Genomic DNA, 115,343 nt, shown 5'->3' with positions numbered 1-115,343 from the left:
CCTTGTTCCTGATACAAGTGTGAGAGTCTTCTCCCATGAAAATATGAAAAGACTCAACAGGGAAATCGCCAAATTACAGCAATTATTCATAATTATTTTTATCCTGCTGGGATTTATTGTTGCTTTCCCTGCATCTTATGCGGCACTAAAAGTAAGCAGACGTTATGAAAAGAGAATTGAGGCAGAGCAAGAAAAATCGGAAAGACTTTTATTAAATATTTTACCAGGCAGTATTGCACAACGATTAAAATCGGAAGAGACCAATATTGCCAATCGTTATGACGATGTTTCGGTTTTGTTTATTGATATGGTCAATTTTACTTCGCTATCTGCAGCGATGAGCCCAGAAAAATTGGTTGAGGTGCTGAATTTTATCTTTTCCCGGTTTGATGAAATTTCACTAAAATATGGTTTGGAAAAAATAAAGACAATGGGGGACTCTTATATGGTTGCTGGTGGTATTCCCGAGTTTAAACCAGACCATTTAAAATGTTGTGTTGAGGCTGGTATGGAAATGATGGCCTTTATTAATAAGGAACATCTGGATGAAAGGAAGTTCACTATACGCGCAGGGTTACACGTCGGTCCTGTGGTTGCCGGTGTTATTGGGACCCATAAGTTTACCTATGATCTTTGGGGGGAAACGGTGAATATAGCCTCTCGCCTCGAGTCTACCTCAGTACCCGGGCATATCCAATGCTCGCATGCGGTGTATGAGCGAATAAAAAATGATTATAGACTTTTACCCAGAGGAGAGGTTTTATTGAAAGGGATGGGAACGATTCCCACTTATTTTCTCCTACCAGAAGACGAGTCAAATTAAAATGAATAGATTTGGTTTCTATAATAAAAGTAAGGATGGTGCGATTTAATGGGCGGCATAGACGTTCATTTTATTCGATAGTAAAACAGGAAGAATTATGACTTTAAAGATAACATTTCTTGGTTCTGGTTCAGCTTTCACCATGAGAGAGGATAATTATCAGTCCAATTTACTTTTACAAAAAGCGAATGATACCTTGCTGATTGATGCTGGAGGCGATCTTCGGTTTTCACTAAATGAGCAACATTTAACGTATGCCGATATCAAGAACGTCTATATTAGCCATTTGCATGCTGATCATATAGGTGGTTTAGAGTGGTTGGCACTTAACACTTTTTTTGATCCCGCCTATAAAATTAAGCCGACTCTTTACTGTTCGGAAAATATTATTAAGGATTTATGGGAACACTCACTATCGGGCGGATTGCGTACATTGCAAACTGAAAAGGCTACACTGGAAACTTTTTTTAATACTCACCCGATAAAAGAACAGTTTTGCTGGAATGATATTAATTTCCAACTGGTACGTGCAATTCATATTGTCAGTAATTATGAGTTAATGCCTTGTTATGGTTTATTGATGCATTACAAGGAAAACAAAATATATTTTACTGCTGATACGCAATATGCTCCCAAGCAGCTGTTGGATTATTATGAGGAAGCAACTATTATTTTTCATGATTGCGAAACAGCGGAAAAAAAATCAGGCGTTCACGCCCATTATTCCGAATTAGTTACTATCCCTGCCAGATTAAAGAAAAAAATATGGTTGTACCATCATAGTCCTGGAAAACTGCCTGATGCAAGGGCAGATGGGTTTCTAGGTTTTGTTAAAAAAGGGCAGTCATTTTTATTTCGTTGAGCATTCAATAACACAGTGATTATTTTTACTAAAAGAAAGTGTTTTAGCAACCACAACACATTCTTATCACCAGATTTTGTGGAATCATCCACGTGAGTATGTCTATTTCGTCGTTGCAAGCTTGGTAAAGCAATCCATAACGATACTGCCTGGAAGATTGGAACTGGATTTCTTCACTTTGTTTGCAACGATGACAGTTTTTTATCTGGTTTCAAAGAATAGTATGCACCGTTAATGCTTATGATTTTCGTGCTTTAAGGGCCGTTATTTCTTGGGAATCAAATAATCTTCAACAACGTCTCCATAAGGGAGCGTTAAATCAGTTATAAAATGAGAAACAGAAACGATTCTCTTAATATAAAAATTTGCAATAGGTGCCAGGGCGTGGGGATGAAGCTCCAGGCTACCTGGTCCAGTCCAGGCCCCTTTTATAGTGATGTCCTGTAGATAGGTCCTTGTTAACTGATTCACTTCAGGTTTGCCATCTACACCAGGAATATTTTTAAGCAAGAACACAGGTTTTTTCATGGCTTCCAGGACTTTTTCTTTATCTACTCGATGATGTTTATAACCCATTGTTGCTGTAGCAATTCTGATACTGCCGTAATTCAGAAAGCCAATTAGCGTGTCCTCTTCAACAACTAATTTGGGTTTAGCCAGTTTTTTCGGAAATCCCCATATTTCGCGGCCACCGGCAATGGGAGCATGACAGTCAAGAAACATGGAAATCGTAAATCCTCCCTCCTCCCCTTTGTATCTAACCGGTATAACCTGGCCTGATTCAGTGTAATCACCAAATCCAGTTGAATCAGGCATACGAATAAATTCAAATTTAATAACCGGCTCAATTAACTCTAAAGGTGGGGGCAAAACTGCTTGTAATAGCTCGGGATCTGTTTCGTAGGTGATAATAAAAAATTCGCGGTTTATAAATCGGTAAGGTCCTGCTGGGTAGGTATTTATCCACCGAGGAGCAGGCATATCAAATTCATTGTTAATAAACGATTTTCCTTTGCCTAAGTGCTTTTTATCCATTTTGTGACCCCACTCTCTGCGCTTCTATACTCTCTCAGTAGAACAATAAGCGACGGTTATGATTTCTTTTTAGCGACCAGTTTAAAATCGACTTTAACATCGTCTTTTATTTCATCAGTACTAGCCCAGTCACCTTGTCCAACACCAAATGTACTGCGTTTGAATGTAGTAGAGCCTTCGACAAGTGCCATCCCTGGTGAAGTTTCTACTGCAGTGAAGGTTAAAGTAACAGGAGCAGATTTATCACGGATAGTCAGTGTCCCTATTGCCTGATAAGTTTTATCTCCAGTCTTATTAAACTCAGTTGCCTTAAATTCTGCTTTGGGAAACATCTTTACATTAAAAAAATCAGGCGTAATCAAGGTATTTTTTACATCTGCGTAATCCGCAGAAACAGAATTCATATCGACTATAATATCTATCTTGCTGCTTTTATAATCATTAGGGTCAACAAAAATTTTACCTGTAAATTGTTTAAATTGGCCTTTAACAGGCGCATCATTTTGAATAGCAGTAAAGCTAAGACTGCTTTCACCCGGAATAATTTCCCATTCGGGAAGAGCTGCGTTTACAAAAACAGGTATGAAGGTCAGTATCATGAAAACTAACCATTTGGATAAGGAATTGATTAATCTCATGACAGCATTCTCCTTAGGATGTCATCTTTATCAATGAAATGGTGTTTTAAAGCCGCAGCAGTATGAAGCGCAATAAATGCAATTAAAGCATAACCTAGCCATTCATGAATCTCCTGGAATAAATGCCTTAATTCTTCATTGGGAGCTATCAGATTAGGTATCGTAAACAAACCAAAGAAAGAAACGGGTAGCCCCGCAGCAGAGGTTATTAACCAGCCGGTAATGGGCAAAGCAAACATAAATCCGTAAAAAGCCCAATGCACTGCCCGGGCAGCAAACTGTTCCCAGGCTGGAATAGATAACTCAGGGGTGATATTGATAAGGCGCCATATTATTCGAATCATGGCAAGCCCTAATACAAGAAATCCGTACTCTTTATGCCAGCCATACAACTTAAGTTTTTGCAGGCTGATTGGCAGCTCGACCATATAGATACCCAGGATAAGAAGCCCAACCATTAAAATCGCTAATAGCCAGTGTAAGGAAATGGTAACAATGCCGTATTTATGGGTAGTATTTTTTATTCTCATAATAGGCCTCATTGAGTGTCTTTATAAGCTTCGGCATTAATTTCTATCTTTACTTCATCGCCTAGATCCGGTAGGAGCGCCTTTATACCAAAATCAGAACGTTTAATCGTGGTCGTGGCAGTAAAACCTGCTGTCATTTTCTCGGTTATAGGATTTTTGCCGACTTTATTCAGGGTTACATTCAAAGTGACGGGTTGTGAAATGCCATGTAGATCCAGGGTGCCGTGAACTTTGGCTGTTGTTTGACTGAGGACTTCCACCTTGTTACTAACAAATGTTGCTGTGGGATACTTGGCAACATCAAAGAAAAGCTTGCCTTTTAGGTGTTTATCTAACTCGGGGATTCCGGTAACAATATCAGCCAGTTTGATCGTTGCATTAACTTTACTATTTTCTGGCTTATCTTTATCCAGGGTTACGGCGCCATTCACATACCATTTACCCGCTTGAGTTGAAAATCCCAAATGTTTAATTTGCCATAGAATATAGCTATGTTCAGGATCAAGCTTTAAAGTTTCTGCCGCAGCATGCAGTGTAGAAAAGGGTATTATCAGCAATCCAGCCAAAAAATAGCCCATTAATTTTTTTGTCATCATAAAACTCCCTTTCATTGAATCTCTACCTAAGTTGGCTCTACCCAGGATTTAATTAAGATTTTTTATCAGCAGTTAAACTTCCACCCACCAGTTTTTCGCATAATCCCTGAGGAACGAAAACAAAAGCATCAGGTTGTGCATCTTTAGTCGAAGATCCGGCACAGGAAGAGGTTGCTGTTGCGCAATCATTGAATCCCGCTCTAACAACACCATAACATTTTTCTGTGGCGGGAGCAGCAGATGGATCACTTGCATTTGAGTTCGTAGCACCAATAGAGGGTGTTGCTGCCAGCACTAAAAAAGCAGTCATTGCTGATTTAATTAATTTGTTTTTATCTACCATGGCAATCCCTTGTCGTGTATATAAGTTAATTTTATTCTAGATGGTAATTTAATTTATATCTAATTCATTTTTATTTTATCAGTGGCAAGAATTCCGAATGCATCAATAGTTTCGAAAGATTCTCTATACTCCGTATTCAATTCAGAATAACATCTTTAGTCATTGAGTGCTGATAGATCACAAAAGTGAAGGGACACTAAGATAAGGACGAATCATATGTTGTATCAGTTAAAAAAATTAGTATTTTTATTTGCATTATTTTTTTGGATCGCAGAGGTTTTCGCAGCCTTTAATTTTAATGGCTTGATTGGCGTGGATTATCAACCCAATCATTATGCAGGCAACGTCCCGTTAAATAATCACGATGTCTTTATCGTAGGTAATAATGGCCAGGGTACACCGATTACTAACGTTTACGCAGAGCTGGCGCAATTGAAAGAAGCGGGATTTAGTACAGTCCGTTCCTATCAGACGACCATTTATTCCTGGGTTGATATCATCAATCAAGCCCATGCTTTAGGAATGAAAGTCATTTATGAAGCGGTTATTCCCCAGCAACCTGCAGATTCACCCTACACTGGCGGTTCCTGTCCGGTTCCTCCTGCAAACCAAGACTATATTCCTTGCGCACAGGCCACTCTCAATGCAGTTATTAGCCAGGTCACCAAATCGATTTTTAATGATACGGTCATTCTCGTATTGGCTGGGCATGAAAATTATTGTGAGGCTGGCAATACGATTTCACCCTGTAACAATCCGGTCACCTCAAACATAGTTTATTTAACTTCAGCAGTTAATGCGCTGAAAAGTACATTGACTACTGCTGGTCTTGCGACACCAGTGAGCTCAGCGCTGGTTAGTGGCAATTTGGTGACACCCAGTGTTGCCATTTCCAATGACATGATCACCCTGGCTAACAGTTATTCTGCTGATGCGCCTTTGGCTTTTGACCCTTATCCTTTTCAGTGGGGGGTGCCAGCTAATCAGGCTGTATGGGTTCCACCATTAGCGACCACCGTTCAACCCAACAATTCATTAGCCTGGGATTATATTCATGTTGTAGGTTCAGCCAATCCACCTGCTTTACCTGCGGCTGCTCAGCAGCCATTTTATACACCCGGCCGTGTTCTTTTGGCGGCAGAAACAGGTTGGGCAACTGAGGGGACAACAACTGAATATGCCTGTAATTCACCGGGACCCTGTGTTCCCTCTGTTGCTAATGCGGCCACCTATTATACAGCGCTTTATCAAGCCAACACGTCTAATTTTGTTGCTAACTCAGGGTATTCAATTGGTGTTCTGGCATTTGAGGCTTATGATGAGCCAAACAAGGGGAGTAGCAGCGCAGAAGGGCACTATGGTCTTTTTGATTCCAATTGTAGTCAAAAGGCGGCAGGACTTGTTCCTGCGAACAAATTGGTTTCAGCTACGGGATGCCAGGGGTTTTCAAGAGGATCTTTGCTGACAATCGTAGGTTTTGCCCATCCCTATACGCTTGTTATTAAGCAAAAAAACCCGACTACCGGTAGCGAAGTTTCCACCACACTGACTAGTGATGGCAAACAAAGCAGTTTGCCAGGAGCACCCTGGCCGCAATATTTGGTATTCCCGGGGGCAACAATCACGATTAGAGGCAACCCCTCTTGCACTAGTACAGTGCAATCAATTGATAGTGCTGGACATATTACCTTTGCTGGAAAATGCAATTGTCCGAATGACAAGCTGAGTAACTGTTACTACTAAGTGTTTGAACTGCGCAACAGTGTGTTCTACTGTTGCTTGATTGAGTGAATTACAGGGAGGTTTGCTTTGAAATATACTGGATTGTGTATACCGGTCTTGAGTCTATCCATTTCAGCAACATTTGCTGCGACTATTAATTCCCCTGGACCAATTAATCAAACAGGTTTTTTCGCTGGCTTGGGTGGCAGCTATAATTTTTTCCGTATTAATTCCGAGATGTCTGGGAGCCTGAATGCGACCAGTGGTTTTGTGCCTATAGGCTTGTTTTCGGGGGCAACGGGTTCTTATTCGAAGACAAAAGAGGTGTTTGCTCCTGAAGGCCAGCTCGGTTATTTTCAACCTATTAGTGGCGGTCAATGGTTGTGGGGGATTGAATTTTTATACCAATATTCAAGAGCAAAAATAATCAGTTATAACCAGTTCCAGGAACCTGGGACTTCCATCAATTTTATAAACCCCTCTGTTAACGTTACCGATGAAATCAGTATGAGCTCTATCCAAACCAGAGTGAATGATAAACTCATGTTACCGCTATTTATTGGTCGTTCATTGACCAATAGTTTTATATACCTCGGAGCAGGTCCTGCTGTGTTCAGAACAAAACACACGGTGGATGTGAGCGCTGATACAGTTTCTGGGCTTTACGCTGGTAATCTTAATGGCTTTTCCAATACAAAATGGGTATGGGGCGGTGCAGTACAGGCCGGCATGGCGTTTTACTTAAATCCTACCTGGTTCCTGAAGTTCAATTATAGTTATGCGATCACGGACCATTATAAAGCAAATAATCTTCTATCTTTCTCTCCTGAGATTAACGGAGGTCTTAATGGGGGTACAGTCTCTTTTAGTACGTCGCAGCGTCTTATCGCACAGGAAGTGGCCGTTTCAATCAACAAAGTATTTTCATTATGAAATGTAACATGGTTTGAGTTCTTGTTTTCAGATTCAAAGATTGATTGGACTATGTTTTGAGCTAATTAGCTGATGGATTAAACGCTGTGGAGATGACGACAGGTTCGATTAAATCAAAAGACGTACTCATAACAGAAGAGTGGCTCCTATAAAATAGATTGACAGGCTAATAATATCTTGCAGAGCTGTCGCCAAAGTGCCTCTACCTAAAGCTGGATCTTTCAAAAAATTTTGAAGATGAATAGGGATTAAGCAGGTCCCACCCTCATTTGTTGTATTGCCTCTCTATGAACAGGAGCAACTCCTTTGGAGGGGAGAACTGCTTCTATCAATTTTTGTTTTAAGGCGACTGGCATTATTTTGTCTGGTAGTGCATTAATACCTAGAGTTAATTTGTTCACATGTCCTTTTAACAGGGGAAGGCTCGTTTCCTGACAAGCTTTCTGGATAAGTTCTAAAGTTTCTTTTAATTCCCTGGGTAAATGCAGTATTTTGTTATTACCGAGTGGTAACGAAATAGCATTAACATAATCACCAAAGAATCAATATTTTTGCTTTAGGTTCCAGTGCTTATGTTCTTTTAATTGTTCGAAGACGTCTAAAAATTGCTTTTGCGTTGCTTTAATACCTGCATCATAGGAATCAAACAGTTTTTTTAAGGGTTCACGTCGCTGCCCTTCTGCCATTAAAGTCACACTAAGTCTTTTTTTGTAAGGGTCTGCATTATGTTCGAGTAAAAATTGACAGCGCACGGCATCTTTTTTGTGGATTGCAACCCACAAAGGCAATTGAGGGGAGCCATTAATGTTATCGGTTTCAGTATTCACAAATTGAGGGAACTTCGTTAAGATGCCGGCGGCAATTTCATAGTTATTTTCATCCATGGATTTGATAAAGGTTTTTTTGCACCATTCCTCGTTAACGGCCTTAATGGCAAACAGCTCTTTAAATAGAACATGATTTTGTTTCTGATAACACCAATCTAAATCATCGGTACGAGTGACAAACCGCGGATCTTCTCGTAATTTTTTAATGCATTTACTGTAAATATCTTGGTTATTATGCAGTAATCCTAGTTTATATAGTTGATTTAAAGCCTCAGCTTTTAAACCCTCTACAGCGATAGGTTTTATGATTTGATTAAAAAGACTTTCATCTTTTTCAAAAAAATCGTAAGGATCTGTCCCACTCCGTGGACTTATGAGCAAAAGAGCACTTTTATCCACAATACGGTTACTGATTTCTTTGCAAAGGTCGATTTTTTTATGCTGTAAGGCGAGTAAATAATATTCAATTAAACTGTCTTGCGATAACTTGCTGATATCTATCTTTGAGGCAATCAGATCAAATAACTCAGGTTTCTGAGTGAGTTGAGGCCATGGGTGTAAAGCAACTACAGGGCCTTTTTTAAAGAGTGCATTCTGATCAAAGGTTGGAACTTGTAGTACCGAAGTAATCGTTTCTTTATGAGCATGTTTGAGGGCCAATAGATAAATATCATGCAAGGTATCTTGAGTCTGTTCTCTATAATTCATGCCAGCCAAGGCTTGAATAAAGGGTGCTGCCCGTCCATCCTCAAATTGGGTTCTTTCACATAGTTCAACAAAACGATTTATTCCTGCTCTTGAATCGCCTTCCCGCTTAAGCATTGTGGAAAAAGGAATATTCTCGCGGCATTGTTTGATGATGTTTTGGTTATTATGAATTAAAGCCAGTATATAGGATTCATACCACTCTCCTTTTTTTATGAGTAGTGTACAAATTTGTTCATATGACTCCCTGCCTTCTTTATATAATCGAAATAGGGGAGATTGACCCTTTTTATCTTTTGTAAGTAATAACTCAGGCTTGCGAGTCGCAATATCGACGAAAAGTTTTGTTTGCTGAGGAGAAAGATAATGTAGGCAATTTCTTCCTGATGCATCGGTTAATGATAAATCAACATTTGCTTTTAAGAGCATTCTCATTACTTCAACGCTCGTATGTTTCGCAGCGATATTTAATAAGGGCATGCGCTCTTTACCCGCTGTGACTAATTGAGCCGGATTGATTAAAGTTGGTTGCTCGGTATGGAATTTATGGTAATACTCCATCAGTAGAGCAAAGGTATAGCCCTGATCTTTTCGTGCGGATTCCGCAAGGGCATGCTCAAATGCGTTTTTCTCAAAACGATGGCCTTTTTCAAGAAGAAAATTAATTATCTGTGGATCGCCACTCGAGTATGCTTCGACCATAACATTTTGATCCACGTGTTCTTTTTTATAATAGCGTTTTACAAACTCAAACTGCCCGTAAGATACCGCCGTTTTCAATGCGTGTTTTATGCAAGTTTCCAGCTTCTCCTTAGCGAGAGATTGTTCAATATAAAGCACTAATTTTGAATCTCCATTTTGAATGGCAAAATCTAATGCATTATCCTTTGATTTCGCCCCTTGTTGCGCCAGTGAATCTTTCCTTTTTTCATACAAAGGGGTTAGTAATTCGGTAGCAGGTGGATAAATAGTAGGTAATACTGCTGGAGTTGGATTATGCAAGCGAGAATAGACATGCATACGAATACCGTGGTAAGTACCTTGAAACTCAGCTTCATCAAAGTGCAGCGCGCTACTAAGTACTTCTTCAACCATTTGATTTACTAGGACTTTAAGTGCTGCTGCATTCGCTTCGGCTGTTCCTTTTTGTGGTACTTCAATGGACCATACTGTCCCATAAGAAGGATCAACCACTTCAATCTGATGACCAACTCGTGTTATCGATAGGGCATGTTCATGACATCCCAGAGTAAAACCTACACCTTGTTGTAAATTTGGGTTGATGGTTAAATACGTGGATAATATGGCTTTCAATTCTTCTTCGCTGAGAACACCAGCTAATTGATGATGATAGGTTAAGGGAAAAGCCTCCCCTTTTCGTTTAAATAATGCTTCTAAAGCCCCTTGCATATGAGACTGGGTTGTACCCGCTTCAATGCCTAAGGTACGATGCAGCCAAATTGTGTTTTGAATAAAAGTCTCGAATGCTTGATGCACCTCAGGGCTGATATTGCCTGCAAGAGGGTCTGCTTCATAAATCAATTTTAATAGATTTTCATATTCCTTGTATTTTCCAGTTAACGTGCAATACAGACGCCAAACACTTAAACCTAAACAAACTCCTTTATTCGTTACTTCATCATTGAAATCGGCAGTGTTGCCGCGAAAACGGCTTTGCCATTGGCTTGCTTTTGCAATTAAGACTTCTTGAGGAAGTGAAGGCATAGGTACTTGACTCAATAACACCTTGTTTAAATTATAGTCTCATTTAAATGAGCAGGTGCTTACTGGGTTGTAGTGGGAGTAATCCCTTTTAGATCATTTTGGGGCAGGGAAATGTTTAACTCATTGAGTTATATGGTCGGAGTGACAGGAATTGAACCTGCGACCCCTGCCTCCCGAAGGCAGTGCTCTACCAGGCTGAGCTACACTCCGTTTAATGGTCACGTTTAATGGCGAATTGTGCAAGTTCAATCAGTGCTTCCTTATAAACACTATCGGGTAAAACCTGTAGTGCCGATAAAGCCCGATCGACCTCAAGTGCTGCATAATTCCGCGTATATTCAATAGCATCAGTTGCTTCAATAGCTTCCAGTATAGCAGTGAGGTTTCGCAAGCTGCCTTCCTGTAAACTTTCTTGAATCAGTTGTTGCTGTACAACTGTACCATGTTTTAAGGCATGGAGCAGGGGGAGGGTGGCTTTACCATCGGCTAAATCATCACCAATATTTTTGCCAATTGTTTTCGCGTCAGAGCAATAATCTAAAGCATCATCAATGAGTTGAAAGGCATTCCCTAAATGCAAGCCATAGGCATACAGGCTTTTTTCAATTTCTTCACCAGCATTAGATAACAAAGGACCAATTGCAGCAGAAGCAGCAAATAACAAGGCTGTTTTGTCTCGAATCACTGCAAAATAATCATCGACGGAAATCGAAAAATTATGGCGATTAGCTAATTGCCTTACTTCACCACAGCTGATTTGATGGGAAGTATCCGCTAATAGACGTTGAATTTTAGGATGGTTAACATTCACCATTAGCTGGACGGATTGGGTGAACAAGTAGTCTCCTACTAAAATACTGGCTTTGCTGCCCCATATTTCATTGGCCGTTTCACGCCCGCGGCGGAGAGTGGATTCATCAATAACATCGTCATGCAACAAGGTTGCCGTGTGAAAAAACTCAATCATCGCAGCGAGCGCGATATGATCTTGGCCTCGATAGGCACAGGCATGGCTTGCTAGCAATACTAATAAGGGTCGTAAACGTTTGCCGCCACTTTCAACAATGTGATGTGCCAACTCATCGATCAAACCGACTTGTGATTGAATTTTATCAATGATTAGAGCATTTACTGCATCAAAATCTTCACTAACCAGTGCTCTTAAACGGGCAACCGTCATTGTTTATCCTCTAACATAGAATGTATGCATGCTAAGGCTGGCTTGGTCTAATGTCAAGTTTACTTCCCTAACAAGAACAAGGGAAAACCATCTTATATCGGTTATAAGGACCTAATAGCCCTATGGATACTGTACTTTAGGCATGGCGGCTTAATGTGGGTAACAGACTTTGTTTGAATGCTCAGGAATAGATTCGTTTAACTCGTTTGGTAATGTGGTAAGTATTACCTCCTGTTTTTTTGGCGCTATACATGGCTTCATCGGCCTTGGCGAGCAATTCCTCGGCATTGAATGCATCGAAAGGATACACAGCCAGACCAATACTTATCTGACAAATAATGTCATGCGCCCCCAGGTTAAAAGGTTTATTAAATTGCTGCAAAATGCGCTTGGCAATGGTTTGAGGAATTTTATCCCCATGTTGATGCATGATAAGGGCGATAAATTCATCTCCCCCCAGTCTGGCGAGAAAGTCTTTTTCTCTGAAACAGCTTTGCAGGCGTTTGGCGGATTGTGACAGCAAGGAGTCACCGGCTTCATGCCCGTAAAGATCGTTGACATGTTTGAATTTATCTAAATCCATAAAAAAGAAAGTGATGCAATAGTTTTTATTGAGAGCTGCCTCAAGCATATTTTGAATATACATTTGAAAATAGGTGCGATTTGGCAAATTAGTGAGCGCATCGTAGCGAGCCAGGTAATGGAATTTTTCTTTATCGGTCTGTAATAGATAATTGTTTTCACTTAATAACCTTTCATATTGCTCATTTTCACGTAAAACACTATATAAGGTGGTAGCAATGACAAATAAAGAGAAAGAGATATTAATCAAATTCATGAGTAGTTCATTGGACGGTGCTAATTGGTAAATCGGCGTAAGCTCCTGCATTGAAAAAAAGACTACCATGGCTAGACACAGCGCGGCATAAATAACCAAGCCATACCAGCTTATCGTGACAGCGGCCAGGATTGGAATGACGTAATACCAGACAAAATAGGAGCTTGATAAACCGCCCATCCAGTAACTCCCTAAGGTAGTAATAATCAGTGCTAAAAAAGTGAGGAAATGTCCACAGAGGACTGTATTCTGGGTTTTTTTTAAGATGATCAAATTAAGTGCAGCAAATCCACAGGCAGCAATCACCAAATGCACCATCATCCACATATGCCAGGCAAAATTGATATAGAGTAAAAATAAACCGAGTATAATAAGTTCGATACTGATGTTATGGATTAACCTGTATTGGCGTCCCCGATCGCTATTGGAAGTTGATAGTTCTCTTGCAAACACTTTTAATTTATTGACCAGATACATCTTGGTTCCTCATGGCTAATTTATCTCTTTCAACAAAGGAAATGGGTTTCATTTCCAAGTAATAACTCCCTTTAGTTAAAAAAGATCACGCTAAACTGCCATAATTATCTATCAATCTATTGTGCCAACCTTCACTGGTTTGCGGCGTTTTAATTATTGGTCTTTGTCTCAGTAGTATAGGCTATTTTTGTTTTATTTTTGATCAATTAATAACTCTTTGTTAGTTTTTTAAGCGAGTTAATGGTCACAAGCAACGTGTCAGGAAGCGTTTGTCTAATTTGCTTGTCCAATAGACTGAGTTTGTATGCAAATGCTATTCATTTTTATGAGAAAACTTTTAATTTTATGCACAGGGAATAAAACTCGACTAAATTTAACGTAGTTGGTATGTTTCCAGGTTGAACCTATGGTGCGATTAAAGAATATTCCAAAAGTTGAAAACCCACGAGGAAGTTATGGCTTTTTTGCTGTAAGACACGCGCCGCAAAAAGAAGTATTTTATCCCAAGGAATTATCAATTACTCATGTTGCACAAGGAGTCCGTAGTGGTGATTGTGATTTCCTGTCAGTTATCAATGCGATTCTTGCTCTCCCTGATGGAGAGTCCTATATTCGAAACCTGCTTATTGAAAAAAATGGGATAGTTTATGTTCATTTTTTTAAAAATGATAAACCGCAGTGGATTGCTGTTGAAAAATCATTACCAACCTCCTGGGGCGTTCTAAGTTCTGGTGCTTTATGGGTTCGCTTTCTGGAAAAGGCTTTTGTTGCTTTTAAAGGCGGTGATTATAATGAAGTACTTAATCAGAGCGATAGTCGCACTGCTTTAAGGACTATGCTTGGTGGTTTTGAAACAAGCATAACCTTGCCTGTACAGGCGCGTACTCCTTTGTCTACCTTGTATCAAAAAACAACGCATGGTTGTTCAGGTAAAGATATTCATACCTTGATGTTATTGTTGCGGCCGCAGGACAAAATGGCCACTAAAGCCAATTTGGTCAAGCATGTATTTGCTGGTGATGAAGATTTTCTTCATATCTGGTGGGAAATGGTAACTCGAGAGCGCCCAAGTCTGGAAAAATTCCTGGCTTCAAAACCGGTGATTTTTGAGGAAGATATGATTGCTTTTATTGAGCAACGGCAGGAATTTTATAATAAACCAGCGACTGTCACTGCATCCAACGCTGTCATAGCCTGGATTAAGGAAAGCAAAATTTTACCTAGTGAAACCCATTATTCCCAAGATGAGTTGGCACTTTATGAGGAGTTAATCCAAGCTTACGATGAACAACGGCCTGTGGTTGCGGATGCGAAGCAAATGCCGCCCATCGGCATTACTGCCGAACACACCTATGCGATTATGGGGTTTCGCGAAAGTGAAATCAGTCATCGAAAATTTGTTATTTTACGCAATCCTCACCATGAAAATATGCCCTGGTTTTTGCGTTATTTTTTCTCCGGTGGAAGACAATCACATGAAATAAGCGATAAAGAGGGCAACGTGAAATTAATGATTAAATCAACAGGCAGTTCAACGTTTGAAATGGAGTTACACGATTTTGCACATGCCTTTGCCTATATTGACTGTGGGCGTTCACTTAAAGAGATCAAGCTGGATAGGTTGGAGGTGGATGAATTGCCGCCAGAAGAAGTATTATCCGAAGCGCTGTCGTCGGGAAGTGGTTTATAAACCAAATTTTTTAATCCCAGTGGCGTAGCTTGGAGGCAGCGCTGTGATTAAACCTACGATATTAATAATTATAGGAATTTTTAAATTCCCGGGTTCGCACCCGGGCTTGCAACTCACTGCAGAATAAAATAATATGGTTGGGCAATATCTATTTGCGTTAAAAAAGCGCTGATAGGAGGGACGGCCATCCCCCGCTACCAGCTGACCACAATCTATCCAGGAGATAAATTATGGCTGACGTCATGTTATTTCATTTGTATTCCTTTTTTCAACGTTTCCTTCGCAAGAAACGGCTTAAAATCCCCATTTTTTCTACGTGACCCTTAGGTTTTGTTAGCTATTTGCGCAAGTAAATCGCTAAACGAACACGAATGTTTCCAATACTCACTGCACGGGTAGGAACAGTCACGTCTCTTGCTCGTGTTCTTTTTAATGTAGGTCGGGTCTTGACCCGACGAGCTGTTGGGTAAGTTTCCCAACCTACGCTGGAGAACAACATGGACAGTAACAGAATGAATGAAAACGCGTTTATTCATTACCACACCGCGAAACAGAAACAGTTTTTTAAAGCCTTTGCGCGTGATTACTTAACCTATTTAGGTAATCCCAACCCTAGCAACAAGCAGCTTGCTGAAGTGCAAACCTTGTTATCACAGGCCTGGGTACAGCGGCCGCTTTGTATCGATGGGCGCTTAACCCCGCGTGAGCAACAGTGTTTGTATTTATCGTCTCTGGGGAAAAGTATTAAAGAGATTGCTAGCTTTTTTGCGGTGTCGGAACGGCAGGTTGTGTGGCTTCGTAATACTATTTTTCAGAAACTTAAGTGTAAAAACATTGCTGAGGCAATAGCGAAAGGTATACGTTACGGGGAAATCGGGCCACCAATGATGTAGGTCGGGCCCCCCCGGCTCGACAGGGTAATGAGCACGCTCGGTTGAGCAAAACGCCCAAACATTCGTTGAAGAAATACAAAGAATCAATGAGTTAGCTTTGCAAAGGCTTCAAATCGTGCAAAGGTGAGGCTGGTGTTTAACACGTCCTGGATAAGGCGAAATGCCTAATCCAGGACGTGTACCTTAGACATTAAAGCGAAAATGCATCACATCGCCGTCACAGACGATGTATTCTTTTCCTTCGAGACGTAATTTACCGGCTTCTTTCGCACCTTGCTCTCCGCGGTGAGCAATAAAGGCGTCATAGGCAATGACTTCAGCTCGAATGAAGCCTTTTTCAAAATCAGTGTGAATCACTGCGGCTGCCTGTGGTGCTGTAGCGCCTTTGCGTACTGTCCAGGCACGTACTTCTTTCACTCCCGCAGTAAAGTAAGTTTGTAAGCCTAGTAGCTCATAACCCGCACGAATCACACGATTTAACCCCGGTTCTTCAAGACCTAAATCGGTCATAAATTCTTTACGTTCAGCTTCATCCAGATCCATCAGTTCCGCCTCAGTAGCGGCACACAAAGCTACAACACTGGCATGCTCCTGCTCAGCGAGATTTTTTACTTTCTCAAGATGAGGGTTATTTTCATAACCATCATCGGCGACATTAGCGATATAAAGTACGGGTTTGGCGGTCAACAGGAATAGGCGACGGCTGGCTAATTCTTCTTCAGGAGTAAGCGTTAAAGTACGTACTGGGAAACCGGCATCCAAATGCGCTTTGATTTTTTCAAGCACTTGTTTTTCGAACAGAGCTTCTTTGTTACCGCTTTTACTGTTTTTACTTGCTTTATTCAGCGCTTTTTCAACAGTATCCATGTCGGCCAATGCTAATTCTGTATTAATCACCTCGATGTCGCTTAGGGGATCAACGCGTCCTTCAACATGAATCACATCTGAACTGTCAAAGCAACGCACAACGTGGGCAATAGCATCTGTTTCGCGGATATTAGCCAGGAATTGGTTACCAAGACCTTCTCCGCTCGCTGCCCCTCTAACCAGTCCGGCAATATCAACAAACTGCATGGTAGTGGGTACGGCTTGTTGGGGTTTAACAATTTCACTGAGTGCATCAAGGCGTGGATCGGGTACTGTAACGATTCCCACATTAGGCTCAATAGTACAAAAGGGATAGTTTGCCGCTTCAATACCTGCTTTGGTTAATGCATTGAACAAAGTTGATTTACCTACATTCGGCAACCCAACTATTCCACATTTGAATCCCATAATATACCCTCAAAAAATTCGTAAATAGTCTATCCACCATGCTTTATGCACAGTATCAACCGAGCGCTCAATCAGCGCACAAGCTGGATTCCGCACATAAAGCACAGAGCGTAGCAATATGTTCTATGCGTTTATGCTGTAGTATACCTTATTTGCTATTTATAAAGTTGAACCTTGATTAACCATTTAAGGTATTCATGGCTGCTGCCAGTTGGCCAGCCAATACGGCAGGCATAACCTCAAGGCCTTTTTCCAGGGCATCAACTATTAATTGCCTATCCTGTTGGGAAGGTTTTCCCAGTACATAATTTAAAACCATATCCTTATGTCCAGGATGACCAATTCCCACTCGTAAACGGTGGAACTCTGCGCTGCCCAGATGTGCAATCAGATCACGCAGGCCGTTGTGTCCTCCATGCCCACCGCCTGTTTTGAGTTTGATACGTCCCGCTGGGAGAGCCAAATCGTCATGAACTATCAGAATTTCATTGGGCTTAATGCGATAGAACTGTGATGTTTCTTTCGCTGCTAAACCACTATGATTCATAAAAGTTAAAGGCAATAAAGCCTTACAGGAAAGATGATCAATTTCCAGATTGGCAATGTCACCATGCAACTTTTTATCCGTTTTGAAAGATGCCTTGTAGCGCTCAGCCAGGGCTTCGACAAACCATGCACCAGCATTGTGCCGTGTTTGTTCATAGGCAGAACCAGGATTGCGTAAGCCAACAATTAATTTGATTGCCATAACGAAGGTCTAAAAAATAATTAGCATGTTGAACCAGGAGTACCGAAGTGCGCTAGTTCGCCTGTTGCCTCAGATGTTTTTTGAAACTCCTGGTCTCACTGTGTAGAGTTTCAAAAGGCATCTAAAAACAAGGCGGGAAAATCCCGCCTTTAAAAGTGGCTATCATCCCGAGTTGATTACTCGTTCTCTTCACCTTTTTCTTCTTCAGCTGGAGCAGCAGAAGAAGCAGGGGCAGCGGATACTTCCTCTTGCTCTTCCTCTTCAACAGCTGCAACTTTAGGTGCGTGAATACTAACAACCGGCAAGTTATGGCTGCCATCAGCGATATCGATTGTTAATTGAACGCCTTTAGGCAGTTTCAAGTCAGACAAGTGAATAACGTCATCCATCCCGACGTTTGCCATGTCAACTTCAATAAATTCAGGCAGATCTTTCACTTGGCATTTTACTTCAACGTGAACCATGGTATGGCTAATAATACCGCCAGCCTTGACGCCTTTCGATGTTTCTTCATTAGTAAAATGAATAGGAATCTGTTTAACCAGAACATCCTTGGGAGAAACGCGCTGTAGATCCATGTGCAAAATAACAGGTTTGTAAGGATGGCGTTGTAAGGCCTTGAGAATAACGTGTTCAACCTTGCCATCGACTTTTAAATCAAAAACACTGGAATAAATGCTTTCACTTTCCAATGCTTTTACCACTTTGTTATGCAGTAAATGAATAGACTGTGGTTTTTTATCGCCACCGTACAGAACGGCAGGGACTTTATTTTCAAGACGACGAAGGCGGCGGCTCGCACCTTTCCCTATGTCTTTTCTTGCTTCAGCTTCTAAAATGATTGTTGACATCAGTAGTCTCCATAATAATGAGTAAAACCCTTAATTTCGCCCGCGACCAGGACAAACACCCAAAATAAAATTGAGTTAAGGGTGGCGCAGTATACAATAATTTAAAATCAACTTGAAGTCGTCGCTGTAATTTCATAGAATATGCCACTTTGTTGAATTTGTGAGAGCCGTGCAGGCGCGTTGGAGAATAGCTATGTATGCTGTAATCAAGACAGGCGGTAAGCAATACCGCGTAAAAGAGGGCGATGTCATTAAATTGGAATTGCTACCCGAGGATGTTGGCAATGAAATCAGCTTCTCTGAAGTTTTAATGCTTGCAGATGGTGATAAATTCACCTGTGGCGCACCACTTGTTAAAAATGCGGTCGTTAAAGCTGAAGTTCTGGAGCACGCTCGCCATAAGAAAGTTAAAATTATCAAGTTTCGTCGTCGTAAGCACCACATGAAACAAATGGGTCATCGACAGTATTATACGCAGGTAAAAATTACTGCGATTAGCAAGTAAGAGGGGAAAGAAATGGCTCATAAGAAAGCAGGCGGTAGTACACGTAACGGCCGCGACTCGAATCCTAAGTACCTTGGTGTAAAGCGTTATGGCGGTCAAATCGTTAACGCTGGTGAAATCCTTGTGCGTCAGCGCGGTACCCGTTTCCACCCGGGTGAAGGCGTTGGTGTTGGTCGTGATCACACCTTGTATGCATTGGTTGCTGGTAAAGTTTGTTTTGTTGTCAAAGGCGCCAAAAATCGTAAATTCGTTACGATCGCTGCTGTTGAAAATTAATTTTCGTACTTTCCACATTCTGGGCCCCGGTATTCGGGGCTTTTTTTTAGCCTGTGAGTTGATGTAAATCATGAAATTCGTTGATGAAGCACTGATTAAAGTAGATGCCGGTAACGGTGGCCATGGTTGCTTAAGTTTTAGGCGCGAGAAATTTGTGCCTTTCGGGGGCCCAGATGGTGGAGATGGTGGAGATGGTGGAAGTGTCGTTCTTGAGGCGAATGCCAATTTAAATACGTTGGTGGATTTTCGTTACCAACGCCATTACAAAGCCGAAAATGGTCAACCGGGCATGGGAAGCAATTGCACTGGCAAGAAAGGTGATGATTGCGTTATTCAAGTTCCTGTAGGGACCATGGTTTTTGACGTCGATACCGGCGAACTTTTAGGCGATATTAAGCAAGCTGGTGAGCGCTTGCTTGTTGCGCAGGGTGGTTTTCACGGCTTAGGAAATACCCGTTACAAGAGTAGCGTTAATAGGGCACCACGACAAACCAGCCCTGGTACCCCAGGCGAATCCCGGCATCTGCGTTTAGAATTACGCGTATTGGCTGATGTAGGCTTACTGGGTTTACCTAATGCAGGGAAATCGACACTAATCCGCTCTGTTTCAAGTGCAAAGCCTAAAGTTGCTGATTATCCTTTTACGACTTTACATCCTGGATTGGGAGTAGTGAGAGTTTCTGCCCATAAAAGTTTTGTTATGGCTGATATTCCTGGTTTAATTGAAGGGGCAGCCAGTGGCGCAGGCCTGGGTCACCGCTTCCTAAAGCATTTATCCCGTACTTGTGTTTTATTGCACGTTGTTGACGTTGTTCCTTTAGATGAGAGCGACCCCGTGGAATCAGCAAAAGCAATCCTTAATGAATTGAATGAATATGATCCGGAGTTACTTGATAAACCACGATGGTTGGTGCTCAATAAAATTGATATGTTACCCGATGAGCAAATAAGGAATAAAACCGTGCAAGCCATTGTTGATGGCTTGCAGTGGCAAGGAAAAGTATTTGCTATATCAGCTATGACCGGTGAAGGAACACAGCAACTATGTTATTCATTGATGCAGTTGATCGATGAGATGAAAGAGGCGGAAGCTTAACCATTCAGCGGCAAAATGGACAACCAGATTACTGCGGTAAGGAATCGTATGCTCTTCTTTTGCTTGTTTATTGCCATGTTGATAACGAATTAATAGTTCAGTCTTAGCGTTTGCAGCGGGTTTTTGCTCCCAATATTCCTTAAGCCCTTGCAAATGAAAATGAACTTTGGCATCCGGGCTGTCATAAAATTTCAACCAGGGGTAACTGCCAGGTTGTTGCAGAAGTGTCTGTAAAATGCCTCCCGTTACTTCATCAATAATAGCAATAGGCATTTGCAATTGCTGAATTCGTTCAGAGAAGCACTCAGACGCTTTTTGGGTTGGTGTAGCGATAATATGGGGAGCAACAATAGGATCCATGATTTGTTTGACAGTGGCGGCCAGATGTTCTTTGCAGCGTACTTTACACTCCACATAAGGTGTTTCTAAGCGATAACCTGTCTGGCAATCTATGTTTGCCAGGGCGTCATCGATTTGTTGAGCAATTTGACTTTCAGCAACGCCAAACAAGCGCCACTTGAATATATGCTTATCACTATGTTGTGTCTTTTGTAATAAGGGAAGGATGTAATTGTTAAACATGGGCAGGCATTCGCGCGGAGGCCCAGGAAGAAGAATAAAGAGTTTGTTTTGCCAACTATAATAACAACCCATGGCTGTACCATTAGGATTGGCTAGAAGAGTTGCCTCGGCAGGAAAAAGAGCCTGCTGCCTATTCCCTGGGCTTAATTCAATATGTCCGCTTTTTAAGCGGGACCGGATATGTTCAATAGCGTCTGGAAATTCTATCAAGGGTGTTTGAAGAAAATGCCCAAGGGCAAAGCGTGTTCGGTCATCTGAGGTAGGGCCCAGGCCACCAGTAATAATGATAATGTCATGGTTTGTTGCTAAAAAACGGATGCAAGCCTGGATTTCTTCTTCCTTATCACTGCAGGCTAGCTGTAAGCCTAAGGAGAGTCCTTCAGAGCTTAAAGCATGGGCAATGTTGTAGCTATTGGTGTTTAGGGTATCACCATGAATAATTTCATCACCAGTGGCAAGTAGGGCTATGGTCATTGTTTAGTTTCCAGGTAAATATAGTTTAATGCGATTCTGAGGGGAATAAATAAGCCTATCAAGAGCGGCTACCATGTCTGCTAAAGCACCTGCTAGCCAGGCGCTAAGCTTCTCCCTTTTATGTTCGGCACAAGAGGCTCCCAGTGCGCCTTGCGTAATAGGCTCCATCTTATACGCGATGCACAGTCACTTGAGGTAGCGGCGTTTCTATCCCTTCACGATCAAATTGATGCTTTATCGTTTCCTGCAAGGTATTTCTGGTGGCGGACACATCCACAGTATTAACCCAAACCATGAATTTAAGCTCGACTGCAGCGTTAGCGAAATTATCAATGGTAACGTAAGGTGCGGGATCTTTTAAAACCAGGTCGCAGTGATCTGCAATAGTAAGTAGCATTGCTTTTACCTGAGTAATGTCGCAGTCGTAAGCAACACTGATAATTAAATCAATACGGCGTGTTGAGAAGTAACTTAAATTGGTAATTTCAGATTTGATCATGGCTTCATTGGGTATCCGTACCAATTTATTGTCTGGTGTTTTCAGCTTGGTGGATAACAAATCAATGGAGTCGACAATACCATTGATTCCTTTAACCTCAACGGTATCACCTACTTTAAAAGGACGTTCAAAAAGTAAAAAAATACCACTCACTAAGTTGGATGCAGCGGTCTGTGAGGCAAAACTAATTGCAACAGTAAAAACGCCGGCAGCCCCTAACAAGACACTTAAATGAAAACCAAGGTGCTGAAGGCTAGCGACGAAAAAAATAGTAAAAACCAAATAAAAGACCGAGCGATTAATGAGCATGGTATGGTGGCGGGAAAAGCGATTAGCAAGAGCGCGTTCGGCAATAATGCCCAGTCGCTTGGCGACTATATAGCCTACTAAAAACAAACTGATGGCATAACCAATATTTAGCAATTTTTCGGGGTCGAACAGGTTCATTTCTTTCTCCATCACTCGTAAGTAGCCATGATAAGCACTCGCAAAGGATAGAATACCATAACTCAGTCTTGGCAAGTAGATTGGTTAACAAAGCTGGAAAGGGTAGTGTCAGATTGCACGACTGAAATTGACTACAGGAGGCAGGTAAAACTGTGAGGCCGAGGCAAAATTTGATTTTAACGAAGAGAAGCGGCGTAGCTCCTGTATTATTGACTACGCAGATGGAGGGAATCTGTGAAGAGGAGTAAATCGTTTCCTAGTATGCCTATGGGAGTCAGCGCATCTTTTGCCAGTTTGAAATGATGGGCAATCAGATCAAAAAGTTCTGTTTGACTGTAAAGGCTGGTAAAAGTAAGTTTTTGGTTGGCGGCGTCTGAAGCCCGACCTTTACCAAGTAAATCGCCTTTAGCATAGTAATCAAGATAATCGTCTTGCATTTGAAAGACTAAACCCAGATGGGTTGCATAACTGCGTAAAGCATTTGCGGTGCTCGCAGAAGGGTCTGAGGCCGCCAATACCATATTGAAACAGGCTAGAATCAATTTTCCAGTTTTCAGCGAATGAATTTGCCGTAATTGTGATTCATTAACGGCAGGTTTGCATAATTCGGAGAGATCAAGGCTTTGGCCGCTTACCATGCCAGCTGGGCCGCTGGCATTTACCAATTCTCGCGTTATTTCAATTGATTGTGCGAGGGATAAATGTTTTGGCAAGTAAGTAAGAAGTATGTCAATGGCCAGCGCCTGCATGCCATCCCCAACTAAAATTGCTGTTGCTTCATCGAATGCTTTATGGCAGCTGGGTTTACCTCGTCTCATATCATCATCATCCATAGCAGGCAGATCATCATGGACCAGGGAATAACAATGAGTCAGTTCAACTGCTGCGGCAATAATGTCCAGAACGGCTGGTGCAATGGCCATTATTTCACCGCATAAATAGACCAAGGTCGGTCGTAAACGTTTACCGCCTGGAAAAAGGGCATAGAGCATAGCATTTTTGATTTGTTCAGCAGGAATTTCGGCTGACAAAACTAATTGGCGAAGAACCGATTCATGATTAGTTAAATAAGTGTTGATGTTTTTATTGGCCATCGAACTGTTCGCTATCTTTGATGTTAGACAGAGTGAGCGTCTCAATTTTTTGCTCAGCCTGGCTTAAAACGTCCTGGCATCGGCGTGCAAGTGTGATTCCTTTTTCGAATTGCTTTAGAGAATCTTCAAGTGATAATTCCCCTTTTTCTAATTGCATGACGATTTCTTCGAGTTCAATCATGGTTTTTTCAAAATGAATAGGTTTTGTCATCGCTGCCAGCCTGGTTTGGCAAATGATGGCAGTATACTGCCTGATCATGAAGTTTCAACAGCTTTTGTGTGAAAAAGGTCCGGGAGACGACAAAATCAATACCCAAAATAGAAGGCATGAATTGCTTAAGTAGGGTACTTGAACCAGGTTGATAGGACTTTATCCAAGTAAACCATGAATTTCCACAATCCTACTTGCGATTCGATACTACCATAAGGATCTGCTTTCATTTCCGGGTAGGCGATTCCCAAACCAAATAATCCTGGTCCTATGATTCCCACATGTGGATTATGATGAGTATCTTCATAATCACCAATGACAATATTTTTGCGTTTTTCAAACCCAACTGCGTAGATGACTTTGTCACACTCAGGGAGAAAACGTGCGATATTAGGGTCACTGGTGTTGTAACGCACAAGATTGGGAGGTAAAACGCCGTCTATATTTTGTCTGGCCCAAGTCGCGGTTTGCCCCTTGAGTCCGGTATTATCAAATAAGATCCAATCGCCCATATCAATTGCGTAACGACAAGGAGAGCGGTAAAAATTAATAATTTTTTTCACGCCCAACTCAACCAGATAGCGCACGATGATGATTGCTGAGTGGGAAGAACCAAAGACGGCATAAGTTTCGTTAGTGTCGACCGTCGCAGCCAATCTGTCTTTATCAATGGCTATATCGAAAGGGATGACATCAACACCAGGGTAATTCAGGCTTGAAGGAACTGCCCCAGTCGCTAAAATTACATTTTTTGCTCGGAAGGTTTGTGTATCCGTATTTAAGGACCAGGTGCGCTCGGATAAGGCCATACTATGCACAGTTGCTTGTTGGGCAACAACTTTTTGTGTTAAGTGCTCTGAAACCCATTCTAAGGGTTTAACAACCTCGAGCAGAGTGCAAGTGCTTTCCGGCTCTATGCGATTAAGCTGAAAATCAATGGGTGTGTGGTTATAGTTAAATGAATCAACTGCCTGTAAAAAATCAACAAAGCGTTTCACAGTCGTGTTACTGGAAACATGGCGCCATAATTGGCCAAGATCACCTACCTTGAAATGGGGATCAAGCCATAAAATATGCTGCGGATGAATATTGTTATCCAGTAACTTTCCTACAGCAGCGATTCCGGCTGGTCCAGCTCCAACAACTGCCCAATGAAAAGGCTTCTTGGTAAATTGATTCAAAATAGTTTTCTTCGAGTAAATAAAATAATTTTACTGGTGGAACCTTTTTTAAACAAGAACATGATCCTGACAAAAAATATTTTTTTTCTTAGCAAATTTAAATTGCATGATTTTTGGTATTCATGCAGGATTGGCTATTAAAAAATAGGCGTCAAGGCAGTAAGTTAACAGATGAAAACTAAGACCCGATTTGTTTGCAATCAATGTGCAGCGGTTTTTTCTCAATGGGCTGGCCAGTGTACACAATGTTCTGCCTGGAATTCAGTGAGTGAAGAAGGCATTACTGCGGCTGGACGTAATACTCGGATGGGGCATTATGCGAATCAGCGTTCGTCGGTGACGTCTGTTGAGGCGGTTGTGCTTGATGCAGAAGTGCGTATGGATTGCGGTTTGTCAGAATTAAATCGGGTGTTAGGTGGTGGTTTGGTGGACGGCTCAGTGGTATTAATTGGTGGTGATCCCGGTATAGGTAAATCTACCTTATTGCTACAGACGTTAGCCAATTTATCCCAAACGCAGAAAGTCCTTTATGTCACCGGCGAAGAATCTTTACAACAAGTCGCAATGCGAGCCAAGCGTCTGCAATTACCTCTGGCGAATTTACGCTTGTTAGCAGAAACACAAGTAGAAATAATCCTCAGTCATGTCCAGCAGGAAAAACCACGCATTGTCGTGATTGATTCTGTACAAACCATTTTTACCGAAACGTTGAGTTCCGCACCGGGCGGGGTAAGTCAGGTCAGGGAATCAGCAGCACAACTAGTACGTTTTGCCAAAATGACGCAGACCGCTGTGTTTATTGTGGGACATGTAACGAAAGAAGGCGCTTTGGCTGGTCCCAGAGTATTAGAGCATATGGTTGACAGCGTGTTGTATTTTGAAGGCCAGAGTGACAGTCGTTTTCGGGTAATTCGGGCTATCAAAAACCGTTTTGGTGCGGTGAATGAATTAGGTGTTTTTGCGATGACTGATCGTGGCTTAAAAGAGGTAGCTAACCCTTCAGCCATTTTTTTGTCCCGTCAGCCAGAAGCAACGCCTGGAAGTGCCGTTATGGTAACCTGGGAAGGTTCACGGCCAATGTTGGTTGAGGTACAGGCTTTAGTTGATGAGGCTCATGGCCAGCAAGCCAAGCGCGTTACAGCAGGTCTTGAGCATAATCGTCTGGCTATTTTACTGGCAGTACTCCATCGTCATGGGGGGGTTGCCACGTTTGATCAAGATGTTTTTATCAATGTTGTTGGCGGTGTGAAAGTCACGGAAACCGGCAGCGATTTAGCCTTATTGGCTGCTGTAGTTTCCAGCCTTCGGAATAGAGTGTTTGATCGTGAAACCATTATTTTTGGAGAAGTAGGTTTAGCAGGAGAAATAAGACCGGTACAAAGTGGTCAGGAGCGTTTGCGTGAGGCAGCCAAGCATGGCTTTAAACGGGCTATTGTCCCCTTTGCTAATGCGCCCAAGCAAAGCAATTCGCCGTCGATGGAGGTGATTGCTGTTAAGCATTTGCAGGAGGTATTAGAGCAACTCTAGATTTGCTGATCAACGTCCCTGTTATTCAGCAAGAGAGAACTTACGCTGTGAAAAGTGCCCGGTAGTTTTCTTCGGTAATTTCCGATTTTTCGATACCCTGGGTTAGCCCTAGAGAGTCACTGGTCTGCAAATACTTTTCTTTATCCTCCACTAACTTCGAGACCATTTCCATAACCGCTTCCTGACAAAACATGTCTTGCACAGATCGAGTGTGCGGGCCAAAGATTGCTTGTTCTGTGGCACTATTACAATTACTTGCCGGGATATATCGGTCGTAGAGCGGATGCAGAGTGCTGTGCAAAGTATAATTGGCCTTTTCTGCTAAAAGATACTCTACGTTTTCACGGTAAGTTTTTGCATTAATACTTAAACCGGGTACTAGAGGGATAATATGGAAAAAAAGCGGATAATGAGGTAAGGATTTTGCTCTTTCAAACCATTTCTTCAGATCTTCTTCTACTGAAGTAAACTGTGGAAGAAAGACTCGTAGATCTGGCGGTAGATCTTTGAAACGGGGATCAGGAATGCGTTTTTGTTTGCTGACTACTCGATTGGTGTCAGGTCGTTTACTCATTGAACAGGCAATGGCCCCATTTTCATCTGTTATAAATGAAAAATTATGGCCTGGGTATACACTCTTTCCGAAAGTGCTCGTTAAGCTTGTGGTCGTCGGTGTTGTACCAATAAATAAACTGTTCTTATGGGGTTCTATAAGGTTTTTGCTAAGGGTGGAAAGAGGATTAGAGTTACCTGAAAAAAGTATTTTTACTATTTTTCCCGTTTGCTTTGGCGTAGTCGCCAAACTGAATTCGCCAATTCGAGTGGAAAAGGTTCTGTGTGGCAAAGTATACAAGGATGGTATGCCAATTCTTGTGGGGTTTCGAAAAAATTTAGGCATAAGTTTCTCCCGATTTTAATCTAGGCAGGTGAGTCCCTTTACCTTGCGGCTAGTTTATTTTGATGAATTAATAAATTTGCAAGAAAAGCTAAGTTCTACTGCTAGGAAATTGCCTGTTCCACTACCCCTGCTTTCTAGCGGGCCAGCAAAACAGGCGAATCACTTGATAAATCAGGTGAGGAATAGTGAGTAAAATAATAGAGATAAGAGAAAATCTTACTGTATAAGTTGCATTGGTTGCTGCTAACAATAGGATATTTGTCGTGTTCATCTCTTTACTCTTCAATCAAGTAAATTATCTAAAAATTATTTTTCATGAATATCTAATATACATGTTGAGAATATTGTTGGCAACGAGATGATGGTAAAAAATTTATTTTTTTGTGAATTAATTTCACATTTATTTTATAAGAAGGTTCATCATGGCACGATGATTAATTGGGTTATAGGTTATAGGTTATAGGTTATAGGTTATAGGTTATAGGTTATAGGTTATAGGTTATAGGGTTGGCCTGGAGCGGGCTTTAGATTCCCGCGAACAAGTCGCGGGAGGTTGTGAAGGGTAAGCTTCTTGGGCTTGTTATCTTTGATGATTACCAAATCACACAGCGATTCTGGTTAATCATTGGGCTTGGTTCTGAAATGGCAAAAGCAGCCTGGAATTGCGGCATATTGGCTAAAGTTCCATTGACGCGGTAAATCATAGGCGGATGTGGATCGGTAGTAACCATATTGCGGAGTTGTTGAGGGCGTACATTAGAAGCCCAAACATGCGCTGTGCCTAAAAAGAATTGTTGATCGGGCGTAAATCCATTGATGGTTTTAGCATTTTTATAGGCTTTGGAAGCATGGAAGGCGTGATAAGCCAGAGTGAGCCCGCCGAGATCAGCAGTCGCTTCGCCCATTACCAGTTTACCTTTCACTGGCAAATCACCATCTACCGTGTATTGGGAAAATTGCTTCTTAATACAATTGGTTGCATCTTGGAATTTCTTTAAATCTTCCGCTGTCCACCAATTTTTCAAATTACCATGACCATCAAATTGAGCACCTTGATCATCAAAACCGTGGGTTATTTCATGACCAATAACAAAGCCAATTGCCCCATAATTAACAGCAGCTGGCGCTTTGGGATCAAAGAAAGGTGGCTGCAAAATACCAGCTGGAATATTGATATTATTCATAGAGGGATCGTAATAAGCATTGATCGTTTGTGGTGTCATATTCCATTCACTTCTATCAATCGGCTTGCCAATTTTGTTGAGATCGCGCTTGATCAAAAACTCATTAGCACGACTTACATTGAGAACATAGGGGCCACGGTCAATCTTCAAGGTAGAGTAATCCCACCATTTACTCGGGTAACCAACACGTTCTTCAATCAGGGCTAGTTTTTGCAGGGCAGCCTTCCGTGTCGCAGGAGTCATCCAGCTTAGTGTGGTTAGATCGTTATGCAAAGCCTGGCGGATATTATGTAAAATTTCCAATACCTCCTTTTTGGAGTCAGGCGAGAAATATTTTTCTACATATAACTTACCAATAGCGAATCCTAGAGCCTCATTTTCTGTATGAACTACTCGTCGCCAACGCGGCAGTAATTTTTCTGTGCCTGTTAAAGCAGAGGCCATACGGAAATTTTGCTCAACGAAGGGTTGCGATAAGTAAGGCGCGAAAGCATCGATTAAATGCCAACGCAAATAAGTTTTCCAATCGTCGAGAGAAACACTTGGTAATAGTTCATTCACTTTAGTAAAAAATTCAGGCATTGCTAAATTAATTCGTTTTATTTCTGGTTGACCAATGGCGTTAAAATACCGTGGCCATGAAAAATTGGGGGTAATTTTATCGAGTTGTTTTGTATCCATCATATGATAGATAGCATGAGGATCACGTTGTGCCGTTTGGGACATCGATGCTTTAGCCAAGGTTGTTTCAATAGTCATGATGGTCTTGGCTGCTGTAGCGGCTTGTTCCGGGGTATTGCCTAATAATTCAAACATTTTAGCGATGTGCTGCACATAGGCACTGCGAATTTGCTGAAATTTTTTATCGTCTTTTAAATAGTAATCGCGAGTGGGTAAGCCCAAACCACCTTGCATGGCAGCGCCAATCATTTCGTTACTATTTTTAAAGTCTTGCATACTGCCAAAACCAAACAGGGCATCGACTCCAATCAGTTGCAGATGAGTAATTACCGTTTGCAAATCAGCCAAATTTTTTATGGAATCAATACGCGCAAACTCGGGTTTTAAAGGAGTGGCTCCCAGTTTATTAATATGCTCCTCATTCATACCACTGAAATAAAAATCACCAACTTTTTGTTCGATACTGCCAGGTTTTGCCTGTTTGTCATTTGCTGCCTGGATCAGCATTTGATGAATCGTTTTTTGATTTTTCTCTTGTAGAATATAAAAAGTACCCCAACTGGCATATTCCGGAGGGATAGGATTTTGTTTTTGCCAGGTACCGTTTGCATAGGTAAAGAAATCTTGATTAGGTGAAATACTCGTATCAAGCCAGTTTAAATGGAGTGCTTCGGCACCATCATTTGTGGTAGCAACTGGTTCTGCAGCGAAAGTGGGTAAGCAGAACATCAGGGTGAAAACTCCATGCATTAATCGCATAAAAGAACTCCTTTAGAGTAGTTTTGTCAAAATCTCTATAATACAGTAATTGGAAGTACATCTATTCATTTTAGTAGTCATAGTAGTAAGGGGCAACGCCCTGCTTGTCAATTCTATTTTTGCTATACTATAAGGCGAATATCAGATTGTAGGGATACTTAGTTTATTATAAAGAGCGTCAAGGGAAAAACATGGATAAATTCCGCCTCTTTGCTTTCTTATTAGTCTTACCTTTTTTTATCTCTCTTGCGAATGCTGATGACAGTGAACAACGGGTTTGTACCTGGGCTGAGCAAATACTTATGAAAACATTGTCGGCCAGTTATGAGGATACTCCCGAGGCTATTGCATCCGTTCAGCAATATTACATGCCTTCAGCCTGGTGGCCCATGAAGGAGTTTTTTTCAGATAAACGGAATTTGATCAATCAACAAAAACTGATTCTGCACCCGCAATTGCAAACGGCTGCTACAGTGATATCACAGAGTTATTGTGGTGGTGTAATGTGCTGGCGAGTCAATCTTGCTTTTTATATTCCTGAGTTACACCAGGATATTAAGTTTTCTTTATTGATTTTGCCTGTTTCTAAAGGTAATGCGCCATTTATTGTTCAAAGTTTGGATATGGTTCTGAATTATTACTAAATTGATTTATTGGGAAGGTTGACCAAGGGGGCGTTAGCATCTTCGCGATCGAGAGTAAGGATTTCTTCTAAATAGCGCCGTAAGACAATAGCTTCCGTTGTATACCCCAGGAGTTGTTCTTTATTGTCAAGGACAACCAATTCATTCATAAAATTTTCTTTATTGGATTCAATATGTTGCGCTAGGGAGTCCGTAGCATGCACACAACTTGGCTTTTCAATCAGTTTATCGAGTGGTAGTCGGGGATTTGTTGTCGCAGATGCAAGTAAATGTTGGGCGCGAATAAAACCAATAAAACGATTATGCTCTTCAACCGCGATGATTTGATTTGTTGTTTCGAGGAGAGGCAGCAATTCACTGATTGAATGGTTAGGGGTTACACGTAGTGGATTAATGAGCTTTAGATCAGCAAATTTTAAACTTCGCAGGCGGCCGATATCACGTGGGCTGGATAAATCATTCCCACGTACATGGAAGCGCCAAGTTGAGAATGAGTAACCGAACCAGTAACGAGTGAGATAATTGGCAATGACAACGGTAATGGCAGTAGTAACTACTCCAACTTGTAGACCAGCTGTTTCCAGCGTTAGCAGGACAATAGCGATAGGAGTACCAATAATGGAAGTTGCTACCCCTGCCATACCGGCAATAACGGTCAGATCAAGGGGGGCCTGAGAACCTAAGACAGGAACAATCAGAAGACCATGAATAAGACAACCGAGTGCTGCTCCCATAAATAGAGAGGTAGAAAATAGACCACCACGAAATCCTGAACCAACACAGGCGACTGAAGCAGCTATTTTTGCCAGTAAAAGAGCCAAGGTTGGGCCAATCAAATCGTAGCCGGCAAGAATTTGTCCAATACTGTGATGACCAGGACCCATGACTTGGGGGATAAATAGAGAAATAGATGCTAAGATGAGGCCGCCAATGACAGGTTTTAAGGCTGCTGGGATCCGAACCAATTTAAGTAAATTTTCGAACGCAGTGGTTCCCCGCATTACCGCAATACCGACAATAGCAGCAGAAACACCCACAACTAAAGCCAGCGGAAAATGCCAGAATGCTGGTATACCTAAATTAGAGGCGAGGAAAATAGGACGGTAGCTAATAAGCATATAAATGGCATGACTGCTCATCGCACTGGCCAAGAGGGTTGGTAACAAGGCGCGCATACCATAACCACCAATAACCAACTCCAGAGCGTAGAAAGCCCCTGCCAAGGGCGCGCCAAAAATAGCAGCAATACCAGCCCCTGTACCGCAGGAAACGAGTATTCTTAAATCACTGCGTGGGAGTTTCAAGCGTTGGCCAATAGCACTCAATGTACCCGCACCAAGTTGAGTCATAGCCGCCTCAAAACCCACTGAGCCCCCAATCGTAATGGAGACGGCTGATAATCCAACGAGAATTAAGCTGTCAATGAAGGACATTTTCCCTCCTTCAAGGGCATTAGCTTCTACTGGGTCAACAATAGCAAGGCGATTAAAGCGACCTGCAAGAACGAGAAGTAAACCAAGCAACAAACTACCTGGCAAAATAACGGCCATGAGTCGCCATGGCGCGATGCTTGCTGCGTTAAGATTAACATCCGTACCAAAAAAAATTGTTTGTATAAAGCCGACGCAAAAGCGGATGCCCGCTACGGTCGTACCAATTGCAGCACCACCCAGGGTAGCAAGTAAAATTATTTTGCCATTGGGTACTTCTCGCCCAAGGGCAACCTTGTCGGTTGTAGTCAGTGTAGGTGTTGAAAAAGAAGTCATAGTCGATCAATTGGGGAGCTGACAAAAATATTGTCGAATAATATGATGGAGAAAATCAATATAAACAAACAGTAATTTAAAGATTTTCTATCCTTGGCATCGAGCCATGATCGTTGAAATTGAAGAGCGCTTACGAAAAATACCTGGCCTGATATTTATTCTTCAACTTTAAGAACCTGGTGGGTCATTATTTTCCTTGTTAAAAAATCTTGTTGACAGCATATCTTTTAATCTGATAGGGTAAAAAAATGAACAGGGGTATTTATATGATGTCAAAACACCAACAAAATGCACAAGCGATACAGAAGAGCGCGCTCTCTGTAATGACTGCTTTTGTACCTGCTCATCGAGTTTTAAATCTTCACTCCAACCTTCTACTTAGCCTTAGTCGCCTTTCTTAGCGGCCATGCTTTGTTTTGCAACGCTAAGTCAGGCTCTTCAGAACTGCAAAACACAAAACGCCCTAAACAACTCAAGGTTAAAAGAGAAGAAGGTTATGACAATTCAACAAACTACTCGTTACTATAAAATTAATTATTTGACGCATGGCTGCAAAGCTGGCTTATCTACCTCTATTTTATTGTCCGCAGTGTTTCTTCTTAGTCTACTCCTTTGCCTTGATTTGAGGCGACTTAGGTAAGGTCTATCCAAGATTGGCCTAATACCGAGGGCGCCCATAGAGGCGCCCTTTTTTTTATCTTAAGAGGTATAAAAAATGGAACAGAAGAAGACTGAGAAAATTATAATTTTTGATACAAGCTTACGAGATGGTGAGCAAGCACCTGGCGCGACAATGACTTTAGCTGAAAAAATCAATATTGCTGAATCATTGGATAATATGGGGGTTGATGTCATCGAAGCGGGGTTTGCTATCGCTTCGCCAGGGGATTTCAATTGCATTGAAACCATTTGTAAACAGGTAAAAAATGCGTCTGTCTGCAGTTTGGCTCGTGCAAAAAAAACGGATATAGAGACTGCTCATGCTGCTCTGAAGACGGCGTTCAACCCTAGAATTCATACCTTTATTTCGACTAGTGCGATTCACATGCAGCATCAGTTAAAAATGACGCAAGAAGAGGTGCTGCAAGCGATTTATGAGTCTGTCTATTATGCCAGAAGGCTGTGTGCCAACGTCGAGTGGTCTGCGATGGATGCTACCCGCAGCGACATTGATTTTCTCGCGCGTGCTGTGGAGACAGCAATTAGTGCTGGGGCCACCACGATAAATATTCCTGATACAGTAGGATATACCATTCCAAGTGAATATGCGGCACTGATCCGAACAATAAGGGAAAAGGTTCCGAATAGCGATAAAGCAATTATTTCGGTTCATTGTCATAACGATCTTGGTTTAGCAGTTGCCAATTCATTAGCAGCAATTTCAGCCGGTGCCAGGCAAATAGAATGTACTGTAAATGGTATCGGTGAACGTGCTGGTAATGCGGCATTGGAAGAGATTGTGATGGCTATCAAAACTCGTCGTGATCAATTCAATTATATGACCCAAGTCGATCCCAAGCATATTGCTGCAGTCTCGAAGTTGGTGTCTGCTGCAACGGGTTTTCCAATACAAAAAAATAAAGCAATTGTCGGAGCCAATGCTTTCGCCCATGAGTCTGGAATCCATCAGGATGGGATGCTAAAAGCCCGTGAAACCTATGAAATTATCAGCCCTGAATCAGTTGGTTTTGGCGAATCAGAACTGGTATTAGGCAAACACTCAGGTCGTGCAGCCTTAAGGGATAAATTAAAGTCTTTGGGTATTGAATTAAACGAGACTCATTTTTCTCGTGTATTTAACTGCTTTAAGCGTTTAGGTGATGCCAAGAAACAGATCGGTGATGAAGATATCATTGCTTTAGTTAGTGACAAAGAATCCCAGATCATCGCTTTAAGTGAAGCTAAACTGCAAGTGATTTGGTTGAACGGGGAGTTTGTGCCTTGGGATGAGGCTAGAACCCATGTTTTAACGCATGGTCTTCACTATGCAAGTTCTGTCTTCGAAGGGGAGCGGGCTTATGAAGGCAACGTGTTTAAATTAACTGAACATAATAAGCGTCTGCATGAATCAGCTAATATTTTAGGATTCAAAATTCCTTATTCAGTCAGCGAATTGAATGCGGTTACCCGTGAATTACTCAAAAGAAATCAATTAAAGAATGCTTACATAAGGCCAGTTGCCTGGTGTGGAACTGAAACCTTAAGTGTTGCCTCACAAACTTGTTCAGTACAAGTGGCTATTGCTGCCTGGGAGTGGCGTTCTTATTTTGCAGCAGACGATTTATTTAACAAGGGATTAAAGCTGATGTGGGCGGATTGGGTAAGGCCATCACCCTCGATGGCACCAGTCAAAGCCAAGGCTGCAGGATTATATATGATTGGTTCTCTGAGTAAAAACAAGGCTGAGCGCGCAGGTTTTCATGATGCATTGATGTTGGATTATCGTGGCTATGTTGCGGAATGTACTGGTGCTAATTTTTTCATGGTGAAAGATGGTGTTATTTACACGCCGATCGCTGATTGTTTTTTAAATGGTATTACTCGTCAAACCATCATAAAGCTGGCTCGAAAGCATCATATTCCCGTCATTGAACGCCATATTTATCCGCATGAAATTGCGCAGGCGGATGAAGTCTTTATTACAGGTAGTGCTGTTGAAGTAGCCCCTGTGGGGCAAATCGGTAATCACCGCTTTCCCGTAGGAAATATTAGTAAAACGATCGCGGCAGCATATAGCAAATTAGTAAGAGGGCATGAGTATGAAAACATTGTACGACAAGATTCTGGCGCAGCATAAGGTCTGTGATATGAAGGATGGGACCTCGCTTGTTTATATCGATAAGCATTTAATTCATGAGGTAACAAGTCCACAAGCTTTTGAGGGGATAGAGCAGGCTGGCAGGAAAATTCGTCGTCCTGATAGTATTTTAGCGGTCAGTGATCATAATGTACCCACGAGTAACCGACGTTTAGGTATTGCCGATCCGGAGTCACGAATACAAGTAGCCACCTTGCAAGAGAACTGCTTCAAACACAGTATTCCTTACATTGATCTTTTGGATGAAAGACAGGGAATTGTTCATATTGTTGGGCCTGAACAGGGATTTACTTTGCCGGGTACAACCATTGTTTGTGGTGATAGCCATACTGCAACCCATGGTGCTTTTGGTGCCTTGGCGTTTGGTATCGGTACCAGTGAAGTAGAGCATGTTTTTGCTACCCAAACACTTCGATTGAAAAAGGCAAAGAATTTTTGTATTGCCATAGAGGGTAATTTGCCCGCGGGAGTTACTGCAAAAGATCTTATTTTAACGATCATTGCTAAAATTGGTACAGCAGGTGCGACAGGATATGTGATTGAGTACACAGGAAACGTCATTAAATCACTATCCATGGAAGCCAGAATGACACTATGTAATATGTCTATTGAGGCAGGTGCACGGGCGGGTTTAATTGCACCCGATGAAGTCACTTTTGCCTATTTGCAAGGAAAACCTTATGCACCGAAGGGAGACCTGTGGGATAAAGCGGTCAGCTATTGGAAGTCCCTCCATTCCGATCCAGGAGCTCATTACGATAAGCAAATCAAAATACAGGCCGATGAACTTGTTCCCTATGTGACCTGGGGAACAAGTCCTGAAAATGCTTTGCCCATTGATGCTTCAGTACCTGATCCGGCAGCTGAAAACGATCCGGTTCGTCAACAGAGCATGTTACGGTCCTTACAATATATGGGGTTGCAACCAGGTATGCGGTTGCAAGATATTGCCATCGACAAAGTATTCATTGGTTCTTGTACGAATGCCCGCATTGAGGATTTACGTGAAGCAGCCAAAATATTGGAAGGACGTAAAATAGCATCCCGCATTTCGGCAATGGTGGTTCCCGGCTCCGGATTGGTCAAGGCTCAAGCAGAAGCGGAAGGGTTGGATAAAATTTTCATTGCCAGTGGTTTTGACTGGCGAGAACCGGGTTGTTCAATGTGTCTGGCGATGAATGCAGATAAATTGAATCCGGGTGAGCGCTGTGCTTCGACGTCAAACCGCAATTTTGAAGGACGGCAGGGGCGCGGAGGACGTAGTCACTTGATGAGTCCAGCAATGGCTGCAGCTGCGGCAATTACAGGCTATTTAACCGATGTCCGAACACTGAATAATGAGAGGTAAACATGCGGGCTTTTAAAAAAATTACTAGTATTGCGGTTCATCTGCCAATTCCTAATATTGATACAGATATGATCATTCCGAAGCAATATCTTAAAACAATAAAAAGAACCGGGTTAGGCAAATGTCTCTTTGCGGAATTACGGTATGATGAAGCGAATCAATTAAAGGCTGATTTTGTTTTAAATAAACCGGCGTATCGAAATGCCGGCATTTTATTGACAGAAGAAAATTTTGGTTGTGGTTCAAGTCGTGAGCATGCTGTGTGGTCGCTGCTGGATTTTGGGATTCAAGTGATTATCGCACCAAGTTTTGCTGATATTTTTTATGATAATTGTTTTAAAAATGGCTTATTGCCAATTCAATTATCGTCGGAAGCGATTCATTCTTTGGCAAATAAAAAGGATGAATTGATGACTGTTGATTTGGAAAGCCAATGGATACAAGTTGGTTCGCTACAAATCCTATTTTCTATCGACGCCTATCGACGCGATCAAATTTTACAAGGTCTCGATGACATTGGTCGAACCTTGGTCTACGAGCAACAAATTACCGCTTTCGAACAAAACCAGAGAAGAGGACAACCCTGGTTATACGCTGGAGAAAGAAATGACTAAAACGATTTTGATTTTACCTGGTGATGGAATTGGACCTGAAGTAACAGCCGAGGCAAGCAAACTTTTCGCTTGGTTTAATCAACATACAGGACATCGCTTTGAGTTAATGCATGATTTAATTGGTGGGGCGGCCATTGAGCGAAGCGGCATCCCTCTGCAAGAAAATACAATTGCTTTGGCTAAGCAGGTCGATTCCGTCTTGTTAGGGGCTGTAGGTGGGCCACAATGGGATGCTGTAGAGGAAGCCAGCAGGCCTGAAAAAGGCTTACTGAAAATTCGCCAGGAATTAGGCGTGTTTGCCAATCTGCGTCCGGCAACTTGTTTCACCGCATTGGCCGATGCTTCCCCGCTAAAGCCTGGGTTAATAACCGATTTGGATTTAATGATTGTGCGTGAATTAACTGGCGATGTTTATTTCGGACAACCGCGCGGTATTACTAGAAAGGGAGAAGAACAGGTTGCTGTCAACACGATGAGTTATTCCACGACAGAAATTGCCCGCATTGCCAGAGTCGCCTTTGATTTGGCAAGGCAGCGCGATAAAAAAGTTTGTTCGGTGGATAAAGCAAATGTTTTGGAAACTTCTGCTTTGTGGCGCACAATGGTTCAGTCGATTCGTGACCAGGAATATCCAGATGTTCTTTTGTCGCATATGTATGTTGATAATGCTGCCATGCAATTGATCCGTAATCCTAATCAATTTGATGTCCTGTTAACTGCTAATTTATTTGGCGATATTTTATCGGATGAAGCATCCATGCTAACGGGCTCTCTCGGGATGTTGCCATCAGCTTCATTGGGGAATAAGCACGCTCTTTATGAACCTATTCACGGCAGTGCGCCCGATATCGCAGGGCGGGGTATCGCCAATCCTCTGGGAACGATGCTGAGTGTTGCCATGATGTTTCACTATTCCTTCCAGCTAAAAAAAGAAGCCGAAATGATTCGAATGGCAATAACAGAAGTACTGGATCAAGGATACCGTACCGCCGATATCATGACGCCGGGGGGCAGACTACTATCCACGTCAGAGATGGGTGAGCAAGTGATCGCAAAACTGGGGAACATGGCCCGGGGCTAAAACAATTGCCCCGTCCTGTTCAGGATGGGGCATTTAAACTAATGCTGGTCAAAATAATCAGAGGGTACACCATAAATAGAACAGGCTAGTGTTTTTTGTGATTTTTTCTCCCACTCGGGATTATCAAGTACAGCAAGCGCATTTTTGTACCCTGTTTCAATACGGAAGCTAACAGCGGAGCGTATAAAATTATAATCTTTAAAGGAATGAGCATAAGGGGTTCCATTGTAAATAATGTGCACGACACTGAATCGTTTCTCATGTCCAAGTGCCAATATCTTTTGTACTTCGGGATCTTTTTTTGCTTCAGGGGTTAGTTTGTCACTTAGAAACTGGATAGCTGCTTGTAAATTTTGGCGACTGGTATAAACATTGGTGAGACGGCGTGAATGGCTGGCATAGCGAATATCTTTTTGCCGCTCTTCAAGTTGATCCATGTTTTGTGGCAATGGTCCCTTTAAAGAGAAACAGTCCACTACAAAGCACAGCGTATCTTGTTCTGGTAGGGCATCTAGCACAGTCACTAAGGGGGTATTAGCATAAATACCTCCATCCCAAAAGTAGTCTTCGCCGATTTTAATGGCCGGAAAGCCAGGGGGTAAGGCTCCACTCGCCATAACATGTTCAGGGGTGATGGTGATCATTTGATTATTGAAAAACTCCATTTCACCGGACGTAATATTCACAGCACCAAGGCATAAGGTTACTTTTTTGTCGTTGATCCGATTAAAATCAATCAGATTTTCCAAGGTATGGCGGAGTTCGCTTGTATCATAAAAGCTCAATTGGTCAGGAGTGTCCTGGGTAAACGCTGAGGGTGGAATAAGCCGTGGTTTAAAAAAACCGTCCAGACCAAAAAACAAAGAACGCAAAGCTCCAAAACGATTATGTAAATGGTGGGTTATCTCAAAGGTATCAAAATCAATGAGCTGATCGCTCCACAGTTTCGGGGTGACCAGATCCCAAAATTCCATCAGTTTTTCGACTTGTTTTTCACGTGGATTACCGGCAATGATGGCACTATTAATTGCTCCAATGGATACACCAGCCAGAAAATTAGGGGTATACCCGCGCTCATGGATGGCCCGAAAGGCGCCTACCTGGTAAGCCCCAAGAGCACCGCCTCCTTGAAATACACAGGCAATACGTTCATAGGACTGCTTTGCAGTGGTTGTTTTTTCTGGTTTGTTAATTAAGCCAAGTGCTCGTTTGTGAGGTTTCTGAGGTGTTTTATTACGGGCTTTTTTTGCCGCCATGGATATGCTCCAAAAATCCCTATATGAAAGAAGTATATACCTGCTAATAATAATTTTGTAATTGTGAGCACGAAAAACTCGTTAGATGAGGACAATTTGATAAGCTATCATGGCTTGCATGAGAGACTGCAAGGGTAACCCTCGAATGGTGCTGTCGCTACCTTGCACCTCTTTAAAAAGCCATTTTGCGCTTCCTTCATAATGGTAAGCGCCACAGCTTTGATAAGGCTGTTCTAATTTTAGATAAGATTCGATAGTCTTATCGTTTAGTTCCCGCATAGTCAGGGTTGCAGTTTCATAACCCTGCCAAACAATCTCACCTGCTTTAACAAGACAACAGGCAGAAATTTGTTGATGGGTCTTCCCACTCAGTAAACGAAGGTGTGTGACCGCAGTAGGATGATTCATTGGTTTATCAAGGCATTGTTCACCAATTAAGCAGAGTTGATCGGCACCAATAACAAAATAGTTTGGATAATGCTGACTAATTTCCATTGCTTTACTTCGGGCAAGCAGAGCAGCTAACTCAAGCTTAGAGCCTGTAAAGGTTTTTTTGAGGTTCTCTTCATCACAGTTGGCGGGAATGACCTCAAATTGCAAGCCTAGTGCACGCAGTAATTGTATCCGACTTTGCGAGGCGGATGCTAATATAATGGGTTGCTGATGAATAAAATCAGACATAAATAGCAACCGAAGCCATCAATAAGAAGCCAATAATGACAAAGCTGAAATCACGCAGATTACAGCAGCGCTCAACCATAACGCAACGCTCCAGGCCATGCAGGGTACCGAGGTAAAGAAAGGTGCCCGCTGAGGCAGCAATCAGGATTGGATCAAACAGGGAGTTTGTTTCTACTCCATGGCCAAAATACCAGCCAAAGAAAATACCGAGAGGAGTCATAAGACTAAAGCTGATGAAAAATGCGAGACTTTGTGCTCTGCTTAGTGAACTTTTAGTCAATTGAACCGCGATTGCAAAACTCTCAGCCCATTTATGGGTGATGATTGCCAGAAACAGCATGATGATCATGGAATTGCTTTCATTCAACCCCAGAGCTGCGCCAAGCATGATGGAATGAACGGAAAGCATGCCCCAAGCCATGATAGCGAAGGCCGGATGGCTTGCATCATGATGGTGATACAATTCTTTGCCTAAATGCTCAAACCATAAAAAAATCAGGAACACTGCACCCGTGATAATGTAAGCAAAGGGATAATGATAACCCATCTCATGAAACAAACTGCTTGATTCAGGGAGCATATGTAAGAGGCCTGCACCAAGGAAAACGCCTGTTGCCAGAGTTTCACCAATTGGAAAATCAACGTGATGTTCTTCATCTTTACCTTGTTTTCGCTTTTTAAAGGGGTACCAGCCTGCAAGTAAGATGACTATAAAAATAGCTAAAGCAAAGATTATTTTTAAAGTGGCCACAGCCATAATGTTTTATCCTCTATGAAAGCTGAACGACGTTAATAGGTTTTTGATCAAGGAAGTGAATAATATTTTCACAAACTATATTTAGCAAGCGTTTTCTTGCCGCCACACTGGCCCAGGCAATATGAGGCGTGATAATACAGTTTTTTATACCGAGTAAAGGATTGTCCGATGCAGGCGGCTCCTGACTCAGGACATCAAGGTAGGCCGCTGCAATGCCTTTTTGTTTTAAGGATTCAGCTAAAGCCGCTTCGTCGATTAATCCTCCACGTCCTGTGTTAATCAGGATACTGGTTTTTTTCATTTGCTGAAGGGTATTGCGATTGATAATGTGTTGGGTCGCCTCTGTTAGAGGGCAGTGTAGGCTTAAGACATCGCTTTGTTCCAGGAGGGTGCTAAGGGAAACCGAGGTTACCAGATTGTCGCTAAATGGTTTTGGTTTATGAGCAATGACTTTCATTCCCAGGACCTGCGCGATAGTAGCTACTTTTTGCGCCACTTTACCGTAACCCAGCAAGCCTAAAGTCATGCCCGCCAATTCGGTAATTGGATTGAGCCAATAGGCAAAAAAGGGTTGTTTTTGCCAATCGCCCTGTTGGATGGAGTGATTGTGGGCTTCAACCTGATTGGTATGGGTTAATAGTAAGGCAATCACATGTTGGGCAACGCTATTGGTGCTGTAATCAGGAATATTAGTAACGACAATACCCCGCTTTGTTGCGGCGGCAATATCAATATTGTCTACTCCAGTCGCTGTTTCACCAATATAACGAAGCTTGGGTAATTGTGAAAAGTGGGAATCATTTAATTTAATCTTATTAGTAATAATAATGTCCGCATCTCTTGCACGTTCAACTACTTGTTCAGCTGAAGTTTGATCATAAAGACTCACTTCACCGAGTTCATATAAATTATCTAAACCTAAGCCATCATTAATTAGGGGTTTGGTATCAAGGAAGACAATATTAGGCTTTTTCATGAGTGATAACTCCCTGTTGACTCAATACACGTACTTGTTTGATTTCTTGATAAGCTTGCAGATCAGAACTAATACGTCCTTTGAGTGATTCTAATCGAGTACTGTTATTCTTACAGATCAAGTCGATGGTCATTTTGCCATCGAGATAATGGATCGTCCAATCTTGCAAGTCAGGATACTCTAGCTGCCAGGCCCGCAAGAGTTTTTTTTGTAGTACTTTACGGCTTGGCAGATTAAAGGAAGGACAAGTGATTTCATCATCTTCAGGATCAACATGAACGATAACATCTTTGACCCGCATAAATTGTTTAATCAGGGTTCGATGGACGTGTTGAGCAATATAATGACCTTCCGATACTGAAATATGTGGAGTGACCAAAATATGGACGTCAATCAAGATATCCCCACCCATGAAACGGCTGCGTAACTGATGAATTTTTTCTACACCATCCACAGATTGAATAGTTTGCTCTATTTGAGTTAGTAGTTTGGGATCAACGGCAGTATCGACTAATTCCTTGACACTGTTCCAACCATAACTCCAGCCCATTTTAACGATCATGCATCCAACAATAATTGCCGCGATAGCGTCAAGATAGAGAAAGCCAGCCAGAGAGCCTATTAAACCCAGGGCAACCACGATGGAAGAGGCAGCATCAGAACGGTGATGCCAGGCATTAGCAAGGACCAGCGCTGATTGAATAGAGGTTCCTACATGCCGAGTATAATGAAATAAAATTTCATTGGCGACAATAGATAACAAGGCAATGGGAAGTGCAATCCAACCTGGTTTATCATGATTACCATGAATGATTTCATCCAAAGAATCCCAGGCAATACCGATCCCTGCCAAGATAAGCAGCAAGGCCAGGATAAGGGTAGCTGCCGTTTCGATACGTTGATGGCCATAGGGGTGGGAATCGTCGGCATCTTGACTGCCATATTTGGAAGCAAAGATCACCATAAAATCGGTAATGAGATCAGCAAAAGAATGCACACCATCAGCGGCCAGGGCATGTGAGTGATAGAGAAAACCACCAATTAGTTTAATAACACCTAATACAGCGTTAGTAAGTGCGCCAATAAGCGTGACTTTTTTTGCCTGCCAGTAACGATCCTGTTGTATCATTCGCCATCCTTCACTAGTTGTAAAGTAATATGGATTTCATCATCCCTGTGTATGCAGTCGATAAGTTGGTGGCCATTAATACGGCACCAGCTTGGCAGATCATGTTGGGCGCCGGGATCGGTTGCAATGATTGTTAATGTATCACCATGGTTCAGTTTTTTCGCCATGTTTTGTGCTTTTATGACTGGCATAGGGCATAACAAGCGACGAGCATCTAGTTCGAAATGGGGCATAACGATCTCACAAATACCATTCTTGGGGAATTTCTTCGGCGCGCATGGGTTTAGCCTGTAATATCTCAGTTTGGCCATCCAGATGGTGTAAATCTACTTCAATCTGCGGCTCATCACGTCCGGAGCAAAAGCGGCCAGCAATGCGAGCACAAGTAAACAAGTCATCCGCTGTAGGTTGCCCCTCAATCAAAATCATCGGACCACGATGTGTGCGTACTTGCATATGAATGAATTCTTTGCGATAGCCGGTTAAAAAATTACTTTCGGCTTCGTCGCGGGCAATGATCATTTTATAATGAGGTTTGGGACGGATATGCCTGCCTGCCTTTAAAAGAATAATATCTTCCATATCGTAATTACGACTGTCACGGTGTTCCCACATATCTCGTAAGCGCCGGGTGTAATTTTCATCAGTTAATACACAACAACCGCCAGCAGGCTGGGCGAATTCTTCAATGGCCATTGCTGCAGCCAACCCTAACTGTGGTTTTCGATTACGGCCTTGAAAATCATACAGTTTTTCACGATTAATCCAACCCTCACGTTCTGGCAAAGTTGGCGGCAATAACTTAGCACATAAAGGGCGCACTAAACGATCTTCTGCCCCTGATTCGTCTGCAATAAGGGGCATGGTGGCTTTTCGTTGCGATTTTGGACGTTGGCCGACGACTTCACCAGTAATAATGAAGTCAAAATGATTCTCTACCATCCATTCGTGTGCTTGTTGCACCATGAAAATTTTGCAATCGAGGCAAGGATTAATATTTTTGCCATAACCGTGTTTGGGATTCAATAGAACATCTTTGTAAGGCTCAACGATATCAATGATGTGTAATTTAATGCCGAGTTGCTCTGCAACCCACAGAGCATCATTGCGAAGGGGTTTTGCACTATTTTTCCGATTACGGATGGCTGACGTATGTCCGGAATGGCAAAAACCAGTATAAAAATTGATTCCTTCAACATGAATGCCTTGTTCTTGAACAACTTTAACGGCTAACATGGAATCTAAACCACCAGAAATCAAGGCGACTGCTTTACGTTGTGACGACATGGGGTGACCTGACAATAAAATGACCAGTATTTTAACCTTTCCCTGCTAAGGGTCAAGCTCAAGTATTTCAGGACTTATGCAAAACTCCGATCTATTCGTTAAAATTTGATTTTAATTCAGTTAGTTAGTTTGGTTAAACCCCTTCATTAAAAGCGAATTTTGCTTCGACCTCGACGTTTTGCATAAGCCTTGTTAGTCAGCGGGAGCAAGTTGGTAAGTTCTGAGGCAGGTAAATGATGCGCTTTATTTTCAAGCTTTTTCCCATCCTGTACACAGGATTATCCACAGATTTTGTGGATAAACTAAGCGCTAAATAATTAAACAAAAAACAATAAAAGCCAGTACTGGTAAAGATCGATGGTAGAGAAGGGCACATGACGGGAGTTATGGTGTTAGAAGTAATGAATAAGTTATCCACAGGTATGGCTTGAGGGAACAGCGAAGCCATTCCGACTATATTAGCTAAAGAAAAAATGAAAAAACAGTCTTGACTTGGAATATTTTAACTATTTTTACAAAATTTATTGTTGCGAGGAAACGCTTTCCAGGCGTTTTAACCTTGCAAAAATTGTTCAAAATCACCTAACCAACGCTGAGCAATTGCACGTGCCAGCTGAGGATTATCAAGCACTAACTGTTTGGCCATGCTTGCCACGACCGGGAAAAAATGTTGATCGCGCTGTAGATTGGCCACTTTAAATTGATGGTAACCTGTTTGCCGAGTACCCAATACTTCACCAGCTCCACGTAATTGCAGATCTTTTTCTGCAATGATAAAACCATCGCAGGTTGCCCGCATAATGCGTAAACGTTCAGCACCCAATTGTGAAAGGGGTGACTGGTAAAGGAGCAGGCAATGAGATTGTGTACTACCACGACCGACTCGGCCGCGTAATTGATGCAATTGTGAGAGGCCCAGGCGTTCTGCATTTTCAATAATCATTAAACTGGCTTTAGGTACATCTACCCCCACTTCAATAACGGTAGTTGCCACTAATAAATCGATTTCTCCTTGTTTAAATGCTGCCATAGTGGCTTCTTTTTCGATGCTTTTCATTCGACCATGAACCAAACCTACACGCACGTTGGGTAATTGGGCCTGGAGGTTTTCGGCAGTGGCAGTTGCTGCCATACACTGTAATTTTTCCGACTCTTCAATAAGTGTGCATACCCAATAGGCCTGCCGGCCATCAGCAATGGCCGATTGTAAGCGACTGATAACTGGTTCACGTTTTTCCTGGCTTAATACGGCGGTGCTAATCGGTGTACGCCCTGGGGGTAATTCATCAATAATCGATAAATCAAGATGAGCAAATTGAGTCATTGCCAAGGTTCTTGGAATAGGGGTAGCAGTCATTAGCAGTTGATGAGGATTAAGTGCGGCCTGCTGTCCCTTTTGTTGTAATAATAAACGTTGCTCGACTCCAAAGCGATGTTGCTCGTCAATAATCACCAGGCCAAGTTTGGCAAAGAGCACATTCTCTTGAAAGAGGGCATGGGTTCCTATAAGAATTTGGCAGTCATTAGTTGCCAGCAATGCCAAAGTTTCCTTGCGTTCACTGGTTTTCATGTTACCGCTGAGCCTACGGCAGCCTATCCCAAGAGGACTAAACCAGGTTTGTAGATTGGCTGCGTGTTGTTCGCTTAACAATTCTGTTGGTGCCATAAACGCAACTTGATAGCCATTCGCAATGGCTTGCAAAGCAGCCAGTGCCGCTACCACCGTTTTACCAGAACCCACATCACCTTGAACCAGGCGTAACATGGGTTTTGATTGTGATAAATCTGTCGCAATTTCTTCACTGATGCGTTGTTGTGCCGCTGTTAATGTAAAGGGTAACTGCTCAATAAAGCGTGCCTGTAATTCCTGATTTTGGGAAATAAGTGGTGCTGATAACTGGCTTCTATGCTGCCTGGCAAATTGCATGGCCAGCCGCTGCCCCAATAACTCATCAAATACCAACCGCTGCAAAGCCGGGTGTGTGCCTTCTTCTAAGGTTTGTAAGGAAATGTCGGGGGGCGGATTATGCAAGGTTGTGAGGGCCTGTGCGAGAGAGTAAAACTGCTGTTGTTTTAGCTGCTCTGCTGTCATCCATTCCAATTCGTCGATGGTTTCTTGGCAGGTTTGCAGGGCTATTTTGACCAGTTGTCGCAGGCGGCTTTGTGTTAACCCTTGTGTAGAAGGATAAATCGGTGTCAAGGTTTCATCCACTATACAATCTTCTTCATTCGCTAATAATTGGTATTCCGGGTGAATCATTTCAAATTTATTAGCAAATTCGCGAACTTCCCCAAAGGCGCGTATCAGAGTACATTCCTGCAATGCTTTGATTTGTTGTTTATTAAAGTGAAAAAAGCGCAACTGCAAAATACCGGTTTTATCTTCCACATGGCAATAAAGCATCATGCGCTTGCCATATTTCACCTCTGTTTTGCAGACTCTGCCCACAATCACAGCCCAGTCATTGGCGCGCAAGTCACGAATGGCTGTAATGCGAGTTCTATCTTGGTAGCGATAAGGTAGATGAAAGAGCAGATCAGCCACTGTGGTTATACCACATTTGCTAAGTTTGGCACTCAATGTGGGGCCTACCCCTGCTAAAATTTCACAAGATTGATGTAACACAGTATGATTTGTAAGAAAAAAAACTCATAATAGCAGAAAATAAGTTACTGTTGACCGTTATGACTATAAATGCTGGAACAAGGGTTCGTACCGTTACATTTGCAGCCAGTTTGATTTTAGTATGGATCATCGGCTATTTGCTTATTGCTGGTCGCAGTTTATTAATTCCTATCGTTATTGCAGTCTTTATCTGGCATCTGTTAAACACAATCCATAACGCTGTGCAGCGGACACCTTTTGTTGGTCCCCGCTTACCTAATTGGCTTAGTATGGTACTGGCGTTATTGGTAGTAGCACTTCTGGTGAAGATTCTCATTGATATTATTGGTAATAATGTCAATGACGTGATTGCTGCTTCCTCTCGTTATCAGGAGAATTTGACCAATATTTTTAATAAGGTGGACGAGCGTTTTCATATTAAAACCCTGGCAAATGTGGATGGTTTTATTCGTGGACTTAGTTTGCAAGGTATTTTAGTCAACATTTACGGTGTTTTTACCTCTATCACAGGCTCTGCCGTTTTAATTGCTCTCTATGTCATATTTTTATTTGTAGAACAACATTTTTTCACTCAAAAGCTGGACGCTCTTTTTCCTCAGGCTGGCCATCGCCAATTGGTCAATAACATCATTAGCCACATTGTAAAGGATACCCAAACCTATTTGGGTTTAAAAACCCTGTTGAGTTTACTTACGGCAACGACGAGTTGGATTATCATGAAATGCGTCGGTTTGGATTTTGCAGAATTCTGGGCCTTACTGATTTTTTTCCTAAATTTTATTCCCAATATTGGTGCTATCCTGGCGACAGCTTTTCCTGCTTTATTGGCGCTAATTCAATTTCAAAGTTGGCTGCCTTTTATAATCATTACTTCAGGCCTTGTCGCAATACAATTTATTGTTGGTAATCTTGTTGAACCACGCTTTTTAGGAAAATCGTTAAATTTAAGTGCCCTGGTGATTTTATTTGCCTTGGCGTTATGGGGGGCTGTCTGGGGTGTTTTAGGCATGTTTCTTTCAGTGCCTATTACCGTCATGATGATGATTATTTTTGCTCATTTTGAGGCAACCCGGCCTTTGGCCATTATGTTGTCGCAGGATGGGCAAATACACAAGGCCTACGAAACCTTATAGCGGTTGGCTGGCTTTCTTTCTAATAATTCTATTTGGTTTATACTGATAGAAACGGCTTCATTCGAGGAGCTTACTGATGTCAGTTTTTAAGAAGCTAAAAAAATTTTATCAAGCCTCTGCAGAGAATAGAACCCAGATTCATGTCTTTTTGGGCTTTCTTGTCATTCCTGTGATTGGTATGAGTCTTCTTTATGCCTATGTTTGTATTTTTTGGTTATGAATGAACGGATCCAGGTTCTGTAACTTGCTGGTTGCTCATTCCTTTTGTGGATTGAAAACTTGCCCTATAAAGAGAATAACTCCGGATTGAGTGTCATAGAGAATAAATAAAAAGGGATGGTCTGCATTAAATTGCATCGGTTGCTGTACCGCACTCCCAAACATCACTACAGCCGTTGCAGCGGCCGCTACAGTACCTTTTTCATCGACTTCTATAACGGCTTTTTGAATAATATCGGAAATTGCCAACGCAGACGTTGTCATGTTGGAGAAGTCGGCATTATCACTGAACGCATCGATAACACCCATTTGTTGCAAAGGCTGTTTTAAGGAGTTAAAGGTTGATGCCAGTTTAAATTTCGGCAGACTAACAAGAACTTTGAGGTTAGCTGCATTTTGAAGAAGCTGGGAAAATGTTTCATGCGTCAATGTTTGTTGTATTTCCTTTACCGAGTGAGTAGTTTTTGGCAATAAGACTGCCATTCTTATGGTACTTTTTAGATAAGGTAATTGCAGCATTTGTAAACGCTCATTTTCACTATAGAAAAAATTATCCAGCTTGCCCATCATGGCTGTTTGTATAGGGTTTCCGTCTGATAACAGGAAGGGCTTTTGTTCAGTGGCTTCCGGTTTGAAGGGGGACTCCCATAACCCATTAAAATAAATAGCATTGACCAAAATGAGTTGAGTCGCTCCGGTAATCATGCCTGGAGCAATCAGTTCTTTGATATATTGGTCTGTTTTCTCTTCGACCCAGTTATTAATACGTTGTCTGGCAGCCTCAGGTGCTTTATTAAAATTAACCCGGTAAAAATGATTAATTTGTCCCATAGCGGCCAGGAAGGGCGTTTTATAAATCAAACGCTCTTCCGCCCAAAGTGAATTGGCAATTAAAAAAGTGGATGATTGGTTGAAACCAAACCATTTACTGGCGTGTTTAAATTTGCAACTGAGCCATCCCTGGCAATCACTATCAGGCATTAACTCGGTATCAATTTTAGCTAATTCAGTAGGATCATCGGTATTTCCTGCAGCAAAATGCAGCACTTGACTTAGCTGCCGTTGAGTATTACCGCTAGCACCATTAGCTAAAATCACTAGAAGAGACGATAGGCTATAGGGTGATAAAATAAGATTTTGATCAGTTGTGCCTATTTGTCGATAAAGATCAAAAGCGAAGTCATTTACTGGTTGTGCTTCGGGGGCAAAATTGGTTGTTGTGCTTGATACTGGTAACGCATAGCCGAGAAATATAAGCTGGAGAATAAAGATACGTCCTTTTTGTCTTAGTGTTTTCAAAATAGGCCTCCCTCTTTCCCTGCATGCAGTTCCAAAAAATTCCCAGGTAGTTCTTTTGTTCCATAATAATTATTGTAAACCAAAGCTGATTTTTTATTCTAAATGTTTAATATTTTCTTAACTATTGATCGTTAAAATAGGGATCTTTTAGTGTGAAAAAATAAGCCATGATTATTCTTTACATTCCTTTCTCCAGAGATGAAGCAGGGGATCTGCCGAGTGGTGTAGCCTTATGGAAAACAAATCATAGAATAAGCTCACAAGAGCGGTTGAAAGTTATCTATCATCAAGATGACTACTCTCCAGATTTAGTAAGCCCGGAGAGTAAAGTTTATATAGTTGCTCATGGTTACGAAGAGAAACCAACAGTAGTTGCTAATTGTGCGGAAGCCAGCAAAGCAATTTTCCTGGATATGGAAACTGTAACAAAGCGCTTTGAATATGATCTCCTTGTTATAGCTCCCTGTATCGCAACAGTGCACACTTATTTTTGCGGCTCCCAGAAAAACAATTATGAACGTGCCTCAACCTTTCAAACTCAATGGCTGCGATCAGAGCAAGCTCCCATTTATTATTATGCGGGTAATCTTGCGGCACCGGATAGGAATGGTTTTTTCTGGGCACAATCTGATAGCGAGTATGTCCCTTTAACCCGTTGTTGCCACACGCTGACTTCCACTTCAATTGATGAGGAAGAAGCTCCTAAACGCGATAATATTAAGATGGAAAAAGTGTCAGCAATGTCCGCTCATCGACATGAAAAGAAGCGAGAAAATTTTTTTACCCAAGCTAAGAAAAATAGACAGGATTTAATTGCTCTTTATAGAAATATTGATGAATCTACACCACCAGTGAGTTGTAGCCTGTAGATCTTCTTTTGTGTTTTTGTTTTATTGAGAAGATAGACCGGTTTAAACCGGTCTTTTATAGAGCTAGCACCTATAGAGGACACTTATTTAGGGCCATTGAAAGCGCTACCAGTACCAAGGACAGAATCTTCATTATGGAAACGAGCCTCTTTTGACTCTCCATAACCATTAATTGCTGTAGCAACAGATCGAGTTATTAAGCTAACTGCGGATTTTAAGAAGCTTGCAACTGCGCCCACAAAGCTTGCTGCGGAAACCATTAAACCAATGGCAGCATTTTCTCCATGCTCTTTCCCATCGTCTTTAGCGAATCCTGCATGAATTGCTAAAGCTTGAGCACCTTCCCATATGGCGTAACCAAGAGCAGCAACAGAAGCTACCATTCCTAGAGCCGGAATTGCAGTAGCCCCCACTACTTCATCTGCAAAATCATAACGATCACGAAATCCCTCAAGGAAGTTCATTCGTTTAGTAGCTTCATCTTTGATGAAGTTAAAGGCTTCTTCGAAAGAACCTTTGTTTTTTGTTTTTTCCCATATTTTTTTAGCATCTATTTCTAATTGATCCAAATGATCAGAATAGTTCTGGAGAAAATTTTTCTTAGCATCGGGTGTTTTTTGACTAGAGACTACCTTAACATCTTTTGCCCCTTGCCACAGCTTAGCGAAAAAACCGGGATTTTTAGGCATGTTGATCTCCTTAGGGAAGGTAATGCATTTCTTTAATTTTAGTATAATATTTAATTATTAAGAAAAAATTACATGCATTTTGGTTGGAAATGAGCAATAAAATGAATCAATAGGATATTTTTTGTTTTGCAAAAATTATTATCAGTGTTGTTTTGTGAGAGTTAAAACAGAAAAATTAAGTGTGTACTGAAAAACAGTTAATGTAAGGCGTAATTATCTGGCTTCATTGGATTTTCTTTCTCTAATAAAAATAACACAGCCTTCTGCCCAGACTCTTCATAGGGATTAAAATCCATTGTTACCGCAAAACCGAGATCATTCTCCTCAGTAGACCAGGAGCGTTGATGCAAAATAGGCTCTATTTGTTTGGTTATAGCCTGCAAGGCTACCTCGTCGATAGAGAGGAGATATTGTTTGCTACTGGTTAGCATTTTTTGCAGGGTGATATGAAGAGCGTATTTTAATAGATAGAGCGCATGTTCATCGGTTTTGCTTCGCTCGCTCAGTCGAATAGGTTGGGCTCCATCATAGAGATGGCTAAACTGATATTCATAAGCAGAAAAGGCTTGCTCAATAAGCTCTTTTTTATCTGTTTTATCGCATTCACAACGAAAAAAGAGCAATCGTTGCTTATGTTTGCTTTTATCTGTCAATTTAAAACAGCCTTGAAAGACAAAAGGCTTCTCCCAAACTGCCACGAGTATTAAAGTCTCTATATTAATAGAAGTAAATGTCGACATGGTTGATTTACCTATTACTGCGAAGCTCCTCGTGCATCAATATCCCAGACATCAATAACGATGTCGTTGCTGGTAATATAAAATTTATCGAATAAATTGATGGTGGGATCACAGTGTGGAACGATTAATTCAAGGACTTCTTTATTAGCAGGTAGTGGGGCCTTGTTTGGGGCCGTTATTTTGCCATGCTCATCACCAAAGCCACCCCAATCGTAATTTAAATGAGGATGACTGATGATTTTAGGTTTATTTACGGGATCAAAATAAAGTGCTTTTGTACCTGCATCAACAGTAACATGTTCCTGACGGTTACTGCTAATGACAGTAGTCAGTAATGTCATGGCATGTTGAAAAGTAGTGAACTGATGAGGATTTTCTTTGGAGCCAATTCTGGCGTAATCAACATCCATAACGGCATACGATCCTGGTTGTATTTCAGTGATTTCTGCCGCTACGCTATCGATATCATAGGTGCCTGTGCCAGTACCCGTTAGGATAGGGCAGGGCAGTCCGGCTTTTTTAAGTGTTTGTACTACTTCGCTGGCCTGTTGCATTGCTTGTAAAGAGCTTTCTTGCCGTTGCTGATAAGAAATAATATGTTGCAAATTCCCTGCATAGCACTGGACTCCAAGGAAGTTTAGCCATTGGGAATTCATGATAGCGGTTGCTAAGGGCAAAGCGAGCTCAGGTTTGACCCCAGTTCTCCCTATACCTGGATCCAAATCAAGTAACACATTTATTTTTTGATTAATGGAAGCAGCTGCTGTGGCAAGCTCCGCAATATTCTTCTCATTATCAACGACTAATATCGTATCAGGTGATTTTTTCAGGCAGTTCAATAAACGTCTGATTTTGTAGGTACTGACAAGGGGAGACGTAATTAGAAGACCCGTGATCCCTTGGTTAATGAGTACTTCTGCCTCAGAGATTTTTGCTGCGCTAATACCAATTGCGCCATATTGGCGTTGAAGTTTTGCCAGTTGCGAGCATTTATGAGTTTTACAGTGGGGTCTAAGATTAATACCATTTGCATCAGCATGTTGCTGCATGAGTTTAAGATTGTAATCCAGTTTGTCTTTATCAATAACCAGGCAGGGAGTATCCAGGGCAAATTTATTAACCCCCATAAACGCTTTTGGCATATTCATTTTAGAGCTAAGGTTCGTTAGGGAGGTAGGATAGCACAAAAAATCCAGGCCTAACTGCTCATTCGAGGAGAAATGTAAACAACCCTTAAATAGGTTTAAACAAATGCTGAGAGGAGAAATCCTCTCAAATAGTCCGTTTACTCTATCTCAGGATAAATTACTGACGCCTTATGACTGCCGTGCCAAATTTCTTGCTCACTTAATTCTGTTTCAATGAATTCAATAGGTGCACCACATTCTGCAATCATAGCGACCTTAAATCCCGGGAAAGGCTCATAAGGTGCAAGAATCACTTCTTTCCCTGCTATGGCTTCATTAAGGCTAGGTACTTGAAAGGCCACATGGACTTTGGATTTTATTAAAGGATGTAAAGGAGAATCGGGTTCAAAGCGATGGTATTGAATACGATACTCACTGTTTTGCCCGCCACTCGTGTACATTTTGAATGTGGAACTGTATTTTTCACCTTCACGGGGACTATCCGTAGGTATCCCCATGTGATGATATTGATAGCCTGTGGTTTTTATAGTCATTTTTTTGCCTCGTTGACAATTTTATAATGAGTATAATTAAGTTAAAAAAGTTGTAAATTGACTTGTAATTAATTCATTATGAACAATAAGTTTATAATAAAGGTTCAAGCAATGTATAACCAGGGGCAGGTATCCTGTTTTTTAAAAGTGGCAGAGTTGGCTAGTTTCTCTATGGCAGCCGAGACCTTACATTTGACTGTAACGGCTGTCAGTAAGCAAATTAAAAATTTAGAGCAGGCAATTGGTGAACAATTGTTCTTACGAACCACTCGACGTGTCGATCTAACCGAGTTTGGCCACCTATTTTATGAGCGTTGTAAGGCAATTGAAGAGCAAATCCAGGCTGTTAATCGATTTATCGAATCAAACCGCGAGGAGCCCCAAGGGGAATTAAGGGTCCTGGTTTCAACAATTACTGCCAAGGAATGGGTGTTACAGCATTTGCCAGCGTTTATCAATGCTTACCCATTGCTTGATCTTGAGTTGGTTTTTTCAGAACAGGATGATGAATTGGCACGTACTGACATCGATATTATGGTAGGGTTTCCGGTTATTCCGCCGGCAACAGAAACACTGAAATACCGTAAAATGTTTAATGTGAATAATATCCTCTGTGCTTCCAAAGAATTTGCTGCCCGTTATGGTTTGCCAAAGGATGCAGAGGAATTACCACACTTTAAGATCATTTCACACAGCCTGCGTAAACCGGCTCACTTTTTACCACTTGCTGATGGAGGGCAATTACATTGTGCGAAACCCATTCTTTACATGGATAATTTTGAGGCATTAAATCAAGCCTGTCTGGCCGGGGTTGGTTTGTTTTTGACGGGAGATATCTTGGTCAAATCATGGCTGGCTAGTGGTGATTTAGTCCAGGTGTTAGGGCAATATGTTTTTCGTCATTATGAAATTTTTATGTTTTACCGTGCTTATGATTTTGAATTACCCAAGATTCGTGCTTTTGTCGATTTTTTTACCGCTAAACTCGCCTGATTATTTCTGTTGCAGGGTTAACAGATTTAATTGCCATGGATTTCCTTTGATATTGCCAATAGACTTTGCAACTGGTACGAAAAAGCGCATAATAGCTGCTTTTTGACGAGTGAAAAAAGTGTTATGAAACAAACCGTCGAACAATTGCTCACACAGGCGCTTACAACGCTCAAAGAATCAACTGTTATTCCGCAAGATGTTGAAGTAGAGTTCAAAGTTGAGCGCGCTAAAGAGAGTAGTCATGGTGATTTTGCGACGAATTTAGCTATGATGTTGGCCAAGCCTTGTCGCCAGGCGCCCCGTCAATTAGCTGAATTAATCATCAATCATTTACCGTCCCATTCAGCTGTAGAGCGAGTTGAGATAGCGGGTCCCGGATTTATTAATTTTTTCATGCGAAATGAAGCACGCAGCCAAATTATTGCTCAGATACTTAGAGAGGGTGAGCTGTTCGGTCGTAGTGATTTTGGCCAAGGAAAGAAAGTTATTCTGGAGTTTGTCTCGGCAAATCCAACCGGCCCCCTGCATGTTGGTCATGGCCGAGGTGCTGCTTTTGGTGCAACGTTGGCAAATCTTTTAGTGGCGGCGGGTTTTGCGGTGAGTAGTGAATATTATGTGAATGATGCTGGCCGTCAAATGAATATTCTTGCTGCAAGCGTTTGGCTGCGGTATTTGAGTCTGGCTGGTGAGGGAATTGTTTTTCCTGCTAATGGTTATCGTGGTGATTATGTCATAACTATTGCCCAGGACGCTTTAGACCAATACGGCCATGATTTTGTACATCCCTGGTCTGTGGTGCAAGAGGGCTTGCCTGCTGATGAGCCACAAGGGGGCGATAAAGAAGTCTATATCGATGCCATGATTGTTCGAGCGCGTACTCTGCTTGGTGAAAAGGGTTTTAAATTGTTCCACAAGCTGGCTTTGGATTCGGTACTCGACGATATTAAAGATGATTTGGCAGGTTTTGGTGTTAAGTATGACTACTGGTTTTCAGAACAATCATTACTGGATGGCGGAGCAATTGATAAAGGGATCCAGGCATTAAAAGACGCTGGCCATACTTACGAAAAAGAAGGCGCTTTGTGGTTCCGCGCAACTGATTTTGGCGACGAGAAAGATCGCGTGTTGGTTCGTGCAAATGGGCATACCACCTATTTTGCTTCGGACGTCGCTTATCACTGGGATAAGTATAATCGAGGTTTTGAACGTGTCATTGATATTTTTGGTGCGGATCATCACGGCTATGTAACACGAGTGAGGGCAGCAGTAACTGCTTTGGGCCATGATCAAAGTGCCTTGGATGTTTTATTGGTACAATTTGCGATCCTTTATCGTAGTAGTGAGCGAGTTCAAATGTCTACTCGCAGTGGTTCTTTCGTGACTTTGCGCGAACTGCGTGAAGAAGTTGGCAATGATGCTGCTCGTTTCTTCTATGTTATGCGTAAACCAGAGCAACATATGGATTTTGATTTGGATTTGGCGAAGTCTGAATCAAATGATAATCCTGTTTATTACATTCAATATGCTCATGCGCGTATTAGTTCGGTGTTGCGGCAATTACAAGAACGTGGTTTGCAATGGGATGAAGAAAATGGTCTTGCCCATATTGAATTGCTCGTGGAACCACAGGAAGCCGCTCTAATTTCTTTAATAAATCGTTACCCTGAAGTAGTTGTAGCAGCAGCCAGTGCTTGTGAACCGCATCAGCTTGCCTATTATCTACGGGAGTTAGCGAATGGATTGCATAGCTATTACAATGCCGTACAATTATTGTGCGAGCAAGAGGTCTTAAGGAATGCGCGTTTATGCCTTCTAAAAGCAGTACGTCAAATCTTGAGGAATGGCTTGCATTTAATTGGTGTATCAACTCCTGAGAGCATGTGATGGCAAAGGATTACGGAAGAAGGCCGAGTAGGCAAAGGAGTAGTGCCCCTAAGCAAGTATTTTGGGTGCTCGCTTCTTTTTTAGGCGGTTATTTGGCAGCGACAGTGTTTGATTTTACCAGCTTGACTACTTGGATTAATACGCAGGTATTAGGACAGCAAAATGAGCAAAAAAATACGGCACAAGTCGTTGCAAAACCAAATGAAATGCCAAAGCCAAAATTTGAGTTTTATACGTTACTGGCTAAAGATCGCAGCGCACCTGCACAGGTAACCCACCAGGTTAATCCTGCTACGCTGGCGGCGCAGACTAAAGTGGTGGTTTCACCTTCATCAGCTGCCGCCTCTGCTTCGAATACTCCCACGCCAGCTGCTGCAAATCAGCAAACGCAGATCGCCGCTGTTGTTACAGAAAGCAAACCTATAGCAGTAGCTAATACGAGTAGCAAAGAGTCTTATTTGCTACAGCTTGCTTCATTCAAAAATAAGCAGGAGGCTGAGCGTTTGAAAGCTGCTCTGACTTTAAAGGGTTTTGATGTTCACGTTGCTATGTCTTCTCCGCAGCAGGGTAATTGGTTTAGGGTAGTTCTCGGACCTTTTCATTCACGAGGAGATGCTGAAAAAGCACGGATGGCCGTAGCACGCAGAGAACGTATTACAGGGATGATTCGTAAAATGGATGCCTAGGGGAATAAATAAAATTCTTCAGTAGTTCGCTCTATAGCGAAGCTGGGGAAGAAGAGCGCAGAACCGAAATGCGCAACGGTAGTACAGTAGGGTTTGAGCACCGTAGTGACGAAATGATACTTCATGAGAGTAGAATTTCGAGAGAAGTGAGTTCCAACAGAAACAGGAAGTCAAGGTAATACTTACTTGATGACGTTACCTCTGCCGTCGTTGAAAGGAGGTTAGAAACTATAATCAACGATAATTTCTTGCAAGGGCATGCATCACGACAGGAATTTAGCTTATGCCGAAAAATATAATATTTCATGGTTCTTTTTTAGTTTCTGGGATTATGTGTCATGCTGGGTGTGGTTCTTTAGTTAAGACCGCACTGAGTGATTTAAGTGGGATTGAATTACCTTCGGATGCAGAAGTTCATTCTATCGATGCACAACCTAAAACGTTAGGTATTCATGAAATATCTATATCGATTCAAAGTAAACAGGAAGGATTTAACCAGAGTGGCGAAAAGAATAAAACGATTCTTGCTGGCCTCACAAGTAAGTTAACCGAATATGGTTTTCAGATTATTGACGAAAAAAATCTCGAATCCGAAGATGAATCAAAATGGCCTAACCGGATCAACATACTAGTTAATCTGGTTGCTATGTTGGGTATTCTTGTTTTATCACTTAGTTATCCTCCTTCACTGCTCTTGACGGTTGCTTTAACAGCAGTGACTACTCTAACTACTGCTTTCACTGGAAGAAATTATCTCTCTACCTTTTTACATAACCTGCGCAATAAAAAAATTAATGATATGTCATCGACGATTAGTCTCGGTTGGTTATTATCCCTGACTCACACGTTCTATCATTCAGTCACTATGCCGCTGGCCAGTAGTTTTTCGATGGTATTCATGAGTTTTATTATGCCGGTGATGCTGATTGCAATGGTAAATGGCATGGATGAAATTAAACGTCTGGTCTTGCAAAAATCAAAGACAATTCATTTAAAAGGCATGAAATCATTATTCCCACAAATGGCAGAAGAGTACCTTTGCCATGAAATTCCTCCAGATGCGCAAGAAAAATTAATGTCAGTAATGGAGACTCAACCTTCAGACGTTAGTGTTGAAGAATTTTTAATTCCCGTACAGACTTTGTTGAGTAGTGATAAAGTCAAGCGATCCAAGCAATCGTTACAGAAGGGGATGCTTATTCAAGTGAATGCTGGGGATTGTTTTCCAGTCGATTGTACCCTTGTACAAGGAAGTACTCTGGTTGATGCATCGTTGTTAACAGGTGAACCACAACAGCCCAAACAGCTTCTGGATACTATTCCGGCTGGTGCGATTAATCTTGGACAGGCAGTTACAGTGTATGTGACTAACGATTCTTATAATAGTACTGTCAATCGATTATTGTTTCGCTCAAATCGAGCCCCAGAAAAGACGACTTCACCCGATGACACGACTAAATTCACATCTCTTTATACAAGTCTGATTATGGTTAGTATTGTTGCCTCCATCATAACACCGCTTTCTTTGGGAGTATTCACTGTCCCTCTGGTTTTAAAAAATGTCATCGGTATTTTATTTGCAGTTTGCCCTTGCACCATTGCTATCGCCCACCAGTTACCGCAGTTGTTAAGTATTTATCAGCGTAATAATAAAAATATCTTATTGCGCAATGAGAATAATGCGAATCAAGAGACGATTCATACCGTGGTATTTGATAAAACAGGTACGCTGACAACCGGGAGGAGTAAGGTAGAGTCCTATGCGGGGCTTGATGAGGCCCTTTGGCAAAAAATTCATTTATTGGAGCAATCCCATGGTGCGAGTCATCCTCTGGCCAACGCAATTAATAGTTTTTACGACTCCCATATTGCCCAGAAGATTGTCTTTACAGATATAAGTAACCCGGTTCTTGATCCAAAAAATCGTGGTTTATCAGCGACAGTTCAAGGTAAATCAATTCACATAGGTAATCTCAGTTATATGCAGGACATCCAGGAATCCCAGATCGTGGTGGCAGAAGAGCATAGTTCTTTAATTCAAAGCAAATTATTGCAGGGCTATACACCCATTTATGTGGCTGAAGAAAAGGTTTATAAAGGAGTTATTTTCATACAACACGAACCACGAAGTGACATTTTAGACGCACTTAAGCGCTTAAAGAAAGAAGGTAAAACTTTAATTATGCTTACCGGTGACAATTCAGTGTCGGCGATGGCATTTAATCAACAAATATCGGCAAAGGCCTATCCACATAGCGAAGAAACCATTTTTGAGCCACAAAATATTCATGCAGAGCAGCAACCGCATATGAAGGAAAAGTTTTTGCAGAAATTAATGAAATCTTTTGAGCCTGTTGCTGCACCTAAAAAAGAAAGTAGTAAAGAGGGTTTTTTAAGCACAGTAAGAGGTTTTTTTGGGGGCGGGATGACGCCTTCAGAACCTAAAAAAACTCAAGGAGGCGTTTGGTTTGTTGGCGATGGCTTAAATGATGCCCCGTGCGCCCGAATCGTGACAGAAAAAAAAGGCGTCAGTTGTGCAATGAATTCTACTGACAAGGCTGCTTTTTTTACAGATATTAGCTTAAATGGTTCATTGGCTTATCTATTTGAACATCATAAACTGGATCGTTTTTTTCAAAAAAATATTCGTCAAAACCAAGCGTTACTGGTTTATAGTGCCATTGCCTTTTTAGCGTTTATTATCAGTTTTTCAATCGCAGGCCTTGCTGTTTCTCCTTTGATTCCGATGTTGATCATGATGTCGACTACCGGATTTACTTTACTCAACTGTTACCGTGTCAAACTTTCGGTGGATGAGGCACTTGATAAACATCGCTCATGGTTTAGAGGCTTTTTTGTTTCAGATGCCTCTGTTGGTTTAGCGGCTGGCGCAAGTACATTATTAATTGGTGGCCTGCTCATCTCAACCGTGATGTCGAAGGGATTGGGTTTACCTGCATTGACTGCCGGAGGTTGGGCCGCAATAGGCAGTGCCGCCGCTCTGTCAGGAGGGATACTATTAACGTTATTCACTTTGACAGCGGTCGGCTATCTAATTTTTGATCAATTTACCCCAATGACTGGCGATGGCGCTGTAAGCCAGCGTGAGTCTTCAGTCATCAAAAGACAGCGGGGGACTCCAAAACATACAACAACTCCTGCCCATCAAGAGGTTCATAAAGGACTTTTTTCGTTACCTGAGCAGAGTACCGGTGACAGGATGGCAGGAACCAGGGTTCCGACTGTAGAGTCAACTAACTTTACAGCCAGCTTTATCTAACGCGTTACAGTCACCCGAATATCGCGGGCATTTTTTATTGCTTGCGGTTTACTAATGCTAATGGTTAGCTGTGGGAGGTTATACTCATTTTTAATTAGTCGAGCAATACGGTCGGCGGCGGTTTCAATGAGATGGAAAGAATTGGTTTCCACATAGTTGGTGACTTGTTGGCATAGTTTGGCGTAATCGATAGTATTCGCTAAATTATCTTCACAATCAGTAAAGTCAGCGGGAATGGTAATATCAATTAATAAAGGCTGGCAAATTCGCTGTTCCCAATCATAGACGCCAATACGGGCGGCTACCGTGAGACCCTGGATATGAAGACTGTCCATAAGCAAACTTAAGCAGAAAGAAGTTTCACTAGCATAGCAAGTGAGTGTTTTAGGGGCAATGTTTTATAGATAGAATACGTTTATAAAATCAGTATTAATCAGTTTGGATGGATTATAAACACAAAAACAAGGCTAAAGACTCTAATGCCATTGAAATTATGGCAATATAACGATGCCAATAGCAAATAACAAAATTTATGACCCCTATGTATAGCCCTGACATGCAGCAACAGCTCAAAGATAGCCTGGAATTATTGAAAATGATTTTAGGATCTGATCTTTTGGGCGTTTATCTGTATGGTTCCTCCCTGGTGGGCGGACTACAAAAATATAGTGACATTGACTTATTCGTTGTTACCAGGCGCGCAACAACTTCAGAGGAAAAAGCCAGATTAATTGCTGATCTTCTTCAAATCTCTGGAATTTACATGAAAAGTTCAAAATTACCTATTGAAATGACCCTTGTTGAGAAGGCAGCGATTAATCCCTGGCGTTATCCCCCTCACTTTGATTTTCAATATGGGGATTGGTTACGCCAATCTTTTGAGAAGGGCATCATTGAACCCTGGGTGACCCATGAAATGCCTGATCTTGCGCTCATTGTTACGCAAGTGTTATTAAAGAGCCAAACCTTATCGGGGTTAGAGCCTGAGCGGCTATTGGCACCAGTGCCATACCATGATTTTATAAAAGCGATGCTTCATGATTTAAATCGACTTGCCATGGATCTTGAGCATGATACTCGAAATGTCCTGCTTACTTATGCGCGAATCTGGAGTACTTTGGAAACCAATGCAATAAGATCTAAACCTGCTGCCGCAGACTGGGTGATGAATCATTTACCCAAAGGGTATCAACCGGTAATGCAGCGGGCTAAATCGATTTGTATTGGTGTGGAAAATGAATATTGGGATGATGTAAAAGTCCTTATAAAGTCTTGTGCAGATTTTATGGCAAATAAAATCAATGAACGCGCTTCATTGATTAATTTTGAGGATCCCAAGTTAATAAAGCTCCATGAGGAACCATTGCCAGGAGATTCCTCGTTTTGTTCGAGATGACGTGCGGTTACAACCCTAAAACCACTTCATCAGAAGTTTGTTGGGTATTCAAGGCACTGGTTCCAGGATGAGGCATAAATCCGCAAGTTTTACTAAGACCGGATGAGAGAGAAAGATTCTTACGCCAAGCACCTACAGAAGTTTGTTCCTCCACTGGCTCAGGGGATGAAGCAACTGGATTCACTGTTGTTGTGATTAAGTGATCCATAACTGAACGCGCTGCTTCTTCTTGCAGAGGCGATGTTACCACTGCCGTGTTTTTAGGAGTTGGCTGCTCAAGTTTTGGAGAATAGATAAAACTTAACAATCTTAATTTGGCTACCAGCCAAATCGCGGAGAAATAACCTAATTCCTTATACCCATGGTTAGCAGGATCTTGACGTGTTGCTGCATATTGCTCAGCACTTAATAGGTCTACTTGGCTTATATTCGCTCGATAATAAACCTTGCCGTCCACTCCGTGTATCAATAGGGGTTGAGGCTGCGATTCTTTGTAATTCACCTCAGGCAGGAACGCAAGGCCACCGTATTGGGATGGTTGCGGTTTTTTGCCGCCTAACAAGCGTCTCGTAATATCACCGAGTGAATTATCCATGCCATTAATGAGTTGGTTGCTATCTTCATCGTTTGAGCGTTCAAAATAGGTCCCATCACCGTATGCTTGATCTTCACTAGGGTTAACACCAAAAACGGTATCAGCTCCATAGTGTTTATAGCCTTTGGGTTGAAACGGATTTAAGACGTTTAATCCAAAGGTATTATCTTCATTGTGCATATTGTTGATGAGAATAGATCCCCAATTACCAAATTGTGCAGGCATAATTTGGCGCAACAAACCTATGCGGCTTAGATGTCCGCCAGCAAAGTGATCAGAATAAAAATGCATGGTAAACAGATCTTGCCCAACAGCCAGTGCATGGTAACGATAATACAATTCGTTGTAGAGCGTCTTATTGTCCAGCGAGGCTTTATAACCATAAGCAGTCGGATTTTGACCTATTGTTTCTGCAACACGTCGTGCTTCGCTGAGTATCCCGGGCTCAATTTCACTGAGATCGCCCTCAGTAGCCAAGAGTTTAAACGCGTAAGCCAGCTCAGTAGAATGGAGTGCTTCTGTGTGGCCAACCATGTAGGCGCGAGTTGACCAGGGAGCAAAATGAGCTTCGTTCAATGTCAGTTTTTTATTGTAACCATTAACGCGAAATGCATAGACCAGTTGTTGAAAAATGCTATTCAACGCGGGGAAAAAAGGAATATAGGTTCTTTCTTCAATAGCATAAATCTGTTGGATATCCGCTTTCCGGAGAGTTGGGGAAGCTAAATCACCATAGGCCTGAAGATAAACATCGTTCTCTTTGGGGCTGACAGGCAAGTTGAATAAGGCTTCATTATCTTTTTTTACATGGCCTGTTAAAGGGGGAAGTTGTAAATCCAGACCCCAACCTGCTTTGGTGTAATAATCTCCAGCCAACGCAACAATATCACCGGCTTCTAATGCAAATCCTAATGGAACAGGTATGCCATTAACGAGCCGCATCATGCGGACACGCAAGTTATTGTTATCGCTCTCAGATAGGCCTTCACTTCCCTCTAAATAACGGTTGCCCAAGGTCATTATGCGAATTTTATTACCGGCATTACGGTGTTCATTGGTTTCCATGCGTGTTCCACAAAAATGTCTTGCCTAATTTTAACGTCTAAAAGTTAAGGTAACCTTAAGCTGGAAAGCGAAAACAGTGCTAAAATTGATAACTCTACTAATAAAAAAATGGTTGTTTATGACAGGTATTAATGAATCCTTGTTTGTTCGAGCGTTGCAGCGGAAATCAGTTACTCGAACTCCTGTATGGTTTATGCGTCAGGCTGGCCGTTATTTGCCAGAATATCGCAAAGTTCGTGAGCAAGCAGGTGATTTTCTCAATCTATGTAAAAATCCTGAGTTAGCCTGTGAAGTGACTTTGCAGCCGCTTAGGCGTTTTTCCCTGGATGCAGCCATTTTATTTTCTGATATTCTCACTATTCCTGATGCGATGGATTTGGGTCTTTATTTTGCTGAGGGGGAAGGTCCTTGCTTTAAAAGGCGAGTACAGACTATACAGGCCATTGATGCCTTACCGATTCCCAATCCCTCCGATGAGTTAGCCTATGTGATGAATGCAGTGCGCTTGATCCGCCAGGAGATGCCGAAACACTTGCCTTTGATTGGTTTTGCGGGAAGTCCATGGACTCTGGCTTGCTACATGGTGGAAGGGGGAAGTAGCCGGGAATTCAAGAAAGTTTTGCATTTACTCTATTCGGAGCCACAGGCAGCTCATTTGCTCTTAGCTAAACTTGCGCAGGCAGTTAGCCTCTATTTAGAAGAACAGATCAAAGCAGGCGTGAATGCTTTGATGATTTTTGATACCTGGGGAGGAATTCTGACTCCTGCAAACTACCGTGATTTTTCACTTCACTATATGGAAGAAATCGTTACGCAATTGAAATCCAGGTATCCCGATATTCCCATTATCCTTTTTACCAAGGGTGGAGGGCAGTGGTTGCAGCAGATGGCAGATACTGGTTGTGATGCGCTTGGTGTGGACTGGACGGTTGATCTCGGCAGGGCTCGAGCCCAGGTTGGTGACCAGGTTGCTTTACAAGGTAATCTTGATCCGGCTGTATTACTAACAAATCCAGATTGTATACGTCATCAAGTTAAACAGGTTTTGGCCTCGTTTGGTCGGGGAAATGGCCATGTATTTAATCTGGGGCATGGGATTACTCCGGATGTGCCCCCTGAACATGTTGCCGCAATGATAGAGGCTGTTCATGAATATAGTCCTGCTTACCATAAGGAGGGGTTTTCATGATAATAGAAAGTACTTTCAAGCCCGCTTGGTGGTTGCCAAATTCTCATGTACAGACGATGTACCCAACCCTGACTCGCCGTATTCAGGCGCCAGTTGATTTGCGCGAGCGCATTGAACTGCCAGATGGTGATTTTATTGATTTGGCTTGGGCAATTAATGGCAACCATAGTGAAGCACCCTTGGTTATTTTATTGCATGGTTTGGGTGGAAATGTTCAATCTTCTTATGTCGGTGGGTTAATGCAAGCGTTTAATCGCTATGGTTGGCGGGCTGTATTAATGCATTTCAGAGGAGCAAGTGAGGAACCGAATCGTTTGTTACGGGCTTACCATTCGGGTGATACGGACGATATCAATTATTTACTGAACCGATTAAAGCAAAGGGAACCCCACAGTAAAAAAGCGGTAGTTGGGATATCACTGGGAGGTAATGTTTTACTCAAATGGCTTGGAGAACAGGGGCAACAATCTTTAATTGATGCTGCAGTGGCTGTATCGGTGCCTTTCCAATTACGTTTGGTTGCTGATCGGATTAGCCGGGGTTTTTCTCGAGTTTATCAAGGTTACTTATTGCGTCGTTTAAGACAGGTTTTTGAACAAAAGAAAAATAACTATACAGAGGATTTACCCGAAGTTTTGCAGAATATGCATAAATGGCAATGTTTTTGGACTTTTGATGAATTTGTAACGGCGCCTATACACGGGTTTCCTAATGTTCATGCCTACTATAGAGAGTCGAGTTCCCGCCGTTATCTGCGCTATATAGCCACCCAAACCTTAATTATTCATGCACTGGATGATCCTTTTATGACACCAGAGGTTTTACCGCAAGCAGAAGAATTATCTTCAGATATTACCTTGGAACTTAGCTCCTCCGGAGGACATGTTGGTTTTATTAGTGGAAAATTGCCAGGAAAACCGCTCTATTGGTTAGAACAGCGGATTCCTGACTACTTGCAAAAAATATTTGCTACTTTGCATTAAACTGTTTACTGAGCTGGATGGCCATTTCTAACGATTGCTCGTAATTCAAGCGAGGATCTACAAGGCTGCGATAGGCATGTTTTAGATCTTCTGCACTTAAACCACGCGCACCACCGATACATTCAGTAACGTTATCACCGGTTAATTCAAAGTGAACTCCACCCAGATAACTACCCATTTCACGATGAATTTTAACTGCTTGCTGTAATTCTGACAGGATGTTGTCAAAATGCCTGGTTTTAATGCCATCAGAGGTTGTTTCTGTATTGCCATGCATGGGATCACAAGACCAAGTTACCGGGCTTTTGGTTGCCTTAACGGTTTCAATTAAAGGCGGCAATAATTTATCAATACCTTTTGCTCCTAGACGGGTAATAAGTAATAAGCGTCCTTCCTCACGGTTTGGATTAATTATTTCCATCACCTCGGTCAGCCATTCTTTCGTGGCAGAGGGGCCAACTTTAATGCCGATTGGATTTTGTACACCGCGCAAAAATTCCAAATGCGCACTATCCAATTTAGCAGTCCGCATGCCAATCCAGGGTAAATGAGTTGATAAATTATACCATAGGCCATCATGCAGATGACGGGTTAAAGCTTGTTCATAATGAAGATGCAACGCTTCATGAGAAGTAAAAAAATCAACTTTATTAAACAGGCTGTTGTTACTGGAGCCCTCAATTGCTTCAATAAAGGCTAGGGAATCAGACAACGAGCGCACAATAGCGTGGTATTCATCGGCTTGGGGTGAATGCTCAACGAAACGCAAATCCCAGCGCTGGGGATGATGCAGATCTGCAAAACCGCCATCTAATAAAGCGCGAATAAAATTAAGCGTCATGGCGGCGCAGCTATAGCCTTGCAGCATCAATTTGGGATTGGGTACGCGCGAGGGGGCATCGAATTGTTGTGAATTAACCAAATCGCCACGATAACTTGGCAAAGTAACGCCATCGATGGTTTCGTGATCAGATGATCGCGGTTTCGCGTATTGGCCAGCGATACGGCCTATCCTTATGATTGGTTTGCGCATCCCGTGTAACAGGATCAGGCTCATTTGTAACAAAATCTTCAGCTTGTTACTGATGATATCAGAACGGCACTCATTAAAAGATTCGGCACAATCGCCCCCTTGCAGGATAAACGCTTCGCCTCGACCAGCTTTTGCAATGGCTTGCTTTAAATTTTTTATTTCACCACTGGTCACCAGTGGTGGCAGGTTGCTTAATTGTTCAACCACTTTTGCTAATTGATTCTGATCAGGGTAATTGGCAGCTTGCTCATAAGAATGTTGTTGCCATGACATTGGCGACCACTGGTGCATAAAAAAAATCCTTTGGTTATCTATAATACTGAGTATGCGATGAATGAACACTTCTAGCAAGATTTAGTTCTTGCTAACGACAAGATTTTGCTTCCGCAGGAAGCAGTGGGCTGGTTTGTAAAGAATTAAGCAATTTAATGACAAACGGACTTGAAATTTTCCTGATAGCCCCCAACTATTGCCATCAAACTTATTCGGGAGTTTTTGCATGAGCGAAGATAAAAGAAAGAATTGGCATAAAATCAAAGAAAATAGTGAGTTAGAAGACGAGTTCCTTGACCAAGAAGACTCTGAGGATGAAGAGGACGCACAGTCTGAGCCTGGCGAAAATGCTTTAGAGCACCCAAGTTATTCCGCGCTTGAGGAACAACTAACCCTTGCAGAACAAAAAGCACATGAAAACTGGGAAAAAGCAGTGCGAGCCATGGCGGAAGTAGATAATATTCGCCGTCGTGCTGAGCGTGATGTGGCCAATGCGCATCGCTATAGCCTGGAAAAAATAATTAATGCGTTATTGCCAGTGGTTGATAGTCTCGAGCAGGCTCTACAGCTTTGTGAAAAAGAAGGTCAGGAAGGCATGAAGGAAGGCTTGGAGTTGACTATGAAGTTGTTCATCGATGCTTTGGAAAAACATGGTGTGACGCAGATAAATCCGGAAGGAGCTCCTTTTGATCCACAAGAGCATGAAGCGATGTCTATCCAAGAGGTTCCTGGTGTTGCAGCGAATACGGTTTTAACGGTATTCCAAAAAGGCTTCAAATTAAATGATCGACTGATTCGCCCAGCAAGGGTCATTGTTGCCAAGGCGAAATAAACCAATTAATGGTTTAATTTGGTTACTTTATTACGGGTATAGCTTGAAATTGGCAAATTTTATCCCCATATGACAACTATTGCAGTACTAACTTTTGAGTGGAGCAAGAACAAATGGCAAAAATTATCGGAATTGACTTAGGTACAACAAATTCCTGCGTAGCAATAATGGAAGGTGATAAACCTCGTGTAATTGAAAATAGCGAAGGTTCTCGCACTACTCCTTCAATTGTTGCTTTTACCGATGATAATGAAGTATTGGTTGGCCAGTCTGCTAAGCGTCAGGCAGTGACTAACCCTAAAAAAACCCTGTTTGCAGTAAAACGATTAATCGGTCGTCGTTTTGATGATCCTGTCGTACAAAAAGACATTAAAATGGTGCCTTATGAGATCGTTAAAGCAGACAATGGTGATGCCTGGGTAAGAGTAAATAATCAAGATAAAGCACCACCACAAATCTCTGCAGAAGTTTTACGTAAAATGAAAAAAACTGCTGAAGATTATTTAGGTGAAGAAGTGAAAGAAGCAGTTATCACTGTACCTGCCTATTTCAATGATTCACAACGCCAGGCTACCAAAGATGCTGGTCGTATTGCTGGACTTGAAGTCAAACGTATCATCAATGAGCCAACCGCAGCGGCGCTTGCTTATGGTATGGATAAAAAACGAGGTGATTCAGTCATTGCTGTTTATGATCTTGGTGGTGGTACTTTTGATATTTCTATTATTGAAATTGCTGAGGTAGATGGCGAGCATCAATTCGAAGTATTAGCTACTAATGGGGATACTTTCCTTGGTGGGGAAGATTTTGATCTGGCATTGATAGAATACCTTGCTGCTGAATTTAAAAAAGACAGTGGGATTGATTTACACAATGATCCCCTGGCTCTGCAGCGCTTAAAAGAGGCCGCTGAGAAAGCCAAGATTGAGCTGTCTTCCGCACAACAAACTGATGTGAATTTGCCTTATATTACAGCTGATGCCTCCGGGCCAAAACATTTGAATATCAAATTGACTCGCGCCAAATTGGAGTCTTTGGTTGAGAAATTAGTCGAACGTTCAATTGAGCCTTGCCGTGTAGCCTTGAAAGATGCAGGTTTGACTGTATCACAAATCAATGAAGTGATTCTGGTTGGTGGTCAAACGCGTATGCCGCTTGTGCAAAAAACGGTACAGGATTTCTTTGGTAAAGAGCCACGTAAAGATGTGAATCCTGATGAAGCTGTGGCAGTTGGTGCTGCTATTCAAGCGGCTGTTCTATCCGGGGACGTAAAAGATATTCTCTTGCTTGATGTTACCCCACTTTCTTTGGGTATCGAAACGCTGGGTGGTGTGATGACCAAGCTAATCGAGAAAAATACCACTATACCAACTAAAGCGAATCAAGTGTTTTCAACGGCGGATGATAATCAAACAGCAGTGACAGTTCATGTGTTACAGGGGGAACGCGAACAGGCCTCTGCCAACAAATCGCTGGGTCGTTTTGATTTAACTGATATTCCTTCTGCACCGCGCGGTGTACCACAGATTGAGGTAACTTTCGATATCGACGCGAATGGTATTCTTAATGTTTCTGCTAAAGATAAGGCAACTGGTAAGGCGCAATCCATCGTGATTAAGGCGTCCAGTGGGCTGAGTGATGCAGAAGTTGACGCGATGGTGAAAGACGCGCAATCGCACGCAGAAGAGGATAGAAAATTTAAAGAAATGGCTGATATACGTAACCAAGCCGATAGTCTTATTCATAACAGTGAGAAATCATTAAAGGATTTAGCGACCGAACTGTCTGATGATGAGAAAAAAGGCATAGAAACGGCTATTGCTGAATTGAAAGAGGCTGTAAAAGGCAATGACAAGGCCCACATAGAAGATAAATTAAAAATTCTAAGTGATGCTTCTTCCAAGATGGCCGAGCGTATTTATGCGAAAAAATCAGCGGAAGGCCAGCAACAGGAAGCACCTGGTGACGCTAAAGCTCAAGAATCAACGAAAGCAGCAGATGAAGGTGTTGTTGATGCTGAATTTGAAGAAGTTCAGGATGATAAGAAGTAAAGCTTAATAAAGCACAGGCCTTATGAAAAACTTCGAGCTCGGAGTTTTGTCTAAGGCTTATAAGAGGGTGATCGGGGTGCTTTGTGGCACTCCGTTCTTTTATGGCTACATGCTTAAGGTAGTCTTTAATTTTTGATGGTATTAGAGTTATGGAACAGCAGGATTATTATGAACTTCTTGGCGTTAGTCGTAATGCTGAGGAAAGCGAAATCAAAAAAGCTTATCGCAAACTGGCGATGAAATATCATCCCGACCGTAACTCTAATGACAAAGCAGCAGAAGAAAAGTTTAAAGAAATACAGAAAGCCTATGCGGTGTTATCCGATCAACAAAAACGTGCTGCCTATGATCGTTTCGGGCATGCAGGTGTTGACCCTTCTATGGGTGGGGGACATGGCGGCTTTGGTGGCTTTGGTGATGTTTTTGAAGATATTTTTGAGAATATATTTTCTGGTGGGCGTTCTGCAGGTAGACAGTCCCGGGCACAGCGTGGTGCGGATTTACAATTTAATGTGCAGCTCACGTTGGAGGAGGCCGCTCTTGGCAAACAAATTGAGATCACTGTACCTAGACATATAGTCTGCGAAGTTTGTACAGGTTCGGGCGCTAAAAAAGGCACCACGCCAAAAACTTGTGAAACCTGTAATGGTGTAGGCCAGGTTCGCATCCAGCAAGGTTTCTTTTCTATACAACAAACCTGTCCCACTTGTCATGGGGAAGGAAAAATCGTTACTGATCCTTGTACTAATTGTCATGGGCAAGGTCGAGTCCGAGAGAGCAAAAAATTAACTGTCAAAATTCCTGCCGGTGTTGATAATGGCGATCGTGTGCGTCTAGGTGGTGAAGGAGAGGCTGGTATCCATGGTGGTCCATCTGGCGATTTATACGTACAGATAAATGTTAAAACACACGCTATTTTTGAACGGCATGAAAGTGATCTGCATTGCGAAGTACCTATTAGTTTTGTTACTGCAGCACTAGGCGGGTCGATTGAAGTACCTACCCTGGAAGGTCGGGTTACTTTGAAGATTCCCAGCGAAACACAAACTGGAAAAACATTCCGTTTGCGTGGTAAGGGTATGAAGTCAGTGCGAGGCCATGCGACAGGCGATTTATTATGCAGCGTTGTTGTAGAAACTCCGGTGAATTTATCAAGAGAACAAAAAGAATTGCTGACTAAGTTGCAAGATTCTTTGGATAGCAGCAAGAAAACTCATTCACCGCGCTCTACTTCCTGGTTTGATGGTGTAAAAAAGTTTTTTGAAGACATGAAATTTTAATGGCTGTGCTGTACAATTGATTATTTTTATCACAGCCTGTAGGCGTTGCGAGGAGCAAACAGAGGCTTTAGGTTGAAAGACCTAGGCACGTTGCTCCGGTAGTAACGCCATGATTAAAGAGTCTTAATATGTTCAATAAACCTGCAATATTAGTGCTTGCCGACGGAACGATTTTTGAAGGCGTCTCTGTTGGTGCCGATGGTGACTCCGTAGGTGAATTAGTTTTTAACACAGCAATGACTGGTTATCAGGAAATGCTGACAGATCCCTCTTATGCTAAACAAATTATTACTCTAACCACCGCCCATGTTGGAAATACAGGTTGTAATCTTGAAGATATGGAGTCATCGAGGATCTGGGCTGCTGGTTTAGTGATGCGCGATTGCTCTTTGGTGGCCTCAAATTACCGCTCAGAACAATCGTTACCAGATTGGTTAAAAAAACATGGTGTTGTGGCAATTGCTGGTATAGATACACGTGACTTAACACTGCGGTTGCGTCAACACGGTGCTGTGGCCGCCTGTATTAGTACGTCGGCCAATGAAACAGAGCTTGCATTAGCGAAGGCTAAAGCGTTTGCTGGTTTGGAAGGTATGGATCTGGCCTGTGAAGTATCGCGGAAAACAGTGGAACGTTGGCATGAAGGGCGCGGGGGATGGGGAGAGGCTTCTAAACCCTCTCGATTTCATGTTGTAGCCTATGATTTTGGTGTGAAACATACTATTTTGCGTATTCTCCATGATAAAGGCTGCCATGTAACGATTGTCCCAGCTAAAACCACGGCTGAAGAGGCACTGGCATTGAATCCTGATGGTATCTTTTTATCTAATGGGCCAGGTGATCCATTGGCTTGTGATTATGCAATTGCAGCAACCAAAAAATTTCTCGATGCGAATGTTCCGGTTTTTGGAATTTGCTTAGGTTTTCAAATATTGGGTTTGGCCTGTGGTGCAAAATCACTTAAAATGAAATTTGGCCATCATGGTGCTAACCATCCGGTAATCGAGACTGATGGATCTAAACGAGTTCTAATAACTAGTCAAAATCATGGTTTTGCAATTGATGAAGATTCTTTGCCGGATTGCCTGGAAGTCACACACCGTTCTTTATTTGATCAGAGCTTACAAGGAATCAGGCATAAACATAAGCCAGCCTTTGGTTTTCAAGGTCATCCGGAAGCTAGTCCCGGGCCGCATGATATTGAAGCCATTTTTGAGCAGTTTATGACAATGATGAGTTAAAAATTTAATAGGTATAAAAGGGGATAAAGTGAGTGATTTTCATGTTTTTACCTCAGAATCAGTTTCTGAGGGGCATCCAGATAAGATTGCCGATCAAATTTCTGATGCTATTTTGGATGCTATTTTAGCTAAAGATCCTAAAGCTCGTGTGGCTTGTGAAACCTTTGTTAAAACCGGAATGGTTTTAGTTGGTGGTGAAATTACGACCACTGCATGGGTTGATGTTGATGAAATTACTCGTGCGGTGATTAAAGACATTGGCTACAACAGTTCAGAGATGGGATTTGATTGGGCTTCATGTGCGGTCTTATCAGCAATTGGCAAGCAATCTCCCGACATCGCCCAAGGAGTAGATAACCAACAGACTAAAATTCTTGGCGCAGGCGATCAAGGCATGATGTTTGGCTATGCCAGCAAGGAAACAGATGTCTATATGCCGGCACCTATTGCCTACTCGCATCGCTTAATGAGAAAGCAAGCCAGTCTTCGCAAAGAAAATAAGCTGCCTTGGTTACGGCCGGATGCGAAATGTCAATTAACAATGCGCTATGAGCAGGGACAACCTGTTGCTGTCGACACCATCGTATTTTCTACTCAGCATTCTCCAGATATTAGTCATCAGGAGTTAACCGAAGCGGTTAGAGAGGAAATTATTAAACCGGTATTGCCTGCTGAGTGGTTATTGCCTAAAACGCGTTATTTTATTAATCCAACAGGCCGTTTCGTCATTGGTGGCCCACTTGGTGATTGTGGTTTAACCGGGCGTAAGATCATAGTTGATACTTATGGTGGTATGGCACGCCATGGCGGCGGTTGTTTTTCTGGTAAAGATCCTTCTAAAGTGGATCGGTCTGCTGCCTATGCTGCGCGTCATGTAGCAAAAAATATTGTAGCAGCTGGTTTGGCAGACAAATGTGAAGTCCAGGTGTCCTACGCTATAGGTGTTGCGGAGCCGACCTCTATCAGTGTTGATACTTTTGGTACTGGCCATCTGACTAATTCAGAAATTATTGAATTGATTAATACTCATTTTGATTTAACACCACAAGGTATTATCGATCATCATAATTTATTACGTCCTATCTATAGGCAAACTGCTGCTTACGGACACTATGGGCGCGAAGATTTGCCTTGGGAGCGTTTAGATAAAGTTGCTGCTTTAAGTAAAGCCTTATGACCTTAACGCCCTAATAGTTGATTAGGGGCTGTTGATTTCTGTTCTCTTGGCCGAAAAGTATTGGTTTGCTGCGTTTCACCGCTCGCAAATCAATGCTTTTCGACTTAAGCGGAATGTCAATAGCCCCTGGTTGAAGGATCGATTGAGAGGACAAACTGATGACACAGATGGATACTGTTGTAACAAAAAATCATGCAACCCAAGATTATAAAGTTGCTGATCTGTCTTTAGCGGCCTGGGGGCGAAAAGAAATCGCCATTGCGGAAACGGAAATGCCGGGTTTGATGGCTTTACGGAAGGAGTTTGCTACCGAAAAACCACTGCAAGGTGCACGTATTGCAGGTTGTTTGCATATGACAATTCAAACGGCTGTTTTGATAGAAACTTTGCTTGCTCTGGGAGCTGAAGTTCGTTGGTCATCATGCAATATCTTTTCTACGCAGAATCATGCTGCAGCCGCGATTGCGGCTGCAGGTATACCCGTATTTGCCTGGAAAGGTGAAACGGAAGATGAATATTGGTGGTGTGTGGAGCAAACGTTGCGCGGCCCCAATGACTGGTCACCCAATTTACTACTCGATGATGGCGGTGATTTAACCCAGATTATCCATGAAAAATACCCATCAATGTTGGCGACAATTAAGGGCGTATCAGAAGAAACCACAACTGGCGTAGCAAGACTTTACGACATGGCCAAAAAAGGGCAATTGGGAATGCCTGCTATTAATGTCAATGATTCAGTAACCAAATCTAAATTTGATAATCTTTACGGCTGTCGTGAATCACTTCTGGATGGCATTAAGCGCGCAACAGATGTGATGATAGCGGGAAAGGTAGCACTTATTCTTGGTTATGGGGATGTAGGTAAAGGCTGTGCACAAGCGCTGCGAGGTCAGGGTGCCTCGGTGTGGATTAGTGAAATTGATCCAATTTGTGCGTTGCAAGCAGCAATGGAAGGTTATCGAGTCGTTAGGCTGGATGAGGTCGCTGAGCAGGTTGATATTGTTATTACAGCGACAGGTAATTACCACGTGGTCAAACATGAGCATATGGTACGGATGCGGAATCAAGCTATTCTATGCAATATAGGCCATTTTGATTCAGAAATTGATATCCAGAGTTTACGCGGATACCAATGGGAAAATATTAAGCCTCAAGTTGATCATGTTATCTTCCCCGATGGTAAACGTTTGATTATTCTTGCTGAGGGACGTTTGGTCAATTTGGGTTGTGCTACCGGGCACCCCAGTTTTGTTATGTCTACCTCTTTTACAAATCAGGTTCTGGCACAAATAGAATTATTTCAACATACTCAACACTACGACAAGCAGGTCTATGTTCTCCCCAAACATCTGGATGAAAAAGTCGCACGCTTACATTTGGAACGTATTGGTGCAAAACTGACCCAGTTAACTAAGGAGCAGGCGACTTATCTTGGTGTTCCCATTGATGGTCCTTACAAACCTGAATACTATCGTTATTAGATAAGAAGAGTGGCAACCCAAGAGGGACCAAAATAAATAGACATGTAAGTCAGTGCTCTTGTTGTCACAACGCTGATTCTCTTACATACTTATTTGTTGAATTAGAGCAAAAGGAGTAGGTAGATGCGTTGTCAAGGATTGATTGGATTAGTACTTTTTTCTTTTATTCGTCTGGTTGCTGCTGAAGAAGCTGCTGTACGGGTTATTGTAAAATATAAACAACCTTTAGCAGTATCTTCTTTGCGAACTGTACTAAGTCAAACTGCGCATTATCCTATCTATTCATTAACACCTATTGCAGGTGGTGCCTATACGCTAGTCTTTAATGATAAAAACTTACCGAAAAGCGGCCTCAAAAAAATTGATAGCACTGCGAGGATTCTTGAGCAACTACGTAAAAATCCAAATATAGTTTATGCAGTTAAAGACAGGGTAGGTCATTTCAAACCGGTTCCTCATCCTCAAACAGTGCTATCAATGCCGATGCTTTCTCATGAATTGCAATGGGATGAGTTTTCACCGCCGGCGGGTATGATGTTGGAATCTGCACCAGGACGCCGGGATGGTGCCTGGGCTTATAGTACTGGCCTGGCAAGAAATCCAGTGATTGTTGCTGTCTTGGATACCGGTATTACCCTTAATGACAGCTTGATTAATAACCTTGTTAAAGATGCTGCAGGGAATATTTGGGGATGGAATTTTGCTGCAAATAATAACAATGTTATTGACGAAACAGGCACTTATCATGGCACTCATGTAGCAGGGATTATCGCCGGTTATGGCGATGTTATGGTGGGAGTTGGTGAGAATCTGAAAATTTTACCGGTTAAGATTCCTGATGCAAGAGGGATGTTTTACGAGAGTCAGGTGATTAATGCCATATACTGGTCTGTGGGAGGGCGTGTACCTGGAGCACCGGATAACCCCTATCCCGCGAAAGTACTCAATATGAGTTTTGGTGTTGATGAACGTCCTGGTAAGGAAATTGACCATTGTGATGCGGCCTTACAAGATGCTTTGTTATTTGTACGTCAACAAGGCGCGGTTATTACTGCAGCTGCAGGTAATGACAATCGCTGGGAGCATTATAATGCTCCTGCTGCGTGTAACGGGACTATGAAGATTGCTGCGACAGGACCAGAAGGTTTGCGTGCTTACTATTCTAATTATGGGCCGAGCGTGAGTTTTTCTGCTCCTGGAGGGGATCTGCGTTATGGTCGGGAAGGTGGCATTCTTTCCACGGTTAACCCCGGCGGTGGTTATCAAGGCACGGGTTTTGACTTCTACCAGGGAAGCAGTATGGCCTCACCCCATGCAGCAGGTGTAGCTGGTTTGATTTTTGCAATTAGAGAGGGAGAGATATTGCCAGAGCAGGTAGAGCAAATTCTTTATGCAACGACCCATGATTTTGGGAAAAGCAACGACAGTAATAAATCTTGCGTCGGTGAAAAGCCTTGCGGGCATGGAATTTTAGATGCTGAGAAAGCTGTTAAAGCCACATTAGCCAATTTTGATAGGATTATTACTGTGCCAACAGCCAATGGATTAACTCTTTCCTCTTGTGGCAGAAGTACTTATCGACCTGCTATTACCATACTAAATACTGGTACAAAGAAAGAGCCAACAGAGTGGTTGCAAATGACAACAGCTTGTCAGCAGAAAAATGAATACTCCCGTATACAACTGCGGCAAACGAATGGGGACGAAATAATTGTGAACTATGGAGCGGTAAGTTACCGTTTAAATAATTCAGGATTTAGGCGTTGCCAGCTCATTGGTAAACAAGGTGTAGGCTGTTATCGCTAATACGAACGATAGTTAGGATGGTGCAACGGTGTTGATCCCTTTGTTTAGCTATTACTGTCTTTAACTGGTTCGGCAGTCTATGCACATGTTTATCCACAGATTTTGTGGATAAAACACGAGATCGAAACAAAAAGAAAAAACAATTTAACCCTTTAAATACAAGGGTTTTTTTGGAAATAAGGCTTTCTATTAAGAAATAAAAATAGGGAAGAATAAAAAATATCCACAGGATATAAGACTGGTAACAAATTTTACCAAGTTTGTAATCATAACAAATAAATAATAAAAAAACAGTCTTGACTTGCTCTATTATTTAGAATTCAGGGAGGTCGCAGGAATAGGGAGAACAAATACTGGGGGCACTGTCTCAGAGAGAATTAAATAGAGGGTATTCTTGTCACGGTTCATGTTTTCAGGTGGATGCCTCGTAAGATGTTTTAGGCTTCTTAAATTAGTTTAAGCATGCACACCACATCATTAACCTGGCTTCCTTCTTTTTGCTTGTAAGCCGGACAAGAAATACTCTCTATTGATTATAAAATAACCTTAATGCCCATTAGTAGGCAATAGATAAATTGTTAAATTATAGAAAATTTTAAATTTTTAACTTAATAAGTAATAAGCTATTTTTGTTTATTCGCCAGTGCTTCTGATTTTTCACTGAATTACCAGATTTTAGATTTTAGTTTATTCCTTTTTCATGGAGCAGGAATGGATGCTTGAGCATAAAATGGATTCTCATATTCAGTCCCATTTTTGGCAATATAGCTGATTATTTGTTCGGCTGGCAATGAGAGAGCCAGTGTATGGCATTTGTCTCTCAAGTCTACTCCACTTAAGATGCTTCCAGTTTCAGACGTAGTAGGAAGAGTAATTTTATAGCAGCCATGAGCTTTTGTATCTGCATGTAAATCTGCACGGGATTGATAAAAATTTCTATAGACGTTTGTCGGTTTTTCAATCCATCTCCAAGTATTATATTCACCAAGATCGTGGCCAGGATCGATTGCTTCGAAGATAGGTGTGTAAAATACTAGTTCCCGATTGTTATTTTTTAGTCCGAAAAACGAAGGCATGGCAAGTTTCTCCTGTATCAGCATCTTGAAGTTTATTCATTTTTGTAAAGAAATCCATAAGAAACATCTTGTTAATATTTTATTCATTTTTGATCTGTATAGTACAGTCTTATTCCAATTAAATCATATATAGAATCATGACAACAGTACTGGACCAAATTAATCGTGAACTCTTAGGAAGAGTAAAACCCAAGAGAACATTTACCTTATTTAGTGATACGGAGTCTGATTTTTTCAGTGCACTCCATAAGCAGCTTAATTTAAGTGATGATATGGCAATCCATGATTTACTGAAAGCAATCGCTATACTGGAAAGTATTCCAGCGTTTAAAAATTATTTGGATAAAGAGAGATATCGCACCCTGGATGATTTAAAGAGTTTGAAACTTGATATTCCTGAACAGGCTGTTTTTTCTGGTCGACCTAAGGTTTCTCCGTCTCTTTTCCCTCTGTTGACAAAAATCCATGATCGTCTTTTTTCTTCCTATGAATCAGCATATCTTCACGCCCGCGGGGAATTGCCAGTCAATCAAGTTGATTATCATCAGGTGATGATAGAGGAGTCGCAAAAATTTAATGAAATGAGTTTGACGACTAAACAGGCCGTGTTACCCGATGGAGCAACAATTGTTAAGGATGTGGGTAGGGGTAGTGTCACTATCGCGGGGAAAAAAATAGTAACTGAGGATTCCTCTGACCCTTCGGCTATTATTGCTGCAATTGAATCACTGACCGGTGATAAAATCACAACGCCGGGTTCGAAGGCTAACAAAATATTTAACTTCGGTGGTCAATTTTTGCAAGGAACTCTTTTACAGGAATTTTGTAGTACAGCCATGTTAGTTGGTAAGAAAATTGTAGGACTCGAGTCTGGTTATACCAAGGGCATGATTAACTGGACTAAGGATGTAACAACGGGTGAATTTGTTGCACAAGTAAAACTTAAAGTTTTAACTTGTAGTTATGTAAATTATCAAAACAAAAAAGAAGCCCCTAAACTTTATGCTATTGCTGCGGATGGCCACACTTTATTAGACGTGGATGCTGATGCGGTTGAAAATATTATGCAACGGGCTAAATCAGAGATAAATGGAAGTACTGTCAATGACATGGTTCCGATTGCTGAAATAGATGCGGTGATTCGCTTGGTTCCACAACCCTATAAATTACCACAACAACACTTTATGAAAGTCGAAACTGCTTCTATACACTACAATACTGCCGATATGGTATCGACAAAAGAAAGAGGATTGTTAGCAGAACTTGTCATAGAACACACTAACAGTTCTGTTACTGCCACGACAGGGTTCTAATCTTTTAGGAGAGGGATAATAAGCAAACCTGTTGTTTGCTTATTTCTTTTCTAAGTTCTAGGCAACGTCTGATTTCAGTATGAAACCTGTTAATATGCCTGGGCTAAAAGGGTTGATTTGATTTTGAGTTTTCAACAGATACCGCCCAGAATTGCCATTCACTTCAAACAGGATTTGTAAGCTGGCGCTATCATTGCTATCAACAAGTACATTGACTTTTTCCAGCATCTTAAAGAATGCCCAAGGGCCAACCTCTTCCAGTTCGTAATGATTCCCCTCAATGGAATATAACGTTAATTTTGCATCTGTCTGGGGCCAGCTAAAGAGCGTATAGGAGTCACTACTTTGATTATCCGTTAATGTCGTTTTACCAATGGTCAACTGTAAATTGGATACGACAGGATCTAAATTGATTTTTTGGAGACTAAATTCAATCTTGCTTGTTTCGGTTTCTTCAGGGAAGAACATATTGGTAATGACATTGGCACGGATTAACTCATTCGTGATCTCACTTGAAATAGGTAATACATAGCCATTTAATTCTTTGGGTTGCCATTGTGGTGTAGACGTATCTAAAAACGGTTTCAAATAATTATTAACAAATACATTAAGTACACCGTGGGGTGCAAAGAAACGATCAAAATCACCGAGAGTGACCTCATCTTTTTTTGAAGGATCAAGAGGATAACGATTGGCTATGGTGGTTTGGTATTCTTTATAAACGGATTGCTGCCATTGTTTATTTAGATAAGTTCTACTTTCGTTAATGAAAATGAACCAGGTATCATCCGCTAACTGTTTTGCCCAGGTAGAAACAGGTTCTGGGAGTTGACGGGCTCTATTGTACAAAGTACTGAGCGGATCGGATAAGGTACCCCCTTGAAAACGCGTTTTGGTTAAATCAAAGATTGTACGACCCTGATCATTGATTAGTGAAAGTGTGGTAAGGAATTTTTCCAATTCATTGATATTCTGTGAGAGTTCGTTAGTGGCAGAATTACTCAGCAAATTTAAATACATGAATTGGTTAGCTACTTTTTGATTAAATAAAGCGTCATCTTCAGTCAATTCGGGGCTTGTTTGCTGTTGAATCAACTCAATAAGCTTGTTGATTGAATTATTTTGATGCAACGTTTGAGTGAGTTGCCGTGCTTGTTGATAATCCTGATAATGTTGTGGTTTCGTGCGGCGAATGAAATTTTGCCACCAGGTGACATATTCAAAGTAATAAGCCTCTTCCAGGAGTGCAGGCAAGTTATTCAGATCTTGACGTGCTAAAACCCAATTTTCATGTTGGAGCTGGGTTGCCAGCTTAGGCAACAACATGATGACTTCTTTAAAGCCAGCCTTCGTATAGTAAACAGGCAGCTCCTTACTGGCTAATTCAAAGCCATTCATTTCAAGATCTTGCTTCTCGCTAGAAAAATTACTTTTTGCCAGTGAGTAATAAAGATAGGTTGCGGGTAAAGCATTGAGGTAATTCCGCGCATCACTAACCAGTTGTTTATTAATAACCACAGGCTGCATGGGTTGTTTTAAAGCATCCTTAAGCAATAACAACTGTTTAGCTAAATTACTCGATTGGTTATTGGTTTGCCAATACTGAGAGAACCAATGGGTTACTTCGCTTTCTGAGTAATGCTCTGGTTCACCAAGCATCAGATAAATTTTCAAGGCTTGATAACGAGCTATTTGTGTTTGGGCAGGATCGGAAATGGTTTTCTCAACATAAGATAGTAATTCAGGTAAGAAATTATCCCGTAAACGATGTTTCGTATTACTATGCAATTGAGTTTTTAATTGTTCAATAACTGGTACAGAAAGTATATTCGAGGGAATCTGTTGCAATTTGGTCGCAGCCAATGACAAATGGTAGAGTGCGGCAGTTTTATCATTGACTTGTCCAAGCATTGACTCATAAGCTAACAATTCCTTACTCGCTTCATCTAATAGTTTGGAGGTTTTGAAATGTTGATGAACTATCCCCACAAACGATAAACCAAGTATACCAGCGGTTAACCCTGTTAGTAATTTCTGAATGGTACTAGTCTGCCTAATATGGCGCTTGGTTTGTTCCTGGCAAGCTTTCAAAGCACCTTCTATAAAATAAGGCCGGTAATTGTTGGATTGAGGAAATTTATCCTGAACGGTTAGGGCATATTCATGTTGAATCTTCTTATTAAGCCGGTCAATACTGTGACCACCTTGTTCGGCACTGGTAAAGTAGATGGCCTGTATGCGCAATAATTGAATCGGCAAATTTTGTAATAAGGATTGTACCGGTACACGCAAGCTGGCAAGTTGCAGGGGAAATTCTCTAATTAAAGTACGTTTGGCACTGGAACGCGCAGGATGTAATTTATTGATAATTTGCTGGCTTAATACTTCCAGCATTTGATCAAATTGTTGCCTGTAATTTACAAGTATCTTACTTCTCTGTTTTGTATAATCCAGCGAAAATCCGAGTGGTTTTGCAAGTTCACTGGCATGATCTGACTGAAAAAATTCGCAAAACCCGGCGAGAGTATCGAGCTTCGTCAAAAGGATAAAGCCTTCAACACTATAGCCTAAGGCATGTCCAAAACGCTCCAGCAGTTGTGCATGTGATTTACATTGTTCGACAAGTTGCACTGGTTCTGCGAGTAACAGCTCGTTACTATTAATGCATAAAATAATGCCACTGATTCTGACATTATTGTGGCAACGATTAAGTTGCTTCAGAGTATAGGCTAGTAAATTTTCACTTTGATTAAGCCAAGTTTCTCCAAGCTCTAAAATCACCCCATGCTGGTTGTAGAAAAAGTTAGCACGACCTTCGGTATCAACTGGATAATGGGTTAGATTACTTTGACGTAGCAAAGCTGTTTTGCCTTGATTTACTTTGCCTGTAATCAAGAGAAACGAGATAGCATTATTTTGTGGTTTTAAGTAACCCAGAATTTTTTTTAATGCATCACAAAGTACGGTTAAGGATTTGTCCATTAATCATCCAGTTTAGCGGTTACAGTATGCCCAAATTGAACGATTTTGGCCTGATTTTCTAATAACGTATGGCTAATTAAATAACCGGCGACCAATATTACCAAGGCGGAGACAGCTGTCACAATGACAGGCCTATAATTTTGGGGAAAGTTGTCAATCACTTTTTGTTCATGAAATAAACGATGTGGTTTGTTGACACGGTGCTGTTGAATTAACTGATACAAGTCTTCGATTAAATTATCCAGGGCTTGTCTGCCATTTGGGCGCCCATGCTGCTCCCCTTCAAAACCTGCAATTAAGCAATAATAAGCAAGTTCGATTAAATCCAGATATTGATTTGGCTGCTGTTTAATATAATTAACAATGTCAAAAAAACGCTGTTGAGGGCCTACCTCATCATGTGACGAGGGAGTGAAGGCTTTAAATTCAGCAACCTTGCCATACAGGCGCAGATAGTTTTTCCCCAACAGTTCATCAATAGTGGCACACAGGATATAGTGCGCAAGAGCATCTATCTCTTCAGTAGATGTATTGCTATTGACCCGACTATGGAAAGCACGTAATTCATGCTCGATATTTTCACGGATACTCGTTATCGGCGGCAAAGAAGGTGTAATACATAAACGCTCTAAGAGTGAGAGCAAGGGGCCTGCTGCAGCTACAAGCGGGTTGGTAGTAAAAGGTGCAATAAATAATTTAGAACGATAATATCCTTGGGGCATTTGTTGCGCGTTAGATAATGACAGTCGGCTGACAAAAGAGGCCGAAAAGCGTTCGGCTGCCATGGTTTTACTCCAAATAGGATTAATTATCTGTAACTTTTCACCATATTCACAATTCAGATGTTTTGGAGGCATCTAAGGATTGAGGGTGCAGTTACTATTGTTCTAAAAAAATGTGAAAGGTCTAACGATAATACGTTATCTATAAAGCCTTGTCGATAAGTTGTGTTAAAAGCAGTCAATCTTCATCAAACGCATCGTTAAAGTAACGGAGAACCCAGTTTTCACCAAGATATTCAAAGCAGTCTTGAAGGAAATCGGCAAGCTCTTCTGCTGTTAAACGGTGCTCAAAACCAGCTGGTTCGACATGATGATGAAAATAATCATTAAAGTAGCGATAACAAAAATCGACATAATCTCGTGTATGCAAGATGAAGGTATGCCACATTTTATCCACAATCAGTAAAGGACCGAACAGATAAGTTGAGCGTTTGTTTGTTTGACGATAGGCATTGATCCACATCCAAGCCAGGAGATCCTGAAATAATTGGGTACTTTTTTCATGTGAAAAATCGGGATGTAGATGGCAGAAATAGCGAACTACCTGCTCGTTTTTATAAGTAAGTAGTTCAGTAAGGGGCGGTAATCTCATTAGCGACAGCAGGCTTTTTGCCAGTCAGGTTGCTTGGTGATATGACGAACGATACGGCATATCATTTCTTTTTTAGACATTTTCAATCTCCAGAATCGTTAAAATAGGTTATTTGAACAGCATAGTAGTCATAAATCAATCATTATTTTGCCTTGTTTACGAACACTTTGTAATTCTAATCTTATTTTGACAACGCGTGGGCAAAAAATGATAACTAATTGCTGGAGAAGGATAAATTAAAACAGCCTAATTTTAATTAGAATTATTGGAACAAAGGTATTGTTCTGAGTTAGAATAGATTGTATCTAAAATATCCAGGTAAATCACTCCGATGTTTGCCAAATTAATTATCGCATTAACTCCTATGGTATTGGCTCTGCCTTTGGCAATGGATATTTATGTGCCTGCCATTCCTCATCTAACACAGGATTTTCACGCTAGTGACACCCAAATGTTGATGACCTTGAATTTATTTATGCTCAGTGCAGGGTTTATGCAGTTAGTGATTGGGCCTATTTCTGACCATTATGGCCGCCGGAAAGTTTCATTAGTGGTAATTGTGTGTTTTGCTATTGGGTCAATCTGTTGTGGTTTGGCAGAGAACGTCTACGAATTGATTGGCTACCGTATTATTCAAGCATTAGGTTCCTGCGGGATGATCGTACTTGGTTTTGCCATGGTAAGGGATCATTATACGGGCGAGAAAAGCGCCAAAGCTTATAGTTTTTTAAATGGAATGATTTCATTTTCTCCCATTTTTGCTACGTTTATAGGCAGTTATCTAGATCTTTATCTGGGATGGTCGGCAACTTTTTGGGCTCTTTTGCTGGTTGCCATACCTGCTTTGTATACAATGGGCATCTGGCTTGATGAGTCATTACCCGTTGCAAAGCGAACTCCTTTAACCAGAAAAATAGTTGTACAATATTTCCATGTCATACGCAATCAGGATTTTGCTGTTTATACTCTGGCCTCGGCTTTCGGCCATTGTTATCTCTATTTATTTTGTGCCTTGTCTCCTTATCTGATTCTTCGTGCGCTTCACATTCCGCAAACTCATTATGGATTTTATTTTTGTTTCATGGGGATCTCTCTTCTGTTTGGCAGTTTCGTTGGCGGTTCGATTGTTGAGCGTCTGGGTATTTTAAAAACCTGTCTCTTGGGTTATTTGCTAACACTTGTTGGGGGATTATGGATGCTTATCTGGTATTTGCTCCAGGGTTTAAGTATTCACAATTTTATTTATCCGATGTTACTTATCGGCACTGGTGGTACCTTCTGTATGGGGGCTGGCACAGGCGGTTCCATGGCTCCCTTTGAAGAAGCAAAAGGAGCTGCTGCAGCGGCTGGAGGGGCATTACGCTTTCTATTTGCAGGTATTGTCGGTTATTTATTGATTAATAAAACAGTGACCTCTACCTTGCCTTTAGCAATCCCCGCTGTTTTATTTAGTCTTATTGGTATCGGCGTATTAGTCTTATCTAATCGCGAAGCCGAGTCCAAAACTGATGTTGCTTATGATAGTTAAAATCTATTAAAACAATCAATATATTCGATTTTACTTATAATCATCCCTTGCCTACAGTTACAGGTGTAAACCCCATAAATTGGAGAGGACTATGATTACTGTAGGCAACAAATTTCCTGATTTTCATCTTAAAGCGACTGTTAGCAATGATATGCATAATGCTTTTAAAGTAATTACCAATAAAACTTATGAAGGTAAATGGCTGGTTTTGTTTTTCTGGCCCAAAGACTTTACCTTTGTTTGTCCCACTGAAATTGCTGAGTTTGGCAAGCTGAATAGCGAATTTAATGAACGCGATGCCCAGGTTTTAGGGGCCAGCACGGATAGTGAGTTTGTTCATTTGGCGTGGAGAAATCAACACCCTGATTTGCGTGAATTACCTTTCCCAATGCTGGCTGATATTAAGCGGGATTTAACTCAGGCTCTGGGTATTCTCGATGAGCAAGAAGGTGTTGCCCAGCGTGCTACTTTTATCATTGATCCCGAAGGAACGACACGTTTTGTCATGGTCACTGATTTGAATGTTGGTCGTAATCCACAAGAAGTACTACGCGTCCTTGATGCGTTGCAAACAGATGAATTATGTCCCTGTAATTGGAAAAAAGGTGAACAAACTATTCATCTGGACTAGTTAACTCCATTCATTGAGGATAAAACCATGCTAGACACAATAAAACAACAATTGCCTGATTTTGCCAAAGATATGCGTCTTAATTTGAGTAAAGTGTTGGATTTCACCCAGATGGATGGCTTGACGGAACAACAAATTACTGGCGCTGCGTTGGCTGTGGCTTACCATCTAAATAATAAAGAATTGATTGTCACCTTAGGTGAACTTGCTAATGATGAAAGAACAGTGGAAGCAGCTAAACTTGCTGCAAGCTTAATGGCAATGACGAATATTTATTATCGTTTTGTCCATCTCAGTGGCCAAGCGGAATTAACCCAAATGCCAGCTGGTTTACGTATGCAAGGGATAACAAACCCTGGTGTTGATCGTGTTACTTTTGAAGTGCTGTGTTTGGCAGTATCAGCGTTGAATGGTTGTGGCACTTGCATTAGCTCTCACAGTCGCCAATTACAGGAACATGGTTTTTCAACATCAGCACTGGCACGTATTGGTCGTATTTCTGCAGTGGTGTATGCGGTACACATTAGTTTGGGCTGTAATTGTTAGATTTTATTGCTGTCCAGAACAATTTTGTTGCAATGTGGGCTGAGCAATACAGGCAATTGGGTTGTTATCAGGGGGCAATCTAGTCGGAACCAATATAGTCTAATGAATCAAAAGACGATGTCTTTCTACAGAATAACGTTCGCTAGGCGAACGTTATTTTATTATTCCACAAGCGATTCGGGCCCCGCCGCCGCCCAGAGGGGGGGTATCACTATAATTATCACCACCGGCATGTAGCATCACAGCCAATCCTTTAAGATCGCTAGTTTTCAGACGGGGAGCCAGAATGGGTACATTAGCATTGCCATTTTCCATCACATACAAGACCGGTAAATCCCCCAGATGCCCTTTACCATAAGGACCCTGGTGGCTATTTGTATTTTGAGGATCATAGTGACCGCCAGCATGCATGCCAGTATCACCGCAATCAGGATGTTGGTGCAAATGGAAGCCGTGTAAACCTGGGGGCAGCGTTGTGAGATTAGGTTTTATTAGCAGGCCAAGCTCGGTGTCTGTGAAAACAACTTGCCCTATTTCCTTTTTGTCGCCTGCAGTAGAATAAATGATTGCTGTGATTTGTGCGGCATGGCCTGTCGCAAACAGGAGTGAAGATAGAACGAAGCCAGCGATTTTTTTCATAGAGTGCTTCCTGCTTATTAAATAATTCAGTTCTTGATGGTCAATTCTACGTTGCCTACAAATGTTTTAATAGGGTTATCAGGCGAATTTTAAGAAATAAGGTCCTGGGAAGAAAGGTAAATAGCAACCAATTGGAACTAGACCACCAGGTATTTATCTTGTTAAAATATTAGTCTTTTTGTTAGCTGGTGTTTCTTGTGGGTTCTTTAAAAGTGCACTGTGCATTGATTTTTACCTTATTGTTTTGGGCTTCAGCTTTTGTCGGAATTCGGGTTGGGTTGACGGCTTATTCTCCAGGCGCACTTGCTTTATTGCGATTTCTGGTCGCTTCTTTCGCTATGGCAATAATTTACTTCTATCTTCCCGATAAGAAAAAAATCGCTTGGCCAGATCGCTTACAGCTGTTGTTACTGGGAGTGGCGGGTATTGGTATCTATAACATTTGCCTGAATTATGGGGAACTAAGTGTTTCTGCAGGTGTGGCCAGCTTTATTATCGGATTGATTCCAGTTGTTACTATTGTTTTATCAGTTCTATTTTTGCATGAACGTCCAAGCCCTGTTGTTTGGGTGGGTATCCTGATCAGTTTTATCGGACTGTTGTTTTTGATAATAGGGGAAGAAGATAGTTCTGCTTCCATGTTGAGTGGCGCACTCATTATTTTAATTGCTACTTTTATGGGGGCTTTTTATACTGTGGCGCAAAAGCGTTACTTGCGAAATTATCACCCGGTAGCGGTAACCGCCTGGATAATATGGGGCGGCACTTTCATGTTGCTTATTTTTTCTCCTCAGTTATGGCAAGAAATCAAAATCGCTAGCCAACAGGCGACTTTTGCTGCCGTCTATATGGGAGTTTTTCCTGCGGCCTTTGCGTATGTGGGGTGGAGTTATGTTTTGCACCATTGGTCTGCTTACAAAGCGTCCATGTATCTCTATGCTTTACCTCTGTTATCTACATTCTTGGGTTTTATTTTACTGCACGAAGAGTCATCCTTTTTATCGCTAAGCGGTGGTGTTATTTCTTTAGTAGGTGCTTTGCTGGCTACCCGATTACGAGTATCTCAACCAGTCTTAACCCAGGTTGAGAAACTCCCGAAAAAATTGCTGAAGTAAATTATTGATTTTGAACTGAGAAAAAATCTTGAATAAACCTAGCCGCTTGCTCTGATTGCGACAGGAGTGGGTGGTGTTGCATCGTCCTCCGCCAAAGCGGCTGCAATAGGTGGTAATTGCAGGAGATTGCAGATCCTTAATGCATGCTGAGAAGCCAATTCAGGCGTTTTATAGTGTCCATTGGATTCAAAGAACAGGGTCATTGATGTTTGGGCAAAAGCTTCTGCTGCAGAGGCTTTAACAAAGCGCTCGGGGGGCAATAAACTGCTATTAACTGTCTGTTCAAGCTCAGGGTTAGCATCGTTGTATTCTGGTTTGCTGCGTGAATAGACGGTGCTTTTGAAATTCCAAAAAATAAACTCGCCGTTTAGTAGTAGCATTTCACCACCAAATTGAGGTTCACCTTTTTTGTATTTATTAAATTGCTCTTGTTTTTCAGGCGTTGCAAAAAAAGTATTCCGATCTACCTTTTTTAATCCCTCCAAAATTAATTTTATTCCGCTATGATTACTGTTATAGCCGAGCAATCTTTGCATAAAAAATATTTTTTCACCACTTGCTGCTTCATAGGCACCGTAGGCAAAAAGGCCATTTAATTCCTCTGGTATTGCTGGTGAGAAATCACCATGGAAGAAATTGAACTTTCCTTCTTCGACGATAAGAAATAAAAGTTTCCCTTGCATAGACTCCCTCCTAAATGCTGCAGACAATAGGGAGAGTAATGCAAAAAATGATTGAGATGCAAATTACTGCATGAAATAGGTTAAAATCTAAGGCTGTTAGATTACGCTAAAAGCATTATAATCTTGTTTTCTGTCCTTTTGTGAGTGCTCATGGAATTGAGAATTGATAATACACCCTTCAAGGCATTATTCGAACCGCTTGATTTAGGTTTTACCCAGTTAAAAAACCGGTTGCTGATGGGATCCATGCATACAGGTTTGGAAGAAGACAAAGAGGGCTTGCAGCGTTTGGCGGCTTTTTACCGCGAGAGAGCGCAAGGTGGTGCCGGTTTGATAGTAACAGGAGGGTTTGCACCCAATCGCTCCGGGCGTTTGGCTCCGTTTGCAGCAAAATTGACGTCCATTAAGGAGCAACAACGTCATGAAATTGTGACCCACACTGTACATGAGGGGGGCGGCAAGATCGCTCTTCAAATTTTACACGCTGGCCGTTATGGTTATCACCCCTTTATCGTTGCTCCCAGTGCTTTAAAATCGCCGATAAGTCCGTTTAAACCCTGGATGATGAGTAAGCGTCGTATCGCAAAAACCATCAAACACTTCGCCCGTTGTGCCCGCCTTGCAAAAGCAGCCGGTTATGACGGGGTAGAAATTATGGGCAGTGAAGGGTATCTCATTAATCAATTTATTGTGACACATACCAATCAGCGCCAAGACGAATGGGGGGGGGGTTTTACTAACCGTATACGTTTTCCGGTAGAAGTGGTACGCAGTGTGCGTGAGGCAGTAGGTGAGCATTTTATTATTATTTATCGTTTATCGATGCTCGATCTGATCGCCGATGGCAGCAGTTGGGAAGAAGTGGTTACTCTGGCCAAGGCAATCGAACAAGCCGGGGCTAGTTTGATTAATACCGGTATTGGTTGGCATGAAGCACGTATCCCTACAATTGCAACCATGGTTCCTCCAGCAGCATTTACTCCAGTGACGAAACGGCTCAAACCAGAAATTAACATTCCAGTGATTACTTCCAATCGAATCAATACCCCAGAACTGGCTGACCGTTTAATTAGGGAAGGGGTTGCTGAGATGGTGTCAATGGCAAGGCCGTTCTTGGCTGACGCGCAATTCGCTGAAAAAGCCAGGATAGGGGAGAGTAAAGCGATTAATGTTTGTATTGCCTGTAATCAGGCTTGCTTAGACAGGGTATTTGTGAATAAAACAGCATCCTGCCTTGTCAATCCGCGAGCTGGTAACGAGACAGAATTAGTGTATCAAGCAGTACATCATTCCAAAAAAATTGCTGTTGTTGGTGCCGGGCCAGCGGGTCTTGCATTTGCAACAGTAGCAGCTGAACGTGGCCATCAAGTGACCTTGTTTGAAAAAAGTGACGTTTTAGGTGGGCAATTTAATTTGGCAAAAAACATCCCTGGTAAAGAAGAATTTCAACATACTATTAATTATTTCATGCATCAATTGAACAAATTTCAAGTTGATGTTCGGTTAAACACTGCCGCCCATGTGGATTTACTGTGTGATTTTGATGAGGTCGTACTCGCAACAGGAATTAAGCCAAGGATACCTGATATTCACGGGATAGATCATGAAAAAGTCATGAGTTATGTGGAACTGATTCAACAGCAAAAAATTCCTGGCAAGCGAGTAGCTATTATTGGTGCAGGTGGTATTGGCTTTGATGTGGCTGAATGGTTAACCCATGAACATGTTAACGAGCATCCACAACAGTTTTATGATGAGTGGGGTATTGATATCGAAACTGAACATCGCGGTGGTGTAAAGCACCCGGAGATCAGTAAAAGTCCGCGACAAGTGTATTTATTACAGCGCAAAAAGGAAAAGCATGGTAAGCGGTTGGGAAAAACTACCGGCTGGATCCATCGTTTAAGTTTAAAACACAAACAGGTTAAAATGCTTGCCGGTGTAGAATATGAGCGGATAGACGATCAGGGCTTGCATATTCGTATTGATGATAAAGTACAGGTTTTAGAAGTTGATTCAATTGTGGTTTGTGCCGGACAGGATGAATTGCGAGATCTGTTTGAACCTTTGAAACAAAGAAAGCAATCGGTGCATTTAGTTGGTGGAGCTTTTAAAGCGTTGGAATTGGATGCACGTCATGCCATTGATCAAGCTTGTCGTTTGGCAGCCTTGTTGTAAAATGAAAATAAGATCACTGAGCTACAAGTTTCACAAGCCTATAAAAGGAAAAAATCTGTGAACTAAATAGAAATTCTTAAACGAATTTATTTCCCCATAGGCCATTAAATTTTTATTTTGGTTTTAAAAACAATAAATTATTTATAGACTTGAATCCATCTAGGTTAAGTTTATTGTTCATCTTTTATTGTTTTACTAAGGTTGGGGAAAATAAAATTCGTGCATCATCCTGCTTATTTTGTTATAATACTGAGCAATTTTTATATCGCTTTACCCCTTTTAGCATTACGCTTTAATCTATTGGAATTTTTATGACACAAGAATTAGCAAGCTTCGCAGCGCTCAATTTATCGGATCTTTTACTGAAAGCGCTTGAAGACATGAAATTTAAAGTCCCATCACCTATTCAGGCACAAACTATACCTGTCTTGTTGGAAGGACGGGATGTAATTGCGCAAGCACAAACAGGAACTGGAAAGACGGCTGCTTTTGCCTTACCTATTTTGCAACGATTAGTGCAAAAATCTCAGGCTACCCAAGCATTAATTTTAGCTCCAACACGCGAATTAGCCATTCAGGTGGCTGAACAATTTGAAAGCTTGAGTGCCCATCAAAACATCACTGTATCTGTGCTTTGCGGCGGGCAAGAATATCGCCGTCAGTTAAAACAACTACGTGAAGGCGCGCAAATTGTGGTAGGTACGCCAGGACGCATTCTCGATCACATCGATCGCGGTACCTTACAATTAGGCCATTTAAGGACTTTTGTTCTTGATGAGGCCGATGAAATGTTGCGAATGGGTTTTATCGAAGACGTGGAAACCATTCTTTCCAAATTGCCGGCTGAAAAGCAAATGGCTCTATTTTCGGCTACGATGCCCCACCGTATTCGCCAGATTGCCAACAGCTATTTGAATAATCCGGTTTCTGTCGAGATTCGTGCAGAAACTGCGACCGTAAAAAGTATTGAGCAACGCTTTTTGTTTGCTTCGCCGGCACAGAAAACAGATGCTTTACTGCGTGTATTGGCTGTAGAAGACTCTCAAGGTGTTATTGTATTTGTGCGCACCAAAAGCAGTACAGAAGAAGTGGCAGAGGTTTTACAGCAACAGGGATATCGCGCTATGGCAATACATGGCGATATCACCCAGGCTTTGCGTGAACGAATTATTGCGCAATTCAGACAAGGGACAATAGATGTTTTAGTCGCAACTGATGTTGCGGCGCGCGGGTTAGATGTTGAACGTGTTACCCATGTCATTAATTATGACGTACCGCATGATTGTGAAACTTATGTCCATCGAATTGGCCGTACAGGCCGTGCTGGTCGCAGTGGTGTAACGATTTTATTTGTAACACCGAAAGAATCACGTATTCTAAATACCATAGAACGTCATACTCGTCAGCGTATCGAAAAAATTGTAGTGCCGAATGACTACATGATCCAGGTAGCGAGACAGCAGCGTTTTATGGCGACTATCACTGCGCGTTTGCAACATGAGAATTTACCTGCCTATCAACGTATTATTGAAGAGTTTGTCAAAGAAAATCAGGTCTCAGCGACTGATGTAGCCGCTGCACTTGCTTTATTATTAAATCAGGATAAGCCGTGGCAGCGCGAACTCTCTCTTCCAAAACCTGCTCGTTCTGCTAAAGAAGCGCGAGTTAGAGAGGGGGATTTTAAAACCGGTCGTAATGCTGAGCGTAAGAACGATAAAGGTAAAGATAGAAGGCATTTCCGTGAGGATCATCCGCAGGAATTATTCCGTATCGATATTGGTCGTGTGCATGGCGTTAAACCGGGTAATATTGTTGGTGCTATTGCCAATGAAGCCGGATTACAAAGCCGTTTTATAACTGGGCTCAAAATTCATGATGATCACTCCACTGTACGCCTACCCAAAGGAATGCCGAAAGAAGTATTTCAGGAGTTGAATAAAGCTTGGGTATGCGGCCGGCAATTGAAATTAACTTCCCTAGAGATGGCGTAAGCCTGTCAGATACGGCTGTCGCATGGCAGCCGGTTTTAAATAAATCGTATACAATTAATTTTATTAATTGAGAAAATCATAGAACGTTAAAGAAAACCGGTTCGATAATTGTTTCCAGAATCCAATATATCTCTGCCAAAAATAAATTAAAATTTTATCAAAATGTTGTCATTTTTATAACAAAAATAATGTTTTAATAGGGCTTGTAATTAGGTTTAAGTAGTAAAAAATCGTTAAAATTTTTGAATACATGACAATCTAATGAACGCCATTTTCAACCTATTAATAATAGTAATTTTTGGCAATAGAAAAATCGTTTTTTAAAAAAATATTAGAAATTCCCACTAATATTATTATCAAAAAGATAATTTTTTATCCAAATTCTTAATAATTTCTTAAGTTTTATTCTTTATTATATTTGCATGATATTAAGATAGAAGCAGTATTTATGTTGATAAGATATTTGAAAAGACTTGATGCCGCTCTAAGAATGGCAGAGATAAGATTAAATCGTGGCCGCAATGATCTGGCTCAGGCATCTCTAGATGTTGCGGAAAATTATTTAAACTTGCTGGAAAGTAGTTTTTCAGATGATCTATATATCAACGATACAAGAAATAAGCTGTTTGTTAATTATCTTTCTCAGGCTAAAGCTAAATACGAATACTTGGTAAGTAGTTGTGCTTCAATTGAACGCTCTGATTCACCGGAAAAATTATTGGCCGATGCCTTTAATTTTTCGGAATCTCAACGACAACTAGGTCTAGATCGTTATTGTTTCTTTTCCTCACACAGTACTGAAAAAGTCAAGACAGAAAAAACCGCAGAATCTCAACACCATTTGAGTTCAGATCGTTATCGCTTCTTATCTCGAAAAGCCGAAGAAAATCCGGGCGCAGCAGCTTCAGAAGTCGGTAATCAGTTTTCGCTTTTTAGCTAAGGGAGTGTTGAGGCAATAACTAAGGGTAACCTGGATTGCCTCGGCAAAATTCTTTCCTGATGAACTATTCAATTTATTCCCAACTTGCATTTCAACCCTGACTTTCCAAGAAAAAAGCTATCTGCTGCATCTCGCTTACAGTACACTTGCTGCGAACCCATTTACCAGTTTAATTTTAAGGCTAATAAAATGAAAAAGTCCTTAACTATTATTACGATAACTATGATTTTTCTTCTTGTAAAACCTGTCATGGCCCGACAATGTAGGTTACCAGAACAATGGAAAAAATTATGTCCTGTTTTACAAACTCGAGTAGAACAACCTGTTTCTAAGATGAAATTACAAGAAGCTGAAACACAACAATTTGAAAAATATATACAAAATATGCATGCCAATTTTTTATATTTACCCAGGTTACAAACGCTCATGCCAAAAACAGCAACGGAATTGTTAATGGCTATTTATAAACGAGGATTGGCTATGAGTGAAGCGGATAAAATGTCTAACTATTTGATAGGTATAGCAAAATATTATAAATTTAAGAATCTGGCTGCATTTGACAACAATACTTCACATATTATAGGACGGGAATGGCATGAAATTGATTATTCTGGTGAACACATGACTTGGCAAAAACAAAAACAAAAATATGCCCCCTATGGGATAGAGAATTTTAAATCTTTAAAATGTTTACAGAAATTTTTTCCCGTAGAATCAAGGCTGCCTTATTTTAATAAACTATATCAGCCTACATTCTAAACGCAGTAATGAGAAATGGATGGCTATCAATCAAAATAATCTTTGTAGAGCTTGACGTAAGTCCCATCGGTTTCAAGCTGGATTAAAGCCTGATTAATACGGTCAATTAGCGCTTGCCTTCCGTGAGGGGCGATGATGCCATAGCCGCTTCCCAGAGAGATTTTTTCACCAATCAGTTTGAATTGAGCTTTCAATTCTTCTCCTGCACACCAAAATTTGGCTACTTGTTCATGAATTAATACGACATCGACTTCTTTTTCTGCCAGGGCTTGCAGTAATTCCGGTAGCTCCGTATATTGCTTAATTTTTGCCACCTCGCGGTATTTTTTTTCAACCATGGATGTAAATAATGCGTTAGACCAGGTGCCAATTCGTTTGCCACGTAAATCAGCTTCCGAGTTAACGGGGCTTTTTAAAGTCGTCATCAATTGGCCGTCGCTAGTGAGGTAAGGTAAACTAACCAGGAATTGATATTGAATATCAGGAGTAATCGAAATCGCGCCAATACCCAAGTCGGCTTTTTGCTCTTTGACCATAGTGAGTAACTTTGCATAACCAACGGGGATATACTGACACTCAGCTTGTATTTTTTTACATACAGCATCCATAAGCTCTACATCAAAACCAAAAAAATGATTATTATCCGCGACAACACTGAAGGGGGGTGCATAAGATAGAATGGCAATTTTCAGTGTTTCGGCGCGTGAAAAGGTCATGCTACACAATAGGAGGAGTAGTGCAACAAACCGCATAGAGGTAGTCCTTTATGTAATCTAATTTAACAATAGTTTGCTCAGAGATAGTTGTCAAAGAAGGTATCGAGAAATGAAATTGGAGCGAGGTGATGGCAATAAAAATTTCCCTGGATCATCCAACCTTTACTCTACGAGAGAAAGTTCAAGAAATTAACAAGAGATTTTTAGCTGATTACGGTTTTAGTTATTTTCAATATTTGAGATGTTTTGATGATGGTTCTATAAGTTTGCTAACTAATAACACAGGTCTGATAGAATATTTTCAGCACGTGGATAATTCTCCTGTTGTTTTTTCTTCCTTTAATAATGACTATGAAAATTCACATTCTTACTGGTTTTTGTGGGATGAGGTTTTGCCAAAATTCCCGGTGCAACTGGCTCGAGAGAAATTTCATATTCATAATGGAATTACCTTGGTAAGGCGCTCAAGAAATTATTACGATATGATAGCTGTTGCTTTACCTGCAGAACAAGCCAATGCGGGATCATTTTATTTAAATAAATTAAAAATTATTGAACACTATATCAATGATTTTGATAAACAAAATAAAGAGTTAATTACGCTTATCAATAATAATAAAATAATCCTTCCCAGTTCCTATCGCGATGTTAATTATCAAAAAATTTGTTTAACAAATGGACGTGTCACGCTTAAAGGTACAGAAGGCTTAACTTATATTACCTCCCAGGAATTAGCTTGTTTACGTTTGTTATTGCAAGGCGCCTCCTATAAAGAAGCCGCGAACTTACTCCATTTATCTTCCCGTACTGTCGAGACTTATATGGATAGAATAAAACAGCGGACCGGTTTTTTTTCTCGCTCCGAGATTGAGCGCGCTCTTTTGTGTCCGTAATAAGCACGGACAGAGTTCTTATTAACAACCTTTTATACTACCGCGTGTACTTTTCAACTATCGCCGTTAAAGGCTGTATTAAAGAAGGATTTATTATGATCATTGAAGAAAAAACACGGGCAGAAGAATTATTTAAGAACTTTTGTGTTGGATACAAAGCGCGAGATTTACCTTATTTGCTTAGTCTGTTTACTAAAAACAGCAATATGTGGGGCTCAGGTATTGATGAATACCGCGTTGGCCTAAAACAAATCGAAGAGCAATTATTGCGTGATTGGAGTCAATCAGAGACAGGTGAGATTCAAATTCTATCTTTTGTGCCCGCTAACAAAAAAGAAGGTTTATGGTCAGCTGCTCTTTGTGAAGCAAAAGTGACTATAGCCGGTAAGGAATATCTTTTTTCCCATTTAAGAGGAACAATTGTTATAGAGAAAGAAGAAGGCTCTTGGAAAATTGCTCATATGCATGCCTCTTTTCCTGATTATAGGAATTTGGAAGGTCATTCTTTTCCTGCCCAGCAATAGCAGAGGAGCTATCTATGGTGGAGAATTCATTGATTCTCCACGATTCTTAGTTGAATTAATGCTCAATTTTCTGCATTAAGTAGTTTGCCAGTTCATTTCGAGCATATATTTGATAGATAAAATCTGCTTCCTGCTGTTGAGGTTTACCTTGTTGCGAGTCAAAACGATGAGATTGATAGGTTACAATGAGGTGGTAATTTTTAAAAAAATCCTGCTTTTGTAACACTTCGGTGAGATCATTCCCACGTTGCCATTGAGGGTAATAGGTTCGGATAATCCAATCAGGCTTTATCTTTTGTTGTAAATCTTGTGCATACAAAGGGAGTGAGAGATGAATCCTGGCACTAGTCATTTCAGCATTAGTCAAACATTGACTATCGATAAATTGAAGATCTTTTCTCGCAAAGAATGGAATGATTCCACAATCAGCCAAGAGTATTTTTGCATTTTCTGTTGCATGGCGGTTTAAAAACTCCACAACTTTCATACGCATAGCTGAACGCTCTTGATAATGTTTAACTTCTGTATCGATGTTCACTATTTTTCCGCTGGGAATAAAAAGATGAGTAAAGAGCACGATGATTAACATACTGAGTAAGGTGTTATTTTTTGCTGAAAAATGAAAATTATTTAAAAATTCTTTCACCCCTAAAACAGGTAAGAGGCTAAAAACACCAAAAGCAGCTAAAAAAAGGCGGTTGTAATAAGCTATAACGGGATCAGCACGGCATAAAAGCAGGCAATACAATAGTGATGGTAGCCAAAGTAGTAGATGCCGACAGTCTTTACGGGCACATAAATAAGGCAGGCTTAAAATCAAGCAGGGAAATAGAAGGTATAAATAATCATTGACTAGATGGAAGCTGTGAGTGCTAACAATCGCTTTACAGCGATAACTATTCGGCAAGAGATGGCCAAAGTAAATAAGACGCCAGCCAAAATATAGGCTATAGGGCAGGATAAAACCAAGGGAAAAAACAAGAAACATACTCCGTAGTTGAGAGGAGGGGAGTTTATAGTGAGAATGAGAACAGAGTAGGAAAGCAAAAGGCGCAATGATCCACAACAATCCCTCAAAACGCGTTAGCGCCAGTAAAGTCAAGTTCAAGCAAGCTATTAACCATGCTCTGGCGTGATAACGATTCTTTTTTAAAGGGATTGCACCCTGCCATTTAGTAAAGCCCAGGGCAGATGCAGTTTGCCAACTCATGAGTAAAGCCAGCGCAACAAAAAAGCTGGTTTCAAATCCACTTACAGTCCACCAACTAACACCTTGATAATGGCTAAACAGATAAACAGGTAGCATAGCCAGCAAAGGCGACAAAAAAGTGCGCGCAAATTGATAAAGAAACACTAAGGCAGCCAATAAGCTTATACTCGCAAAACATTTAACGGCTGGAATTAAAGGGACACCCAGCTTGAGAAATAGTGAGGCAAGCAGAACCCAGAGAAAATTGGAATAACCCTCTACCGGTGGCGTATTGGCATACCAGCGAAAACCTAATCCATTAGCCATGGTCTGAGCGTAATGCCAGCTGATAAATGCATCATCGGTGGTAAAAGGCCACGCATGGTATAGCGCATTGACTAATTGCAGCAAAATAAGAGCAGCAAGTAAAACGGTGAGGGAAGACTCCAGGGAGGCTCTATGCGCATTCAAACGATTTTAATCCTTTACTTTAGTTGAAGATGGCTCTTCGGATTCCTCATTTTACGGAGTATGCTTTTTTCGTACAAGAAAAGATTGATTGTGCAGGCATTTTACAGACCTATTTTCAAGAGGTTATAGGAGATAAAAAAATTGATTGTTTGTGAAGTTGCATATTATAATTTCAACCTTTTTGACAGGCAATCAATTGATTTAAGGTGGCAGGATGAAGGTCTTATTTTCCGTGTTTATCCTGGTGTTTTCAGGATTGGTAGCTGCGAAGACTTTGCATGAACCTTTGCATAATATCGTTGTTTTTGGTGATAGTTTGTCGGATAACGGTAATTTATATGAGCACTTGGAACATAAAGTGCCGCCGTCACCACCTTATCATGCCGGACGCTTTACCGATGGCCAGGTGTGGGTTGAGCATTTGGTGGAATCTTATTTCCCTGGTAATGGCGCTGCACATTTACTCGATTATGCGTTTGGTGGTGCAGGTATCTCGGAAGAAGATGATGATGTTTTATTCACGTTAAACCGTGAAATCCAGATTTATCTGGATGCACATCAAGGTAAAGCAGATCCATACAGTCTTTTTGTAGTCTGGATAGGGGCTAATAATTATCTCGGTGTGCCCGATGAGGACATGGTGGAGAAAACTCTGCGTGACGTCAACATAGGTATTCAACACGGTTTACAACGTTTAGTTACTGCTGGCGCGAAACATATTCTTGTGGTTAATTTGCCTGATCTGGGGCAAACACCCATGGCGAGAGAGTTCGATGCCCAAGAAAAAATGACTTATTTAAGTGAGCAGCATAATAAACACTTGGCAGAAAAAATAAATGAATTGAAACGTACTTATCAAAATGTGCAATGGCTTTATTTTGATGTGCATGGAACTTTAAATGACCTGCTTGTTACTCCTGAAGCTTATGGTTTTAACAATATAACAGATACCTGCTATAACGTAATGGTTGAAAAACCCCAGAAGTCTGTTTTACGCATGGCAGCAAGAGCAAGGTTGAAAAACAAAAGAAACGTATGCGAAGGATACTTGTTTTTTGATCTGGTCCATCCTACTTTGCCGGCTCACCAGATTATGGCAGAGCGTGCCAAGGACTTTTTGGACATGGCAGGGATTCAATTTACTGATTAATCGTTCTCTATAATCGAGGCCTTGTACTAGTATAAAACAAGGCCTTTTAATCCTGGCTTCCCGCGGTTGTAACTCATTTCATTGTTGATAAGGCTTAGGTATTGGTTTAACCAGTTTTTTGGTCTCGGCAGGAATTTTGCTTAATTTAAAATCCAATACAGCAATGGAGTAGTTATGCAATTACTTCTAGGGCTTTGTTTATTATTTTTTTTAAATTTTTCTGTCGCTAAAGCAGCGGATTTGGAAATCCAGGTTAAAGGGCAAAAAATAATGCTGCCTTATTGGCCTGCTACAGGCAGGCAATTGCAAGGTGGTTTAGTCATGGTGCAGGGTGAATTGGCTAATGAAGGTTTTCTGCTACTTAATAACCTCGCTATTCAATTTGCCAAACTTGGGTGGGCAGTGCTTTTAATAAACTCAGCGGGACAGCAAGGTTCCACCTCTTGGATTGAGCAGCTTCCTGAAGCCTTATCAGCTTTACGGCAGAAAGAAAATAAACGCCTGGTGCTGTTGCACTATGGTGACCAATTGCAACTATCTGTCGACTATTTCAGCAAACTCCAGTCAAAACAAGTAAATGGCTTGATTTTACTTTCTGCCTTTGATCAGCCTGTAAAAGAAGATTTACCCAAATTATTGCGTAAAATAACGTTCCCTGTGGTTGATCTGACGGGTCAATTTGATTATCAGTTGGTTTTGGAGCAAGCAGCCACCCGCCACGATTCGATGCAGAATAAATCCTATATTACTACTCAAATCCCTGGCGCAGACCATAATTATTGTTTTGCACGGCAATTATTAGTGGCTTATTTACATGGATGGATGAAAAAATTGCAATTTGCATCACCGGCAAAACCCCCGATTGTTCTTGATAATCGATGGCTTAAAGCGTCAAGATAGTTAATCTTTACCACCCTTTGCTGGTACAAATTTGTTCGTAAGCTTTGCGTATTTTTTGTGTTTTATCATTGGCAATTTTTATCATTTCTTCGGGTAAGCCTTTGGCAATCAGTTTATCCGGGTGATTGCGGCTAATTAAGCGTCGATAAGCACTCTTTACTTCTTGTTTACTGGCAGTGTGGTTGATTTCCAAAATGGCATAAGCCTGCATGAGTGTATTCTGTGGTGGCGCTTGATAGTGATCATTATATTGACGCGAAGAAGAGTGTTGATTCGATGATTGCCTGGAACTCTGATAGCCAAAATCCTCATAAAAGCGGTATTGTTGGTTCAATGGAGCAAACCCCATCTGCCTGAAGATGACGTCAAGAGCCTGTAGCTTCATATTAGATAAGCCATCTGTTTGTGCAAAGCGATATTGAATATCCATGAATAACTTTAATAGTTCAGGGTTATCCCGGCATGCTTTCTGGAGAAGAGTTAAAATGCGGCTTAAATCAAAATTTACGGCTTTTCCTTCATTAAAGAAGCGCTTGGCCAGGGTTTTTTGTTCATGATTCAAACGCATTTCATCCATAAGTGTCTTAGCCAGTTCGATTTCTTGCTCAGAAACACGCCCATCTGCTTTGGCAAGATGCCCCATTACAGAAAAGGTTGCTTGAAAAAAAATTTTCTGTACGGCTTGCCGTTTTTCGGAATGATAATACCAATGAGGGCGGGTATAGTGGCTAACGATACCACGATCGAAAAAATTGCCAATGAGAATTCCAAAGAGTGCTCCGGCCGAACCTCCAATCAGGTAGCCAAAAAAAGCACCGAGGATTTTTCCCCACCACTGATGATTAGTAAAAAATTGCCGAAAATTCATTTCGCCCTGTTTTCCATTCATGTTAAATAAGTTTTATAACTATAAGTGTAATTATACGCTTTGTATTATTAAAAAAGACTGAAATCGACCCACTAATCAGTTTATATATTTATCAACCCGTCTTTTAAAAAATTAAAAATAGCCTTTCTTTACCTTTGATTTTAATCCATCTGTTTAGTAAAGAAGAAAGATTACGAGCAATTTTTTGGTAGTACTCCCTAAGGATAGGGATGACAATCCTTGTCGTTTTGGGTTTAGGCGATGAGTCAATTCATGAGTATGCAGTAGCAGGGAAGAACCTTAAGTTTTAATATCGTAAGAAATGAGAGGTTAAGAATTTTTTGACAATATTGATTAAAAAAAGTATATTTCGGCTTAAATTTAGCAATGCCAGTCCATTAATCGCTATCAGGAGAAAAAATGAGATCTATCGTTTTAACCAAGTTTGGGGATATAGATGTTTTTGCAGAAGCTACTTTACCAAAACCAGAGATTAAACCTGGCCATGTATTAATTAAGGTAGTTGCTACCAGCGTTAACCCACTTGATTATAAAATGCGTAAAGGTTATTTCCCTGATTTGGTAAAAAATTTTCCAATGGTTTTGCATGGCGATGTTGCTGGTATTATTGAAGAAGTAGGTGAGGGTGTTACTAATTTTTCTGTGGGCGACGAAGTCTATGGCTGTGTTGGAGGCCTTCTTGATATGGGAGGAGGCTTAGCTGAATACGTACTTGCTGATGCCGATTTAATTGCGCTTAAACCTAAAACGCTATCCTTGGTTGAAGCGGCTTCCTTGCCTTTGGTTTCTCTCACTGCTTGGGAAGGTTTAGTCACCTATGCTAAGGTGAAAAAAGGACAAACAGTCCTCATTCATGGTGGTACAGGTGGTGTTGGTCACGTCTCGATACAGTTAGCTAAATGGTTGGGTGCAAAAGTGTTTGCAACTGGTTCATCAGCTAAAAAATTAGAGATGGCCAAGCAATTGGGTGCTGATTTTGCGATAGATTATAAAAAGACAACGATCGAGTCTTATGTTGCTGAGCATACTAATGGCGCAGGTTTTGAGATTGTTTTTGATACCGTAGGCGGAGAAAATTTTAGTGAATGTTTTCAGGCGGCCGCTCTTTTTGGTCAAGTGATCTCTATTCTTGCTGCTGGTAATTATGATTTATATCCCGCATTTTTCAAAGGGTTATCCATTCATCTTGTATTACAGCCTTTACCTCTTATCACTGGTATTAAGCGCGCTCATTATGGGGAAATACTAGCTAAAATAGCTACGCTAGTGGATGAAGGCTTTATTCGTCCTTTAATCGATGAGCAAAAATTTAACATTACTCAAGTAGGGGCTGCTCATGCCCATCTTGAAAATGGAAACGCTCTAGGAAAAATTGTGCTTACTAATTTTGCTTAATGAGAAGGGTGTTTTAATTTTTTCGTATCATATAACTACACTCTTCGAAAGTGTGTAGTTATTTTAAGCATTTACTTTGATAATGATGTCTTGGACTTTTTCTTAAATTATTAACCCAAGAGAGCAAAATAAATATATACTTTCCTTTTTTCAATAGGGTAGTTTATGCGACACGTTTATTCATTCTTAATGTACTTGATGACACCATATATGTTATTGCGGCTATGGTGGAAAGGACGTCAATTACCGGCTTATCGGCAGCGGATCTCAGAGCGTTTTGTTTTAAACGACAGAGAGGATATTCAGGTTGATATCTGGGTTCATGCTGTTTCTTTAGGAGAGGTGATTGCAGCTACACCCTTAATCGATGCCTTGCTTGCCAAGCAATGGACGATTTTAGTAACGACAATGACGCCTACTGGTGCGGAACGAGTCAAGGCGCGTTTTGGTGAAAAAGTTATTCACCAGTATATGCCTTATGATCTACCTGGTGTAACCAAGCGATTTTTTAAAAGAACGAAAGCTCGTGTAGGACTCATCGTTGAAACAGAGTTATGGCCAAATATAATTCATTATGCCTATAAAGCACAGATGGATCTTTTTCTGGTTAATGCTCGCTTATCAGAGCGCTCTTATCAGGGATATCGCAAGGTTAAATTTTTATTCAAACCAGTGCTGAACCAGTTTAATGCTATTTTGGCGCAAAGTGAGGATGATGCTAAACGTTTTAGAGCCCTTGGTGCAGTTGCGTCCAAGGTGATTGTTTTAGGTAATATGAAATTTGATTTGCAAACACAAAATATTAATACAGAGCTCTTTTTGGATTTAAAAGCCCGTTGGGGAGTTGAGCGTGTTGTAGTCATGGTTGCAAGCACACATGAAGATGAAGAAGAGTTGGTATTATCACGCTTAAAAAAATTGCAGGCTGCTATTGATAATATGATCCTGTTAATTGCCCCTCGCCATCCAGAGCGCTTTCAGAAAGTCCATCAATTAAGTGTCCAGCTTGGTTTTAACACGGGTTTGCGTAGTCAGAAAGAAACGCTGAGTAAAGAAAACGAAGTGGTTATTCTAGATTGCCTGGGCGAGTTATTAGGCTTTTATCAGATCAGTGATTATGCTTTTGTTGGTGGTAGTCTGGTGCCGGTGGGCGGGCATAACGTATTAGAGCCTATTGCTATGAAAGTCCCGGTTCTTAGTGGAACGCAGGTTCATAATTTTAAAACCATCTGTCGTGATTTGCAGGAGGCACAGGCTATCGAGTTGGTGGAGAATGCGGATATTTTGATCGAGCGAATCATTGCTTTACATCAGGATGGAAATAGAAAAAAGAATCTGGTGGCTAATGCAACGATGGTTCTCGAAGCTAACAAAGGAGCTGTGGCACGATATGTAGCCAAGGCACAATCAATTCTCAATGGTTAAGTTTGCCTTAATTCCTAGCCTGTTGGAGAGGTAGACGATAAGAAACTAACAAGCAGAGCTTAACGCTCTGCTTGTTGTCATTAACCACCCTGGTTTTGACGTTCTTTAATTTCAGATAAAGTCTTGCAGTCTATGCACAAAGTGGCAGTAGGTCGTGCTTCTAAGCGTCGTAAACCAATCTCGATACCGCAAGCTTCACAATAACCAAAATCTTCATCACGAAGTCTTTCAAGGGCATCTTCGATTTTCTTAATTAATTTACGCTCCCTGTCACGGGTTCTGAGCTCAAGACTGAATTCTTCTTCCTGGCTAGCTCGATCAGAGGGATCAGGGAAGTTGGCAGCTTCATCTTTCATATGAGTTACTGTTCTATCAACTTCTTCCATCAGCGATTGACGCCAAGCAAGCAATATTTTTTCAATATGTGCTAATTGCTTGTCATTCATATACTCTTCGCCTTCAGTTTCCTGATAGGGGGCTATTCCCATACTGCTAACGGCGTCATTTTTCACGTTTCGTATACTCTCGTTGGTTGAATCGGTTAATTGCTCTGGCATCTATGCCTCCTTGTTGCATCCTGTTCAACAAGCCATTATGGCATGCGATTGAAAAGCGCTAGGTATACCAAAAATCATTCTAGTCATCAACTAATAATTCGCTTGCCACCACTTACTCGGTCATTACCTTGCCAATCTTGCCAGCATTGAACCTGTAAATATCCATATTCGTTAAGCATAGACATTACCGCAAATTTTTGATCAAAGCCATGCTCTAATAATAATAGCCCGCCAGGCTTAAGCCTAGCAATACTATGTTTAATAATGTGTTTTATTGCAGTTAATCCATCTTCACCACTAACCAGAGCCAAACTTGGTTCGAAGCGTACATCGCCTTCAGCAAGATGGGGATCATGGGCTGCTATATAGGGCGGATTTGATACGATAGCATCAAAGTGTTGTTGTGTTGATATCTTTTCAAACCAGTCAGAATGGCAAAAACAGACATTGGTTAATCCCAAACGCGCCGCATTTTCTTCGGCAGTCTGTAAGGCTCCCTGGCTAAAATCACAGGCAGTAATTTGCCAGTCAGGGCATTCCGATGCAAAAGCGAGTGCAATAGCACCACTACCTGTTCCCAAATCAAGGATTTCTGCTTGTGGTTTATCAGCCAGCTGAGCTAAGGTCAGTTCAACGAGAAGTTCTGTTTCTGGCCGCGGTATTAACGTATCCTCACAGACTTTTAGTGGTAGAGACCAGAATTCACGCGTACCGGTTAAATAAGCGACAGGAACACCTTCCGAACGTTGATCAACCAGGCGTTGATAGGTCTGCCACTGGGCTTGAGTTAAGTTTGCATCTGGATAGGTATAAAGATAGGTACGTGTTTTGAGCAAAACATAGGCGAGAAGAATTTCTGCATCCAGGCGAGCACTGCTACTCTGTGTTTCAAGCTTCGTTATTGCTTGTAACAGAGCGCTTTTAATGTCAATCATGATTACCCAATTCAGCGAGTAATTCGGCGTGGTATTCGCGCTGTAAGGCTTCAATGACAGGATACAAATCACCCGCAATGACATCATTGAGCTGGTAAAGCGTCAGATTAATGCGGTGATCGGTTAAGCGTCCCTGGGGAAAATTATAGGTACGAATCCGCTCAGAACGATCACCTGTCCCTACGAGCGATTTGCGTGTCTGTGCTTGCTGTTGCCGTTGCTTGCTTTGTTCTGCGTCGAGTAGGCGTGTTTTTAATAAGGCCATCGCTTTGGCACGGTTTTTATGTTGTGAACGCTCATCCTGGCATTCAACCACTACCCCTGTGGGGAGATGGGTGATGCGAATGGCTGAATCAGTTTTGTTGACGTGCTGACCGCCTGCTCCTGATGAGCGATAGGTATCAATACGAAGTTCATCACTGTTAATTTCGATGTCATCAATTTCTTCAACTTCCGGTAAAATAGCTACTGTACAGGCTGAGGTATGGACGCGTCCCTGTGATTCTGTTTCTGGTACACGTTGCACACGATGTGCGCCGGATTCAAATTTTAATTGTGAGTAAACGGCATTACCACTGACACGTGCAATGACTTCTTTATAGCCGCCATGTTCTCCGTGACTCGCGCTGATTATTTCAACCTGCCAACCTTTTGTTTCAGCATAACGACTGTACATACGGAACAAGTCACCGGCAAAAATTGCTGCCTCATCCCCGCCAGTACCGGCACGCACTTCAAGGTAAATATTTCGTTCATCATCAGGATCTTTCGGAATCAGGTGCCATTGCAATTGCTCTTCAAGCTCATCGATTTTTTCTTTGGCACTGGCCATTTCGTCGGCTGCCATCGCTGCGAGCTCGGCATCATCTCCATCGAGTAATTCCTGCAATGAAACGACATTATTACGCGCCTGTATATAAGCATCATAGCAAGTGGCAACAGGCTCTAGTTGAGCATATTCTTTTGATAAATTTTTAAATTGATTCTGATCCGCTATGACCGATGCTTCTGACAGTAAACGGCTAATTTCCTGGAAGCGCTCGAGCATTTGCTCCAATTTTAATTCAAGAGATTTCTTCATAAGGAGACTGTACTAAAGGATTAAATAAATAGCGTGCCAAATCAAAGAGTTCTTCACGCCCGTCTAATGCTGCTTGACGAAAGCCCACAGTAGGATGATGGACTAATTTATTCACCAGCCGCTCGCAAAACTCACGTAATACACTATCCTGGCAATAGCCTGCTGACAATTTGTCCTGGGCCCGCTGTAATTCTTTCTGTGCCAATACTTGCATATGATTACGATAATCACAGATAACTTCTTTGGCACGTAATGAACGGTGCCAACGAATATAATTATCCAATTCACAATCAATGAGTTGTTCAGCCTGTCGGGCTGCAGAACGCCGCTCATCCATTCCTTTGGTAATCATTGATTGCAAATCATCGATGTTATACAGATGAACGGCTTCCAGCTCACCCACGTCTGCTTCAATGTCACGGGGTACTGCCAAATCAAGAAAAAACATTGGATTTTGTGCTCGCTTGCTTAAGGCATGTTCAACCAAGCTTTTATTAATAAAGGGTAATGGACAGGCGGTTGCAGAAATCACCACATCAGCTTGAGACAGGTACTGCGGGATATCACCGATAGTTAATGCTTCGCCGCCGAAATCGCTAGCAAGCTGTTGAGCATGCTCGCGGGTACGGCTTGCAATTAAAAAGCGCTTAACACCTTGTTTATGCAAATATTTGGCAACGAGGGTTGCAGTTTCGCCAGAGCCAATTATAAAGACTTGCAAATCGTTTTGACTGGGAAATAACTGACCAATTAATTGCACCGCAGCATAGGCGACAGAAACAGGATTTTTACCAATGCCACTTCGATTTCTAATACGTTTGCTTGCACTGAATATATATTGAAAGACAGAGCGTAAAGTTGTTTTTACCGTTCCTAACTGACAGGCATATTGATAGGCTTGTTTCATTTGGCCAAGAATTTGCGGTTCACCAAGCATCATTGAATCCAAACCACTGGCAACTCGCAACGTATGGCGAATGCCATGATGGCCGTGGTGAATATAAAGATAAGGTGATAATAACTCGGGTGCCAATTCATGTTGATAGGCAAGCCAAGGTACTATATTTTCTGGCTCTTCTGTGTCGCAATAAATTTCGGTACGGTTGCAGGTTGATAACATAGCCGCTTCGTTTACTGCAGGTAAACGAATTAACTCGTTAAGCAATTTATCTTGCATAGCAAGAGGCAGTGCGATTTTTTCACGCACTGTCAGTGGGGCAGTTTCATGATTTAGTCCACAGGCGACAAACACCATAGAATTCAATTTAAAGGCAGCAGAGTATCAGGGAATTGTAAACTATTACCCGAGAAATTTGTAGACTTGAGAGCGATATAATGGCTATCTAACCAATGAAAACTTAAAGTGAAAGACGTGTTGATATTTCTATCTCACTCATTTCTTCTTTCGAGCCGGGTCTGTCTTCATTTTTGTTGTTCGAAGAGGCTTCATCTACAATTTTTTTGGCTTCTTTTTCTGCTTGCTTGTAGAGAGTGCTCGTAACCCAAGACATTGATAGGCCTGCAAGGCGAGCAAGCTCTTGTTTCAGTCCAATCAGATCACTTAAACCAGCTTCCGCTAATGCAGTTGCAACGGATTTTCCCTGGTAGGCATTGTTTATCATGTTTTCTGCATGAGGCATTAGTTTCTCAGCTATAATCAGTTGCAACAACGCTGTTTGATAGAAGCTCTCATTGTGATCCTGCCTGGCCAGTGTATAGGTGGTAATAGCAAGTAAAAAATAACCAGGTGTCCAATATAGTTCCGCTGCTTTACTGGCATAAAAGAGGGCGTTATTCAACGAGTTTTGAGCAAGTGCTTGTTTGCATAAGCCGCCCAGTGCCGGAAAATATCCCAGATAGGCTGCAAGTTGTAGATAGGATGGTGCATAAGCCTTGAATATGCTTTCTTCGGCTTTAAGGTGGCGTTTGTATTGGCCATAGACAAAAATACCTTTTAACAATTCAAAGGTGTGCAGGGTAGATTGGGGTTTGTATTCGTGAATGGGTTTGCCTGCCTGAGGAGGCTCTTCAGTCCGTGGTGGGTTAAGCCCACAAAGACGCCATTTCTCATTCCAGATGTCATTCAAGCTTGGATGCTTACATAAGGTATTGAGTTTCGGGTTACCAAGAGCAGCTCTAATCAAAAGGGCGAAGTCGATTTTTTCAATCTCACTCGCTAAGGCTACTTGTTCCTGAGATGATAAACCTCCTTGCTCCAGAGCCTCACTTAATTCAAGTAAAGGCTTTAGAGAAATTTTTTCAGCCGTCTTTAATTTTAAAAATTGTTGTAAGGTCTGGTAGGGCATTAAGCTGACTCAAGGTCGAGAATAGTGGATATATTATACCCCAAGTCAGCAAAATAGCACCAGATCAATCAAAAACTATCAACTATACACGGAGAGCTCGGTAAGATTGGCCGTGCTTCCATCCATTTCATCCAATTTTTGAGGTTTCTTACTGCTTCCCACAGGAATAATAGGTAATTGAATATTATCGTCTTCTTCATCTCTGAGCTCCTCAACAAGTGCATTGAATTCTCCTCTAGTGGACTTAGGAGTAGGGACACTTGTACTAAAGAACCTGTCAGAGCTGTCCACAATTTTGACTTTAACAGACTTTGGTTTTTTAGTCGGGTTTTCAGCGATTACAGGAGAACTAACCCCATCTTCTTCATTGATGGATATGGGTTGCTTTTGTACAGAAACACCCACTGGTGGTTGAATAGATTCCGGGGAACGTCTTATCGGAGGTACTTCTACCGATATTACTTCTGGTCTGTCAACAGGGGTGGGCATTTGTACAGATGCTAATTGCGGCAGTTCTACCTTGACCTTGGGTTCTACTATTTCTTCAATGTGGAAAGGAATATAGGCTTTTTTCAATGCCTTCAGTACTGGTGCTGGAACTTCTTTTGCCAGAACATCAATATCTTCAAGCCCGGTCGGTAATTGACTACGGATTTCAAGAATTTTATCTGTTAGTATCAAACAGGCTTCCGCACTCAACGTAGCTTTCATTGTTTCTCTAATGATTTCATAGAGTTCACTGCGACTCGCACGGTTAATATCAGGAAGATCATAGCGATGAAAGGATTTATCTGTTGAAATAAATTTCGCTGGATAGAATGCACGCAGTAGCTCTACCATTTTTTCTATCATAATCGAACTACGGAAAATACCGACGTTTGCCCTGCTTTCCCGCGGTAAGGATTGTGCATGCTTAAGCCCAATGTCAATAAATGAACGACTGTCATCCAGACCAGTCCCAATGATACCAGCAGCTCCCCAACATAGGATAGTGCCATCGCTTGAACGGGTACCAAGAGGAAGGACTTCTGTTTCAGTTAAATCGCTCAATCCTCTTTCCAACTGGCAAGGTACAAATCCTTTTAGGGAGCTTGTTAGAGAATGGGGCTCTTGGCCAATGGCAACGACTAATTGATCACAAACAAGCGTTGTGACTTCAGGAAGTACTTTTGTTTTACGCTGTTTTACTGGTTTTCCGAAGGTAAGGCTAAGGCTGCCTGTATCGTCAAGTTCTACTTTGGTTAAATCACCTAGGGCCATTTTAGCCTTTGGATTGTCATCCAAATCAGAAAATTGTCGGTTGAACATATTATTAGTATCAAAATTCTGTCCGTCACGTGCTACCCAAACAAAGGAGGTAACATCGGGTTGGCATCCATTGATGATATCGAGAACCATCGCTGCATTTCTGGCTCCACCACCATAAAAAACAACATTGCCTTTTAAGCGGGCATCACCATGGTCTTGACCATAAATCATCTTGCCAGTACTTAATAGTTGTTTTGACAGCACAGAATCAACTTGGGTTGCTGTTAATTTTCTTGTAGGCCCAGGACCCGTACAAAGATCAATATGAGCAGTATAGAGGTAAAACTGAATATCAAGGATTTTTACCGCAATACGATGAGGAAAACCATCTTCTTCCCAGGCTATAGTACCGTTATAAGTTGCTTTCGTTTCGATGGCAATAGCTGTTGCATTTAAGATAGTCATACCTAAATCACGTTGGGTACAAACCGTCGCATGATAAAAATCATTGGCCATCGTGTATTGATAGGGATTACGTTTGGTAACCTCATCACGGGCAAAATCTTCTGAACGAGTACTGTATATCTGCGGAGTTTGGACTTTTGCGGGTTGTCCCATCAAGGTATGACCATCTTTACGCCATTGATCCCAGCTTAATGGATCACTAAGAACAATGACTGCAGGTGTACCATTTTTATTCTTTTTCTCGCGTAGTTCTGTGGGTAATTCGCCGTACAGCATTGTACCTGCAACACCAGCGCCAATAACAATTCGCTCATAGGTTATAGGCGTTGTTTGAGTCAGCATGGCTTTCTCTAAAGCAAGTGATTGCAGCTCTTGTTGTACACGTGCTTCTCGCCCGAGAGTTATATTGGTGAGTACTCTTAATTGCTCAAATTGTTTTACAGAAGGATTATCGCCTATTTTTAATTTAAATCGTGCAAGCGCTTCTTTTTCTAGCTCTACCCTCTTCAATAATTCATCTAATTCGGTTACTCGTTTTTCAATTTCAACTAATCTTTTCGCAACGCTTTTACTCAACATTTTTACAACTCTCTATTAGGTATGGTAATTTTTAAAAGTCATTTTTTTAACTATCCTTGATTGTTATATAAAAAATTATCTGCAATATTTTTGCGTATCTTTGAAAAATAAATGCAACTCTGATAATTGTCTCGTGCGGCATATATTAATGATTTAGTCTTAAAGAAATATTATGAAAATATTAACGAAATATTATGTATAAAATTGATTGCAAAAAGAGATGAATATATTTGCATGTTTCACTCAAGTAACTTTCACCTTCGCCGCTAATAGAGGTAAGTAGTTTTTGCACAGGAAGATTATCCTGATAGGAGTAATAGATGGATATTATTTTTCAAGGCAAACATAATAGTGAAGAAGCTGCTGAAAGCTTATTGAGTGTGTTGCGCCTCTTTAAAGAGCGTTACCATATCAGTCAGTTTCGCGAAATGCATTTAACAGTAACGTTGGTCGATGATCAGGGTGATGATGTGGAGCTAGTTGATAGCGAAACTGCACAGGCCTATCGCATTTTCGAAGTGTATAGAAAAGGGCATGAATTAACTGGACGCCAGGGCCAGCCCATGTTGCAATTAGTAGTCGACAACACACGCTAAGTGGAGGGTTTGATGATTCTGGCTTTACTTGCCATTGTACTGACTCTGGTGTTGGTTGTGGGTATTCATGAAGCTGGCCATGCAATTGCGGCAAAATGGTTTGGGGTAAAAATTCAACGGATTTCCATTGGATTTGGCAAACCACTATTAACCTGGCGAGGAAAAACAGGTTGTGAATGGGTCTGGGCTATCTGGCCGCTGGGTGGCTATGTGCAATTACTGAATTCGCGTATTCAGCCTGTTCCCAAAAAAGAGTATAACGATTGTTTTGATAAAAAACCGGTGTGGGTACGTTGCGTTATTTTACTGGCTGGTGCTGGTGCAAATCTGCTAACAGCCTGGCTGATGCTAACCATCATGTTTACCATAGGCTATCAACAGAATGCTCCAGTTATCCAAAAAGTAGTTCCACAAAGTCTAGCAGCTAAAGCAGGGTTTAAAGCAGGCGATCAGATCACCTCAATAGCAGCGAAGGAAACCTCTTCCTGGCAAGATGTAGGTATGCGCCTTATCATGGTACTTGGTAAGGCTGAGGTCAGGATAAATGTTCTTGATAGCGAAAAGAAATCGCGTTCCCTCACGCTTGATTTACAAAAATGGACTTACAAACGTGGAGCAGGAACTTTATTAACAACCCTTGGAATTGAACCCGGTGCGTTAAAACAATATCGCTATCAGGTAAAAGGACAGCCTCTTTTAAGCTCGGTGTGGCATTCTATTGAAAAGATAGGACAGTTATTGATTTTCTTTTTAGTTATATTAAAGCAGTTGCTTACGGGAGTGATTCCTTTTGCCGTACTGTTGGGACCGATTGGTTTATTAGCCGCATCAGCAAATTCCTTTATGCAGGGATTTGCAGTTTTTTTATATTTTATTGCTAGTTTGAGCCTTGTTGTCGGTCTGGTTAATTTATTTCCTGTTCCAGGCCTTGATGGCGGTTCAATTATTTATGCGCTTGTGGAAAAAATTCGTGGGAAACCAGTGCCAGTTGCTTGGGAATTACTTCTTCATCGTTTAGCGGTAATTATATTTTGTGTCTTGTTAGTACAACTTATTTTGAATGATCTTCAACGTTATTTGACCAGTTAATTAGAGGGACAGCTGATAGTTGCTAGCTTGAGTACTTATCATGATATTCGGGCATCGCAACGGAGCATACACTCGTGTGTGAGCAGGGAAGCACAGAGAATCAGGCCATAACCGTCTAGATAGCAGAAATGTAACAGTCCTAACTGCTGCTTGTGCGGGCACAGCACCAAACATCTACACGCGTTACTCCCTGCTGTTTGAAAAGCCTCGCCAATTCATTCACAGTACTGCCTGTCGTTAATAAGTCATCAATTAGCGTTATATGGTTATAGCTATTTATTTTAACTTGAAAAGCCTGATGTAGATTTTTACGACGTCGTTGACTATCCAGATTGGCTTGAGGGATTGTGTGAATAATTTTTTTGCAAAGGTTGAGTTCGCAAGGAATTTTGAGTTGTTTTGCCAATAATTTAGCGAGTTCAGCTGCTTGATTAAACCCCCTTTGTTGTAATCGCCTGGGATGCAGTGGAACAGGAACTAAACATTGTGTTGAGGTGGTTTTCTCCGGCAAAGCATCTAACATGAGTTTGGTTAAAAAAGTACGTAAATAGAAGGCATCACGATATTTGAATTCATGTATCAAGGTCCGTAGTGGTTCCTCGAAATAATAACGGGTAATTGTGTGATCAAAGCCTGGTTTTTTTTGGGAACAAACACCGCATACTAAAAATTTTGCATCGGGTAAGGGAAGAGCACAAAAATAACAGGCATGAGTGATTTGCTTGAATAAATCATTACAGGGTTGGCAAACAGCAAATGGGTCGCGATGATATTGCTGACACAGTACGCAAACCGAAGGCAAACGCAGTAACTGTGCTATACTGGTAATTTTTTGGCGCACGAGCGTTGGATTCCTGTATAAACTCTTTCCATTGTCCATGATGAATTTGAAAATAGAAATTTGCAATACCTTTAACAGGCACGCTTTTGAGTATGAGCAGGCCGCCAAAGTACAACATGAAATTGGTGAGCGTTTATTTGAGCGTTTGCACTATTTAAAGATTAATCCTCGTTATGTACTTGATTTAGGTTGTGGCACAGGTATTTTTTCCGTGTTGCTTAAAAAGCAGTATCCTCAAGCACAGGTTATCGGCTTGGATTTGGCTTATGAGATGCTAACCTTGGCCAACAAGAAACAAGGTTGGAGACGCAAATGGCATTTAGTCAATGCTGATATGACTGCGCTACCTTTCCCCAGTGGTCTCTTTGATCTGGTCTTTGCCAATCAAGTGATTCATTGGATTCAACCTTTATCCACTGTCCTCAGAGAGTTAAATCGAGTCATGAATCTCGAAGGCTGCTTGATGTTTTCGACCTTAGGTCCTGATACCTTTAAAGAATTAAAACAAGCCTGGCTTAAAGCGGATAATTATGCTCATACCAATGATTTCATGGATATGCACGATATAGGGGATTGCTTGTTGGCTGAACGTTTTCTTGATCCAGTTGTGGATATGGAAGTGTTAAAAGTACACTATACCGGTTTAAAACAACTGGTGCGTAGTTTGAAAGCGCAAGGTGTACGTAATATTAATCAGGCACGTAATGCAGGATTAACAGGAAAAGGTAGTTGGCAACGTTTTGAAGCTGAGTATAAAACGCTATGCACCGCCGATGCTAAATATCCACTCAGCTATGAAGTCGTTTACGGGCATGCTTGGAAAGGAGAGCAACGACGAATGAATGATGGTACGGAAACGTTCATACCCGTTTCGCAAATTCGGCGTTTAGGCAAATAACCAGGGGAGGTTAACATTTCGCTAGCCGGGGTAGTTAGGATCTGATCTGTAGTAGAAATGTCAACCGACCTAAAATAATGGGTTCTAAGTGATGAAAAAAATCTATTGGTTAACACTGTTGTTTGTTTCTTTTATGTCTTGTGCTGGCTTTGCAAATAAAAACATGGTGGCAGGACAAATAAGCAAGAATATTGATGAGGCGTTAAAAACGTTTGGTGAGAACATAAATATCGGTATTCTTGTTCAAGACGCGAAGACTGGCAAAGTACTTTATAAAAGAAACGCTGATCGTTATTTTATGCCTGCCAGTAATGAAAAATTATTTACCGCCTTTGCAGCATTAGAGTCTTTCAGCCCTGATTTTAGCTATCAAACACGCCTTTTTGCCGATAAAACTAAAGTTAAAAACGGCATTTTAGAGGATAATATTTACATCCAGTTTTCTGGCGATCCCAGGTTGACTAGTGACCAACTC

The 115,343-nt window shown here is 41.4% G+C and carries 103 protein-coding genes, 1 tRNA gene and 1 other RNA gene (2 of these 105 cut by a window edge); 51 read left to right on the top strand and 54 right to left on the bottom strand.

What is annotated here, in order from left to right; all coding sequences use genetic code 11:
• Together Lfee_RS11010 and Lfee_RS11005 are read left to right on the top strand one after the other, a co-directional pair.
• A protein-coding gene (locus Lfee_RS11010; RefSeq protein WP_058446750.1) for an adenylate/guanylate cyclase domain-containing protein crosses the window boundary here: on the top strand, positions 1-823 show its 3' portion. 470 nt of this gene lie to the left of the window's left edge; the window shows 823 of its 1,293 coding nt (coding positions 471-1,293); its start codon lies off the left edge, out of view; it ends in the stop codon at positions 821-823.
• 97 nt (positions 824-920) lie between these two features.
• Positions 921-1,685 (top strand): MBL fold metallo-hydrolase, encoded by a 765-nt coding sequence (locus tag Lfee_RS11005; protein ID WP_058446748.1) that lies wholly within the window; start codon positions 921-923, stop codon positions 1,683-1,685.
• A gap of 264 nt (positions 1,686-1,949) precedes the next feature.
• On the opposite strand, the gene Lfee_RS11000 is transcribed toward Lfee_RS11005, so the two are convergent.
• The 5 genes from Lfee_RS11000 to Lfee_RS10980 are packed head-to-tail and all read right to left on the bottom strand — an operon-like array spanning position 1,950 to position 4,827.
• Positions 1,950-2,720 (bottom strand): acetoacetate decarboxylase, encoded by a 771-nt coding sequence (locus tag Lfee_RS11000; protein WP_082646634.1) that lies wholly within the window; start codon positions 2,718-2,720, stop codon positions 1,950-1,952.
• A 56-nt stretch (positions 2,721-2,776) separates the two neighbouring features.
• Positions 2,777-3,358, bottom strand: a complete 582-nt coding sequence (locus Lfee_RS10995) for a YceI family protein (protein WP_058446745.1) — start codon at positions 3,356-3,358, stop codon at positions 2,777-2,779.
• Positions 3,355-3,888 carry a cytochrome b gene (locus Lfee_RS10990; RefSeq protein WP_058446743.1) on the bottom strand — a complete coding sequence of 178 codons (534 nt, stop codon included), beginning with the start codon at positions 3,886-3,888 and terminating at the stop codon, positions 3,355-3,357. The genes Lfee_RS10995 and Lfee_RS10990 overlap by 4 nt, the downstream gene beginning before the upstream one ends.
• Before the next feature lie 8 nt (positions 3,889-3,896).
• On the bottom strand, positions 3,897-4,484 hold the full coding sequence (locus Lfee_RS10985) for a YceI family protein (RefSeq protein ID WP_058446741.1): 588 nt from the start codon (positions 4,482-4,484) through the stop codon (positions 3,897-3,899).
• A 52-nt stretch (positions 4,485-4,536) separates the two neighbouring features.
• Positions 4,537-4,827 carry a BufA1 family periplasmic bufferin-type metallophore gene (locus Lfee_RS10980; RefSeq protein WP_058446739.1) on the bottom strand — a complete coding sequence of 97 codons (291 nt, stop codon included), beginning with the start codon at positions 4,825-4,827 and terminating at the stop codon, positions 4,537-4,539.
• Between the two features lie 216 nt (positions 4,828-5,043).
• Between Lfee_RS10980 and Lfee_RS10975 the strand changes: the two genes are divergently transcribed.
• Together Lfee_RS10975 and Lfee_RS10970 are read left to right on the top strand one after the other, a co-directional pair.
• Positions 5,044-6,570 (top strand): glycosyl hydrolase family 17 protein, encoded by a 1,527-nt coding sequence (locus Lfee_RS10975; protein ID WP_058446736.1) that lies wholly within the window; start codon positions 5,044-5,046, stop codon positions 6,568-6,570.
• Between the two features lie 66 nt (positions 6,571-6,636).
• On the top strand, positions 6,637-7,482 hold the full coding sequence (locus Lfee_RS10970; protein ID WP_112854776.1) for an outer membrane protein: 846 nt from the start codon (positions 6,637-6,639) through the stop codon (positions 7,480-7,482).
• A gap of 542 nt (positions 7,483-8,024) precedes the next feature.
• Here Lfee_RS10970 and Lfee_RS10965 read toward each other — a convergent pair.
• The 4 genes from Lfee_RS10965 to Lfee_RS17685 form a co-directional block, all read right to left on the bottom strand.
• Positions 8,025-10,739, bottom strand: coding sequence for an ankyrin repeat domain-containing protein (locus tag Lfee_RS10965; protein ID WP_058446734.1), 2,715 nt, complete (start codon positions 10,737-10,739; stop codon positions 8,025-8,027).
• Between the two features lie 133 nt (positions 10,740-10,872).
• Positions 10,873-10,949 (bottom strand) — tRNA-Pro (locus Lfee_RS10960).
• A 1-nt stretch (position 10,950) separates the two neighbouring features.
• Entirely contained in the window at positions 10,951-11,919 is a 969-nt protein-coding gene (locus tag Lfee_RS10955; RefSeq protein WP_058446732.1) for a polyprenyl synthetase family protein, read from the bottom strand.
• 181 nt (positions 11,920-12,100) lie between these two features.
• Positions 12,101-13,234, bottom strand: a complete 1,134-nt coding sequence (locus tag Lfee_RS17685; RefSeq protein WP_064088270.1) for a GGDEF domain-containing protein — start codon at positions 13,232-13,234, stop codon at positions 12,101-12,103.
• Between the two features lie 406 nt (positions 13,235-13,640).
• On the opposite strand from Lfee_RS17685, the gene Lfee_RS10945 reads away from it, so the two are divergent.
• Complete coding sequence (locus Lfee_RS10945) at positions 13,641-14,924, top strand: C2 family cysteine protease (RefSeq protein ID WP_058446730.1); 1,284 nt, start codon at positions 13,641-13,643, stop codon at positions 14,922-14,924.
• Between the two features lie 497 nt (positions 14,925-15,421).
• Positions 15,422-15,817: a helix-turn-helix transcriptional regulator gene (locus Lfee_RS10940; protein ID WP_058446728.1), complete on the top strand. Its 396-nt coding sequence runs from the start codon at positions 15,422-15,424 to the stop codon at positions 15,815-15,817.
• Between the two features lie 183 nt (positions 15,818-16,000).
• Here the strand turns inward: Lfee_RS10940 and ychF are convergent, their stop codons facing one another.
• The 3 genes from ychF to Lfee_RS10925 all read right to left on the bottom strand — a co-directional run bounded on the left by ychF (position 16,001) and on the right by Lfee_RS10925 (position 18,691).
• The gene (ychF, locus tag Lfee_RS10935; protein WP_058446726.1) at positions 16,001-17,092 is read right to left on the bottom strand and encodes a redox-regulated ATPase YchF; all 1,092 of its coding nucleotides are present in this window, start codon (positions 17,090-17,092) and stop codon (positions 16,001-16,003) included.
• 178 nt (positions 17,093-17,270) lie between these two features.
• Positions 17,271-17,840: an aminoacyl-tRNA hydrolase gene (pth, locus tag Lfee_RS10930; RefSeq protein WP_058446725.1), complete on the bottom strand. Its 570-nt coding sequence runs from the start codon at positions 17,838-17,840 to the stop codon at positions 17,271-17,273.
• Positions 17,841-18,016: 176 nt separating this feature from the next.
• Positions 18,017-18,691 carry a 50S ribosomal protein L25/general stress protein Ctc gene (locus tag Lfee_RS10925; RefSeq protein ID WP_058446723.1) on the bottom strand — a complete coding sequence of 225 codons (675 nt, stop codon included), beginning with the start codon at positions 18,689-18,691 and terminating at the stop codon, positions 18,017-18,019.
• A 193-nt stretch (positions 18,692-18,884) separates the two neighbouring features.
• Between Lfee_RS10925 and rplU the strand changes: the two genes are divergently transcribed.
• The 3 genes from rplU (at position 18,885) to cgtA (ending at position 20,568) form a co-directional block, all read left to right on the top strand.
• Positions 18,885-19,196: a 50S ribosomal protein L21 gene (rplU, locus tag Lfee_RS10920; protein ID WP_019218292.1), complete on the top strand. Its 312-nt coding sequence runs from the start codon at positions 18,885-18,887 to the stop codon at positions 19,194-19,196.
• A gap of 12 nt (positions 19,197-19,208) precedes the next feature.
• Positions 19,209-19,472 carry a 50S ribosomal protein L27 gene (rpmA, locus tag Lfee_RS10915; RefSeq protein ID WP_058446721.1) on the top strand — a complete coding sequence of 88 codons (264 nt, stop codon included), beginning with the start codon at positions 19,209-19,211 and terminating at the stop codon, positions 19,470-19,472.
• Between the two features lie 70 nt (positions 19,473-19,542).
• On the top strand, positions 19,543-20,568 hold the full coding sequence (cgtA, locus tag Lfee_RS10910; RefSeq protein WP_058446718.1) for an Obg family GTPase CgtA: 1,026 nt from the start codon (positions 19,543-19,545) through the stop codon (positions 20,566-20,568).
• Here cgtA and Lfee_RS10905 read toward each other — a convergent pair.
• From Lfee_RS10905 to Lfee_RS10885, 5 genes are all read right to left on the bottom strand, one after another.
• The gene (locus Lfee_RS10905) at positions 20,524-21,624 is read right to left on the bottom strand and encodes a competence/damage-inducible protein A (RefSeq protein ID WP_058446716.1); all 1,101 of its coding nucleotides are present in this window, start codon (positions 21,622-21,624) and stop codon (positions 20,524-20,526) included. The genes cgtA and Lfee_RS10905 overlap by 45 nt on opposite strands.
• 169 nt (positions 21,625-21,793) lie before the next feature.
• Positions 21,794-22,570 (bottom strand): mechanosensitive ion channel family protein, encoded by a 777-nt coding sequence (locus Lfee_RS10900; RefSeq protein WP_238584919.1) that lies wholly within the window; start codon positions 22,568-22,570, stop codon positions 21,794-21,796.
• A gap of 206 nt (positions 22,571-22,776) precedes the next feature.
• A complete protein-coding gene (locus Lfee_RS10895; protein ID WP_058446713.1) occupies positions 22,777-23,664 on the bottom strand; it encodes a polyprenyl synthetase family protein in 888 nt (295 codons plus the stop codon).
• Positions 23,654-23,875, bottom strand: coding sequence for an exodeoxyribonuclease VII small subunit (locus tag Lfee_RS10890; protein ID WP_058446848.1), 222 nt, complete (start codon positions 23,873-23,875; stop codon positions 23,654-23,656). Before Lfee_RS10890 ends, Lfee_RS10895 begins: the two co-directional genes overlap by 11 nt.
• A 125-nt stretch (positions 23,876-24,000) precedes the next feature.
• Positions 24,001-25,056: an FAD-dependent oxidoreductase gene (locus Lfee_RS10885; protein WP_058446711.1), complete on the bottom strand. Its 1,056-nt coding sequence runs from the start codon at positions 25,054-25,056 to the stop codon at positions 24,001-24,003.
• Positions 25,057-25,227: 171 nt separating this feature from the next.
• Between Lfee_RS10885 and radA the strand changes: the two genes are divergently transcribed.
• Positions 25,228-26,583 (top strand): DNA repair protein RadA, encoded by a 1,356-nt coding sequence (radA, locus tag Lfee_RS10880; protein ID WP_058446709.1) that lies wholly within the window; start codon positions 25,228-25,230, stop codon positions 26,581-26,583.
• Positions 26,584-26,623: 40 nt separating this feature from the next.
• On the opposite strand, the gene Lfee_RS10875 is transcribed toward radA, so the two are convergent.
• From Lfee_RS10875 to Lfee_RS10870, 3 genes are all read right to left on the bottom strand, one after another.
• Positions 26,624-27,481 (bottom strand): hypothetical protein, encoded by an 858-nt coding sequence (locus Lfee_RS10875; RefSeq protein WP_058446707.1) that lies wholly within the window; start codon positions 27,479-27,481, stop codon positions 26,624-26,626.
• Between the two features lie 121 nt (positions 27,482-27,602).
• Entirely contained in the window at positions 27,603-27,752 is a 150-nt protein-coding gene (locus Lfee_RS17045; protein ID WP_156413386.1) for a hypothetical protein, read from the bottom strand.
• Between the two features lie 322 nt (positions 27,753-28,074).
• Positions 28,075-30,075 (bottom strand): M13 family metallopeptidase, encoded by a 2,001-nt coding sequence (locus Lfee_RS10870; RefSeq protein WP_238584923.1) that lies wholly within the window; start codon positions 30,073-30,075, stop codon positions 28,075-28,077.
• 221 nt (positions 30,076-30,296) lie between these two features.
• On the opposite strand from Lfee_RS10870, the gene Lfee_RS10865 reads away from it, so the two are divergent.
• Entirely contained in the window at positions 30,297-30,749 is a 453-nt protein-coding gene (locus Lfee_RS10865; protein ID WP_058446702.1) for a DotI/IcmL/TraM family protein, read from the top strand.
• Here Lfee_RS10865 and Lfee_RS10860 read toward each other — a convergent pair.
• Positions 30,746-32,515 carry a chloride channel protein gene (locus Lfee_RS10860; protein WP_058446700.1) on the bottom strand — a complete coding sequence of 590 codons (1,770 nt, stop codon included), beginning with the start codon at positions 32,513-32,515 and terminating at the stop codon, positions 30,746-30,748. The genes Lfee_RS10865 and Lfee_RS10860 overlap by 4 nt on opposite strands.
• 715 nt (positions 32,516-33,230) lie before the next feature.
• On the opposite strand from Lfee_RS10860, the gene Lfee_RS16745 reads away from it, so the two are divergent.
• Genes Lfee_RS16745 through leuB form a run of 4 tightly spaced genes read left to right on the top strand, consistent with a single transcriptional unit; the run spans position 33,231 to position 38,376 of the window.
• The gene (locus Lfee_RS16745) at positions 33,231-35,312 is read left to right on the top strand and encodes a 2-isopropylmalate synthase (protein WP_082646633.1); all 2,082 of its coding nucleotides are present in this window, start codon (positions 33,231-33,233) and stop codon (positions 35,310-35,312) included.
• On the top strand, positions 35,275-36,681 hold the full coding sequence (gene leuC / locus Lfee_RS10850; protein WP_112854751.1) for a 3-isopropylmalate dehydratase large subunit: 1,407 nt from the start codon (positions 35,275-35,277) through the stop codon (positions 36,679-36,681). Before Lfee_RS16745 ends, leuC begins: the two co-directional genes overlap by 38 nt.
• A gap of 2 nt (positions 36,682-36,683) precedes the next feature.
• Positions 36,684-37,295 carry a 3-isopropylmalate dehydratase small subunit gene (leuD, locus tag Lfee_RS10845; protein WP_058446696.1) on the top strand — a complete coding sequence of 204 codons (612 nt, stop codon included), beginning with the start codon at positions 36,684-36,686 and terminating at the stop codon, positions 37,293-37,295.
• Positions 37,288-38,376 carry a 3-isopropylmalate dehydrogenase gene (leuB, locus tag Lfee_RS10840; protein ID WP_058446694.1) on the top strand — a complete coding sequence of 363 codons (1,089 nt, stop codon included), beginning with the start codon at positions 37,288-37,290 and terminating at the stop codon, positions 38,374-38,376. The genes leuD and leuB overlap by 8 nt, the downstream gene beginning before the upstream one ends.
• Before the next feature lie 38 nt (positions 38,377-38,414).
• Here leuB and Lfee_RS10835 read toward each other — a convergent pair whose 3' ends face one another.
• From Lfee_RS10835 to recG, 8 genes are all read right to left on the bottom strand, one after another.
• Positions 38,415-39,632, bottom strand: coding sequence for a patatin-like phospholipase family protein (locus Lfee_RS10835; RefSeq protein WP_058446692.1), 1,218 nt, complete (start codon positions 39,630-39,632; stop codon positions 38,415-38,417).
• An 81-nt stretch (positions 39,633-39,713) separates the two neighbouring features.
• Positions 39,714-40,313 (bottom strand): Maf family protein, encoded by a 600-nt coding sequence (locus Lfee_RS10830; protein ID WP_058446689.1) that lies wholly within the window; start codon positions 40,311-40,313, stop codon positions 39,714-39,716.
• Positions 40,306-41,070 (bottom strand): ZIP family metal transporter, encoded by a 765-nt coding sequence (locus Lfee_RS10825; RefSeq protein WP_255673117.1) that lies wholly within the window; start codon positions 41,068-41,070, stop codon positions 40,306-40,308. Before Lfee_RS10825 ends, Lfee_RS10830 begins: the two co-directional genes overlap by 8 nt.
• Positions 41,071-41,083: 13 nt before the next feature.
• A complete protein-coding gene (locus Lfee_RS10820; protein WP_082646632.1) occupies positions 41,084-42,046 on the bottom strand; it encodes a D-2-hydroxyacid dehydrogenase in 963 nt (320 codons plus the stop codon).
• Positions 42,033-43,175 (bottom strand): cation diffusion facilitator family transporter, encoded by a 1,143-nt coding sequence (locus Lfee_RS10815; protein ID WP_058446685.1) that lies wholly within the window; start codon positions 43,173-43,175, stop codon positions 42,033-42,035. Before Lfee_RS10815 ends, Lfee_RS10820 begins: the two co-directional genes overlap by 14 nt.
• Complete coding sequence (locus tag Lfee_RS10810; protein WP_058446683.1) at positions 43,172-43,408, bottom strand: sulfurtransferase TusA family protein; 237 nt, start codon at positions 43,406-43,408, stop codon at positions 43,172-43,174. Before Lfee_RS10810 ends, Lfee_RS10815 begins: the two co-directional genes overlap by 4 nt.
• A 7-nt stretch (positions 43,409-43,415) precedes the next feature.
• Positions 43,416-44,462 (bottom strand): tRNA (5-methylaminomethyl-2-thiouridylate)-methyltransferase, encoded by a 1,047-nt coding sequence (locus Lfee_RS10805; RefSeq protein ID WP_058446681.1) that lies wholly within the window; start codon positions 44,460-44,462, stop codon positions 43,416-43,418.
• Positions 44,463-45,015: 553 nt separating this feature from the next.
• The gene (recG, locus tag Lfee_RS10800) at positions 45,016-47,088 is read right to left on the bottom strand and encodes an ATP-dependent DNA helicase RecG (RefSeq protein WP_058446679.1); all 2,073 of its coding nucleotides are present in this window, start codon (positions 47,086-47,088) and stop codon (positions 45,016-45,018) included.
• Between the two features lie 59 nt (positions 47,089-47,147).
• Between recG and Lfee_RS10795 the strand changes: the two genes are divergently transcribed.
• Complete coding sequence (locus tag Lfee_RS10795) at positions 47,148-48,221, top strand: AI-2E family transporter (RefSeq protein ID WP_058446677.1); 1,074 nt, start codon at positions 47,148-47,150, stop codon at positions 48,219-48,221.
• A gap of 76 nt (positions 48,222-48,297) precedes the next feature.
• The gene (locus Lfee_RS17355) at positions 48,298-48,441 is read left to right on the top strand and encodes a hypothetical protein (protein ID WP_165482115.1); all 144 of its coding nucleotides are present in this window, start codon (positions 48,298-48,300) and stop codon (positions 48,439-48,441) included.
• Between the two features lie 35 nt (positions 48,442-48,476).
• Here Lfee_RS17355 and Lfee_RS10790 read toward each other — a convergent pair whose 3' ends face one another.
• Positions 48,477-49,739, bottom strand: a complete 1,263-nt coding sequence (locus Lfee_RS10790) for a serpin family protein (protein WP_058446675.1) — start codon at positions 49,737-49,739, stop codon at positions 48,477-48,479.
• Positions 49,740-49,906: 167 nt separating this feature from the next.
• On the opposite strand from Lfee_RS10790, the gene Lfee_RS10785 reads away from it, so the two are divergent.
• Entirely contained in the window at positions 49,907-50,608 is a 702-nt protein-coding gene (locus tag Lfee_RS10785; RefSeq protein WP_058446672.1) for a hypothetical protein, read from the top strand.
• 83 nt (positions 50,609-50,691) lie between these two features.
• Here Lfee_RS10785 and Lfee_RS17680 read toward each other — a convergent pair whose 3' ends face one another.
• From Lfee_RS17680 to Lfee_RS10765, 4 genes are all read right to left on the bottom strand, one after another.
• Positions 50,692-51,297, bottom strand: a complete 606-nt coding sequence (locus Lfee_RS17680; RefSeq protein WP_238584918.1) for a hypothetical protein — start codon at positions 51,295-51,297, stop codon at positions 50,692-50,694.
• Positions 51,298-51,494: 197 nt separating this feature from the next.
• A complete protein-coding gene (locus Lfee_RS10775) occupies positions 51,495-52,037 on the bottom strand; it encodes a hypothetical protein (protein WP_058446670.1) in 543 nt (180 codons plus the stop codon).
• 14 nt (positions 52,038-52,051) lie between these two features.
• Positions 52,052-53,179, bottom strand: coding sequence for a DSD1 family PLP-dependent enzyme (locus Lfee_RS10770; RefSeq protein WP_058446668.1), 1,128 nt, complete (start codon positions 53,177-53,179; stop codon positions 52,052-52,054).
• Between the two features lie 143 nt (positions 53,180-53,322).
• Complete coding sequence (locus Lfee_RS10765) at positions 53,323-53,718, bottom strand: hypothetical protein (protein WP_058446666.1); 396 nt, start codon at positions 53,716-53,718, stop codon at positions 53,323-53,325.
• A gap of 111 nt (positions 53,719-53,829) precedes the next feature.
• On the opposite strand from Lfee_RS10765, the gene Lfee_RS10760 reads away from it, so the two are divergent.
• From Lfee_RS10760 to Lfee_RS10745, 4 genes are all read left to right on the top strand, one after another.
• Positions 53,830-54,711 carry a LysR family transcriptional regulator gene (locus Lfee_RS10760; protein WP_058446664.1) on the top strand — a complete coding sequence of 294 codons (882 nt, stop codon included), beginning with the start codon at positions 53,830-53,832 and terminating at the stop codon, positions 54,709-54,711.
• A gap of 123 nt (positions 54,712-54,834) precedes the next feature.
• Positions 54,835-56,595 carry an arginine--tRNA ligase gene (argS, locus tag Lfee_RS10755; protein ID WP_058446661.1) on the top strand — a complete coding sequence of 587 codons (1,761 nt, stop codon included), beginning with the start codon at positions 54,835-54,837 and terminating at the stop codon, positions 56,593-56,595.
• Positions 56,595-57,281 (top strand): SPOR domain-containing protein, encoded by a 687-nt coding sequence (locus Lfee_RS10750; RefSeq protein ID WP_058446659.1) that lies wholly within the window; start codon positions 56,595-56,597, stop codon positions 57,279-57,281. The genes argS and Lfee_RS10750 overlap by 1 nt, the downstream gene beginning before the upstream one ends.
• Positions 57,282-57,564: 283 nt before the next feature.
• A complete protein-coding gene (locus tag Lfee_RS10745; RefSeq protein WP_058446657.1) occupies positions 57,565-60,561 on the top strand; it encodes an HAD-IC family P-type ATPase in 2,997 nt (998 codons plus the stop codon).
• Here the strand turns inward: Lfee_RS10745 and folB are convergent.
• Positions 60,558-60,896, bottom strand: coding sequence for a dihydroneopterin aldolase (gene folB, locus Lfee_RS10740; protein ID WP_058446655.1), 339 nt, complete (start codon positions 60,894-60,896; stop codon positions 60,558-60,560). The two genes, Lfee_RS10745 and folB, sit on opposite strands and share 4 nt — an antisense overlap.
• Positions 60,897-61,102: 206 nt before the next feature.
• Between folB and Lfee_RS10735 the strand changes: the two genes are divergently transcribed.
• Positions 61,103-61,957, top strand: coding sequence for an aminoglycoside adenylyltransferase family protein (locus Lfee_RS10735; protein WP_058446653.1), 855 nt, complete (start codon positions 61,103-61,105; stop codon positions 61,955-61,957).
• A 7-nt stretch (positions 61,958-61,964) separates the two neighbouring features.
• Here the strand turns inward: Lfee_RS10735 and Lfee_RS10730 are convergent, their stop codons facing one another.
• Complete coding sequence (locus Lfee_RS10730) at positions 61,965-63,617, bottom strand: hypothetical protein (RefSeq protein ID WP_058446652.1); 1,653 nt, start codon at positions 63,615-63,617, stop codon at positions 61,965-61,967.
• 118 nt (positions 63,618-63,735) lie between these two features.
• Between Lfee_RS10730 and hemE the strand changes: the two genes are divergently transcribed.
• Together hemE and Lfee_RS10720 are read left to right on the top strand one after the other, a co-directional pair.
• Positions 63,736-64,806, top strand: coding sequence for a uroporphyrinogen decarboxylase (gene hemE / locus Lfee_RS10725; RefSeq protein WP_058446651.1), 1,071 nt, complete (start codon positions 63,736-63,738; stop codon positions 64,804-64,806).
• On the top strand, positions 64,803-65,789 hold the full coding sequence (locus Lfee_RS10720; RefSeq protein WP_058446650.1) for a hydrolase: 987 nt from the start codon (positions 64,803-64,805) through the stop codon (positions 65,787-65,789). The genes hemE and Lfee_RS10720 overlap by 4 nt, the downstream gene beginning before the upstream one ends.
• Here Lfee_RS10720 and Lfee_RS10715 read toward each other — a convergent pair.
• On the bottom strand, positions 65,776-67,113 hold the full coding sequence (locus Lfee_RS10715; RefSeq protein WP_058446649.1) for a 3-deoxy-7-phosphoheptulonate synthase class II: 1,338 nt from the start codon (positions 67,111-67,113) through the stop codon (positions 65,776-65,778). The two genes, Lfee_RS10720 and Lfee_RS10715, sit on opposite strands and share 14 nt — an antisense overlap.
• A gap of 208 nt (positions 67,114-67,321) precedes the next feature.
• Here Lfee_RS10715 and grpE point away from each other — a divergent pair, with 208 nt between their 5' ends.
• The 7 genes from grpE to Lfee_RS10680 all read left to right on the top strand — a co-directional run bounded on the left by grpE (position 67,322) and on the right by Lfee_RS10680 (position 76,966).
• Positions 67,322-67,927 (top strand): nucleotide exchange factor GrpE, encoded by a 606-nt coding sequence (grpE, locus tag Lfee_RS10710; RefSeq protein ID WP_058446648.1) that lies wholly within the window; start codon positions 67,322-67,324, stop codon positions 67,925-67,927.
• Between the two features lie 113 nt (positions 67,928-68,040).
• Positions 68,041-69,978 carry a molecular chaperone DnaK gene (dnaK, locus tag Lfee_RS10705; protein ID WP_058446646.1) on the top strand — a complete coding sequence of 646 codons (1,938 nt, stop codon included), beginning with the start codon at positions 68,041-68,043 and terminating at the stop codon, positions 69,976-69,978.
• A gap of 149 nt (positions 69,979-70,127) precedes the next feature.
• Positions 70,128-71,258 (top strand): molecular chaperone DnaJ, encoded by a 1,131-nt coding sequence (dnaJ, locus tag Lfee_RS10700; RefSeq protein ID WP_058446643.1) that lies wholly within the window; start codon positions 70,128-70,130, stop codon positions 71,256-71,258.
• A gap of 128 nt (positions 71,259-71,386) precedes the next feature.
• Entirely contained in the window at positions 71,387-72,499 is a 1,113-nt protein-coding gene (gene carA / locus Lfee_RS10695) for a glutamine-hydrolyzing carbamoyl-phosphate synthase small subunit (RefSeq protein WP_058446640.1), read from the top strand.
• A gap of 28 nt (positions 72,500-72,527) precedes the next feature.
• A complete protein-coding gene (metK, locus tag Lfee_RS10690; RefSeq protein ID WP_058446638.1) occupies positions 72,528-73,676 on the top strand; it encodes a methionine adenosyltransferase in 1,149 nt (382 codons plus the stop codon).
• 158 nt (positions 73,677-73,834) lie between these two features.
• Complete coding sequence (ahcY, locus tag Lfee_RS10685) at positions 73,835-75,160, top strand: adenosylhomocysteinase (RefSeq protein ID WP_058446636.1); 1,326 nt, start codon at positions 73,835-73,837, stop codon at positions 75,158-75,160.
• A 123-nt stretch (positions 75,161-75,283) separates the two neighbouring features.
• Complete coding sequence (locus Lfee_RS10680) at positions 75,284-76,966, top strand: S8 family serine peptidase (RefSeq protein ID WP_058446633.1); 1,683 nt, start codon at positions 75,284-75,286, stop codon at positions 76,964-76,966.
• A 379-nt stretch (positions 76,967-77,345) separates the two neighbouring features.
• Here Lfee_RS10680 and ssrS read toward each other — a convergent pair.
• Both ssrS and Lfee_RS10675 read right to left on the bottom strand, forming a co-directional pair.
• A non-coding RNA gene (gene ssrS / locus Lfee_RS16545) (6S RNA) lies at positions 77,346-77,497 on the bottom strand.
• A gap of 167 nt (positions 77,498-77,664) precedes the next feature.
• Positions 77,665-78,042, bottom strand: a complete 378-nt coding sequence (locus Lfee_RS10675) for a hypothetical protein (RefSeq protein WP_112854879.1) — start codon at positions 78,040-78,042, stop codon at positions 77,665-77,667.
• A gap of 137 nt (positions 78,043-78,179) precedes the next feature.
• Here Lfee_RS10675 and Lfee_RS10670 point away from each other — a divergent pair, with 137 nt between their 5' ends.
• Positions 78,180-79,355 (top strand): hypothetical protein, encoded by a 1,176-nt coding sequence (locus tag Lfee_RS10670; protein ID WP_058446629.1) that lies wholly within the window; start codon positions 78,180-78,182, stop codon positions 79,353-79,355.
• 57 nt (positions 79,356-79,412) lie between these two features.
• Here the strand turns inward: Lfee_RS10670 and icmF are convergent, their stop codons facing one another.
• The 3 genes from icmF to Lfee_RS10655 all read right to left on the bottom strand — a co-directional run bounded on the left by icmF (position 79,413) and on the right by Lfee_RS10655 (position 83,711).
• Entirely contained in the window at positions 79,413-82,337 is a 2,925-nt protein-coding gene (gene icmF, locus Lfee_RS10665) for a type IVB secretion system protein IcmF (protein ID WP_058446627.1), read from the bottom strand.
• Positions 82,337-83,122 (bottom strand): type IVB secretion system protein IcmH/DotU, encoded by a 786-nt coding sequence (icmH, locus tag Lfee_RS10660; protein ID WP_058446625.1) that lies wholly within the window; start codon positions 83,120-83,122, stop codon positions 82,337-82,339. The genes icmF and icmH overlap by 1 nt, the downstream gene beginning before the upstream one ends.
• A 175-nt stretch (positions 83,123-83,297) precedes the next feature.
• Positions 83,298-83,711: a glycine-rich domain-containing protein gene (locus Lfee_RS10655; RefSeq protein WP_058446622.1), complete on the bottom strand. Its 414-nt coding sequence runs from the start codon at positions 83,709-83,711 to the stop codon at positions 83,298-83,300.
• A 331-nt stretch (positions 83,712-84,042) separates the two neighbouring features.
• Here Lfee_RS10655 and Lfee_RS10650 point away from each other — a divergent pair, with 331 nt between their 5' ends.
• From Lfee_RS10650 to Lfee_RS10640, 3 genes are all read left to right on the top strand, one after another.
• Positions 84,043-85,239, top strand: coding sequence for a multidrug effflux MFS transporter (locus Lfee_RS10650; RefSeq protein ID WP_058446621.1), 1,197 nt, complete (start codon positions 84,043-84,045; stop codon positions 85,237-85,239).
• A 91-nt stretch (positions 85,240-85,330) separates the two neighbouring features.
• Positions 85,331-85,870 (top strand): peroxiredoxin, encoded by a 540-nt coding sequence (locus Lfee_RS10645; protein WP_058446619.1) that lies wholly within the window; start codon positions 85,331-85,333, stop codon positions 85,868-85,870.
• A gap of 27 nt (positions 85,871-85,897) precedes the next feature.
• On the top strand, positions 85,898-86,416 hold the full coding sequence (locus Lfee_RS10640) for a carboxymuconolactone decarboxylase family protein (RefSeq protein ID WP_058446617.1): 519 nt from the start codon (positions 85,898-85,900) through the stop codon (positions 86,414-86,416).
• A gap of 153 nt (positions 86,417-86,569) precedes the next feature.
• Here the strand turns inward: Lfee_RS10640 and Lfee_RS10635 are convergent, their stop codons facing one another.
• A complete protein-coding gene (locus Lfee_RS10635) occupies positions 86,570-87,055 on the bottom strand; it encodes a superoxide dismutase family protein (RefSeq protein ID WP_058446615.1) in 486 nt (161 codons plus the stop codon).
• Between the two features lie 197 nt (positions 87,056-87,252).
• Between Lfee_RS10635 and Lfee_RS10630 the strand changes: the two genes are divergently transcribed.
• A complete protein-coding gene (locus Lfee_RS10630) occupies positions 87,253-88,170 on the top strand; it encodes a DMT family transporter (protein ID WP_058446613.1) in 918 nt (305 codons plus the stop codon).
• Positions 88,171-88,208: 38 nt separating this feature from the next.
• Here the strand turns inward: Lfee_RS10630 and Lfee_RS10625 are convergent, their stop codons facing one another.
• Positions 88,209-88,853, bottom strand: a complete 645-nt coding sequence (locus Lfee_RS10625; RefSeq protein WP_058446610.1) for a hypothetical protein — start codon at positions 88,851-88,853, stop codon at positions 88,209-88,211.
• A gap of 150 nt (positions 88,854-89,003) precedes the next feature.
• Here Lfee_RS10625 and Lfee_RS10620 point away from each other — a divergent pair, with 150 nt between their 5' ends.
• The 4 genes from Lfee_RS10620 (at position 89,004) to Lfee_RS10605 (ending at position 94,721) form a co-directional block, all read left to right on the top strand.
• Positions 89,004-91,031 carry an NADPH-dependent 2,4-dienoyl-CoA reductase gene (locus Lfee_RS10620; RefSeq protein ID WP_058446608.1) on the top strand — a complete coding sequence of 676 codons (2,028 nt, stop codon included), beginning with the start codon at positions 89,004-89,006 and terminating at the stop codon, positions 91,029-91,031.
• Positions 91,032-91,342: 311 nt separating this feature from the next.
• Positions 91,343-93,022 carry a DEAD/DEAH box helicase gene (locus Lfee_RS10615; protein ID WP_058446606.1) on the top strand — a complete coding sequence of 560 codons (1,680 nt, stop codon included), beginning with the start codon at positions 91,343-91,345 and terminating at the stop codon, positions 93,020-93,022.
• A 448-nt stretch (positions 93,023-93,470) separates the two neighbouring features.
• Complete coding sequence (locus Lfee_RS10610; protein ID WP_058446604.1) at positions 93,471-93,962, top strand: hypothetical protein; 492 nt, start codon at positions 93,471-93,473, stop codon at positions 93,960-93,962.
• Positions 93,963-94,151: 189 nt separating this feature from the next.
• Positions 94,152-94,721 carry a hypothetical protein gene (locus tag Lfee_RS10605; RefSeq protein WP_058446602.1) on the top strand — a complete coding sequence of 190 codons (570 nt, stop codon included), beginning with the start codon at positions 94,152-94,154 and terminating at the stop codon, positions 94,719-94,721.
• A 26-nt stretch (positions 94,722-94,747) separates the two neighbouring features.
• On the opposite strand, the gene Lfee_RS10600 is transcribed toward Lfee_RS10605, so the two are convergent.
• Complete coding sequence (locus tag Lfee_RS10600; protein ID WP_058446600.1) at positions 94,748-95,473, bottom strand: transporter substrate-binding domain-containing protein; 726 nt, start codon at positions 95,471-95,473, stop codon at positions 94,748-94,750.
• 92 nt (positions 95,474-95,565) lie between these two features.
• Between Lfee_RS10600 and Lfee_RS10595 the strand changes: the two genes are divergently transcribed.
• Both Lfee_RS10595 and Lfee_RS16740 read left to right on the top strand, forming a co-directional pair.
• Positions 95,566-96,330 carry a helix-turn-helix transcriptional regulator gene (locus Lfee_RS10595; protein ID WP_238584917.1) on the top strand — a complete coding sequence of 255 codons (765 nt, stop codon included), beginning with the start codon at positions 95,566-95,568 and terminating at the stop codon, positions 96,328-96,330.
• A 95-nt stretch (positions 96,331-96,425) separates the two neighbouring features.
• Positions 96,426-96,854, top strand: a complete 429-nt coding sequence (locus Lfee_RS16740) for a nuclear transport factor 2 family protein (protein WP_082646629.1) — start codon at positions 96,426-96,428, stop codon at positions 96,852-96,854.
• A 55-nt stretch (positions 96,855-96,909) separates the two neighbouring features.
• On the opposite strand, the gene Lfee_RS10585 is transcribed toward Lfee_RS16740, so the two are convergent.
• Positions 96,910-98,514, bottom strand: coding sequence for a hypothetical protein (locus tag Lfee_RS10585; protein ID WP_058446598.1), 1,605 nt, complete (start codon positions 98,512-98,514; stop codon positions 96,910-96,912).
• Positions 98,515-98,728: 214 nt separating this feature from the next.
• Between Lfee_RS10585 and plaA the strand changes: the two genes are divergently transcribed.
• Together plaA and Lfee_RS10575 are read left to right on the top strand one after the other, a co-directional pair.
• On the top strand, positions 98,729-99,664 hold the full coding sequence (plaA, locus tag Lfee_RS10580) for a GDSL family lysophospholipase PlaA (protein WP_058446595.1): 936 nt from the start codon (positions 98,729-98,731) through the stop codon (positions 99,662-99,664).
• Positions 99,665-99,838: 174 nt separating this feature from the next.
• Positions 99,839-100,564 (top strand): alpha/beta hydrolase family protein, encoded by a 726-nt coding sequence (locus tag Lfee_RS10575; protein WP_082646628.1) that lies wholly within the window; start codon positions 99,839-99,841, stop codon positions 100,562-100,564.
• A gap of 7 nt (positions 100,565-100,571) precedes the next feature.
• Here Lfee_RS10575 and djlA read toward each other — a convergent pair whose 3' ends face one another.
• Positions 100,572-101,432: a co-chaperone DjlA gene (gene djlA, locus Lfee_RS10570; protein ID WP_058446593.1), complete on the bottom strand. Its 861-nt coding sequence runs from the start codon at positions 101,430-101,432 to the stop codon at positions 100,572-100,574.
• Between the two features lie 420 nt (positions 101,433-101,852).
• Between djlA and Lfee_RS10565 the strand changes: the two genes are divergently transcribed.
• The gene (locus tag Lfee_RS10565) at positions 101,853-102,848 is read left to right on the top strand and encodes a zinc-dependent alcohol dehydrogenase family protein (RefSeq protein ID WP_058446585.1); all 996 of its coding nucleotides are present in this window, start codon (positions 101,853-101,855) and stop codon (positions 102,846-102,848) included.
• 165 nt (positions 102,849-103,013) lie between these two features.
• Positions 103,014-104,273, top strand: a complete 1,260-nt coding sequence (gene waaA / locus Lfee_RS10560) for a lipid IV(A) 3-deoxy-D-manno-octulosonic acid transferase (protein ID WP_058446583.1) — start codon at positions 103,014-103,016, stop codon at positions 104,271-104,273.
• Between the two features lie 80 nt (positions 104,274-104,353).
• Here waaA and dksA read toward each other — a convergent pair whose 3' ends face one another.
• The 6 genes from dksA to Lfee_RS10530 form a co-directional block, all read right to left on the bottom strand.
• On the bottom strand, positions 104,354-104,830 hold the full coding sequence (gene dksA / locus Lfee_RS10555) for an RNA polymerase-binding protein DksA (protein WP_058446582.1): 477 nt from the start codon (positions 104,828-104,830) through the stop codon (positions 104,354-104,356).
• A gap of 86 nt (positions 104,831-104,916) precedes the next feature.
• Positions 104,917-105,765: a peptide chain release factor N(5)-glutamine methyltransferase gene (gene prmC / locus Lfee_RS10550; RefSeq protein ID WP_058446581.1), complete on the bottom strand. Its 849-nt coding sequence runs from the start codon at positions 105,763-105,765 to the stop codon at positions 104,917-104,919.
• Positions 105,758-106,846: a peptide chain release factor 1 gene (gene prfA / locus Lfee_RS10545; protein WP_058446580.1), complete on the bottom strand. Its 1,089-nt coding sequence runs from the start codon at positions 106,844-106,846 to the stop codon at positions 105,758-105,760. The genes prmC and prfA overlap by 8 nt, the downstream gene beginning before the upstream one ends.
• Positions 106,830-108,101 carry a glutamyl-tRNA reductase gene (hemA, locus tag Lfee_RS10540; RefSeq protein ID WP_058446579.1) on the bottom strand — a complete coding sequence of 424 codons (1,272 nt, stop codon included), beginning with the start codon at positions 108,099-108,101 and terminating at the stop codon, positions 106,830-106,832. Before hemA ends, prfA begins: the two co-directional genes overlap by 17 nt.
• Before the next feature lie 103 nt (positions 108,102-108,204).
• Complete coding sequence (locus tag Lfee_RS10535) at positions 108,205-109,152, bottom strand: DUF5630 domain-containing protein (RefSeq protein WP_058446578.1); 948 nt, start codon at positions 109,150-109,152, stop codon at positions 108,205-108,207.
• A gap of 78 nt (positions 109,153-109,230) precedes the next feature.
• Positions 109,231-111,444 (bottom strand): hypothetical protein, encoded by a 2,214-nt coding sequence (locus Lfee_RS10530; RefSeq protein WP_058446575.1) that lies wholly within the window; start codon positions 111,442-111,444, stop codon positions 109,231-109,233.
• A gap of 320 nt (positions 111,445-111,764) precedes the next feature.
• On the opposite strand from Lfee_RS10530, the gene Lfee_RS10525 reads away from it, so the two are divergent.
• Together Lfee_RS10525 and Lfee_RS10520 are read left to right on the top strand one after the other, a co-directional pair.
• Positions 111,765-112,040 (top strand): hypothetical protein, encoded by a 276-nt coding sequence (locus Lfee_RS10525; protein ID WP_058446573.1) that lies wholly within the window; start codon positions 111,765-111,767, stop codon positions 112,038-112,040.
• Between the two features lie 12 nt (positions 112,041-112,052).
• Entirely contained in the window at positions 112,053-113,129 is a 1,077-nt protein-coding gene (locus Lfee_RS10520) for a M50 family metallopeptidase (protein ID WP_058446571.1), read from the top strand.
• 139 nt (positions 113,130-113,268) lie between these two features.
• Here the strand turns inward: Lfee_RS10520 and Lfee_RS10515 are convergent, their stop codons facing one another.
• Positions 113,269-113,970 carry a ComF family protein gene (locus tag Lfee_RS10515; protein ID WP_058446570.1) on the bottom strand — a complete coding sequence of 234 codons (702 nt, stop codon included), beginning with the start codon at positions 113,968-113,970 and terminating at the stop codon, positions 113,269-113,271.
• Positions 113,971-114,010: 40 nt separating this feature from the next.
• Here Lfee_RS10515 and bioC point away from each other — a divergent pair, with 40 nt between their 5' ends.
• On the top strand, positions 114,011-114,868 hold the full coding sequence (bioC, locus tag Lfee_RS10510) for a malonyl-ACP O-methyltransferase BioC (protein WP_058446568.1): 858 nt from the start codon (positions 114,011-114,013) through the stop codon (positions 114,866-114,868).
• A gap of 91 nt (positions 114,869-114,959) precedes the next feature.
• Positions 114,960-115,343, top strand: the start of a protein-coding gene (dacB, locus tag Lfee_RS10505; RefSeq protein ID WP_058446566.1) for a D-alanyl-D-alanine carboxypeptidase/D-alanyl-D-alanine endopeptidase. It continues 1,053 nt past the right edge of the window; only the first 384 of its 1,437 coding nucleotides appear in the window; the start codon lies at positions 114,960-114,962; the stop codon falls past the right edge of the window.

The sequence above is a fragment of the Legionella feeleii genome, assembly GCF_001467625.1.
Classification (GTDB): Bacteria; Pseudomonadota; Gammaproteobacteria; order Legionellales; family Legionellaceae; genus Tatlockia; species Tatlockia feeleii.
Note: the sequence above shows the minus strand (reverse complement) of the source record. Positions and strands in the feature narration are given on the sequence as shown.

Bases quoted from the DNA above. Each gene is read 5' to 3' on its own strand.
- Lfee_RS10990 (WP_058446743.1), bottom strand. From the start codon at position 3,888: ATGAGAATAAAAAATACTACCCATAAATACGGCATTGTTACCATTTCC.
- Lfee_RS10525 (WP_058446573.1), top strand. From the start codon at position 111,765: ATGGATATTATTTTTCAAGGCAAACATAATAGTGAAGAAGCTGCTGAA.
- Lfee_RS10805 (WP_058446681.1), bottom strand. From the start codon at position 44,462: ATGTCGTCACAACGTAAAGCAGTCGCCTTGATTTCTGGTGGTTTAGAT.
- Lfee_RS10640 (WP_058446617.1), top strand. From the start codon at position 85,898: ATGCTAGACACAATAAAACAACAATTGCCTGATTTTGCCAAAGATATG.
- dksA (WP_058446582.1), bottom strand. From the start codon at position 104,830: ATGCCAGAGCAATTAACCGATTCAACCAACGAGAGTATACGAAACGTG.
- Lfee_RS10610 (WP_058446604.1), top strand. From the start codon at position 93,471: ATGTTGATAAGATATTTGAAAAGACTTGATGCCGCTCTAAGAATGGCA.
- Lfee_RS10765 (WP_058446666.1), bottom strand. From the start codon at position 53,718: ATGACTATAAAAACCACAGGCTATCAATATCATCACATGGGGATACCT.
- Lfee_RS10745 (WP_058446657.1), top strand. From the start codon at position 57,565: ATGCCGAAAAATATAATATTTCATGGTTCTTTTTTAGTTTCTGGGATT.
- Lfee_RS10655 (WP_058446622.1), bottom strand. From the start codon at position 83,711: ATGAGATTACCGCCCCTTACTGAACTACTTACTTATAAAAACGAGCAG.
- plaA (WP_058446595.1), top strand. From the start codon at position 98,729: ATGAAGGTCTTATTTTCCGTGTTTATCCTGGTGTTTTCAGGATTGGTA.
- Lfee_RS10940 (WP_058446728.1), top strand. From the start codon at position 15,422: ATGGACAGTAACAGAATGAATGAAAACGCGTTTATTCATTACCACACC.
- Lfee_RS10720 (WP_058446650.1), top strand. From the start codon at position 64,803: ATGATAATAGAAAGTACTTTCAAGCCCGCTTGGTGGTTGCCAAATTCT.
- Lfee_RS11005 (WP_058446748.1), top strand. From the start codon at position 921: ATGACTTTAAAGATAACATTTCTTGGTTCTGGTTCAGCTTTCACCATG.
- Lfee_RS10995 (WP_058446745.1), bottom strand. From the start codon at position 3,358: ATGAGATTAATCAATTCCTTATCCAAATGGTTAGTTTTCATGATACTG.
- Lfee_RS17045 (WP_156413386.1), bottom strand. From the start codon at position 27,752: ATGAACACGACAAATATCCTATTGTTAGCAGCAACCAATGCAACTTAT.
- hemE (WP_058446651.1), top strand. From the start codon at position 63,736: ATGACAGGTATTAATGAATCCTTGTTTGTTCGAGCGTTGCAGCGGAAA.
- Lfee_RS10815 (WP_058446685.1), bottom strand. From the start codon at position 43,175: ATGATACAACAGGATCGTTACTGGCAGGCAAAAAAAGTCACGCTTATT.
- dnaK (WP_058446646.1), top strand. From the start codon at position 68,041: ATGGCAAAAATTATCGGAATTGACTTAGGTACAACAAATTCCTGCGTA.
- Lfee_RS10825 (WP_255673117.1), bottom strand. From the start codon at position 41,070: ATGGCTGTGGCCACTTTAAAAATAATCTTTGCTTTAGCTATTTTTATA.
- Lfee_RS10835 (WP_058446692.1), bottom strand. From the start codon at position 39,632: ATGGCGGCAAAAAAAGCCCGTAATAAAACACCTCAGAAACCTCACAAA.
- leuB (WP_058446694.1), top strand. From the start codon at position 37,288: ATGACTAAAACGATTTTGATTTTACCTGGTGATGGAATTGGACCTGAA.
- Lfee_RS10535 (WP_058446578.1), bottom strand. From the start codon at position 109,152: ATGCCCTACCAGACCTTACAACAATTTTTAAAATTAAAGACGGCTGAA.
- Lfee_RS10975 (WP_058446736.1), top strand. From the start codon at position 5,044: ATGTTGTATCAGTTAAAAAAATTAGTATTTTTATTTGCATTATTTTTT.
- icmH (WP_058446625.1), bottom strand. From the start codon at position 83,122: ATGGCAGCCGAACGCTTTTCGGCCTCTTTTGTCAGCCGACTGTCATTA.
- Lfee_RS10595 (WP_238584917.1), top strand. From the start codon at position 95,566: ATGGCAATAAAAATTTCCCTGGATCATCCAACCTTTACTCTACGAGAG.
- Lfee_RS10875 (WP_058446707.1), bottom strand. From the start codon at position 27,481: ATGCCTAAATTTTTTCGAAACCCCACAAGAATTGGCATACCATCCTTG.
- Lfee_RS17355 (WP_165482115.1), top strand. From the start codon at position 48,298: ATGTCAGTTTTTAAGAAGCTAAAAAAATTTTATCAAGCCTCTGCAGAG.
- Lfee_RS10890 (WP_058446848.1), bottom strand. From the start codon at position 23,875: ATGACAAAACCTATTCATTTTGAAAAAACCATGATTGAACTCGAAGAA.
- Lfee_RS10575 (WP_082646628.1), top strand. From the start codon at position 99,839: ATGCAATTACTTCTAGGGCTTTGTTTATTATTTTTTTTAAATTTTTCT.
- Lfee_RS10820 (WP_082646632.1), bottom strand. From the start codon at position 42,046: ATGAAAAAGCCTAATATTGTCTTCCTTGATACCAAACCCCTAATTAAT.
- Lfee_RS10870 (WP_238584923.1), bottom strand. From the start codon at position 30,075: ATGTTCTGCTTACCCACTTTCGCTGCAGAACCAGTTGCTACCACAAAT.
- Lfee_RS10985 (WP_058446741.1), bottom strand. From the start codon at position 4,484: ATGATGACAAAAAAATTAATGGGCTATTTTTTGGCTGGATTGCTGATA.
- carA (WP_058446640.1), top strand. From the start codon at position 71,387: ATGTTCAATAAACCTGCAATATTAGTGCTTGCCGACGGAACGATTTTT.
- Lfee_RS10600 (WP_058446600.1), bottom strand. From the start codon at position 95,473: ATGCGGTTTGTTGCACTACTCCTCCTATTGTGTAGCATGACCTTTTCA.
- Lfee_RS10965 (WP_058446734.1), bottom strand. From the start codon at position 10,739: ATGCCTTCACTTCCTCAAGAAGTCTTAATTGCAAAAGCAAGCCAATGG.
- Lfee_RS10925 (WP_058446723.1), bottom strand. From the start codon at position 18,691: ATGTCAACAATCATTTTAGAAGCTGAAGCAAGAAAAGACATAGGGAAA.
- Lfee_RS10565 (WP_058446585.1), top strand. From the start codon at position 101,853: ATGAGATCTATCGTTTTAACCAAGTTTGGGGATATAGATGTTTTTGCA.
- Lfee_RS11000 (WP_082646634.1), bottom strand. From the start codon at position 2,720: ATGGATAAAAAGCACTTAGGCAAAGGAAAATCGTTTATTAACAATGAA.
- icmF (WP_058446627.1), bottom strand. From the start codon at position 82,337: ATGGACAAATCCTTAACCGTACTTTGTGATGCATTAAAAAAAATTCTG.
- Lfee_RS10620 (WP_058446608.1), top strand. From the start codon at position 89,004: ATGGAATTGAGAATTGATAATACACCCTTCAAGGCATTATTCGAACCG.
- Lfee_RS10605 (WP_058446602.1), top strand. From the start codon at position 94,152: ATGAAAAAGTCCTTAACTATTATTACGATAACTATGATTTTTCTTCTT.
- Lfee_RS10670 (WP_058446629.1), top strand. From the start codon at position 78,180: ATGACAACAGTACTGGACCAAATTAATCGTGAACTCTTAGGAAGAGTA.
- Lfee_RS10750 (WP_058446659.1), top strand. From the start codon at position 56,595: ATGGCAAAGGATTACGGAAGAAGGCCGAGTAGGCAAAGGAGTAGTGCC.
- Lfee_RS10770 (WP_058446668.1), bottom strand. From the start codon at position 53,179: ATGCCAAAAGCGTTTATGGGGGTTAATAAATTTGCCCTGGATACTCCC.
- Lfee_RS10860 (WP_058446700.1), bottom strand. From the start codon at position 32,515: ATGACTTCTTTTTCAACACCTACACTGACTACAACCGACAAGGTTGCC.
- Lfee_RS10615 (WP_058446606.1), top strand. From the start codon at position 91,343: ATGACACAAGAATTAGCAAGCTTCGCAGCGCTCAATTTATCGGATCTT.
- radA (WP_058446709.1), top strand. From the start codon at position 25,228: ATGAAAACTAAGACCCGATTTGTTTGCAATCAATGTGCAGCGGTTTTT.
- hemA (WP_058446579.1), bottom strand. From the start codon at position 108,101: ATGGTGTTTGTCGCCTGTGGACTAAATCATGAAACTGCCCCACTGACA.
- Lfee_RS10900 (WP_238584919.1), bottom strand. From the start codon at position 22,570: ATGAACCTGTTCGACCCCGAAAAATTGCTAAATATTGGTTATGCCATC.
- ychF (WP_058446726.1), bottom strand. From the start codon at position 17,092: ATGGGATTCAAATGTGGAATAGTTGGGTTGCCGAATGTAGGTAAATCA.
- dnaJ (WP_058446643.1), top strand. From the start codon at position 70,128: ATGGAACAGCAGGATTATTATGAACTTCTTGGCGTTAGTCGTAATGCT.
- djlA (WP_058446593.1), bottom strand. From the start codon at position 101,432: ATGAATTTTCGGCAATTTTTTACTAATCATCAGTGGTGGGGAAAAATC.
- Lfee_RS10865 (WP_058446702.1), top strand. From the start codon at position 30,297: ATGGATAAATTCCGCCTCTTTGCTTTCTTATTAGTCTTACCTTTTTTT.
- Lfee_RS10650 (WP_058446621.1), top strand. From the start codon at position 84,043: ATGTTTGCCAAATTAATTATCGCATTAACTCCTATGGTATTGGCTCTG.
- Lfee_RS10785 (WP_058446672.1), top strand. From the start codon at position 49,907: ATGATTATTCTTTACATTCCTTTCTCCAGAGATGAAGCAGGGGATCTG.
- Lfee_RS10625 (WP_058446610.1), bottom strand. From the start codon at position 88,853: ATGCAAGGGAAACTTTTATTTCTTATCGTCGAAGAAGGAAAGTTCAAT.
- prmC (WP_058446581.1), bottom strand. From the start codon at position 105,765: ATGATTGACATTAAAAGCGCTCTGTTACAAGCAATAACGAAGCTTGAA.
- cgtA (WP_058446718.1), top strand. From the start codon at position 19,543: ATGAAATTCGTTGATGAAGCACTGATTAAAGTAGATGCCGGTAACGGT.
- grpE (WP_058446648.1), top strand. From the start codon at position 67,322: ATGAGCGAAGATAAAAGAAAGAATTGGCATAAAATCAAAGAAAATAGT.
- Lfee_RS10635 (WP_058446615.1), bottom strand. From the start codon at position 87,055: ATGAAAAAAATCGCTGGCTTCGTTCTATCTTCACTCCTGTTTGCGACA.
- Lfee_RS10715 (WP_058446649.1), bottom strand. From the start codon at position 67,113: ATGCACCAGTGGTCGCCAATGTCATGGCAACAACATTCTTATGAGCAA.
- Lfee_RS10830 (WP_058446689.1), bottom strand. From the start codon at position 40,313: ATGTCTGATTTTATTCATCAGCAACCCATTATATTAGCATCCGCCTCG.
- Lfee_RS16745 (WP_082646633.1), top strand. From the start codon at position 33,231: ATGGAACAGAAGAAGACTGAGAAAATTATAATTTTTGATACAAGCTTA.
- argS (WP_058446661.1), top strand. From the start codon at position 54,835: ATGAAACAAACCGTCGAACAATTGCTCACACAGGCGCTTACAACGCTC.
- leuD (WP_058446696.1), top strand. From the start codon at position 36,684: ATGCGGGCTTTTAAAAAAATTACTAGTATTGCGGTTCATCTGCCAATT.
- folB (WP_058446655.1), bottom strand. From the start codon at position 60,896: ATGGACAGTCTTCATATCCAGGGTCTCACGGTAGCCGCCCGTATTGGC.
- Lfee_RS10980 (WP_058446739.1), bottom strand. From the start codon at position 4,827: ATGGTAGATAAAAACAAATTAATTAAATCAGCAATGACTGCTTTTTTA.
- bioC (WP_058446568.1), top strand. From the start codon at position 114,011: ATGAATTTGAAAATAGAAATTTGCAATACCTTTAACAGGCACGCTTTT.
- rplU (WP_019218292.1), top strand. From the start codon at position 18,885: ATGTATGCTGTAATCAAGACAGGCGGTAAGCAATACCGCGTAAAAGAG.
- Lfee_RS10895 (WP_058446713.1), bottom strand. From the start codon at position 23,664: ATGGCCAATAAAAACATCAACACTTATTTAACTAATCATGAATCGGTT.
- Lfee_RS16740 (WP_082646629.1), top strand. From the start codon at position 96,426: ATGATCATTGAAGAAAAAACACGGGCAGAAGAATTATTTAAGAACTTT.
- Lfee_RS10675 (WP_112854879.1), bottom strand. From the start codon at position 78,042: ATGCCTTCGTTTTTCGGACTAAAAAATAACAATCGGGAACTAGTATTT.
- Lfee_RS10795 (WP_058446677.1), top strand. From the start codon at position 47,148: ATGACTATAAATGCTGGAACAAGGGTTCGTACCGTTACATTTGCAGCC.
- leuC (WP_112854751.1), top strand. From the start codon at position 35,275: ATGAAAACATTGTACGACAAGATTCTGGCGCAGCATAAGGTCTGTGAT.
- waaA (WP_058446583.1), top strand. From the start codon at position 103,014: ATGCGACACGTTTATTCATTCTTAATGTACTTGATGACACCATATATG.
- Lfee_RS10520 (WP_058446571.1), top strand. From the start codon at position 112,053: ATGATTCTGGCTTTACTTGCCATTGTACTGACTCTGGTGTTGGTTGTG.
- Lfee_RS17680 (WP_238584918.1), bottom strand. From the start codon at position 51,297: ATGCCTAAAAATCCCGGTTTTTTCGCTAAGCTGTGGCAAGGGGCAAAA.
- Lfee_RS17685 (WP_064088270.1), bottom strand. From the start codon at position 13,234: ATGTATCTGGTCAATAAATTAAAAGTGTTTGCAAGAGAACTATCAACT.
- Lfee_RS10945 (WP_058446730.1), top strand. From the start codon at position 13,641: ATGGTGCGATTAAAGAATATTCCAAAAGTTGAAAACCCACGAGGAAGT.
- Lfee_RS10735 (WP_058446653.1), top strand. From the start codon at position 61,103: ATGTATAGCCCTGACATGCAGCAACAGCTCAAAGATAGCCTGGAATTA.
- Lfee_RS10730 (WP_058446652.1), bottom strand. From the start codon at position 63,617: ATGGAAACCAATGAACACCGTAATGCCGGTAATAAAATTCGCATAATG.
- rpmA (WP_058446721.1), top strand. From the start codon at position 19,209: ATGGCTCATAAGAAAGCAGGCGGTAGTACACGTAACGGCCGCGACTCG.
- Lfee_RS10530 (WP_058446575.1), bottom strand. From the start codon at position 111,444: ATGTTGAGTAAAAGCGTTGCGAAAAGATTAGTTGAAATTGAAAAACGA.
- Lfee_RS10775 (WP_058446670.1), bottom strand. From the start codon at position 52,037: ATGTCGACATTTACTTCTATTAATATAGAGACTTTAATACTCGTGGCA.
- prfA (WP_058446580.1), bottom strand. From the start codon at position 106,846: ATGAAGAAATCTCTTGAATTAAAATTGGAGCAAATGCTCGAGCGCTTC.
- pth (WP_058446725.1), bottom strand. From the start codon at position 17,840: ATGGCAATCAAATTAATTGTTGGCTTACGCAATCCTGGTTCTGCCTAT.
- Lfee_RS10680 (WP_058446633.1), top strand. From the start codon at position 75,284: ATGCGTTGTCAAGGATTGATTGGATTAGTACTTTTTTCTTTTATTCGT.
- Lfee_RS10955 (WP_058446732.1), bottom strand. From the start codon at position 11,919: ATGACGGTTGCCCGTTTAAGAGCACTGGTTAGTGAAGATTTTGATGCA.
- Lfee_RS10810 (WP_058446683.1), bottom strand. From the start codon at position 43,408: ATGCCCCATTTCGAACTAGATGCTCGTCGCTTGTTATGCCCTATGCCA.
- Lfee_RS10905 (WP_058446716.1), bottom strand. From the start codon at position 21,624: ATGACCATAGCCCTACTTGCCACTGGTGATGAAATTATTCATGGTGAT.
- ahcY (WP_058446636.1), top strand. From the start codon at position 73,835: ATGACACAGATGGATACTGTTGTAACAAAAAATCATGCAACCCAAGAT.
- Lfee_RS10760 (WP_058446664.1), top strand. From the start codon at position 53,830: ATGTATAACCAGGGGCAGGTATCCTGTTTTTTAAAAGTGGCAGAGTTG.
- Lfee_RS10645 (WP_058446619.1), top strand. From the start codon at position 85,331: ATGATTACTGTAGGCAACAAATTTCCTGATTTTCATCTTAAAGCGACT.